We start from the raw sequence: 109,891 nt of genomic DNA on the forward strand, positions 1-109,891 counted from the left end.
GCCGGGATAGCCGAACACGACATCCACGCCCAACCGCTCCAGGGTCGAGACGAGCAGCCGCGCACCGCTCCGGGGAGCGGCGGCAGGCGCGGGTTTCAGGGCGGTGGCGGCGGTCATCTGTATGTACTCAGGCTCTCGCGCGTTCAGGCCGCTTCAGCGGTCTTGGGGGCGTGCAACCAGGCCATGCGCTCGCGCAGACCCGCCCCGACCGATTCGATCAGGTGGTCGCCGTCGGCCTTGACCAGAGCATCGTAGGCCCCCTTGCCGGCCTCGTTCTCGGCGATCCATTCGCGAGCGAAGGTGCCGTCCTGGATCTCGGTCAGGATCTCCTTCATCCGCGCGCGGGTCTCGGCGTTGATGACGCGCGGGCCGCTGACGACCGAGCCCCATTTGGCGGTCTCGGAGATGAATTCGTTCATCTTGGTGATGCCGCCCTCGTAGAACAGGTCCACGATCAGCTTCAGCTCGTGCATACATTCGAAATAGGCGATCTCGGGCTGGTAGCCGGCCTCGACCAGGGTGGTGAACCCTCCCATGACCAGTTCCTTGGCCCCGCCGCACAGGACGGCCTGTTCGCCGAACAGATCGGTCTCGGTCTCTTCCTTGAACGAGGTTTCCAGCAGGCCGCCGGTCGCGCCGCCGATGCCCCGGGCATAGCCCATGGCCCGGTCGCGGGCCTTGCCGGTGGCGTCCTGCTCGACCGCGAACAGGGCGGGCACGCCGCGTCCGCGCGCATATTCGCGACGGACCAGGTCACCCGGCCCCTTGGGCGCGACCAGGATGACGTCCATGTCGGCACGCGGGGTGACGCGTCCATACAGGATCGAAAAGCCGTGGGCGAACAGGATGGCCGCGCCCTTCCTGGCGTTGGGCTCGATGATGTCCCTGTAGATCTGCGCCTGGGCCATGTCGGGCGTCAGGATGGCGATGATGTCCGCGCCCTTGACCGCTTCGGCGGGCTCCGCCGTCGGGACCCCATCGGCCTGGGCATTCTTCCAGCCCTTGCCGCCATGACGGACCCCGGCGACCACGTCGTGGCCCGAGTCCTTCAGGTTCTGCGCATGGGCGCGCCCTTGCGACCCGTAGCCGATGATGGCGATGCGGTGACCTGCGATGACGCCGGGACGGATGTCGTCGTTGGTATAGATTTGCATGGCTCAGGCTTCCTGACGGGCTTTGGTGATCGCCGGCACCTGGGCCGGCGGCGGGTTGGGTATGGTGACAGCGCCCTGGCTGGCCGAGGCGACCTGGGCGCGATATTTGGCGAAGACCCCGGTGGCGGGGTTCAGCGGGGGGATCGTGTGGTCGCGACCGCGTGCGACCAGATCGGCCGCGACATCGATGCGTCGGTTCGTGACATCGATCGTGATCCGGTCGCCGTCGCGGACCAGGGCGATCGGACCGCCCACGGCTGCCTCCGGCGAGATGTGGCCGGCGACGAAGCCGTAGCTGGCGCCCGAGAACCGGCCGTCGGTCAGCAGGGCGACATTCTGGACGCCGCGGCCCTTCAGGGCGGCGGTCACCTGCAGCATCTCGCGCATGCCCGGTCCGCCGCGCGGGCCTTCGTAGCGAATGATGATGACGTCGCCCTCGCCGACCGAGCCGTCCTGAACGGCATGGAAGGCGTCTTCCTCCGAGTCGAACACGCAGGCCGGGCCCTCGAACACGTCGATGGCATGGCCTGCCAGTTTGATGATCGCCCCCTCCGGGGCCAGGTCGCCGTGGATGACGGCATAGGAGCCGCGCGCCATGACCGGCGCATCGATCGTGGTCACGACCTGCTGGCCCGGCGCTTCCTCGGCCTCGGCGGCCTCGGCGAACAGGCTGCGGCCCGAGACGGTCGGGGCGTTCACGATCTTGCCCGCCGCCGCCAGCCGCTGGGCGACCAGCCGCGTGCCGCCCGCCGCATACAGGTGCGAGGCCAGAAACCGGCCGCCCGGTTTCAGATCGCAGATGACCGGGGCCTCGACACAGGCCTGATGGCAGTCCTCGATGCCGAAATCGACGCCCGCCTCGGTCGCGATGGCCGTCAGGTGCATGACCGCATTGGTGGATCCTCCGGACGCCGAGACGGCAACGGCGGCATTCTTCAGGCTCGCGCGCGTGATGTATTTGCGGGCCGTGTCGCCGGCGAAGACCCGTTCGACGATCAACCGGCCGCAGCGCTCACCCTCGGCCGCCTTGGCCGGATCGACGGCGGGGACGTCATTGGCCCCCATCGGCGACAGACCCATCATCGACAGGGCCATGGCCATGGTATTGGCGGTGAACTGCCCCCCGCAGGCCCCGGCCCCCGGACAGGCGGCGCTCTCGACGATCTTCAGCTGGTCGTCGTCGATGGTGCCGGCGCCGTGGGCGCCGATAGCCTCGAAGACCTCCTGGATCGAGATTTCGGCCGATCCGATCCGGCCCGGCATGATGGTGCCGCCGTAATAGACCAGGCCGGGAATATCCATGCGGGCCAGGGCCATGGCGGCGGCGGGTATGGTCTTGTCGCAACCGACGATGCAGACGACGCCGTCCAGCTGATGGCCCTGCACCGCCAGCTCGATCGAGTCGGCGACGACTTCACGGCTGATCAGCGAGGCCTTCATACCCGGCGTACCCATCGAGATGCCATCGGTGACGACGATGGTGTTGAAGTCGATCGGGAAGCCGCCCGCCGCGATGATGCCGGCCCGGACGTCCCTGGCCAGCCGGTCCAGATGCATGTTGCACGGCGTCACCGACGACCAGGTGTTGACCACCGCGATCATCGGCTTCTCGAAATCGGCATCGTCCATGCCTGCGGCCCGCAGATAGCTGCGGGCCGCGGCGCGGTTCGCTCCGGCGGTCACGACGGCGCTGCGTCGCCGGGGCGACGGGGCCGTGTCATCAGGGGTCAAATCTTGCGTCATCGAGGTTGGGCGTTCCGGAGGAGAGGCGTGCGTCGGGCATTAAAAAACCCGCTTCCTGTCGGGAGCGGGTGGAGGCTTGCGGTCCTGATTTGTCTCGGCTTCAGGTCAGCTGCATCCACGCCGCTCCGGAGAGCAGGAGTACGAGTACGCTGAGAATAAGGGTGTTCAGGGCGGCCGGCACGGCATTGGCGCGCGGGGCCGCGACCGCACGGGCGGCGGCACGGATCGGGATGTGACGGGTCGGGTGGCTCATGGCCGCCTCCTTGGCTACCCCGGCATAAGGTCAGAGAACGCTGCGTTGCACAACCGCTATCTGGCAAAAACTTCCAAAAAGAAGCGTGCAGGGCCCCGGGGTGGCAATTTCGACCCTGTTGGAGGGCTTCAACCCTCGAAGCGGACCGTTTGCGCTGCGGATCCGGGACGGAACAGGATCGTGCGGGTCACCCCTCCGGTGCGCACGTTCACCTGTTGCTCCATATCGTCATAGACGCCGGGAAAGAAATCGAGATCGACCGTGACCGCATGGACGGCCGGTTCCGCCTCGCCCGTGCCGGCAAAGCCGATCCGCACCGTGTCGCCGGCCAGGACGGTTTCGCCATGGGTGAGGTTGATCGCCAGCCCGTCGATCTCCAGCCGGAATCGTGCCGCCAGATGGGCTTCCAGATCCGCGACCGCGCGCGGATCATCCAGCGATGGCTGGGCATCGGGCGCGATGGAGACCAGGGCAGGCTCGACGTCGTGAGCGTAGAAACGGTGGGTTACCCGCACGGCACCGGTCGCGGCATCGATCTCCACCACCGTCAGACCGGCATGGCCTCGGTGGGCCAGGGCGGGACTGACACTGAGCCCGCAGGCGAGCATCAGTCCGCCCAGCAATCCTCGCCGTCCGATCCTGAAGCCCGCGCCCGCCATCAGGAAGCGGGTCGGGTCCGCAGGCTGTCGGGCGTGACGCGGCGGTCATCGTCGCGCATCCGGTTCTGGCCCTGGGGACCGGCCGGTGCCAGAGGCACGACCGATGGCACGATCGATTGCGGGAAGGCGTTGTTCGACCGGTCCGAGTCCGCCGTCTCCCAAAGGGGGTCAAGCTCTGCCGACACCAGCGTCCTGGCCGAGGTGTATTGCCAGACCACGCGCTGGCTGTTGCGACGCCAGATCTCTGCCGGAATGCGGACCGTCTCGCTGGTCCCGTCCGCGAAATTCATCTTGACGATCACCGGCATGACGAGGCCACCGACATTGGAGAACGTCAGGCGATAGATGTTGTCGCGGAAACCCTGTGCGCGCTGGCGGTCGGCATCGGCACGGGCGGCGGCCGAGGCCGCATCCCGGCGCTGGGTGGCGGTGACGGTGAACTGGTCGGTCTCGTCGTAGTAATCCAGCACGCCGCTGTCGCGCTCGATGACCGTCTGGATGCCGGCTTCCTGATTGACGGCGGCGGTGCGGCTGACCGGCTGCTGCCGGAAGCGCTCGCGGTCGGCGCGGGCGCGCTCGTCCGGATCGGTCGACTGCAGGTTCACCCGCACCACATTGTCGAGCGAGATGTCGACGTGGTCGGTGGTGTAGAACCAGCCGCGCCAGAACCAGTCCAGATCCATGCCCGACGACTCCTCCATCGTGCGGAAAAAGTCGAACGGGGTCGGGCGCTTGAACATCCAGCGCTGGGAGTATTCGCGGAAGGCGCGGTCGAACAGCTCGCGGCCCATGACGGTCTCGCGCAGGATGACCAGCGCTGTCGCCGGCTTGGCATAGGCGTTGTTGCCGAACTGCAGCAGGGAGTCGGACTGGGTCATCACCGGCACCTGGTCCTGACTGATCATGTATTCGACGATGTCACGGGGCTCGCCACGCGAGGGGAAGTCGGGATCCCACAGCTTCTGCGCCTCGAACTGCAGGAAGCTGTTCAGCCCTTCGTCCATCCATGTCCACTGGCGCTCGTCGGAGTTGACGATCATCGGGAAATAGGTGTGACCGACCTCGTGGATCACCACCCCGATCAGCCCGGTCTTGGCCCGCTCGGTATAGGTCAGGGAGCCGTCGTCGCCCCGCACCGGCCGCGGCCCGTTGAAGGTGATCATCGGATATTCCATGCCACCGACCGGCCCGTTGACCGACTGGGCGGTCGGATAGGGGTAGGTCAGGGCGAACTGGTTGTAGACATCCAGGGTGTGGGCGATGGCCTTGGTCGAATAGGCATCCCACAGCGGACGGGCCTCCTTCGGATAGAAGGACATGGCCATCACGACCGGGTGCTCGGTTGAGTCCTGTTCGACACCCAGGGCGTCCCAGACGAATTTGCGGCTGGCCGCCCAGCCGAAGTCGCGCACATTGTCGGCGACGAAATGCCAGGTGCGGGTGCCCGACCGCGCGGGCGCGGCCTCGGCGGCGGCGGCCTCGGCGGGCGTGACGATATAGACGGGCTCGTCGGCCGTCCGGGCCTGAGCCAGACGCGACCGCTGCGCTTCGCTCAGGATCTCGGGGTTGGCCAGTTCGCCGGTCGCGGCCACGACATGGTCGGCCGGCGCGGTGATCGAGACATCGTAGTCGCCGAACTCCAGCGTGAACTCGCCCGACCCCAGGAACTGGGCCTGATGCCAGCCCTCATAGTCCGAATAGACCGCCAGGCGGGGGAACCACTGGGCCGCCAGGAAGATGCAGTTGCCGTCCTCCCAGGCCTTGGTGAAACACTCATAGCCCGACCGGCCGCCGACGACGTTGGTCTCGGGCAGCGGCAGGGTGAAGCGGATGGTGAAGGTGAAGCTTTCGCCCGTTCCCAGGGTCTGCGGCAGGTCGATCCGCAGCAGGGTATCGGTGATCGTATAGGTCAGGTCCTGCCCGTCCGGACCGGTGATCTTCAGGTCGTTGAACCCGCCTTCCCACTCCTGGAATCTCTGGACGCGCAGCACCTCGCCGACGCTGACGGTGGCCGCGTCGCCGACGGTACGGGTGCGTTCGGCGATCGATGCCCGACGATAGTTCTGCTGATCCAGCAGCAGCCACAGATACCCCAGCCGGTCGGGCGAGTTGTTGGTGTAGGTGACGGTCTCGGTCCCCGTCAGCGTCCGGGTCGGCTCATCCAGCGAGACGTCGATGTCGTAATCGACCTTCTGCTGCCAGTAGCGAAAGCCGGGCGCGCCCGACGCGCTGCGATAGTCGGTCGGGCTGGGCCAGTCCTCGCCCTCGAACTGGCGGAACTTGTCCTCGAAGGTGCCGGTTGTCTGTTGCACGGGGCCGACGCTGACCTGGGCGGAGGCGGCACCCGCCAAAACCGCTGCGACAAGGCCTGTCGCTGCCAGAAAGAAACCACGCATCGCCAAGCCCCGCCTCATCGAAAACAGCCACCGCGGACCATACGGGTTGAACCGGGGGGCGCAAGCGCGGACCATCTTGCCATCCTGCGATGTCGCCGCACGCTCAGCCGTCGACGAGGTCCTGCAGGATTCCGGCGATGCGGCCCTTCAGGCGTTCGGACTCATCGGGCGACATCTTCAGACCCGACAGATCGCGGCTGACGGTCAGGCCCATCATCAGCCCGGCGGCGATGCGCACCCGGATGGCCGCGTCCTCGCCACCCATCCAGGCCACGAAGGGATCGAAGAAGGCCTCGTTCGAGGCCTGCTGAATGACCTCGGTCGCCTTGGGAGAGGAAGCGGATCGCAGCATCAGCAACAGCCAGGCCAGCTTGCTCTCCCGGCGCTCGCCATAGACGATCTCGTGCGCCATCCGTTCGCCGAACGTCGCCCGGTCGCCCTCGGTGAGGTCGGCACCGCTGCCGCAGTCGTCGATGACCGCGCGGAAAAGTTCTTCCTTGGAGCCGAAGTAGCGAGAGATCAGGGCCGGATCGACGCCGACCTCGCCCGCAACGTCGCGGATGCCGACCTGATCGTAGCTTTCGGCCGTGAACCGGCGCGTCGCGGCCGCCAGGATGGCGTCACGGGTCGCGGCCGCGTTACGCGGCCGATGGCAGGCGACGAAACTCAATGTGATCTCCCAGGTGCCCCACCCTCTGTATGAACATGTCATCGCCTGTTGACAAGCGAGGCCCATCGCCCCATCCAAGTCAACAGGCGATGACCGTGGCTCCTCCCCATGCGCATCCGGTCGCGCCCTGACAGGGATTTCTACCCAACCGGGAGAGTGCGCGCATGCGCAGGCTGAAGATCGTCGCCGTGTCCGTCCTCGTGACGGGCGCGCTGTATGGCTGTTCGCAGAAGTCAGAGGCGCAGGGGCCCCCGCCCGCCGCACCCGTGACCGTGGCCGTACCCCTGGCCGAACGCGTGGTCGACTGGGACGATTTCACCGGCCGGTTCGAGGCGACCAGCCAGGTCGAGGTGCGCGCGCGTGTCGGCGGCTTCATCCAGGCGGTCCACTTCCGCGATGGCGACTATGTCCGGCGAGGACAGCTGCTGTTCACCCTGGATCCCCGCCCGGCCCAGGCCCAGCTGGCCGCCGCCCGCGCGGCCATGGCCCAGGCCGAGGCCCAGCTGTCCCTCGCCCGCACCAATCTGGCGCGATCGCAGGTCCTCGTGGCCAGCCAGGCGGTCAGCCAGGCCGAGGTCGATACCAACGCTGGGGCCGTACAGACGGCCGAGGCCGCCGTCGCGTCCGCCCGGGCAACGGTCCGCGCGCGCCAGCTGGATCTGGAGTTCACCCGCGTCACCGCCCCCGCCTCGGGCCGCGTCTCCGACCGCCGCGTCGATCCGGGCAATGTCGTCGCGGGCGGATCGTCCGCCGGCGACCTGCTGACCACCATCGTCTCGTCCTCGCCGATCTATTTCGTGTTCGAGGGGTCCGAGGCCCTGCTGCTGAAGTATCAGCGCGACGCCCGCGCCGGCCGTTCGGCCCCGGTCCGTATCCGCCTGCAGGACGAAAGCGACTTCAGCCGCTCGGGCACGCTGGACTTCACCGACAATGCCATCGATCCGGCGTCCGGAACCATCCGGCTGCGCGCCGTCATCCCGAACGGCGACGGCTTCCTGAAGCCCGGCATGTTCGCCCAGGGCCGCGTCGCCGGGGCCGGGGCCTATGACGCCCTGCTGGTCCCGGACTCGGCGATCGGCACGGATCAGGCCCGCCGCGTCGTCTCGGTCGTCAACGCCGACGGCTCGGTCACCCCGACGCCGGTGCAACTGGGACCGCTGGTCGATGGTCTCCGGGTCGTCCGGTCGGGCATCCGGCCCACCGATCGCATCATCATCGACGGTCTGCAGCGCGCCATGCCCGGCATGAAGGTGAAGCCCACCAATGGCCGCATCGCCCGCCAGCCGCGGCAGGAGGCCGCGCCGACCACCACCGCGCCGCCCGCCGCGACCGGCACGAGTGCCACCGCCCTGACGCAATCCGTCGCCGTCGGCGACTGAGGCCCGTTCGTCCATGAACATCTCCCGCTTCTTCATCGACCGGCCGATCTTCGCGGCCGTGCTGTCGGTCTTCGTCACCCTGGTCGGCATCTTCGCCTATCCGCTGCTGCCGCTGGCGCAGTATCCGGAGATCGCGCCGCCCACGATCACCATCAACACCGCCTATGCCGGGGCCTCCGCCGAGACCGTGGCCGAGACGGTGGCCGCGCCGATCGAGCAGGAGGTCAACGGCGTCGAGGGGATGCTGTATCTGTCCTCTTCCTCGACTTCGGACGGCACGGTCGCCATTACCGTGACCTTCCAGCCGGGAACCGATCTGGATAACGCCCAGGTGCTGGTCCAGAACCGCGTCGCCCTGGCCGAACCCCGCCTGCCCGAAGCCGTCCGCCAGGTCGGGGTCATCGTGAACAAGCAGGAATCCGGCTTCCTGATGATCCTGGGCCTGACCTCGGCCGACGGCAGCCTGAACAACGACTATATCGGCAACTATGCCAATTCGACGCTGCGCGACCGCCTGCTGCGGATCGAGGGCGTGGGCAATGTCACCGTCTTCGGCGGCGGCAACTATTCGATGCGGGTCTGGATCGATCCGGCCAAGGCCGCCGCACGCGGGCTGAACGCCTCGGACATCACCACGGCCCTGCGTGGCCAGAACATCCAGGCCGCCGCCGGTTCGATCGGCCAGCCGCCCTTCGCCACCAACGCCGCCGCCTTCCAGCAGCCGATCCAGGTCGAGGGCCGCCTGTCGAGCCCCGAGGCGTTCGCCGACATCGCGGTCAAGACCGATGCCGAGGGCCGCGTGACCCGCATCCGCGACATCGCGCGGGTCGAGCTGGGTGCCCAGGACTACGGCATCCAGGGCTATTTCGACGGCGTGCGCGGCGTGGGCATCGCCGTTGTCCAGCAGCCGGGGGCCAACGCCCTGGGCACCGCCGACCGCGTCCTGGCCGAAGTCGAAAAGCTGAAGACCGAGGCCCCCGCCGGTCTCGATATCGGCGTCCCCTACAACCCGACGGAATTCGTCGCCGCCTCGGTCGAGTCGGTGCAGCACACCCTGATCGAGGCGGTCATTCTGGTCGTCCTGGTCGTGCTGATCTTCCTGCAGTCGTGGCGCGCCGCGATCATCCCGATCGTGGCCATCCCGATCGCGCTCGTCGCCACTTTCGCGGTGCAGCTGGCGCTCGGCTATTCGATCAACTCCCTGTCCCTGCTCGCGCTCGTGCTGGCAGTGGGGATCGTGGTCGATGACGCCATCGTGGTGGTCGAGAACGTCGAGCGATATGTCCGCGAGGGCCTGTCGCCCAGAGACGCCGCCTACAAGTCCATGCAGGAGGTGTCGGGGGCCCTGATCGCCATCGGCCTGGTGCTGGTCTCGGTGTTCGTCCCGACCATGTTCGTGCCCGGCATCCCGGGCATCTTCTATCGCCAGTTCGCCGTGACGATCGCAGCCGCTTCGGTGACGTCGCTGTTCGTGTCGCTGACCCTGTCACCCGCCATGGCCGCCCTGCTTCTGAAGCCGCACAAGGCCCATGACGAAGACGCTGCCCGGCCGCGCACGGTCCTTGGAAGGGCGCGCTACTATGCCGGCTGGGGCGGTCGCAAGTTCAACGCGGGCTTCGACTGGCTGTCCGACCGCTATGGCCGCGTCACCGGCCGTCTGGTCCGCACCGTGGCCGTGATGCTGGTCCTCTATGCCGGTCTTCTGGGCCTGACGACCTGGCGCCTGATCGACACGCCTTCCGGCTTCATCCCGGACCAGGACCAGGGCTATCTGATCGGCGTCGTCCAGCTTCCTGCCGGGTCATCGCTGGAGCGGACCAATCAGGTCATGGACAAGGCCCGCAAGATCATCGAGGGCACCGAAGGCGTCGACGGCACCGTGGCCTTCGCCGGTCTGGACGGCACCAGCTTCTCGTTCGGATCCAATGCCGCGACCATCTTCGTGCGTCTGAATGACTACAGCGACCGCACGACGCGCGAGACCACGGCCACGGCCCTGGCCAGTGCCATCACCGGGGCGGCGTCGAGTATCCAGAACGCCAATATCTTCGTCATCGCGCCCCCGGCGGTCCAGGGCCTGGGAACCGGCAACGGCTTCTCAATGATGATCCAGGACACCTCCGCCGCGGGCTACGGCGCGCTGGAGGGGGCGACCTATGCCATGATGGGCGCGGCGGCCCAGGCCCCGACCGAAGTCACCCAGGTCTTCTCGACCTACAACACCGGCTCGCCCCGCATCGAGGCCGACGTCGACCGCGACCGGGCCCTGATGATGGGGGTCCAGCCGTCGGCCGTGTTCGAGACCATGGGCATCTATCTGGGCTCGTCCTACGTCAACGACTTCAACATGCTGGGGCGCACCTTCCGCGTCACGGCCCAGGCCGAACCCGCCTATCGCGACGACATGGCCGATATCGGCAATCTGAAGGTCCGCTCGTCGTCGGGGGCCATGGTGCCGCTGGGGTCGGTGGCCACCCTGCGGGAAAGCTCCGGCCCCTCACGCATCGTCCGCTACAACCTGTTCCCGGCCGCCGAGCTGCAGGGCCAGGGCGCGCCCGGCGTCTCGTCCGGCTCGGCGCTGACGATCATGGAAACCATGGCGGCCCAGGCCCTGCCGCCCGGCTTCTCCTACGAATGGACCGGCCTGGCTTATCAGGAGAAACAGGCCGCGGGCGGTGCGACGATCATCTTCGTGGTCGCGGTGCTGCTGGTCTTCCTGGTGCTGGCGGCCCAGTACGAGGCCTTTACCCTGCCGCTCGCGGTCATCCTGATCGTGCCCATGTGTCTTCTGGCCGCGATGCTGGGGGTCAATGCGCTGGGGCTGGACAACAACATCCTGGTCCAGGTCGGGCTGGTGGTGCTGATCGCGCTGGCGGCCAAGAACGCCATCCTGATCGTGGAGTTCGCCAAGCAGCAGGAAGAGCACGGCATGAACAGCCGGGACGCCGCCGTCGCGGCCGCACGCATCCGTCTGCGACCCATCCTGATGACGTCCTTTGCCTTCATCCTCGGCGTCCTGCCGCTGGTGCTGGCGGATGGGGCGGGCGCGGAGATGCGACGCTCGCTGGGTGCCGCCGTCTTCTTCGGCATGATCGGTGTGACGGTCTTCGGCCTGCTGTTCACGCCGGTCTTCTATGTGATCTGCCGGGGCCTCGCCGCGCGCATTCCGCATGAACCGTCCAGGACCGACCGGCACGGCCGGGACCACCCCCCTGTCGCCGACCCGTCCGGGCCGGTGCCCCATGCCCCCCGCACGGGAGACGCCACATGATCTCGACCCGCCTTTCACCTCTCCTGGCCGCCTGCACGGCCTCCGCCCTGGTGGCGGCGTGCGCGGTCGGGCCGAAGGCGCCCGACGCCCCCCTCCCCCCTCTGGCGTCGGGGGCCTTCGTGAGTTCGCCGCTCGGGACGGCCAACGGCGCGACCACCTCGGCAGAGGCCCGGAACGACTGGTGGCGGCTCTATGCCGACCCCACGCTGGACGGGCTGATCGAACAGGCCTTCGCCCGGAACAACCAGCTGGAAGCGGCCGTCGCCAACCTGCGTGCCGTCCGCGCCAGCCTGTCGGAAGCCCGCGCGGATCGCCTGCCCACGACCAGCACCTCTGCGTCGGTGACGCGCAGCCAGTCGTCGACCGCGACGGTGCAGGGCCTGCCCGCCGGTCAGGATGCACCCGAGATCGACCTCCATGACATCGGGCTGGATGCCTCCTACGAGATCGACCTGTTCGGCCGCGTCGCCTCCACGATCCGCGCCGCCCGTGCCGACGCCGATGCCCAGGCGGCGGCGCTGGACATCATCCGCGTCTCGGTCGCCGCCGAAACGACCCGTGCCTATGCCGACGCCTGTTCCGCCAATGCCCAGATCGCGGTCGCCGAACGGACGCTCGGCCTGCAGCAAAACACCGCCGACCTGACCCGGCGCCTGCTGGAAGGCGGTGCCGGAACGGCCCTCGACACGTCCCGCGCCCAGGCCCAGCTGGCCTCCACCCGCGCCCGGTTGCCCAGCCTGCGAGCCCAACGCGACGGGGCGATTTTCCGCCTCGCCACCCTGACCGGCGTCACGCCTGCGGAGGCCAGCACGGCTGCGCGGACCTGCCGGCGTCCGCCCCAGCTGACCCGGCCCATCCCGGTCGGTGACGGCAGCGCCCTGCTGGCTCGCCGCCCGGACATCCGCCAGGCCGAGCGCAACCTCGCCGCCGCTGCTGCGCGCGTGAACGTGGCCACCGCCTCGCTGTTTCCGACCATCTCGCTGGGCGGTTCGATCGGATCGACGGCGCTGGACGCCTCGGACCTCAGCGACGACCGCTCCTACCGGTTCTCGTTCGGGCCGCTGATCCGCTGGAGTTTCCCCAATGTGCTGACCGCCCGCGCACGCATCGAAGCGGCGGACGCCCGCACCGAAGCGGCCCTGGCCACCTTCGACCAGGCGGTGCTGTCGGCGCTTGAAGAGACCGAGACGGCCCTGACCAACTATGCCAACGAACTGGACCGGCGCGCCGCCCTGACCGAGGCACGCGATCAGGCCGCCAATGCGTCACGGCTGGCCCGCCTTCGCTTCGATGCCGGGGCCGACAGCCTGTTCACCGTGCTGGACGCCCAGCGCACCGAGGCCGAGGCCGACGCCGCCCTGGCCCAGTCGGACGCCCTGGTGACCACCTACCAGATCGCCCTGTTCAAGGCGCTGGCCGGGGGGTGGAGCCAGGACGCGGGCTGACGACGGACGACGCCGCGCCACCTGACCGCGTTTCAGAGCCGCGGCCGGGATTTCAGTTCATCGCGGATTTCGGCCAGCAGAACCTCTGAGGCCGAAGGTGTTGGCGGTGCCGAAGGGGCCACAGCCTCGGCGCGTTTCAGCTTGTTGATCGCCTTCACCATCAGGAAGATCACGAAGGCGACGATCAGAAACTGGATCACGGTATTCAGGAACGCGCCGTACTGGATGGCCACTTCCTCGATCTCTTCGGTGGCGAGATTCTCGGGGCGAAGCACCCACTGAAGGTGGGAAAAATCGACGCCGCCCAGCAGCAGGCCGATCGGCGGCATGACCACCTGTTCGACCAGGCTGGTGACGATCTTTCCGAACGAGGCACCGATGATGACGCCAACGGCGAGGTCGACGACATTGCCGCGCGCGATGAATTCCTTGAATTCGGAAATCAGACCCATCGATATCGTCCCCGGACTCAGGCGTCGCCGCTGGCGTTCAGCCGCTCGCGCAGCTCCTTGCCGCTCTTGAAGAAAGGCACCGCCTTGGCGGGGACGTCGACGGTTTCGCCGGTGCGCGGATTGCGCCCTGCGCGCGCCGGGCGGGACCGGACGGAAAAGGCTCCGAACCCGCGCAGTTCGACGCGACCACCCGCGGCCATCGCCTCGGTCATGCGGCCGAGCACGACGTTTACGACGCGCTCAACCTCGGCGTGTGTGAGATGCGTATTCTCAGCCGCCAGCTTCTCGATCAGCTCAGACTTGATCATGTACAGGCCCCCGCCCTTTCCCGCTCTGGAGCGCAATTACGGGTGCAACTTCAATCCGGTTGCGAACGCATCCTAGCCTTCGCGCGCGGGGCGAAAAAGGGGGTTTGATCAGTTTCCGTCAGGGAATGAGGGTTAAATGTCGCTATCCCGTGCACGGAGTGACTTCCCGGACGAAAAAGGGCGGCTGGATCGCTCCGGCCGCCCTCGTCGTCAGTCACAGGATCGTGGCCCTGATCGGTGCGCGGTCTCGAGTCCCGAGATGCCGCGCATCGACCGTCAGCCTGTCAGACCTCTCAGTCCTGCTTGGCTTTCTCGCGCAGGGCCGCGCCGAGGATATCGCCCAGCGAGGCACCCGAATCCGAGGATCCGAACTGTTCGATGGCTTCCTTCTCGTCGGCCATTTCCAGGGCCTTGATCGAGACGGAGATGCGACGGGTGGCCTTGTCGATGCTCGTGATCTGGGCATCGACGCGGTCGCCGACGGCGAAACGCTCGGGGCGCTGCTCGTTCTTGTCGCGGCTGATGTCCGACTTGCGCACGAAGGACGTGACCGGCGCATCGTCTTCGCCGAACTTGACCTCGATGCCGCCCGACTCGATGGACGTCACGGTCACGGTGACGGTCTGGCCCTTCTTGTAGGTGTCGCCGTCGCCGACGGGATCGCCGCCCAGCTGCTTGATGCCGAGCGAGACGCGTTCCTTCTCGACGTCGACGTCGAGCACCTTGGCCTTGACCATCTCGCCCTTGCGGTAGCGCTGGATGGCTTCCTCACCCGAGACCGACCAGTCGAGATCGGACAGGTGCACCATGCCGTCGATGTCGTTGTCCAGACCGATGAACAGGCCGAACTCGGTGGCGTTCTTGACCTCGCCCTCCACGGTCGAACCGATCGGGTGCTGGGCCACGAAGGCATCCCACGGATTGTCCTGGGCCTGCTTGAGGCCGAGGCTGATGCGGCGCTTGGAGGCGTCGACATCCAGGACCACGACGTCGACTTCCTGCGAGGTCGAGACGATCTTGCCGGGGTGGACGTTCTTCTTGGTCCAGGACATTTCCGAAACGTGGACCAGGCCCTCGACGCCGGCTTCCAGCTCCACGAAGGCGCCGTAGTCGGTGATGTTGGTGATGCGGCCCGTGTATTTCGCGCCCGGCGGATATTTGGCTTCGACGCCGTCCCACGGATCGGACTGCAGCTGCTTCATGCCCAGCGAGATGCGCTGGGTGTCCGGGTTGATCTTGACGATCTGCACCTGGACGGTGTCGCCGACGGCGAGCACCTGCGACGGATGGGAGACGCGCTTCCACGACATGTCGGTGACGTGCAGCAGGCCGTCGATGCCGCCCAGGTCCACGAACGCGCCATAGTCGGTGATATTCTTGACGACGCCGTCGCGGACTTCACCTTCCTGCAGCTGGCCGACCAGCTCGGTGCGCTGTTCGGCGCGGGCCTCTTCCAGAATCGCACGACGCGAGACGACGATGTTGCCGCGCGGCCGGTCCATCTTGAGGATCTGGAACGGCTGCTCCTTGCCCATCAGCGGGCCGACGTCGCGCACGGGGCGGATGTCGACCTGGCTGCCGGGCAGGAAGGCCGAAGCGCCACCCAGGTCGACGGTGAAGCCGCCCTTGACGCGGCCGACGATGGCACCGTTGACCGGCACACCTTCAGCGAAGACGACTTCCAGACGGGTCCAGGCTTCTTCGCGACGGGCCTTGTCGCGGCTGATGACGGCCTCACCCAGGGCGTTCTCGACGCGCTCCAGATAGACTTCGACATTGTCGCCGACCTTGGGGACCACGGACCCTTCGCCGATGGCGAACTCGCGGATCGAGATGCGGCCTTCGGTCTTCAGACCGACGTCGATGATCAGGATGTCCTTTTCGATGCCGACGACGCGGCCGTGAACGACCTGGCCTTCGCCGAGATCACGGCCTTGCAGTTGTTCGTCGAGCAGCGCCGAGAAGTCGTCGCGCGTGGGATTGAGGGTATCAGACATGAAGCGGATGCGTTTCCGATGGGGCTATGGCGCACGACCGGACGGCCCTGCGCGAGGTGATGTTGAGGATGTCAGTCAGGTCGTCGAAAGCGAGGCGATCGGTGCCAGAACGCCCGCGGAGATCGAGGGTGGGTGCGTTGGATTTGCGATCCCGACCCTAAAGGCCGTGTCTCGCGCGCGCCGCCTCGACGATACGGCGGGCCGCATCGAAGGCGCTCTCTATATCCATATCGGTCGTGTCCAGCAAGACGGCGTCGTCGGCCTGGACCATGGGTGCCGCGCCTCGACCGGCGTCGCGCTCGTCGCGGCGCTGGATATCGGCCAGCATGGCCTCGAAGGTGATGGCGTCGCCGCGCCCGGACAGCTGCAGCCAGCGGCGATGCGCGCGGGTCTCCGGTGTCGCGGTGACGAACAGCTTGGCGGGCGCGTCCGGTGCGATGACCGTGCCGATGTCACGCCCGTCCAGCACCGCCCCGCCCGCCTGGCGCGCGAAGGCCTGCTGCAGGTCCAGAAGGGCGGCGCGGACGCCCGGATGCCCGGCCACGCGACTGGCGGCCTCGCCCGCCTCTCCCGTCGTCAGCGCGGGGTCCTCCGACAGGCGGGCGGCGTCGAGGGCCCGCGCTGCCGCCTCCGCCGCCCGGGCATCGCCGAGGTCCCCTCCGCCGGTCAGGACGTCCAGACCGACGGCGCGGTAAAGCAGGCCGGTGTCGAGGAAAGGCAGACCGTAGTGGGCGGCCAGACGCGAGGCGATCGTCCCCTTGCCCGAGGCGGCGGGGCCATCCACCGCAATGACGAAGGACGTAGTCAAGCGGCAGGCTTCATGCGTACAGGCGCGAGGCGCAGGCCCAGGGCCTGCATCACCTTGAAGATGGTGGCCAGTTCGGGACGACCCTCGGCGCTGAGCGCACGGTAAAGGGCTGTCCGGGATAGTTCGGCATCCTCTGCCATCTTCGTCATGCCCTTGGCGCGGGCGACCGTGCCGAGGGCTTTGGTGATGATTCCTGGATCGCCGTACTCGGCCGCCTCCTCGAACGAGGCGACCAGGTATTCCTCGATCGCTTCCGGGGCATTCAGATATCGCGCCGGATCGAACGGAATGGTATCAGGTGCCATCGCCATATTCCCTGGCCAGCACCTTGGCGGCCTCAATGTCCCTGCGCTGGCTGGACTTGTCGCCACCAGCCAGCATCAACACAATACGTCGTCCCCTCCGCGCGGCGTAGAGCCGGTAGCCGGGGCCATAATCGATACGCAGCTCCGTTACGCCCTCGCCGACAGACCTGGCGTCGCCCCAATGACCACGCTCAAGTCTTTCAAGCCGTACCGTGATACGCGCGGCAGCGCGGTGATCACGGAGCCCTTGAAGCCATGCATCGAACGTCTCCGAGAACTCGAGCTCGAAGCCAGAACTGTCGTCTATGGGCGACATTTCGTCAAGCTCCGACCACCGCACCCAGACCCTGCATCATCCCGACGAAGCCGGGGAAGCTGGTGGCGATCATGTCGGGTTCGTCGACGGTCACAGCTCGAGCCGCGGCCAGGCCCAGCACGAGGTGGCTCATGGCGATGCGGTGATCGTGGGCGGTGTGGACGGTCGCGCCACCGGGAACAGGTCCACCGGTGACGACGAAACCCTCCGGCTCTTCCTCCACCGCCACGCCACAGGCGCGCAGGCCGTCGACCATCAGACGGATGCGGTCGCTCTCCTTGACCCGCATTTCGCCGACGCCGCGCATGACCGTGGCCCCTTCCGCGAAGGCGGCGGTGGCGGCCAGGATCGGGTATTCGTCAATCATGGAGGCGGCGCGGCTTTCGGGCACGACGACGCCCTTCAGGGCCGAATGGCTGGCCGTGATGTCGCCGACGTCCTCGCCGCCCGAGACGCGGCGGTTCGCGATGGTCAGGTCGGCCCCCATCTCGATCCAGGTGTCGAACAGGCCGGTGCGCAGCGGGTTCAGCATGACGCCCTCGACCGTCACCTCGGACCCGGGGACGATCAGCCCGGCGGCCAGCGGAAAGGCGGCTGAGGATGGATCGCCCGGCACGGAGACGGCTGTCCCGGACAGGGACTGGCCCCCGCGCAGGCGGATGACCCAGCCCTCTCCCTGATCCTCGACATCCACCACGGCCCCGAAGGCGCGCAGCATCCGCTCCGTGTGGTCCCGGCTCCGCTCCGGCTCGGTGATGGATGTGGTGCCGACCGCATTCAGCCCCGCCAGCAGGATGGCCGACTTGACCTGGGCCGAAGCGACGGTCTGGACATGGTCGATGGCCGACAGGGTTCCGCCCGTCAGGGTCGTCGGCAGAAGGCCGGGCTTGCCGCTCCAGTCGAAGCGCGCACCCATGCGGGCGAGGGGGTCGGTGACACGACCCATCGGGCGACCGCGAAGGGAGGCATCGCCGTCGAACGTCGCCGTAATCGGATAGCCGGCCGCCGCGCCCATCAACAGACGCACCCCGGTTCCGGCATTGCCGCAGTCGATGACGCCGCTCGGTGTCCGGAACCCGCCCCGGCCGGTCACCCGCCAGCGCCCACGCCCGAGATTTTCGACCGTCGCCCCGAAGGCCTCGGCCGCGCGGGCGGTGGCCAGGACGTCGTCGCCTTCCAGCAGGCCGTCGATCTCGGTCACGCCGCTGGCCATGGCCCCCAGGATCATCGAGCGGTGAGAGATCGACTTGTCGCCCGGAGCCCGCACGGTCCCGCGCAGGGGTCCGCCCGGTCGCGCGGTCAGATGGGCAGGATGGTTCACCCGCGTGGCGCTCCGAAACGAGGGTTTGGGGAGGGCGGACCTCAGGCCACGCCAAAGACGGCTTTTGACAGCGGCCCCCCATGGTGGCAAGGGACGCGGCCGAAATCCCCTCCTCCATCCAAAGGTCTCCATCACCCGTGGCCGATCCCAAACTTGGCGCCAAGCAGGTCTGTCCGAACTGCCAGGCCAAATTCTACGACCTCCAGCGCCGCCCGGCGCACTGCCCCAAATGCGATACCGAGTTCGATCCCGAAGAGGCGATCAAGCTGCGCAGCCGTCGCGGCCGTCCGGGTGGCTATGCCGCCGACGACGCCGAGGATCAGGTCGTCGAGAAGAAGGCGACCGACGACGAGGATGAAGAAGAAGATGTGGTCACGCCGGAAATCGATCAGGAGGGCCACGAACCGATCCTGACGCCGGACGACGAGGACGACGTGGTCGCCGACCCGACCGAAGAGCCCGGCATGGGTTCGACCGAAGGCGACGACGACGATGTCCTGGCCGACGACGACGACGACGATTCCGTGCCCTTCATCGAGGACGAGGATGACGACGCCTTCGGTGAAGACGTCGTCAAGGGCGGCAAGGACGACGATCTCTAAAGGGGTCGCCTGTCGCGTGTTCGCGTGACCAGAGGCGGGTTTCGGCCCGCCTTTGATGGCGCACTTGATGAGGCAAAAATAAAAGGCGGAACCGGGTTGATCTGAAAATCGACCCGACATAGGTTCCGCCGCCTCGCCGGGGGCCACACCAGACCCGGCGTTCTGGACCGAAAGGTTCCGGGGCTTTAGCTCAGCTGGTAGAGCGCTTGCATGGCATGCAAGAGGTCAGCGGTTCGACTCCGCTAAGCTCCACCAGATTCCGAGGGGCCGACAGTTCGCTGTCGGCCCCTTTTGGTTTCCGATTTCAGGCGTGGATGTCGACGGACCTGCCCTCGCGCACCAGCAACAGCCCCACTATGGCCGTGACCACGGCGATGACCACCGGATACCAAAGGCCATAGTAGATGTTGCCCGTGGCCGCGACCATGGCGAAGGCCGTCGTGGGCAGGAAGCCGCCGAACCAGCCGTTGCCGACATGATAGGGCAGCGACATGGAGGTGTAGCGGATACTCGTCGGGAACATTTCCACCAGCGCCGCCGCGATCGGCCCGTAGACCATGGTCACATAGAAGACGAGCACGAACAGGATGGCGATGGTCAGGGGTTTGTTGACCAGGGCACTGTCGGCCCTGGCCGGATAGCCGGCGCTCGCCAGAGCTGCGGCGAGGTCCTTTTCGAAGGCCGTCTTGCGAACCGCGAACTCGGCGCGGGTGATCGCACCGGCAGGCAGTGACCCGGACTGAACATCCTCGGCGATGACGCTGTTGAAGCTCTTTACAGTCGCAGCGCCGATCCTGATCTCGGCCGGCGAACCGGCCGGAGCGATGGCGTTGGAATAGCTCACGCCCGCCTTCGCCAGATAGGATTTCGCAAGATCGCAGGAGCTGGTGAAGGTCTGCTTGCCCACGGGGTCGAACTGGAACGCGCAGTCGGACGGGTCGGCATGGACCTGGACCGGCGACGAGGCCGTGGCCGCCGCCAGCTGCGGATTGGCAGCCCCGGTCAGGGCGTGGAACAGCGGGAAATAGGTCAGGGCGGCGATGAGGCAGCCCCCCAGGATGATCGGCTTTCGCCCGACCTTGTCCGACAGCCAGCCCCAGAAGACGAAGAAGGGCGTCGCCAGCAGCAGGGCGGCCGCCGTCATCAGCTGGGCCAGGGGACCGTCGACTTTGAGCACCCGCTCCAGGAAGAACATGGCGTAGAACTGACCGGAATACCAGACGACCGCCTGACCGGCGGCGAGGCCGAACAGGGCGATCAGCACCAGCTTCAGATTGGGCCATTGGCCGAAGCTGTCCTTCAGCGGCGTGGTCGAACCCTTGCCCTCGGCTTTCATCCTCGCGAACGCCGGGCTCTCGGCCAGCTTCAGCCGGATCAGCAGCGAGACGCCCAGCATCAGGATCGAGACCAGGAAGGGGATGCGCCAGCCCCAGTCGAGGAAGGCGTCCTCCCCGAGAGCGAACCGCGTGCCGAGGATGACCAGCAGGCTGATCATCAGACCGGCCGTGGCCGTGATCTGGATGAAGGAGGTATAGAAGCCTCTCTTTCCGGGCGGCGCATGCTCTGCGACATAGGTGGCTGCGCCGCCATACTCGCCGCCAAGGGCCAGGCCCTGGACCAGCCGCATCAGGACGAGGATGATCGGCGCCGCGATGCCGATCGTCGCATAGTTGGGCAGCAGGCCTACCACGAAGGTCGACAGCCCCATCAGCAGCATGGTGACCAGGAAGGTGTTCTTGCGTCCCCACAGGTCTCCCAGCCGCCCGAAGACGATGGCTCCGAAGGGGCGGACGGCGAACCCGGCGGCGAAGGCCATGAGCGCGAAGATGTAGCCCGTCGTCTCGTTCACGCCCGAGAAGAACTGGGCCGTGATGATCGCGGCCAGCGATCCGTACAGATAGAAATCATACCATTCGATCACCGTGCCGACCGAGGAGGCGAGGATGACCAGCCGGTCGTTACCGGCGAGGCCCTGAGGCTCGATGTTCGCAGTGGTCATGACGGTCGCTCCCCGGCCCCACGGGCCGACGAGAGCCTAGCCGTCCATCGGCGATCCACAAGGGCGCTTGATGGCCGGGCCGGGCATCCCATATTCAGACCCGACGCTTGCGGTCCTGCCGATCCATCGGGGGCCTGCCGGTGCAGTCGCTTGTTCGAGGACTGAAGACGATGACCACCCGCCCCGTGCTGTTCGACAGCCCGTTCCTGCTCGGTTTCGACCAGACGCGCGCCCTCATCGACCGAGCCGCAAAGGCAGCCGCAGAAAGCTATCCCCCCTACAATGTCGAACAACTGGGCGAGAGCGCAGTGCGGATCTCGCTGGCCGTCGCAGGCTTTGCGCCGGACGATCTGGCCATCACCCTGGAGGGGCGCCAGCTGACAATCGCCGGAAAGCGCGAGCCGGGGCCGGACCAGGCCTTCCTGCACCGGGGAATCGCGGCCCGCGGCTTCGTGCGTAGTTTCGTCCTGGCCGACGGGCTGGAGGTCGAGGGGGCGCAGCTGGAGCATGGCCTGCTGCACGTCGATCTGAAGCGGCCCGAACAGGCCCAGACGGTGCGGCGCATTCCGATCAGCGTCGGCTGATCCCGGCCACGATTTCGGGACGCTTCGACGCGGCGGCGAACCCGGCGCGCGATCGGGCGTTCATACCCATTGAACAAGGAGGCGGTCTTGATGACGCCGAGGATGACCAAGGAAGATTTCGCCGGCCTGGGCGCACCCGATCTCGTCTATGTGCGCGAGATCAGCGCCGCCGACGTGCTGGCGGATACGCCCACGGCCGAGGCCAGGGGGCTGATGATCGACCCGGACCAGACCCTTTATGCCGTTCACAGCGCGGACGGCGAGCGGCTGGCCGTGATGCTGGACCGGGAGACGGCTTTCGCCGCTGCGGTCGCGCACGAATTGGCACCGGTCTCGGTGCATTAAGCCCCAGAAGCCGTCAGGCCGCCGTTGCGGGGGCGTTGGCGTCGCGGACGAACAGAGCATGCACGGCGTCCACCGTGCGCGCCTGTCGAAGCTGCTCGCGCATTTCCGGCGAGCGGAGGGCCCGAGAGGCGGCGGCCAGGGCGCGCAGGTGGTCGGCTCCGCTGCCCGGCGGGGCGAACAGGGCGAACATCAGGTCCACGGGCCGGTCGTCGACGGCTTCATAGGCGACCGGCGTGTCGAGACGCACGAACACGGCACGGACGCTGTCGAGGCCGCGAAGGCGCGCGTGGGGCACGGCGACGCCCGATCCCAGGCCGGTCGACCCGAGCGCCTCGCGCTCCATCAGGGCGTCGAAAATCGTCGATTCGTCTATGCCCATGCACTGGGCGGCAGCGGCGGCCACGCTGTGCAGCGCCTGCCGCTTGGAGGACGCGCCACTTTTCAGAACGATACCGTCCCGAACCAGCAGTTCACCGATGTCCATGATCGTCGCGACTCATACTGGAGTATTGGCAGAACCCGCCGGATTTGACGGGTCCGGGGCGCGCGCCGTCTAGACGGTTCACGCGCCCTTGGAAAGGCTTATGCGCCCGAACCGTTTACAGAACCGTGTCCGTTCAACGACACTGTGCGTTCAGGGTCGATCCAGCCCACATTCCCGTCGGGACGACGATAGACCACCGACAGGCCCCCGTGAGCTGCATTGCGGAACAGGACCAGCGGATAGCCGGTCATATCGAGCTCCAGAACCGCGCGACCGACGGTAATGGTCCGGATTTCAGACACGCTCTCCGCAATGACCATGCCGACCGGCGGCGGCCCGTCCTGTTCGGTGTCTCCGAAGGTCTCGTCCTCGACGCTATCGGGATCGCGCAGCACGATGCTGCGGGCGACCTCGCGCGCCGCATCCTCGGTCTTCTCGGGCGACAGCCCCTTGGGGCCGATATGATGATCCTTCAGGCGGCGCTTGTAGCGGCGCACCCGCTTTTCCAGCTTTTCGAGGCTGTCGGTGAAGGCAGCGTGGGCGTCGCCGCCGAGGCCGGTGGTCACCAGGGCCTGGCCCGAGGCGAGGCGGACCCAGCAGTCCACCTTGAAGCCATAGCCGTCCTTGGACACCACGACCTCGGCGTTTTCACCGCCGCGTTCGAAGTATTTTCCGACGCCTTCCTTGAGTTCCTGGGAGATGCGCGAGCCTAACGCTTCGCCGACATCCACGTGCTTGCCGCTCACTTGCACTTGCATGGGTGTAGAACGCGACCGGGCGGCAAAAGTGTCAACGGCGAACACCGATTTCACGGTAACGGTTCCGCGATTTACCCTGTTTTCAGCAGGCGGCGGCGCTCGACAGAGGACGGAATGCGCAACGCTTCCCGATACTTGGCCACGGTACGCCGGGCGATGTCGATGCCGGCCTCTTTCAGGATTTCCACGATGCGGTCGTCCGACAGCACGTCGCCGTCGCGGCCCTCGTGATCGATCATCGACTTGATCCGGTGACGGACGGCTTCGGCCGAATGGGACGCGCCGCCGTCGGTGGCCTGGATCGCGGCCGTGAAAAAGAACTTGAGCTCGAACACGCCACGCGGCGTGGAGACATATTTGTTCGAGGTGACCCGGCTGACGGTCGATTCATGCATGCCGATGGCGTCGGCCACGGTCTTCAAATTCAGGGGGCGCAGGAACTCGACGCCGAAGGCGAGGAAGGCGTCCTGCTGGCGCACGATCTCGGAACCGACTTTCAGGATGGTCCTGGCGCGCTGGTCCAGCGACTTGACCAGCCAGTTGGCCTGGGCCGCACAGTCGGCGACGAAGGCCTTTTCGGTCTCGCTGCGGGCGGCGGCAGAGACCGTGGCGTGATAGCGCTTGTCGACCAGAAGGCGCGGCAGGGTGTCGGTGTTCAGCTCGACCCGCCAGCCTCCGGCCGGGTCGGGGCGGACGTGGACGTCGGGGATCACGGTCTGGGCGACTTCGCCCGCGAAGCCCGCCCCGGGTCGGGGGGTGAGTGCCTTCAGCTCCGAGATCATCTCGGCCAGATCCTCCGCATCGACACCGCAGGCGGCGCGCAGGGCGACCAGGTTGCGCCGGGCCAGGAGCTCCAGATTGTCGAGCAGGATGGCCATGGCGGGGTCGAAGCGGTTGCGCTCGATCAGTTGCAGCTTCAGGCATTCCGGGACGGAGCGGGCCATGACGCCGGTCGGCTCGAAACCCTGGCAGGTGGCCAGCACCGCCTCGACGCGGGCCAGGTCGCAACCCAGGCGGTCGGCGATCTCCGCCAGTTCGCCCCGCAGGTAGCCCCCGTCATCCACGCCATCGATCAGGCTGAGGGCGATGGCGTGGTCCGTGGTCGAAAAGCCGGCCGTCGAGGCCTGGGCCTGAAGGTGTTCCCACAGGGTCGGGTCATGACGGTCGGGGCGCTCGCCACCGTCGCCGTCGTTGAAGGAGCCGCCCTTGCCCGTCGCCGACCAGTCCGACAGGCCAGGCTGTTCGGCCGCCTCGTCCGACAGCCGGTCCGAGGTGCGCTCACCGGGCGTCGCATCGCCATAGACGTCATCCTCGCGCGCATCGACGGTGGAGGAGCGGTCGGGCGCCTCTGCGTCGGAAAAGCTGAGCTCGGTGGTGTCGGTCGGGGCCTCACGGCCCTCATTGGGGATGCCCTCGGCTTCCTCGCGCTGGAGCAGCGGGTTCTTTTCCAGCTCGGCGTCGATGTATTCGTCCAGTTCCTGGTTCGACAGCTGCAAAAGCTTGATGGCCTGCTGCAGCTGGGGCGTGATGACCAGCCCTTGCCCCTGCCGAACCTCCAGCCTCTGACCGATCACCGCGCCACCCCTGACCACCGGACCGTCGTGGCCCGGAACTTGCTGTCAGCATGACGGCCAGCGGTTAACGGCGGCTTTCGACCCGGTCGCTTAACCAACTCCGTTCGCCGGGGCTTCATCCGCGCGTGCGAGGGTGGAGGATCGAACGACCGCGACGAGCGCGCCATGATCCTGTTCCGCCCACTGATCCGCTATGCCGACGTCAAGGGTCGCGCCAGCCGGGGCGAGTACTGTCTGTTCGCGGTCACCCAATTGCTCTGGTACGCCGTCCTGGTCGGGCTGCTCGTCGCGGCCGTGAGCCAGGACCCCGGACAGGTTTCCCCGGGCGTGCTGGTCGCCGTCGGTCTGATCGGCATCAGCGTCATCGGCCTCCTTGTCCCGAACTATTCCGTGCTGGTGCGACGACTGCACGACACGGGGCGGGGCGCGGTTTGGCTGGTCCTGCTCGCGCCCGGTATCGCCAGCACGGTCCTGACCCTGGCGACCTTCGGGACGGCGCTGGGGTCGGTGGGTCTGGGCGGCAGCCCCGAGGTCTTCGTCGGAACCCTGCTCGCCGGGCTGGGTACGGCCGGGATGCTGGGCGCGTTCGGCGGGCTCGGGCAGATGGCGATGGGTGTGCTGGTCCTTCTGCCGGGGACGCGGGGCGAGAACCGGTTCGGACCCGACCCGCTCGATCCGACGGCGCGTTACGGCGGCGGCGACGAAGGGACCGTCTACGACGATGCCCGGCTGGAGGCCCTGTTCGCCGAGGCGAAGCGGGCAAACGCCGATGCCGCACCGGCCCTTCAGACCGCATTCGATCCGCCCGCGCCCGGACCGGAGGCCTGGGCCGGCGGCTACAGGACGACACCGGCACCTGTGTTCGGGCGACGCGGCGCCTGAAGTCTGTCTCGTTCCGCCGGTTCAGTCTGGCCTAACAACAGGCGTGACCGTTAAGCCGTGCCGTATGACCCCCGGTACCATCGCGATCCTGTCCTTGAGCATGTCCACCGACGCCTTCGCGGCCGCAGTCGGGCGAGGCGCTTCGCATCGCCCGTCGTGGCAGGGCGCGGTCAGGGCGGGGATGGTTTTCGGTGTCATCGAGGCGATCACGCCCCTGATCGGCTGGACCCTGGGCCTGCTGGCGGCCGGGTTCGTGCAACAGGTCGATCACTGGATCGCGTTCGGCCTTCTGGCCGTCGTCGGTGGAAAGATGATCTGGGAAGCGCGCAAACCGGCGTCGGCGGACAGCGTCGGGCCTTCGCCGTCGCGGTCGGCGCTCTGGGCGCTGGTGGCCACCGCCATCGGCACAAGCATCGATGCCGCAGCGGTCGGGGTGGGGCTGGCGTTTCTGGGCGCCAACATCTGGATCATCGCGGCCTGTATCGGGCTGACGACCTTTGCCCTGACCACGATCGGCATGATGATCGGGCGCGCAGTCGGCGTTCGCTTCGGCAAGTGGGCGGAGATGATCGGGGGTCTGGCCCTGATCGGCGTCGGCACGACGATCCTGATCGAACATCTGGGACTGTTCGTCCGCTAGACCCTTATCGATCGAGTTGGAATTGCTTCGCGGGTCTGGCCCCCACGACCATGCCCTGGCGCGTCAGCCGTAGAGATCGCCCAGATAGACGCGCCGGACCTCAGGGTCGTGGATGACCTCGTCGGCGGTGCCTTCGAACAGGACGGCTCCGTTCGAGATGATCGAGGCGCGATCGATGATGTCCAGCGTCTCGCGCACATTGTGGTCGGTAATCAGGACGCCGATCCCCTCGCCCGCCAGATAGCGGATGACCTGGCGGATGTCGGCAATGGCCAGGGGGTCGATGCCGGCGAAGGGTTCGTCCAGCAGCATGAAGCTGGGCTTGCCGGCCAGGGACCGGGCGATCTCGACCCGGCGACGCTCCCCGCCCGACAGGCCGGTGGCGGGCGCGTGGCGCAGGTGCTGGATGTTGAGTTCTTCGAGCAGGCGGGTGGTCTCGATCTCTATGGCCTTGCCCGTCTCCCGCAGCTCGACCACCGCCTTGACGTTGTCCTCGACCGTCATGCCGCGAAAGATCGAGGCTTCCTGCGCCAGATAGCCCAGGCCCATGCGGGAGCGCTGGTACATAGGCTGTGCGGTGATGTCCTCGCCGTCCAGCCAGATCGATCCGCTGTCGGGCGGGATCAGGCCGGTGATCATGTAGAAACAGGTCGTCTTGCCGGCCCCGTTGGGTCCCAGCAGGCCTGCGACCTCGCCGCGCTGCACCGTCAGGGAGACATCGGCCACGACCTGCCGCGCGCCGAACGCGCGCGCGATGTTCTGGACCCGCAGGCCACGCGCGGGCACCGGGGCGGGCACGGTCGGCGCGGCCGGGCGGTCATCGATATTGAGGGCGGAAAGTTCCTTGCGGGCCATGCGGGGTTCGCGAGCCGGGGCTCAGTTCGATCCTTCGGGATAGAAGACGCCGCGTACGCGACCGGCATTGGCACCGGAGCCGGCCCCCTGGATCTGCGCCTGTCCGGTGTCGACATTGTAGGTCAGGCTGCCCCCGGTCAGAACGTTCTGGCCCTGGGTCAGGATGACGTCGCCGGTCACGGTGACCGTGGCGTTGTTGACGGTATAGACCGCGCGATCGCCTCGGATCGTCTCGTTGGGCGTGACGTAATAGACGTCGCCCGTGGCCTCGATGCGGGTCAGACCACCCGAGGCGTCGCGCACCCCTTCGATGGCGTTGGCGCGCAGCCGGGTCAGGCCCTGGGTGATCTCGGCGCGGCCGCGTAGGGACACGGCCGTAGGGGTCAGTTCGCCCGAGTCCGCGCCATAGCCGATCGGCTGGTTCGAGGTGCTGGGACGGGACTGGGCCACGGCCATGCCGCCTAGCCCGAGTGCGACGACGGTTGCGCCCATCGCGAGAATGCTGGTCGTCTTCATGTCATCCACCGGAAGAAGGGCTGATCGTGCCCTGCACCTTGTTGTCGCCCGAACCCCTGAACACGACCCTTTGGCCCTGTTCATGGATGGCATAGGACGTTGCCCGGATGGTTCCAAGGGGGCCGCGTCCCTGGACACCCCTGTCGCCGGTCACGACGCCGGTCGCGGTGTCCACCACGGCCTCCGGCGTCGTCAGGGTGAAGCCGGAGCCTCCGTCGGAAATCCTGACGTTCGGGCCGATCGTCACGGTCCGCGCCGTCTCGTTGTAGATGCCGGCATCGGCGGTCAGTTCGGTGACCTTTGTCCCCCCGAGATTGAGCCGCAGCAGCGGGCCATTCAGGCGAAACCGGCCCGTTGCCGGATCGCGCACGGCCCCCTGCGCCCCGATGACGAAGCTGCGCCCGGCCGAGTCCTGGCCGTGGAACATCGGCTTTTCGAGCGCGATTTCCTTCGACTGGCTGGCGTTGCGCTCCACCCCCGACATCACGGTGCGGAAGACCGTCCAGGTCAGGGCACCACCGGCCAGGATCAGGATCAGGACCGGCAGCAGGCGACGATAAAGCTGCACCCGACGCGACCTTGCGCGCCAGCGACCGGCCTCGGCAGCCAGCCGGGCCTCGTCGACGCTGTTGCGGTCGTTGGCGGGGGCAGGGTCGGTCATGTGTGGGCGAAGATGTCCATCTCGTCCCAGCCGCGCAGGTCCAGACGCGCGCGGGTCGGCAGGAAGTCGAAACAGGCCTGGGCCAGCGCCATCCGGCCCTCGCGCTCCAGCATCTCGTTCAGGCGGCGCATGATGACGTGCAGGTGCAGGACGTCGGAGGCGGCATAGTCCAGCTGGGCCTGGGACAGCTCGGCCGCGCCCCAGTCCGACGACTGCTGGGCCTTGCTGAGGTCGATGCCCGCCAGTTCGCGCGCCACATCCTTCAGGCCATGCCGGTCCGTATAGGTGCGGGCCAGTTTGGAGGCGATCTTGGTGCAATAGACAGGGCCCGTCTCGACCCCCAGATGCAGCTCGACCATAGCGATGTCGAAGCGGCCGAAGTGGAAGATCTTCAGGACGTCGCGGTCGGCCATCAGCCGCTTCAGGTTGGGGCAATCGTAGGCGGGGCGGGACAGGCGCACCACATGGGCATCGCCGTCACCGGCCGACAGCTGGACCACGCACAGCGGATCGCGACGGAAGCGCAGGCCCATGGTCTCGGAATCGACGGCGACCTCGGGGCCGAGGTCCAGATCGTCGGGCAGATCGCCCTCGTGCAGATATACGGTCATGGGGTGGCTTTAGCAGCCCCTCTCCCCTTGCGGGAGAGGGCTTGAGCGCCCGGGAGCGAAGCGATCGGTCCTGCGCGAAAGGGTGAGGGGTTTCTGTGCCTGGACGTTGAGGGGGGTGTCACTTCTCACCCGACCGCGCCAGGACGTTGGCTGTGCCGCCGTGCGCGATCTCCCTCTCCCGCAAGGGGAGAGGGACGCAGAAACGAAAACGGCGCCGCACCTTGCGATGCGACGCCGTTTGAAACTGGTGCCCAGGAGAGGACTCGAACCTCCACGACATTTCTATCACTGGCACCTGAAGCCAGCGCGTCTACCAATTCCGCCACCTGGGCCCCGTTCGAATGCGACAAAGCTGTCGTGTTCGACCGGAAGGCGCGGACCCTTAAGGCAGCGACGGGATGTGGTCAACACGGTTTTGGAGCCTTTCGGAGGGCCTGCGCCCAAGGCCCGCGTTGCGACCCGGCCGCCCATCGTCTATCCCCGCGCCACAAGGCCTGCGCAGGCTTTCCCAAGACGTTTCAGGATCGCTCCCCATGTCCGAATTCTCCCCCGGTCTGGTCACCGTCTTCGGTGGTTCCGGCTTCGTCGGGACCCAGGCCGTCCGCGCTCTTGCCAGACGCGGCTGGCGCGTGCGCGTGGCGGTACGCAAACCGCACCTGGCGCAGGATCTTCGCATCCTGGGCGACGTGGGCCAGATCCAGCCCGTGCGCTGTGACATCACAAGGCCCGCCGACGTGGCCGCCGCCCTGAAGGGGGCCGATGCCGCCGTCAACCTGGTCGGCCTGCTGTTCGAGGCTCCGGGGCGCGGCTTCGACGCCGCCCACATCCAGGGAACGCGCAACATCGCCGAGACCTGCATGGCCGCCGGGGTCGCCCGCTTCGTTCATGTGTCCGCGATCGGGGCCGACGTGAACTCCGAAGCCGACTATGGCCGCTCCAAGGGCGAGGCCGAGGCGGCCGCGCGCGCGGTCAGGCCCGACACGGTGATCCTGCGCCCCTCCATCGTTTTCGGAACGGGCGACGGCTTCCTGAACCGGTTCGCCGCCATGGCCGGAACCGCTCCCGCCCTGCCCCTGATCGGTGGCGGCAGGACGAAGTTCCAGCCGGTCTGGGTCGGCGACGTCGCCGAGGCCATCGCGCGATCGGTAGTGCGACACGACGCGGCCGGACGGACCTTCGAACTGGGCGGCCCCGAGGTCTGGTCGTTCAAGGACATCCTCAAATACATCCTGCGCGAGACCGGCAAGATGCGCCTGCTGGCCCCCCTGCCCGTCTTTGTGGCGGCGACGATGGGCCGGGTCATGCAGCTGTCGAGCCTGGTCGGCATTCCGCCGGTGCTGACGCGCGACCAGGTGCTGATGCTGAAGGTCGACAATGTGGTGGCCCCCGGAGCCGAGGGTCTGGCCGACCTGGGCATCGAGGCGACGGGACTGGAGGCGATCGCTCCGTCCTATCTGTGGCGGTATCGCCGGGGTGGGCAGTTCGCCGCCAATCCGGCTGCGCCGAAGGAAGACGCGGTCGAAACGGCCTAGAGCAACCGGATTTCCTTCAGCCGTTCGGTCAGGAAGTCCTCGGCCATGATCGACTTGCCGGCATAGCGGTCGGGGTTCCCGGCCGTGATGGTGGACGGCAGGGTCTCGATCACGAAGTCCGGGTTGAAGTGCAGGAAGAAGGGCGTGGAATAGCGCGCGAAGCCGCGACGTTCCGGGGCCGGATTGACCACCCGGTGGGTCGTCGACGGCAGGACGTGGTTGGTCAGTCGCTGCAGCATATCGCCAATATTGACCACCAGGGCCCCGGGCGGCGGCGCGATGTCCAGCCATTCGCCGTCCGCGTCCCTCAGCTGCAGCCCGGCCTCCTCGGCCCCCAGCAGCAGGGTGATGACATTGATGTCCTCGTGCGCGCCCGCCCGTACGCCCGGCGCATCGGCCGGCACCGGCGGATAGTGCAGCATCCGCAGGACCGAATTGCCCAGTTCGACCTTGTCCTCAAAGTAGTCGTCGCCGAGGGCCATGTAGCGGGCGATGGCCTTCAGAATTCTGCGGCCCAGGGCGTCCAGCGCCTCGAACATGCCGTACAGGTGATCCCGGAACCCCGGCACCTCGGTCGGCCAAAGGTTGGCGCGCATATAGCGCCCATAGGCGTGACCGTCGGGCAGCTCGCGGCCCGTATGCCAGAATTCCTTCAGATCTACCGTCTTGGCATCCTTGGCGGCCTCGGTGCCGAAGGGCGTCAGACCGCGTGCGCCGCCCGTGCCCGGCTGGTGGTAGGCGCGCTTGACCTCTTCCGGCAGAGCAAAGAACGCCCTGGCGTCGGCGATGGCGGCCTGGATGACCTGTTCGTCCAGACCATGGTCGGACACGACGGCAAAGCCATACCGCTTGAACGATGCCCCGAGGTCGGCGGCGAAACCCTGGAAATCGGTGTCGTAACGCGACATCGAGACGGGCGTGATTCCCCGGGCGGACAGCGTCGAGGTCGGATGGTCGAGAGTTGCCGTCACGGTCGTGGCCTTTCACAAGCGTCGGTCCGCGTTTTCGGGACGCGGATCGTTGTCATACCTCTTGCCGTTCGAAATTGGCAGTTTCGGGTCGGGACGCGGCGTTTCGTGGACCTTGTTCATGCCACGGTCAGGTCGGAACCTTCACCATAAGGTCGCGTTCACACGCCACGGAATTTCAAAAGGACAAGAACCATGCGCACCAACCTGATCGTCACGAGCCTGGGCGTCGTCGCCATGCTGGGGGCATCGGCCTGCACCACCATGGACCCCTACAGCTCCACGCCCCGGCGCAACAATACCGCGACGGGTGCCATCGCCGGCGCCCTGGGTGGCGCGGTTCTGGGCTATCTGACCAACACCTCGAACGGCGAACAGGGCCGTCGCAATGCCCTGATCGGTGCGGGCGTCGGTGCCCTCGGCGGCGCGGCCGTCGGCAGCTATATGGATCGCCAGCAGCGCGCGCTGGAATCCGAGCTGTCCGGCACGGGCGTGGGCGTGGCGCGGCAGGGCGACAACCTGGTGCTGCGCATGCCGTCGGACGTCACCTTCGCGGTCAACCAGTCCAATATCGAGCCGCGCTTCGACGCCGTTCTGTCCGATGTCGCGGGCGTGTTGCAGGAGTATGACCGGTCGGTCGTCGACATCGTCGGCCACACCGATTCTTCGGGCGGCGACGCGATCAACCAGCCCCTGTCCGAGCGCCGCGCTCTGGCGGTCGCTGACGCCCTGATCTCACGGGGCGTGATTCGCGAACGGCTGTACGTCGCCGGCCAGTCGTCGCGGGTGCCCGTCGCCTCCAATGCCACCCCGGAGGGCCGGGCCCAGAACCGGCGCGTGGAGATCCTGATCCGTCCGTTCAAGGGCTGATCTCGCGCACCGCGTTGAAAACACACGGGTCCGTGACTTGCGCCGCGGGCCCGTGTGTGGTCCCTGAGTCCGGGCGACTCGGGGGGCGACATGGACCAGAACGGCGACTTTGTCACCGCGGTGCGGATGATCGTCACCGCGGTGGTGTCCGCCGTCGTGACCGCGAGCCTGGTGATCGCCGTCGGGCAGTCCGTTCTGGACCACGCGCCTGTCGCATCGGGCGCATCGCAGCCCGCCCTCATCCGCGCCTCCGGCTGACCGCTTGCGGGAATCAGGCCATCGGCGTCTGCTGACGCCGTGATGCGCATTCCTCTTTCCGCCCCGGACCTGGGACCCGACGACCGGGCCGGACTGATCCGGACCTTTGACGACGGCTGGGTCTCGTCCGCTGGACCCGTGGTGGAGGATTTCGAGCAGGCCTTCGCCGCCACCATCGGCCTCGCCTATGCGACAGCGACGTCGTCGGGCACAGCCGCCCTGCATCTGGCGCTGCACATGCTGGACCTGAAGCCCGGCGATGCCGTGATTGCCCCGACCCTGACGTTCATCGGCGGTGTCGCCCCGATCGTCCATGCGGGGGCGCGTCCGATCTTCGTGGATTGCTCGGCCGACGACTGGAACCTCGACCCCGATCTGCTGGATGAAGCCTTCCGTCGCGCGGCGGCGGAGGGCCTGAAGGTCCGCGCCATCGTACCCGCCGATCTCTATGGCCAGTGTTGCGACATCGAAAGGATCCGGAGGATTGCCGATGTGCAGGGGGTCCCCGTCATCCTCGACTCGGCCGAGGCTGTCGGAGCCACGAACAGGGGCAGACACGCGGGCCACGGCGCGTCGGCGGCGGCCTTTTCCTTCAACGGCAACAAGATCATCACGACCGGCGGCGGCGGCATGCTGGCCTCGGACGATGCGGCCCTGATCGCGCGCGCCAGGTCGCTGGCGGCGGCCGCTCGCGTTCCGGCCGTGCATTACGAGCATGCCGAGGTCGGGTTCAACTTTCGCATGCTCAGCCTGTCGGCCGCGCTCGGCCTGTCCCAATTGCCGACCCTGGACGCGAAAGTCGCGCGGCGGCGTGCGATCTTCGACCATTACCGGCGCCGGCTTTCGGGCCGACCCGGCCTGGAGTTTGCGCCGGAGGCTCCGGAACGTCGCCATACGCGGTGGTTGACGGCGGTGGTCATGGACCGCGAGATCACGGGGGTCAGCGTGGAGCGCCTGCGTCTGGCCCTGGCCGGGGCCGACATCGAGGCACGGCCTGTATGGAAGCCCATGCATCTGCAGCCGGCCTTCAGCGACGCTCCGGTGATCCAGAACGGCGTCGCCGAAACCCTGTTCGCCAACGGCCTGTGCCTGCCATCGGGCAGCGCACTGACCGAGGCCGACATCGACCAGGTCTGCGACGTCATTGAGGCCACGCTCGACGGGTGACGGCCTACCCTGCGTCCTGGAATCGGTTTGCGACGGCTTTTGCGGTGGGTGAGAGGGCCTTGGGTTCGTGGTAGTTTCCGTTGACCTGTGTCTGCTGGATGACGTGGGCCCGGAAGCGGATGAACAGGTCGGGGTCGGGGGTTCTGGGGTTGGTCCAGAAGGCGTCGATGGTTTGCTGGTCGGTGAGGCCGTCGAAGTCGAAGAAGGCCTGTCCGAGGACCTTGACGGGTGTTTTGAAGCCCAGGGCCGACAGGGCGGCCGATGAGTTGTTGACCACCATGCCGTTGGAGGCGCGGCACAGCTGGGCCAGGTTTCCGCCGTCGATGAAGTCGACGCGATCGGCGATGCCGCGCTCGATGGCCAGGACCCGGGTCATGCGGCGCAGGTCGACCAGGCCGGGATCCAGCGGATGGTTCTTGACCACCAGCCGGGCGTCGGCGGGCGCATGTCCGGCGAAGGAGGTCAGGACCTCGGCGAGGAAGGCGGTGTTGTCGGCATAGTGGGAGTAGCGCAGCAGCTGGGCGTCGCCCTCGCGCTGCAGACAGGCGATGAAGAAGGGCCCGCGGGCCCGGATCACCCGGGCATCGGCCTCATGTGAGGACCGCAGCATCAGGCCGAAGTAGCGCCGGATATGGCTGGCGCACTGCAGCCAGGCCGGGGTCGTATAGGGCTGGGCATAGTGCCGGAAGGCGAACGGCCGGACCAGGAACTGCAGGAAGTGATACCAGCTGATGTTGGCCACATGGTGCGGCAGGGCGCGCCCCACCGGCCGGGCCGGGACGATCTCGGGAATGGGCGGGTCATAGGCCGAGCGGTGGCGGGCCAGGCCGGAGCGGGCATTGACCCCGTCCTGCTCGACCGTGATCCAGTCCGGCCGGAAGTAGCCGTTTTCGAGGACCCAGATTCTGAGGGCGCTACCGCTCGGCTCGCGGAGCCTCGCTGCCTGAGCGCGGTCGTGGGCGGCTGACGCCGCACCGCTACCGACCGGCTCGCGGAGGTCCGGGTGGCGAGTGGCGAGTGGCGAGTGGCGAGACGTCTCTTTGCGGTCGCCATCACGGGTGATGCGGTCGATCGCGTCCTGGCCGGGAGAACGCCCGTCGATGGGGTCGGCGTCGCTCGTCCCTCGTCCCTCGCCACCGGCCTCCGCCGCCAGGGCCTTGAGTTCGGCGGCGCGGGTCAGGACGGCCTGGTTGTAGGGGCCGCCCTCGCCGAACACGATCAGGTCGGTCAGGCCATGGGTGGCCACCAGCCCGGCCAGATGGGCGGGCCAGTCGCGTACGTCGCCGTCGAAGGTCAGCCCCCCCTTGCGACGCCAGTAGACCAGATCGCCGATGTTGAAGATCATGCGCAGAACCCGGGCCCCCCGCGCCTCCAGCTCGCCCGCCAGCACCCGGCCGAACGGACCGAACGGCGCGGTCACGATCAGAAAGCGGCGCGACGACAGGTCGGTGGCGCTGCCGCGCGCGACCCGGTGGCGCGCGGCCGGGACGGGGATCGGGGCCGGGAGTGGCCGGAGGACGGGGGCACCGGTATCGGCCACCCGACGATCCGGGCGGATGCGTCGATCGACAGGCAGAGCGGCGCGGCGCGAGGGAATGCGGACGTCGGCCATGCTCAGGCGTGACTCGCACGGACGTCGAAAGCGGCTTCGGTCGGAATCACGATCCTCGAGGCGCGGCGCTTTGACATGGGTCTCCTTGTCGCGCCCGGAACCGCGCGGATCAACCGGCTTGTCCAAAAAAGCGCGCGCAATCGGCAAGAGCCTGATCGGCTGAGGGGGAAACGCTTCGCGATTCCACCGATGCCGTGAATCAGGCTCCAGAGATGGGCGAGAGCCTGATCCACGCTTTCGGCTGGACCCACGACGGGGGTCCACCTCCAACGATCATGCTCGAGGTTTCACGGAACGGTCGGAACCGGCCGGGATCGACCACAGCCGCCTGTCCGGCCCCGGACAGAACAAAGCCGCCGACCCTCTTTCGAGAATCGGCGGCTGAGTGTGTTGCGTCATCGGCAACCGTTCGTCGGCGACCGGCCCCGGATCGTCAGATCCGGAGCCGGGCCATCGAAGCGGTCCTAGAAGTTGATGCCGATGGTGGCGCGACGGTTCAGAGGCTCGCGAACGCCGTCGGCGGTCGCACGGGCCAGGTTGGTTTCACCCTTGCCGTCCAGGGCGATCACGCCGCCGTTGACGCCCTGGGCGACCAGAGCATCGGCCACGGTGCGCGAACGACGGTTCGACAGGCCCACATTGTAGGCCGCCGAGCCGGACGTATCGGCGTAACCGACGACCAGAACGCGCGTCGGACGACCCGACTTGGCGTAGGTCGCCGCCTGGGTCACCACCGAGCGGGCTTCGGCCGTCAGGTCCGAACGATCCCAGTCGAAATAGACCACGAACTCACGCGCCGTCGGAGCCGGCGGAGGCGGCGGCGGGGGCGGAGGCGGCGGGGGAGGCGGCGGGGGCGGAGGCGGCGGCGGCGGGGGCGGAGGCGGCGGCGGGGCCGCTTCTTCGGCACCGAACGCATAGCGCAGGCCCAGCGTCAGGGTGTGCGACTGGTCGTAGTCGCCTTCGAACGTGCCCTGGTTGAACGACGTCGGGCTCGACACGGTGGCGAACTCGGCATCGCCCGTCAGATAGCGATAGGTCAGGTCGATGTTGGCGCGGTCACCCACGGCATAGCTCAGGCCGGCAATGGCCTGGGCCGCGAACTTGGTCGACGAATCGTCGCCCACCACCGTCGCCGAACGGGTCGCGCGATAGGCTCCCACGAAGCTGGTGTCGACGCGGTTCACACCGACGCCCACGCCCACGAACGGACGGATGCCCCAGTACTCGCCACCGATGTCATAGATGACATTGGCCATCAGCGTGGCGGACTCGATGTCGCCTGCAGGCGAGAAGCAGGGACCCGACGCCGGCGTCAGGTTGCAGATGCCGTTCGAACCCGACACCGCGCGAACCTTGCCGATGTCGCCCGAGCGATAGCCGCCCTCCAGTTCCACACGCCAGTTGGCGTCAAAACGGTAGCCCAGACGCGCAAACGCTGCCCAGCCGTCGTTCACTTCAAAATTGAAGTTCTGACCCGTCACCGAAGACTCGGTGTTGATGTCGTCAATGACCTGGTAACCGGCGTCTACCGCCCCATACCAGCCATCCGGCTCAGCCGATGCAGCACCAGCGGCCAGAAGCCCCATCGCTGCGACGCCGGCGAGAAGTTTAAGCTTCATGTCAGTCCTCATTATTGATTGATGCCCTAGGGCCACGCTTACACGCGGCACTCGGGAAGCCGAACGGCAGACTGCACTGCAGGTTCCGCAGAACGGCTCGCAATGCGACAACTGTGGCGCCATTTCAACACATATCCCCCCCTTGGCGAAACGCGGCGGCCTGATATCAGGCTGGAGGAACAAGGGAGTCCGGCTCAATGACAATTCGGTTCGACGGCAAGGTGGCGATCGTCACGGGTGCAGGGGGCGGTCTGGGGCGTGAACACGCCCTGGCCCTGGCCGCCCGCGGGGCCAGGGTGGTCGTGAACGACCTGGGCGTGGCGCGCGACGGATCGGGATCGTCGCAAAGCCCTGCTGAAGCCGTGGTGGCCGAGATTGTGGCCAGGGGCGGAGAGGCCATGGCCAACGGAGCCTCCGTGACGGACTTCGAAGCGGTCAAGGCGATGGTGGCCGAGGCGACCGCCAGATGGGGGTCGGTCGACATCCTGGTGAACAACGCAGGGGTCCTGCGCGACAAGTCCTTCGCCAAGATGGAGATCGAGGATTTCCGCTTTGTCGTCGACGTGCACCTGATGGGGGCGGTCAACTGCACCAAGGCGGTCTGGGACGGCATGCGCGAGCGGAACCATGGCCGCATCGTGATGACCACATCGTCGTCCGGCCTCTATGGCAACTTCGGCCAGGCCAACTATGGCGCGGCCAAGATGGCGCTGGTCGGCTTCATGCAGACCCTGGCCATCGAGGGGGCCAGGAACGACATCCGGGTCAACTGCCTGGCCCCCACCGCCCATACGCGAATGACCGAAGACCTGGGCGCGGCACTGCCGCTGGAGGCGCTGGGGCCCGAACTGGTGTCGCCGGGCCTGCTTTATCTGGTCAGCCAGGACGCGCCGACGCGCTGCATCCTGGCGGCCGGGGCCGGGGGCTTCGAGCGGGCCTATGTGACCCTGACCCAGGGCGTGAGGATCGTCGGCGACGACGCGGCCGATCAGGTCGCCGCCCGGTTCGAGGCGATCTCGGACCGGACCGGCGAGATCGTTCCGGAGATGGGGGCCGCCCAGGGCATGATCGAACTCACGAAGGCCCAAAAGGCCCACGCCTGATCGGGCCTTGACCGCTTGCCTTGACGCGACGGCAGGCGCGTAAGTCTGATGCATCCGTTGAACCGGTCGACAGACGCCGGACAATGTACGAGGAAACCGCGCTCCAGCCTTCGGCCGGGCGCCCGACAAGGAAGCCCGCCATGCGTGAAGCCGTCATCGTCTCCACCGCCCGCACCCCCATCGGGCGGGCCTATCGCGGGGCGTTCAACGACACCGCGCCCCAGCAGCTGGGGGCCCATGCCGTCAAACACGCCGTGGCGCGTGCCGGCGTCGATCCGGCCGAGATCGAGGACGTGGTTCTGGGCGCGGCCCTGCAGCAGGGCGGGACGGGTACCAATGTGGCGCGTCAGATCGCGCTGGCGGCGGGCCTGCCCTCGTCCGTTCCCGGCATGACGATCGACCGACAGTGCGCCTCCGGCCTGATGGGGATCGCCACTGCGGCGAAACAGGTGGTGGTCGACCAGCAGAAGATGGCCGTCGGCGGCGGGCTGGAGTCGATCTCGCTGGTCCAGAACCAGCACATGAACCTGTACCGGATGAAGGACGAGGCGCTGCTGAAGCTGTCGCCACACATCTATATGTCGATGCTGGAGACGGCCGAGGTGGTGTCGCGCCGCTATGGCATCAGCCGCGATCGCCAGGACGAATACGCGCTGCAATCCCAGCAGCGGACGGCGGCGGCCCAGGCGGCCGGGTATCTGGATGCCGAAATCGTGCCGATGACCACGACCATGCAGGTTGTGGACAAGGCGACGGGTCATGCCTCGAACAGGGAAGTGACCCTGTCGAAGGACGAGGGCAATCGCGCCGATACCACGCTGGAAGGGCTGAAGGGCCTGAAGCCCGTGTTCGGGGGCGGCGAGGAAATCCAGCAGGGCGAGTTCATCACCGCCGGCAATGCGTCCCAGCTGTCGGACGGAGCCTCGGCCAGCGTCATCATGGAGGCGGGCGAGGCGGTGCGGCACAACCTGGTGCCTCTGGGAGCCTATCGCGGCATGGTCGTCGCTGGCTGCGAGCCGGACGAAATGGGCATCGGTCCGGTCTATGCGGTGCCCAAATTGCTGAAGCGCCACGGTCTGACGGTCGACGACATCGGCATCTGGGAGCTGAACGAGGCCTTCGCCTCCCAGGTCCTGTATTGCGCCGACACGATCGGCATCCCGATGGACCGGCTGAACGTCTCGGGCGGGGCGATCTCGATCGGCCACCCCTATGGCATGTCGGGCGCGCGGATGACGGGCCACGTCCTGATCGAGGGCAAGCGGCGCGGGGCCCGGTACGGCGTCGTCACCATGTGCATCGGGGGCGGCCAGGGCGCGGCGGGGCTGTTCGAGATCTACTGAGGGGAAACGGCGAGGCGCCTGGCCTGATCGATGGCCGACCCCTGTTCGGCCCCGGGGGCCGGGTCGCGCGATGGAGAGGTCCTGGCCGATAGGGCAGGCTGAGTCGGATCAGGCGGCGTCGGCGTGTCCGTGGAAGGGCGCATCGCCGTCGCCGATGATCTCCACCGCCTTCAGGGCTCCGACGAAGCTGTCGCGCCAGATCCCCACGTCGGTGTTGCGCACGACCTGCATCAGCGCCTGCCATTTCCGGACCCGCTCCGACAGCGGCATGGTCAGGGCCTTCTTGATGGCGTCGGACAGTTCCTCGCGGCTGAACGGATTGACCAGCAGGGCCTCGCCCATCTGTTCGGCCGCCCCGGCGAAGCGCGACAGGATCAGGACGCCCGGATCCTCCGGGTTCTGGGCGGCGACATACTCCTTGGCGACCAGGTTCATGCCGTCGCGCAGGGGCGTGACCAGACAGACGCGGGCCGCGCGATAGATTCCCGCCAGCTGGTCGCGGCGATAGCTGCGGTTCAGATAGCGGATCGGCTGCCAGTCCATATCGGCATACTCACCGTTGATCCGGCCGGCCAGGGCATCCAGCCGGGCGCGGATGTCCTGATAGGTATCGACGTCGTCGCGGCTGATCGGCGTGACCTGCACCAGGAAGACATCGCCACGCATGTCGGCATTGTCGTGCAGGAACTGCTCATAGCCGAGCATCCGTTCCTCAAGCCCCTTGGAGTAGTCGAGCCGGTCGACCCCGACCATCATGGACCGGAAGGCGGAGGACGCCGCCATCCGGTCATAGGTCCGCGCGCCCTGCGGCGAGGTGCGGGCGTCGAGGAAGCCCTGGACGTCGATGCCGATGGGGAAGACGCCGACGCAGACCTTTCGCCCGAAGGCTTCGAGCCCGTCATACCCGGACAGCTCTCCACCGACCTCGGAGATCACATAGTCGCGGAACAGGTCCAGCCATTCCTGGGTCTGGAACCCGATCAGGTCATAGGCGAACAGGCTTTCGACCAGACGCCGATGGTGCGGCAGGGTCACCAGCAGCTGGCGCACCGGCCAGGGCGTGTGCAGGAAGAAGCCGATCCGGTTCCTGACCCCGAGGCGCCGCAGATCCCGTGCAATCGGGATCAGGTGATAGTCGTGGATCCAGATGACGTCATGAGGTTGCAGCAGCGGGGCCAGCACCTCGGCGAAGCGGCGGTTCACCCGCTCGTAGCCCTCGCCGTAGGACCGCTCGTAGGCCGTCAGGTCGAGCCGATGATGGAACAGCGGCCACAGGGTCTTGTTGGCATAGCCATTGTAGTATTCGTCGACGTCCTGCGCCTCCAGGTCCACCAGGGCGACCGTCACGCCCGCCCGATCCTCGTATTTCAGGTCGCCGGTGAACTGGTCCGTGGTCTCCCCAGACCAGCCGAACCACAGGCCATCGTATTTGCGCAGGGCGGCCGACAGTGCCATCGCCAGACCGCCCGCCGAGCCGGCGGCGGGATCGGTCGGGGCCGACACACGGTTGGAGACGACGATCAGGCGGCTCATCGCACGTCCGTCCAGGAGCGGCTGAGCAGGACGGCGCAGTTGATGATGCCGACCAGGGAATAGGTCTGCGGATAGTTGCCCCACAGCTCGTCGTCGCCCAGCGCAATGTCCTCGCTCAGCAGACCGGCATGGGTGCGACGGCTCAGCATCTGGTCGAAGATCTCGCGCGCTTCCTGATCGCGGCCATTCTGGTGAAGGGCCTCGATGAACCAGAACGTGCAGAAGTTGAATGCGGTTTCCGGCGCGCCGAAATCATCGGGCTCGACATAGCGAAACAAATAGGGGCCCTTTTTCAGATCACGCTCGATGGCGTGGAAGGTCGCGATCTGGCGCGGGTCCAAGGGCTCCAGAAAGCCCAGATCGACCATCTGGAGCAGGGAGGCGTCCAGCTCCTGGCCGCCGAAGCTGGCGGCGAAGCGCCCCTCTTCGGGCACGAAGGCCTCGTCCTCGATCCGCGTCCGGACGATCGCTGCGCGCGCGGTCCAGACGACCGCGCGGTCGTGGAGCCCCAGCCGGTCGGCCGCCTTGGCCAGACGGTCGCAGGCGGCCCAGCACATGACCGAGGAATAGGTATGGACACGGGCGATCGTGCGGAACTCCCACAGGCCGGCATCGACCTGGTCGTGCATGGCGAAGGCCCGGTCCCCGACCTTTTCGAGGGCATGGAAGTCGTCGATCGTGCCGGCCCGCAGCAGGCGGCTGTCGTAGAAGCTCTGGACGAGGGGCAGGACGATCTGTCCGTACACGTCGTGCTGCAGATGTTCGCGCGCCTGGTTGCCGACCCGGACAGGTTTCATGCCGCGGTAGCCCGCGACCGATGTCACGATCCGCTCGTCGATGTCCTCTTCCAGCCCCACGCCATAGACCGGCTGGACGTGACCCCCGGCCGAGGAATCCACCAGGTTGCGCAGATAGACGAGGTAGTTCTCCAGGATATCGACCGCACCCAGACGGTTCAGCGCCCGCACCGTGTAATAGGCGTCGCGGACCCAGCAATAGCGGTAATCCCAGTTCCGCCCGCTCTCGGGGAACTCCGGGACCGAGGTGGTCATGGCCGCCACGATCGCTCCGGTCTCCTCGAAGACGCAGAGCTTCAGCGTGATGGCCGCGCGGATGACGGCCTCCTGGTAGTCGAGCGGGATATAGAGACTGCGCACCCAGTCACGCCAATAGGCTATGGTCCGCTCCAGCGTGGCGCCGATGCCGGGGCCGACCTCCTGATCGTAGCCTTCGTCAGGCCCCAGAAAGAAGTGCAGCGGGGATTCCAGACGAAAGACGCGCTCGTCCAGCACATGCGACACAGGACAGTCCGTCGTCAGGCGCAGGGTGACGTCCGTGCACAGATAGTGGATGTGGTTCGACCCGGACGTCACCTCCGCCCGACGCGCGCCCCAGTCGGCGGACGGACGCAGGCGGATGCGGACGCGGGGCGTTCCCGACAGGGGCCGGACGATCCGGGCAAAGGCGAGCGGCCGATAGGTGCGCGCATGCTTGGCGTGACGGGGAGCGAAATCGATGATCTCGACCGCCGATCCATCATCGGCGATCAGGACCGTGCGGAGCACCGGCGTATTGCGGACATAGGCCTGGCTGACCGAGGCCAGGGTCTCAAGCTCCACGGTCCAGAAGCCATGCTCGGGTGCATCGCCGTCCATCAGGGCGGAAAAGACCGGATCGCCATCGATGCGCGGCGCGCAGGCCCAGACGAAACAACCCGCGCGGTCGATCAGGGCCGCAATGGCGCAGTTGCCGATCGGCGCGAGATCCAGCGACGGGCGGTCAGGGGCGGGACCGGTCATGCGGGCTGAACCTCCATGGCGACGGCCTCCAGCCAGGTCAGAACAGCATCGACATCGGTCAGGCCGTAGCGTGCCGCGCTCCTGCGTGGGGCACCGACGAGGATGCCGAAACCACCGAGGGCCACAGCGGCCCTGAAGCCGGCCTCGTCGGTCAGGTCATCGCCGATCATCACGGGCATGGTCCCGGCGAACGCCGGTTCGGCCATAAAGGCATTGAGAGCCGTGCCCTTGTCGGCACCGGGGGTCTTGAGTTCCACCACCATCTTGCCGGGCTGAACCACCAGACCGGCCCGCTCGGCCAGATCTTCGGCAAGGATCCGGGCCTCCGCCTCCGCCCGGGGCGCGCCGCGATAGTGCAGGCCGGCCGACACGCCCTTGTCCTCCACGATCACGCCCGGATGTTCGGCGGCGAAGGCGTGAAAATCCGCGACGGCCGCCGCGACCCCGGCGGATGGCGGTATCGCGTGGATGGATCCGTCGCGGCCGCGCCGATGCAGGCCGTGCACGCCCGCCGCCGCGCGTGCGGCACCGCCCGCGATCCGGTCGATCTCCGGCAGGGTTCGCCCGCTGATGACGGCCAGTCGCCCCTCGAGCGCCGGATCGAGCGCCTGCAGCACGCGGGTTCGGCGTGGATCGGCGACGACCGCGTCCGGCGTGCTGGCCATGGGAGCCAGAACGCCATCCAGGTCGAGAAAAAGAGCAAGCCCCGCACGCGCGCAGACGGGCGGCGGCGGCAGGCATGGGATGGGTGTTCCGGCGTTTGACGGCATTCTGTCCAGACGGTGTATTTGGTGTCCGGTGCCCAAACGCCCCACAGCGGCAAAGGTTGGCCCGGAGCCGGTGAACTTGCGTTACAGCGGCCCGGCTCGCTAAACCGTCGCCATGTCTCTGGATGCCAAGATCATGTCGTCTCCCGAAGCCGTCGGCGAGATGACCGAGCACGCCCGGTCCGTCATCCGGCTGAACATCGAGGCCCTGCAGGCGCTGGAACGGACGGTGGACGCAAGCGTGGCGCGCGCCTGCGACATCATCCTGTCGCGGCCGGGCTATGTCGTCGTCACCGGCATCGGCAAGTCGGGCCATATCGGCGGAAAGATCGCCGCGACCCTGGCGTCCACGGGCACCAACGCCTTCTTCGTCCATCCCGCCGAAATGAGCCACGGCGACCTGGGGATGCTGCGTCATGACACGACGCTGCTGGCCATTTCCAATTCGGGCGAGAGTCGCGAACTGCGCGATCCCCTGCTCTTCTGCCAGCGAAACGGCATTCCGGTCATCGGCATGACCCAGCGGGCCTCCTCCTTCCTGGCCCGCATGTCGGCGGTCGCCCTGGTCATGCCCAGCGTGGCGGAGGCCTGTCCGAACGGCCTGGCCCCCACCACCTCGACCGTAATGACCCTGGCGCTGGGCGATGCCCTGGCCATGGTGTTGATGGACCGGCGCGGGTTTTCGGCCATGGATTTCGGCATGCACCACCCGGGCGGAGCCCTGGGGATGAGCCTGCAGAGCGTGCGGGAGTGGATGGGCGACAACCACGCCCCGCCACCCACGGTGCCGCTGAAGGCCAGTTTCGCGGACGTGGTCGCCTCCATCACCGCCGGCCGAAAGGGGGCCGTGGCCGTGCTGGACGAGGACGGCAAGCTGGCGGGGATGATCACCGACGGCGATGTGCGCCGGGCCTTTGCAGCCGACGTCACGGGCGTCGTGGCCGACGACGTGATGAACCGGCAGCCGATCACCGTGACCCCCGACCAGCGGATGAGCGACGTCGTCGACCTGCTCACGGCGAACCGGATTTCCAACCTGTTCGTGGTTCGGGACGGGCGGCCCCAGGCGATCGTCCATGTCGCCGAGCTGATGCAGGCCGGCTATCTGTCCTGAGCCGTGGCGGCCGGTTGACCCCCAGGGGTCGAGGGTCTACGCCGATGAGCGCCAACCCCGCCGAAGAGCTGGACTTGACTGAATTCCCTGACGTGTCGAGGCGTGATCTGCGGCATTCGATGTTGCGGATGTGCTGCGGAGGCGATGCCGCGATCGGGGAGCCGGCTTGACCCTGTCCGTTCTCTTCGATGCCAGCCGGCTGGTCAGCCGCGCCGACCGCACTGCGCCGACAGGCGTGGACCGTGTCTGTCTGGCCTATGCCGAATGGCTGCTGTCGCGTTCCGATCTCGCGGTCACGGCCGTCCGGACCCGCAAGGAAAAGCTGGTGGCGCTGGACCCGGTATGGTTCCGCGACTGCGTGCGGGGCCTGCGGGCGCGCTGGACAGGCGGGGCGTCGGAGCGAGCCCTCACGTCCGACGAACAACGATTGATCGCGGCCCTGGCCACGCCCGGACGCGCGCCCGAATCGATCATGGGAACGCCGCCGCCGCCGACCGTCGCCAGGACCGGTGCCGCGTCGCGGCTGTGGCGCTTTCTGAGCGGACCGCAACCGCGACAGACCAGCGTGCTGCCGGACGGTGCGTTGTATTTCAATGTGGGTCATACGGGCCTGGTCGACGCCACGATCCTGGCATCCCTTGCTGCGCGTGGCGTCGAGCGGATCGTGATGCTGCATGATCTGATCCCCATCACCCATCCGGAATTCTGCCGACCCGGCGACGGCGACAAGCATCGGGAACGCGTCCTGAGCACGCTACGGCACGCCTCGCGCATTCTGGTCAACTCGCGATACACCGCCCACGAGCTGCTTGCCTTTGCAGCGCGCGAAGGTCTGGATCCGCCCCCGATCGACGCGATCCACCTGGGCCTTGAGCCGTCGTTCGTGGGGGCTCGAAACGGTGCGCCGACAGGCCGATATTTCGTCCATGTCGGGACGATCGAGGCGCGCAAGAACCTGGCCTTTCTGCTGACTCTTTGGCGCCGTCTGGCCGAACAGCTGGGGACCGAAGCGCCCCAGCTGGTCCTGATCGGACGGTATGGCTGGGAGAATGAGGCGGTTCTGGATCACCTCGAGCGATCGCCGCCTCTTCGCGGTCTGGTCCACCAGGCTTCAGACCTTCCCGATACGGTGCTGGCCGACCTGATGGCCGGTGCCTGCGCCGTTCTTGCCCCCTCCTCCGTGGAAGGATTCGACCTGCCGGCGGTGGAGGCCTGCGCCCTGGGCATTCCGCTGATCGCCTCCGACATTCCCGCGCATCGCGAGCTTGTGCCGGGGGCGTTGCTGATCGATCCGCTGGATGGAGTCGGCTGGCTGGCGGCGATCGAGGCGGCGATGCGGCGGCCGCCGGAGACGCCGCCTTACAGTGCACCCTCCTGGTCGGACCATTTCGCGAAAGTTTCAGGCGCTCTGGGGCTGGATCCCGTGCCCGGTGCGGTCGGCACGCCTCCTGATCAGCCCGCCAGAGCCATGGGCCGCATCGCTTCGGCCAGCAGTTCATAGGATCTGACGCGCGCGGCCGGATCCCAGATCTGGCTGGTGACCATCAGCTCGTCGGCCCCGGTCCGGGCGACAAAGGCGTCCACGGCTGTCCGCACGGTCGAGGGGGAGCCGACGGCGGAACAGGCCAGGGCCTGTCCGATCATGGCCCGCTCGCCCTCGCCGAGGGCGTCCGCATAGCCGGGCCGTGGCGGCGGCAGCTTGCCGGGCCGTCCCGATCGCAGGTTCACGAAGGCCTGCTGGACCGAGGAGAACAGGGCCTGGGCCTGGGCATCCGTATCGGCGGCGAAGACATTGAACCCCAGCATCACATAGGGCCTGGCCAGGCGCGCCGAGGGGCGGAACGTCTCGCGATAGATGCGGATCGCCGACATCATCTCGCCCGGGGCGAAATGACTGGCGAAGGCATAGGGCAGGCCCAGATGCGCCGCCAGTTGCGCCCCGTAGGTCGAGGAGCCGAGAATCCAGACCGGCACCGACTGGCCCTCGCCGGGGTTGGCGCGGATGCGCTGATCGTCAGTGGCCGGTTCAAACCAGTGCAGCAGCTCCATCACGTCCTGGGGGAAACTGTCGCCGTCGCTGGCAAGGGTGCGACGGAGCGCCCTGGCGGTCGCCATGTCGGATCCGGGCGCACGGCCGAGGCCCAGGTCGATCCGGCCCGGATACAGCGCGTTCAGTGTGCCGAACTGCTCGGCGATGACCAGGGGCGCATGGTTTGGCAGCATGACGCCGCCCGCGCCGACGCGGATGGACGTCGTCGCCGCCGCCACGGCTCCGATCACGACCGAGGTCGCGGCCGAGGCGATACCGGCCATATTGTGATGCTCGGCCAGCCAGTAACGATTGTAGCCTAGCCGTTCGGCGTGGCGGGCCAGGTCGATGGTGTTGGCCAGGGCCCGGGACACATCGGACCCATCGGGCACCGGCGCAAGGTCAAGAATCGAGAGCGTCGTCATCCCCGCCATATGGGGATGACGGTCCCTGCGGCAATCAGGCGGCGTTGGCGGCCTTGCCCTTGGCCCTGGCGGCCTGGGCGTCTTCATGGGCGCGCATGCCGATGGCGATCAGCTCGGCGGCCTCGCCAGCGTCTCCCCAGCCCCGGACCGTGACCGACTTGCCCTTTTCCAGGTCCTTGTAGCGGCTGAAGAAGTGCTCGATCTGCTCGACCAGGATGGTCGGCAGCTGCCGATAGCTGGCAATATCGGTGTAGTAGGGGTTCAGCTTGTCGACCGGCACGGCCAGGATTTTTTCGTCGCCACCGGCCTCGTCGACCATCTTCAGCACGCCGATCGGGCGCGAACGGATGATGCAGCCCGGCACCACCGGCGTCGGGTTCAGCACGATGACATCGCAGGGGTCACCGTCGTCCGACAGGGTATGCGGAATGAAGCCGTAGTTGCCGGGATAGTACATCGACGTATGCAGGAAGCGATCGACGAACAGGGCACCCGAGGCCTTGTCCATCTCATACTTGACCGGCAGGCCGCCCTGCGGGATTTCGATGACGACGTTGATGTCCCAGGGCGGGTTGGGTCCGACGGGAATAGCGTCGAGGTTCATACCGGGCTCGATTGTGCGACTGCGAAAGAGAGGCAGGCGTGATAGGGCCTGCAGCGCTGCACGGCAAGCCGCGATGGCGGGCCGCGCGCATGGAGACAGCGGAGCAATGACGGCAATCGACGGGCTGGGACTGGCGCTCTTCTTCCTGTGCTGGCTGGGGTACGACCCCTTGCTGCGCGTCCTGGCCCACCGCAGCGGATCGCTGAACTCGGACATGCTGACCATCCGCCATGCCTGGATGACGGCGATGACGCACCGGGAGATCCGGCTTCTGGACAGCCAGCTTCTGGGGCATTCGATCAATTCGGGTTCGTTCTTTGCCTCGTCCAACCTGCTGCTGATCGCAGGGGTCGGCGGCATCCTGTTCGGCGGGGATCAGGCCCTGCAGGGGTTCACCGCCGTCGGCGCGGAGGATGTGCCGGTCAAGCTGCTTGAGGCCAAGCTGGGCCTGGTGCTGCTGTGCCTGGCCCGAGGCCTACTCGATTTCATCTGGTCGATCCGGCAGATGAACTATGCGCTGGCCCTGATCGGGGCCGCGCCGGAAGTGCATTCGGAGGGCGACCGGATCGCCTTCGGTGAGGCCACGGCCGAGGTGCTGAACCCGGCGCTTGCCGCCTTCAGCCAGGGGGTCAGGGGATACTATTTCGCCCTGGCCGCCGCCGCATGGCTGTTCGGGCCGATCTGGCTGGCGGCCGGGGTGCTGTCGGTGTTCGCCCTGCTGGTCTGGCGTCAGTCCGCCTCGCCGGCCGCCCGGGCGATCCGTACGGCAAGACGGCTGATCGAGGTCAATCGCGCGTCCGGAACCTGACATTTTGCACTGCAATATGATTGGCGGTCATAGGGAGCGTCCGTTTCCCGCCGTGAAATCGCTTGCATCGCGCCACACGGGCATTTCGGTCGGTAACACGGCGTGATCGCAGGCGCGTTAAACCTTGCTTGACGTATTGTGCATTGCAACCTAGCTTGAACTTCGACGCCTCCGGGCGTCTTGCCCTTCCTGGGCGTTTCCTCCCTATAGACTTTATGCCGCGCCCTCGGGCGCGGCTTTTTTTGGCCGCTGTCACAGTTTGTCGGCGGCCAGTTCCGCGATCACCCCGGCCAGGGCAGACCTGAAGCTCTCATACTCCGACGAAGGCTCCAGGGTGCGCTCGTCCAGATAGAGGGCGCGGTTGATCTCCACCTGTAGCGCTTCATATCCAGCCCCCGGTCGCCCCCAGTGCTGGGTGGCATAACCGCCGGCATAGGGCGCGTTCAGCCCGACCCGCCACCCCCGGGCCTCGAAAAGGGCGCGCGCCCGACGTGAGGTCGCCGACCGGCAGGCCGCCCCGTGACGGTCTCCCAGGATGATGTCCACGCTCCTCTGCCCCCGGCCGGGCACACCGGCCGCCCGGGACGGCATCGAATGCCAGTCGACCAGCATGGCCATGCCGTGACGGTGCCTGGCCGCAGCCATCAAGGCCTGCAAGGCCGCATGGTAAGGTGTGTGAACCCGCGCGATCCGGCCCTCGGCCTCGGCCAGCGAAAGGCGGCGGTCATAGAGCGGGGTGCCGTCACCCGCACGCCGCGGAACCACCCCGAACCCCGCGGCGACCTTGCCGGTCGGTTCGGCCATCGGCGCATCCTCGATCAGGACCGGATCGATCTCGGTCGGAGATCGATTCAGGTCCAGATAGGCGCGCGAGATCCGGGCGCTCAGGACCGGAACACCATGGTCGGCGCCGACCGCGATCAGGCGATCGACGGCCACGTCCTCGGCGCTTCTCAGAGTCAGCGGGGACAGGCCGGGGACCGAACGCATGTCATCGGGCCTGTGAGCCCCGGAGTGCGGCGAGGCGAAGACCAGACGCCCCGCCGGTCCGCCGGGCCAGACGATGTCGAACACGTCGCCCGACGGGATCGAAGGCGGCGGATGTGGGCTCGGCTCAGGGGTCACCCGACCCGCATAGACTGTTTTTGCCCGTCATCCACAGCCCGGCCGGTCGCCGGATCGATGAATTTCATGGCCGGTTTACCGTTCTCGGCCTAGCCTGTTGGCCTGAACCGGGGGACGACGAAAGCATGGCGCGCATTCTGCTGGCCGAAGACGACTCATCGCTGCGAGGTTTCCTGACCCGGGCGCTGGAACGGGCGGGACACGAGGTGGTGGACTGCGAGAATGGCGACGAGGCCATCGACGCTCTGGAAAGTGGTCCCTACGATCTTCTGCTGACCGATATCGTGATGCCCGGTGCCGACGGGATCGAGGTCGCCCGCGTGGCCGCCGCCCGTCAGCCCGGCCTGCGCATCATGTTCATCACCGGCTTCGCGGCCGTCGCCCTGAGCGCGGCCCAGGCCAGCCCCCAGGCCAAGGTCCTGTCCAAACCCGTCCATCTGCGCGACCTGGTCGCCGAGGTCGACAAGATGTGCGCGGCGGCCTGAATATCGCCCCGGTTTCGCCCTTGCGGCCTTCGCATGGGCTGGGGTATAGACCCCTCCTTCCCGTTCCGGACCTGTCCGGAACCGTCTTGGCGGATGCGTAGCTCAGCGGGAGAGCACCTCGTTGACATCGAGGGGGTCACAGGTTCAATCCCTGTCGCGTCCACCATTCCTTTCCCGTCCAGACCGCGCCGCCCGACCGGCCGCAGCGTTGTCAGAGCCGGGTGCGCAGCGACCACAGCTCCGGGAAGCACCGCCGCTCCAGCGTCGATGACAGATAGCCGACGCCGTCGGTCCCGCCTGTGCCTCGACGGCGTCCGATGATGCGCTCTACCGTCACCACATGCTTGTGCCGCCAGGTGACCAGGGCGTCGTCCAGATCGACCAGCTTCTCGGCCAGCTGGTACAGCTCCCACCATCGGCCGGTGTCGCGATAGACCTCCAGCCAGGCGGCCTCGACGGCCTCGTCGGGCACATAGCGCTGACTGACGTCGCGGTTCAGGACGGCCTCGGGCACCGGCATGCCCGCCGCTGCCAGTTGCGACAGGGCGTCGTCGTAGAGACTGGGCGCGGCCAGGGCGGCCGACAGGGCGGCGTGCGCCTCGGGCCGGTCTTCCTGGAACACCAGGAATTTGGGATCCTTCAGGCCCAGCATGGTCTCGAGACGCCGGAACTGGTCGCTCTGGAAGCCGGAACTGGACCCCAGCACGCCCCGGAACATCAGGTAGTCCGCCGGCGTCATGGTGGCCAGAATGTCCCAGCTCTGGGTCATCACGGCCTGGATGCGGCTGACCCGGGCCAGGCTCTTGTAGGCCGGAACCAGGTCGCCCGAGCGCACCAGGGTCTTGGCCAGGGCGACTTCATGCAGGATCTGCTTGAGCCACAGCTCCTTGGCCTGGTGAATGACGACGAACAGCATTTCGTCGTGCTGGTCGCTGAGAGGGTTCTGGGCCGACAGCAGCCGGTCCAGGTCCAGATAGCGCGCATAGGTCATGTCGGCGGGGGGCGTGTCGCTCATGCGCCGCTGTATCGGCTCCCGGGGCCTCGACCTCAACCCATGAGAAGGGCACGGGCGACGCCGGACGTGACGACGCGAGCCATCGCATCAGCACATCTAGGCTGAACGCGAGCCCTGAATGCCCGGACAGGCGCGGTCCAGCGCGCTCGACCACCGGCGCACGGCGGCGACGAACACGGGGTTTCCGGACAGGCTGCCGAAGATGTCCGTCATGGCGAGAACGGGTCCGGGGTCGGGTGCCCGGGACCGCGCGCGTGCCCTGAGATCGTCTGCCAGGGGATGGCGCAGGACCAGCGCCCCATCGCCGATCGTCGCCAGCCGACGGATCCAGGCCGCCACGGCGATCGCCAGCCGGTTGAAGGGTCGCCCCTGTTCCAGTCTGTCCCGGATGGGATCGAGCAGCAGATTGAGCGACGCATCGGTGTTGATCCGTTCGAGCGTGTCCTCCAGCGTCCGGTTGGAAAACCGCTTCACCAGCCTGTCCTGATAGGCCTGAAGATCGACCGGCAGGGCCGCCGGCAAGGTCGGTGCCGTTTCCCGGCGCATCAGGGCGCGGATGTAGCGCTCCAGTCGCGGATCGCGCATCGCCTCGGCGACCATTCGATGACCCGCCAGCCAGCCGACGGACGCCAGGGCCAGATGGCTGGCGTTCAGCAGCCGCAGCTTCATCTGCTCGAACGGTTCGACGTCGGCCGTGAACTGGACCCCGACGGCCTCCCAGTCCGGACGGCCGTCGGCGAAATCATCCTCGATCACCCACTGGGTGAAGGGCTCGCAGAAGATGGGCCAGCGATCCGCGATGCCGTACGCCGCCTCGAAGGCCGCGACATCTGCGGGCCGCGTCACGGGCGTGATGCGATCGACCATGGTGCCGGGAAACCGGGCATGGGTGCCGATCCATTCGGCCAGCCCGGCGTCGATCCGCCCGGCCAGGGCCAGCACCGCATTCCGGAGCAATCGCCCGTTCCCGGGCAGGTTATCGCAACTCAATGCGGTGAAGGCAGGCCGGCCCGCGTCCCTGCGACGACGGCAGGCTTCGACCAGGATCCCGATCGGGCTGGTCGGCGCGCGCGGCGTGGCCAGATCGGCGACGATGGCGGGATGGGAGAAGTCCAGCCGACGGGTTTCGGCGTCCAGGCAGTAGCCGGTCTCGCTGACCGTCAGGCTGACGATCCGGACGCCGGGAGCCTGGATTCGGTCCAGAACCCTGTCCACAGCTCCGGGCCCCAGGATGTCGGTGATGGAGCCGACGACCTGGGCCGATGCGCGATCGTCGTCGCGCTCGATCAGGGTGTAGAGGCCGTCCTGTGGCCCCAGCGCCTCGCACACGCGGGCGTCGCCGGGCATCAGGCCCACCCCCACGATACCCCAGTCCATCGCCTGTCCCCGGTTCATCAGGGCATGGACGTAGCGCGCCATATGGGCGCGATGGAACGCGCCGGGCCCGATGTGGACTATACCGGGCGTGATGGCCCGGGGGTCGTAGGTCAGGCCGGCGATGTCACGGGGCAGACGGTCCAGCGTCGCGCGTGACAGCCGGGGCGCGGTCACGTCCGTCCGGGTGCGGCCCTCGCGGCAAGGGCGAAGGCGATGAGCGACAGGATGCTGGACGCCAGGCTGACCCCCGCGAGCGACGGCGCGAGCGCACCGGGCCCTCCGATCGCCTCGCTGATGACGGTCACCAGCGAGGGGGCCACGCCGAAGCCGATGAAGGACCCCACGACGACGAATGAGCCCAGACACAGGGCACGGAACTGGTTGGGCACCAGAACGGCGATGGCGGTGCCGGTGATCAGGCCCGTCGCCGTGCCGGCCAGCAGCAGGATCGTCAGCATGATCGCAAAGCCGGGCACGGCCGGCATGATCGGAAACAGGGCGGCGGGCACACCGATGGCGGAGGCGACGACGGCGGTCATCAGCAGGCCCCCCCCGCCCGCGCGCTTCAGACCGGCATCGGCCGCAAAGCCACCCGCGAGGGTGCCGACCAGACCGGAGCCCAGCAGGACCAGACCCATCCAGGCACTGAAGTCAGCGGGCTGCAATCCATAGGTCCGCATCAGAACGGGCGTCGCCCAGATGCTGGCCGAGGCATCGGCCATGATGACCGTGATCTGGCCCACGAACAGCGGTACCAGCAGGCTGCGCCGCGCCCACAGGGCGCCCATCGATGCCCCGAACCCGGCACCGGCGCTGGCGACCTCCTGGCGGACCGGCTCGCGAAGCATCAGCAGCGGCAGGACCAGGACCAGGCTGAAGCCCGCGAAGATCAGCTGGGTCGCGCGCCAGGCGGCCATGCCGAAAAGCGGATCGGGCCGGCTCGACAGAACCGTGAACAGCGCGCCGCCCAGGGCGAAGGCCAAAGCCAGGCCGACCACCTTGCCCATCGACAACAGCAGCAGCGACCGGCCGCGCGTTTCGGGCGGGGCGAGGTCGGCCGCAATCGAGATCGCCACGGGCAGGACGACGGTCAGGCCCAGAGCGGACAGCATCCGGGCGGCGAACAGGAGTTCAAAGGAGGTGGCGAAGGCGGTCGCCGCGGCCCCGAGGCTCCAGAGGACCGCGAGCACTCGCATCATGCGCACACGGTTGCTGTGATCCGCCATCCAGCCGATCGGGATCGACAGCAGGGCGGCGGGCACGGCCGTCGCCATACCCTGGGCCAGACCCAGCTGCAGGTCACTCATGCCCAGGTCGGTGCGGGCGAACTCCTGCACGGGACTGAACGCCGCCTGGATGGCGCAGCCGCTGGCGATGCTGAGCGCCAGGATCGTCAGGGTCAGGCCGACCGCGCGCGGCCGGGCGACCTCGCGCCCGGGTTGGGGGGCCGCCGGTATGACGGCGGCGGAAGGATCATGCATGGACCGTCTCCGGGTGCGAGAGCCCTCGCAGGATGTCGCCGATCGAGGCGTCGAAATGGGCGTCCATGGCCTCGATGGCGGCCTCGACGTCGCGGTTCAGAATGGCGCGGGCCAGCGCCCGGTGACGCTCGAGAGTCGAGACCCGATCTTCCTCGGCGACCCGGGTCTTCCAGGCGGCGGGGACGGCCTCCTCCATCAGCGGCCCGAACGAGGCCACGATCTGGACGAACAGGGCGTTCCTGCCGGCGCGCGCGATGGCGGCGTGAAAGGCGATGTCGTGGGCGGCGACCCTGGTCATGTCGTCGTGGTCGCGATCCATGGCCTCGGCCAGATCGACGATGACCTGGGCTTCGGCATCGGTGCGGTTCTGGGCGGCGAGAGCGGCGGTGCGAAGCTCGATGGTCCGGCGAACGTCCCAAACCTCGGCGACCGAGATCTGGGCCGTGGAGACCGCGTGGTCGAGGGAGCTGGCGATCACGGCGCCGTCGATCGCACTGACACGCGGTTTTCGGCCATTGCCGACATCGATCAGACGCAGCGCCGCCAGCACGCCGAAGGCTTCGCGCATGACGGCCCGGCTGACACCCAGCTTGACGGCGAAATGCCCCTCGCCCGGCAAGGAGTCGCCGACGCGGAGCCCCTCGGTCCGAATATGATTGCGAACGGTGTCGATGGCCCGCTGGACGAGAGAGCCGCCCTCGCCTCCGGTCGGGCCGCTCATGCTCACGGCACTCATCAGGCGGCGATCCGGGCGGCGCGATAGTCCGACGGAGACTGGCCGAAACGACGCCCGAAGGCCCGCGCGAAGCTGGCGTTGTTCAGATAGCCGTTCTCATAACCGACCGAGGACACCGGCAGGTCGGTGGTGGCCAGCATCAGACTGGCCTGGGTCAGGCGGCGCTCGGCCAGCGCCTCGGCGACGCTGCAGGCGAACATCTGGCGAAACCCTCGGGTCAGCTTTTCGCGGTTGAGACCGCATTGGGCGGCGATGCCATGCAGGGAAAGCTTCTCCCGCCATTGTTCGTCGATCAGTCGGCGTGCGGTCAGCAGACGCAGGCTGTCGGCGCGCGACATGTCGCTGTCGCCCGCGACCGGCACCATGACGCCCTTGTCCAGGGCGCTCCAGGTCTCGCACAGCAGCTCGATCGACTTGGCGGTACGATAGATGTCACCGGCCTCGCTGACGCGTTCACAGTCGCGCAGGGCCAGGGCGATGGCCCGCAGGTCGCTGGGCAGATGATAGGTCAGGCGGTCGTCGGCACCGGGCAGGGTGAGGGCGCTGATGCGCGCCAGCCCCGAGGCTGCGATCAACAGCAGGATGCGGGTGACGCCCGTGTCCTCGCCGACGAGGTCCTGCGCATGGGCGATCCCCGCGAGGGTCAGGGTCGCCGGCGTGTCGATGGTGCCGAAGCCGAAGACGGCGGCGACCGCCGCGTCGGGCATGGGGAAATCGGCGAACGGCCCTCGACCGATCAGGACGGTGAGTTCAGGCGAAACGACGAGGCAGCGACGGGCCACGGCCACGGGCGGCGACTGATCCATGATGTTCCTCCCGCCTCTCTGCGGAGGCTGAAGCCACGGTGGACCTATCTGACAGGTTTCGCAATAGCTATCTGATAGGTTGGCTACAGCGTGAAGATCTTGCCCGGGTTGAACAGGTTCTGGGGGTCCAGGGCCCGCTTCATCGTGCGCATGATGTCGACCGCATCGCCCAGCTCGGCGACCAGCCAGTCCTGCTTGCCCAGACCGATGCCGTGTTCCCCGGTGCAGGTGCCGTCCATGTCGAGGGCGCGCTGGACCAGGCGACGGTTCAGGGCCTCGGCCTCGGCCGCCTCTTCGGGCTTGTCCGGATCGATGACGAAGACGACGTGGAAATTGCCGTCGCCGACGTGGCCCAGGATCGGACCGGGGATGGAGGCGGCCTCCAGATCCTTCTTGGTCTCGGTGATGCATTCCGCCAGGCGGCTGATCGGAACGCAGACGTCGGTGGGCCAGCCGACGCAGCCCTTGCGCAGGCCGATCGCAGCGTAATAGGCCTCGTGCCGCGCCTTCCACAGCCTTGCGCGCTCTTCGGGCAGGCTGGACCACTGGAACGCTCCGCCGCCATTGTCCGACGCGAGGGCCGAGACGGTCGCCACCTGCTCCTCGACATAGCGCTCCGAGCCATGGAACTCGAAAAAGAGCGTCGTCTTCTCCGGATAGTCGAGGTTGGACCAGGCGTTGACGGCCCGCATCTGGACGTCGTCCAGAATCTCGACCCTCGCCAGCGGCACGCCGAGCTGAATGGCCTGGACGGTCGTATCGACCGCCCCGGCCAGGGTCTCGAAGCTGCAGACCGCCGACAGGATGGATTCCGGAATGCCGTGCAGCCGCAGGGTGATCTCGGTGATGATGCCCAGCGTGCCTTCGGACCCCACGAACAGCCGCGTCAGGTCATAGCCGGCCGCCGACTTCCTGGCCCTGCGGGCCGTGCGTATGTCCCGTCCATCCGGCGTGACGACCCGCAGCGACAGCACCGCCTCCCGCATGGTGCCGTAGCGCACGGCATTGGTGCCCGACGCCCGCGTCGAGGCCATGCCGCCGATGGTGGCATTGGCCCCCGGATCGATGGGGAAGAACAGGCCGACGTCGCGCAGGTGTTCGTTCAACTGCTCGCGCCGACACCCCGCCTGGACCGTGACGTCGAAGTCCTCGGCATTGACCTGGACGATCTGGTCCATCAGCGACAGGTCGATGGTCAGGCCGCCGTTGACCGGGGTCGTATTGCCCTCGATCGAGGTGCCGGCGCCATAGGCGATGATCGGCACGCCCGCGGCCCCGCACAGCTTGACCGCCGCCACCACCTCCTCGGTCGAGAGGGCGAAGACGACCGCGTCTGGCAGCACGGTGTGGAAATGCGCCTCGCTGGCCCCGTGCTGGGCCCGCATCGCCTCGCCGAGGTGAAGCCGGTCACCGAACACTCCCCGAAGGCTTGCGATGAAGCCGTCGGGGAGGCGGGTCGACTCCAGCGAGAGAGGCAAGGCGTTCACTGTCGTTCCAACCCGGGCTGACCTAGAAACTGTACCCCACGCGGACCCCCACGCGCCGACCGTCACCGACCTGCCCCAGGCTGCCCAGCGCCGGCAGGCCGGCGGCGGTCAGTGTCGAGGAATCGATGTAGGACTCATAGTAGTCCTCGTCGAACAGGTTGTTGGAGAAGACGGCGAACTCCATGCCGTTGACGCGATAGGAGATCGTCGCATTGGCGAGGAAATAGCTGTCCAGTTCAGGGGCGAAGGTGCTCGACAGGCCTGCGCCGATCCGGTCGCCCTTGCCGACGATGCCGCCCGAGAAGGTCAGCTCTCCCTGACCCAGCGGGACGACGTAGTCGCTCTGCAGGCTCAGGGTCCAGTCCGGCTGGAACGGGATGCGGTCGGTGGGCAGCAGGCGGCCGGTCGTCTGACGGTACCGTGTGTCGTCGGTGATCCGGGCATTCTGCAGCAGGCCACTGGCCCGGATCGTCCAGGCGTCGGTCAGGTCGGCCGTGATCTCGGCCTCGACGCCATACGATCGCGCGTCGCCGGTGTTCAGATTGATCCCGACGATCCCGGCCCCGGTGGTCGAGGGCGCCAGGCTGTTGGCGGCGATGATGTCCTTGTAGTCGTTGTAGAAGACCGCACCCTGCAGGGAGATCCGCCGGTCCTCGGTGCTGAGCTTGGTGCCGACCTCGTAGGTCCAGACCGAGTCCCCGTCATAGGTCAGGTTCGGCGCGCCCGGACCGTTCGTGCCGCCGCCCCGGAAGCCACGCGCGATCGAGGCGTAGATCATGTGGTTGTCGTCGAGACGCTTGCGCAGCGCGATCCGGGGCTGGACCTCCTCGGCCTCGTAGCGGGAGTTGCGCGCACTCTGGAAATCGATCGTCTGGCGATCGTAGCGAAGACCGACGGTCAGCTCGAGGTCCGGCTGGATGTTCCAGAACGCCGTGCCGAAGACGGCCCAGATGTCCGCGTCGGAGTTGGCGAAGGCCGGGACCGTCAGACCCGCCGGTACCACCAGGGTCGCCGAGGTCTGGTCCTGGGTCTGGTTCGACCTGAACACGCCGATCACCGAGGTGAGGTCGTCGCTCCAGCGGCTGTCGATGCGCGCCTCGACGCTCCTTGTTTCCAGCGTATTCTCGGCGGTCGAACGGAACAGGTTGATCGACTGGAAGTCGCCGTCGCTGTCGCTGTCGGCGTCGCGCTTGTCGTAGGAAGCGATGACGGTCAGATCGTGCTGCGCGTTCAGCGGCAACTGGAGACGGCCGTTGATGCCGTTGTATTCGTAGTTGGCGATGCTGCGGAAATTGGTCCTCGCATCGTCGATGTAGACGGTCGGTCCCGTGGTGACGGCATAGAGCGGGTTGGTGCCGTTCACCTCGTCATGATAGGCGTTCAGGTTGATGACCGCGGGCCCGGCCTGCCAGCGCAGCGCGCCGCGGATGGTGTTCTGCTCGAGCCGGTTGGCGTCGTCGAAACCCAGCAGGCTGTTCTCGATAAAGCCGTCGCGCCGCTGCGTGCCGACCGACAGACGACCGGCCAGGACGCCCGGAATGATCGGACCTGCGACGGTCCCGCCGACGATGTAGTAGCTGTCCGGTCCGGCATAGGTCGCTGTCAGCTTGCCCTCGGGCACGTCCGACGGCTGCCGGGTCGTGACGTTGATGGCCCCGCCCAGCGTATTCTGCCCGAACAGGGTCGACTGCGGCCCCCGCAGCACCTCGATCTGTTCGACCGCCAGGGTCGGGCTGTTCAGATAGGAGGTGTTCTGTTGATAGACGCCGTCCACGAAGATGCCGACGCCGGGCTGAACCGTGTCCAGCAGGGTCGTGCCGATGCCCCGGATCGAGATGAAGGCGCGTCCGGCGGCGTCGGAGTTGATGTTCAGGCCCGGCGTGACGGCCGCGATGTCGCGGATCGAGGTGAACTGCCGGCTCTCCAGCGTCTCGGCGGTGACGGCGGTGACCGCCACCGGGACGTCGATCAGACGCTCGGACCGCTTGCGGGCCGTGACGATGATGTCGTCGACCGCGGCCGCCTGTTCGGTCGTTGCCGGCTGGCCCTGCGTCTGAGCCGAGGCGACGCCCGTGGATATGGCAGCCAGACCGACGCCGGCCGCAAGGATCGTCATGAAGCGCATTGTGTGTTCCGCCCTGATAGCGCCGGATCTGCTCCGGTCGTTGGGACGACGGTGCACGGAATGCGACCTATCTGAAAGGTCGCTGATTGTGCCGATCCGCAGTCAGACTTGGCACGACGTCCGTCAGGCCCGTCGCCGGATCACTCGCGCCACGTCGCCGCGATCGGAAAGTCCGTGTCCGGCCCGGCCCGGCCTTCGGCCAGACGGTAGACCTGTCGCGTGTCCGCGTCGTACGCGGGCCAAGGGGCCGAGCCGTCACGGGCGAAGTCGATCCAGATCCCGTGGATGCGATCGGCCAGGGCCTGCAGCGGCACTGTCGGGCCCAGGATCCCCTTCGGCCCGGCCGCCGTGGCCAGGGTGTTGAACACGAACGGAATGTCCACCGCGTGACAGGCCCCCAGTTCGCCGCCCATCGCCGGCGAGCGCCAGTCCATCTCGTAGAAATGCGTGCGCCCCTGATGGGCCTGGGCATAGGCCCGGGCCGGCCAACGGAATACCAGATCGGTCAGGGCCCGGGTCAGGGTCGCGCCGCCCGTTTCCCCTCGCTGGCCCAGGCCGTAGCGCCGCAGGATGCCGAGCGCGCCCCGCTCGGTCCGGCTCATCAGGAACCACGCCAGGAACCGGCCAAGTTTCGCCTTCACCCCGGTCGGGACGAAATACAGGTTCATCTCTTCGGCGTTCGTGCCGATCAGCAGATCGACCTCGGCCCCGGCCCCCTTCGCCAGGGCCTTCAGGGGCGGCACGGGGATCACGTCGTCCCCATGCACGGGCAGGAATTTGCTCAGTCCATAGGCGGGGTCCCGACCATTCTCGCCGCGCATGTCCAGACCCGATGTCGGGGCCTGGACCACATCCTGGGCGTCGAGCCCCGCCTGAAGGCTGGCCGAGCGAAAGCCTGCCGCATCGGCACGCACATCCAGAACCTTCGCGATCCGGTCGACGACCCGGCGCATCGTCCTGACCGACCGGACCATCGATCCGTGACCGCTCTGCAGGATGGCGCGCCGGAACAGGCCTTTCGCCAGGGGCGAGACGACAAGGTCCGCGATCGACATGGCCCCGGCGGATTCGCCGAAAACCGTGACGTTGTCGGGGTTGCCGCCAAAGCCGGCGATATTGCCGCGCACCCACTCCAGCGCCGCGATCATGTCGCGCAGGCCCAGATTGGTGGGGACGCCCGGAATGGGCAGGAAGCCCTCGATCCCGAGCCGATAGTTGATGGTGACGCAGACCACGCCATTGCGGGCAAAGCTGGTTCCGTCCTGGGCCGGCGCGGACCCCGCTCCGCCGACCCAGGCTCCGCCGTGGATGAACACCATGACCGGCAGGCCCGCCGCGTCACGGACGCCCGGCGTCCAGATGTTCAGATTCAGGCATTCGTCGCCCTGGACCCAGCCCGACCCGACCAGGGGCACAAGGTCGAGCGTGGGGAAGTCTCGCAACTGATAGGGCGCGGTAGGACCGAAGGCCGTCGCGTCCCATTCCCCCGACCAGGGCGCATGGGGTTGGGGCAGCTCGAAACGGCGCGGTCCGACGGGCGCAGCGGCGTAGGGCACACCGAGAAACCGGTCCACCCCGTCGATGGTCACGCCGCGGACGCGTCCGCTGAGGGTGTTTGCGATGATGGGCGCGCTGGCGTTCGACATCCGGACACTGTGGCCCGGACGCCCGCCATCCGGAACCACCGAGGCTTTGCAGAGGTGCAGATTTCCTTGACCGTCGCGCCGAGGCGCCGGCCCCATTGCGATCCCACACCGGAAACGCTCCGACCGACTGGTCGTCCGGAGGCAGAACTGTGTGCCCGGATGAAACCTGTGAGGGGGAAGAAGTGGCGCGCCCGGAACGATTCGAACGTCCGACCCTCAGATTCGTAGTCTGATGCTCTATCCAGCTGAGCTACGGGCGCGCACAGGCCTTTCGGCGAGGGCGGGTATCTAGCGGGTCGATCCCCGGGGCGCAACCCGGATTTCGGGCAAAGTGAGCGAGGTCGCTGCAAGCAGGGCTTGGCGGGCGGGGCGGCCGGGCCTAGGTCGATGGCGTGCGCCTCCCCGCGTGTCCGTGCCAGAGGGTTTCCATGCTGACGTCGTCGATCCGCGCCCTGGTCGCTTTCGCCATGATGGCGAGTCTGACGGCGTGTCAGACCCTGAACGCGGCGGTCAGCCGGCCGGCAGGCGGCGGGAGCCCGGTGACCGTCGCCGAAACGCGGTCCGAACCCGCGCGCGGTCCGTTCGTCGCGGCGGCCAATCCACTGGCGGTGGAGGCGGGCCTGGCGATCCTGCGGCGCGGCGGGTCGGCGGTCGATGCGGCGGTGGCGATCCAGGCGGTACTGGGGCTGGTCGAGCCGCAGTCGTCCGGCCTGGGCGGCGGGTCGTTCATGATGGTCTTCGACGCCGGGACAGGTGAGGTCACGGCCTATGACGGGCGCGAGACCGCACCGGCGGCGGCGACGCCCGAGCTGTTCTACGAGAACGGAACCCCCCTGCCCTTCATGGACGCGGTGCTGAGCGGCCGGTCGACGGGCGTGCCGGGCGCGGTCGCCATGCTGGGGCTGGCGCAGAAGGATCACGGCGTTCTGGCCTGGTCGGACCTGTTCGGCGACGCGGAGCGGCTGGCGCGGGACGGGTTCGTGGTCAGTCCGCGACTGGCCGGCATGATCGCCCTGACCGGCGGACAGGCGCGGACCGAATGGGCCAACGCCTATTTCACCAAACCCGACGGGACACGCTATGTCGCGGGCGACACGCTGACGAACCCGGCCTATGCCGAAACGGTCGCAGCCCTGGCGCGCGAGGGGGCCGGGGCGCTGTATTCCGGACCGCGGGCGCAGGCGATCGTGGATACGGTGCACGCAGGCGCGCGGCCCGGGGCGCTGACCGCCGCCGATCTGGCCGCCTATCGACCCATTGCACGCGAAGCCCTGTGCCGACCGTTCCGGGTCTATGTCGTGTGCATCCCGCCGCCGCCGTCCAGCGGCGTCAGCCTGTTGCAGCTGCTGGCCATGGCCGAGACGCCGGGGGCTGCGCGTGAGCTGGCGCTGGGCGAGACGAGCCCGGAGGCCTGGACGATGTTCGCCCAGCTGCAGCGGCTGATGTACGCAGATCGCGACCGCTACGTCGGCGATCCGGCCTTCGTCGGGGTTCCGGTGGCGGGGCTGCTGGACCCGGACTATGTCGCCGACCGCGCGGCCCTGGCCCCTGGCCTGACCGGGGCGGCGAGCGCCGGGACGCCGCCAGGGGGCATCTTCCGGGCCCCCGATGCGACGCAGGAGCCGGCCGGCACCTCGCATTTCGTCGTGGTGGATGCGCGGGGCAATGCCGTATCGATGACCACGACCGTGGAGAGCGTGTTCGGCTCGGGCCGGATGGCCAACGGCTATTTCCTGAACAATCAGCTGACGGACTTCTCGTTCACGCCGACGACGCCCGAAGGCCAGCCGGTGGCCAATGCGGTGGCCGCGGGCAAACGGCCGCGCTCCTCTATGTCTCCGGTCATCATTCTGGACCGGCAAGGCCGGCTGGTCGGGGCCATGGGATCGCCGGGCGGGTCGTCGATCCTGGCCTATGTGGCCAAGGGACTTATCGGAACCCTGGTGTGGGACCTGCCGGTCCAGGCCGCGTTCGACCTGCCCAATCTGGTGGCCAAGGGCCCGGGATTCGGGGCCGATACGTCGCGGTTCGGCCCGACGCTGGAGGCGGGGCTGGCGGCCACTGGCATCGTCCTGGCCCCGAACACGTCCGAGAACTCGGGCCTGCATGGCGGCATCTGGCGCGGCGATCACTGGGATGGCGGAGCGGACGACCGCCGCGAGGGCGTGGCACGGACGGATTAGGCCTGGCCCGGCAGCCTCAGCTCGAACGTCGTGCCGGCGGGACCGGTTTGGACCAGGCGAAGCTCGCCGCCATGGGCCGCGGCCAGTTCGCGCGAGATGGTCAGGCCCAGCCCGGTGCCGTCGCCGCCCGCGCCGCTGACGAAGGGCTCGAACAGGCGTTCGGACAGGCGCAGGGGAATGCCGGGACCATCGTCGGTCACCCGGATGATACAGCCCTCGCCCCCGGCCCCGGCCTGCGCCTCGACCCGCACCGCGCCCCGGGCCGTGCCCCTGCGACGGCCGACGCGCGTGGCGTCCCCCTCGATGGACTGACGGGCGTTGCGCATCAGATTGACGAGGATGCGGTGCAACTGATCGCTGTCGGCGTGGACGGTGAAGCGGGGCGGGATGACCTTGACCAGTTTGACGCCGGTCGGTTCCAGTCCGGCATCCTCGGCGGCGGCCGTGACGGCAGGGGCCAGGGCGATGCGATCCAGGACAGGCGCGGGCTCCTCGGACTTGCCATAGTCCAGCACGTTGCGGGTCAGGGCGGCGGCGCGGCCGAGCGCCCGCTCCAGTCGCGGCAGGGCCTTGGCGACCTGGGGGTCGGCGGAATCCGCCAGCCTGTCAGACGCGATCTGGGCCGAGGTCAGCATGTTGCGCAGGTCGTGGTTGATCTTGGCCACGGCCTCTCCCAGGGCCACGAGGCGCGACCGGGAGCGCAGCGACAGGCGGACTTCTTCCTGCATCCGGGCCAGTTCGCGTTCGACCTTGCCGATCTCGTCCTGGCGATCCGAGGGGGGGCCGGCCATGGCGTTGGGGTCGGCGGCAAAGCTCTCGATCGAGCGTGTCACGCGCCGAAGGGGACGCAGGACCAGATAGGCCAGACCGGCATACAGAAGCCCGCCGGCCACGACCGAGATCAGCAGCGAGACCAGAAGGCTGTTCAGCAGGAAGGCCTGCAGCTCCTGCTTCAGGGGCTCGGCCGGGGCGACCACGTCGATGAAGTCGCCGGAACGATAGCGGGGCGCGGCCCGGACCCGGATGGAGCGGTCGGCGGGGCCGAACAGGGTGCGGATGGGATCCAGCAGACGCGCGCCGCTGTTTTTGCGCCTCAGGTCGATGAAGTCAGGGGTTCGCGGTAGATTGGGCGCACGCAGCAGCTGGCGCATCACCCCCTGGTCGCTGATGGCCACGGCCGACACACCGCCGATGCGGAGCAGCTGATCGGCCGTCTGTTCGTCCACGGCGCTGTAAGGCAGGGCCTCGACCCCGACGGAGGCCAGTTCCGCAGCCTGCAGCCGGTCCAGAAGCCACCGCTCGTGGAAGGAGGCGGCGTTGGGCCCGAGGATGAGCGCCTCTACCACCAGGGTGAACAGGACGGTCAGCAGGAACAGGCGCGACGACAGGCCGTCGGGAGCCTGGGGGCGCAGGCGTTCGCGCCAGTCCGCAGGCAGGTGGAGCCGGTCGCGCAGGCGATCGCCGAGGCCGGGCGTCTGGACCTCCGGCGACCTCATGGCGTGGCGGCCCCCGGCAGATGGCGCTGGATTGCCTTCAGGACCAGCGGCAGAACGACGGCCAGAACGAACACGCCCGCCATCGGGGCCCAGAACTGGCCGAACAGGGCCTGGAAGTCGGGATCGGGGTTGGTGGCCAGAAGCGTGCTCAATCGCGAGCCGATCCAGCAGTAGATGATGTGGGCGGGCAGCAGACCGATCACCGTCGCGATCGTATAGGGCACCAGCCGCACGGACATGATCCCGGCGGCGACATTGATCATGTGGAAGGGCACGACGACGGCCAGACGCGACGCGAGCACATACCAGAAGGTGTCCCGGTCGATGGCGGCGCAGACCGTCTTCAGCATCCCCTGGTCGCGCTCGGCCTTCCTGCGCAGGTCGGTGCCCAGGGCCGAACGGGCGACCGCATAGACGATCAGGGCGCCGACGGTGGCCGCGATGGAGGTCGAGACCCCGCCGACCCAGGGGCCGAACAGATAGCCCGCCGTGATGGTGACGAAGAAGACGCCGGGAACCACGCTGGCGGTCAGGATCGCGAACACGGCCATCAGGGCCAGCAGGGCGAGGATGTAGTGCTCTGCGGCGTAGCCCCTCAGCTCCAGCCCATGATCCCGCAGGGTGTCCAGCGACAGGTAGCGGTTCCAGCCCATGGCGAAGATCAGGGCGATGACGCCACCCAGGACCACGAGGGGCAGATATTTCTTGATGCGATCCATCATGCCTCAACGCTCCAGCGGCGTCCGGGACCCCTTCCCGGCGTTGACAGCCGAAGCCTGCCCCCTTATACGCCCGCCCTTCCTGCGAAGGACGCCCTTGTCCTTGCGCGCCACTCATAACCCCTGGAGCCGACCGTGAAGCGGACCTATCAGCCGTCGCGACTCGTGCGCAAGCGCCGTCACGGCTTCCGTTCGCGGATGGCCACCAAGAACGGACAGAAGATCGTTGCGCGCCGCCGCGCAAAGGGTCGCAAGAAGCTGACCGCCTAGGCCGGAAGCTTGCCCTCTCCCTGCGGGAGAGGGCTTGAGGCTCGCAGAGCGCAGCGATGCGCCAGCCGAAAGGGTGAGGGGTGTTGCCCTCGCCGGTTGGCACTGTAACCCCTCACCCTTTCGCGCAGGAACGACGGCGTCGCCGTCGTGCGCTCAAGCCCTCTTCCTCAGGGCCAGGGTGGCAGGATGGAAAATCGACCCAAAATCCAGCGTCTGACCCGACGGCCCCAGTTTCTGGCGGCCGCGAAAGGCGTTTCGCTGGCGCGCGGCGCGGTGGTCGTGCAGCGGCTGGAGCGGAACGACGCCAATCCGGCGATCGGCCTGGGCTTCACCGCCACGCGAAAGGTCGGCGGCGCGGTCGACAGAAACCGCTGCAAGCGGCGGCTGAGAGAGGCCGCGCGGACCATGGTTCCCCTCCATGGCCTGCCCGGCAGCGACTATGTGCTGATCGCGCGCCAGGGCACGGCCGACCGCCCCTGGGACCGTTTACTTGACGACGTGAAATCGGCGCTTACAAGGCTGGCGACCACCCCCGGCCCCGGCCGGTCCGGCAAGGCCGACGACGGCCCGACGACCCCCGATACGCCCCCTCAGGACCCCTGATCCGCATGAAGAACGAAAACACGCGCAACATGGTGATCTTCGCCGTGTGCACGGCGGTCATCCTGATCCTGTACCAGGTGTTCTACATGGGCCCCGTGGCCGCCCAGCGGAAAGCCATGCAGGAAGCCGCCGCTGCCGAGGCGCAGGAGCAGACGGCGGCCGCCGCGGGCACGCCGACGGCGGGCATCCCGACGTCCACGGGCGCGACCGGACCGGTCACCTTCGTCACCGACCGCACCAAGGCCCTCGGCAATGTCGCGCGCATCCCGGTGTCGACCCCGACGCTGCAGGGCTCGCTGTCGCTGCAGGGCGGGCGGATCGACGACCTGTTCCTGAAGAACTATCGGCAGACCATCGATCCGACGTCTCCGTACGAGGAGCTGTTCCGCCCGCAGGGCATGGAGCACGCCTATTTCGCCCAGTTCGGCTGGACCGGACCCAATGTCCCGGGCGGGGTTCCCGGGGCCAATACGGTCTGGCGGCTGACCGCCGGATCGACCCTGACCCCGACGACCCCCGTCACCCTGACATGGGACAACGGCCAGGGCCTGCGCTTCACGCGCGTGCTGTCGGTCGACGCCCGCTACATGTTCACGGTGACCGACACGGTCGCCAACCTGGGCACCGCCCCGATCACCATCGCCCCCTATGGCCGCGTCGAGCGCCAGGGCGTGCCGCCGGCGCTGGGCAAGACCCAGATCCTGCACGAGGGCGGCATCGGCACCTTCTCCAAGGGCGACGGCTTTGCGACCACCCAGCTGAAGTACGGCGACTGGGCCAAGAAACCGCGCCAGGAATTCGACTCCACCGGCGGCTGGCTGGGCATCACCGACAAATACTGGATGGCAGCGCTGATCCCGCCGCAGGACGAGGCGATCCAGGCCGAGTTCCGCGTCACCGACGCCGCCACCTACGATATCCACGAGGCCAGGATGCTGGGGGCCGCGCGCACGATCCAGCCGGGCCGTCAGGTGACCGAGGTCCAGCACCTGTTCGCGGGTGCCAAGCGCAACGAAATCCTGTCGGGATACGAGAAGCAGTACGATCTGCCGCGCTTCATCTATGCGATCGACTGGGGCTTCCTGTTCTTCCTGACGCGACCGATCTTCCTGCTGGTCGAGTTCTTCTATGGCGTCGTCGGCAACTTCGGCGTGGCCATCCTGCTGCTGACCCTGACCATCAAGCTGATCATGTTCCCGCTGGCCAACAAGAGCTACGAGAGCCTGTCCAAGATGCGGAAACTCCAGCCGCTGATGGAGAAGATCAAGGAGCAGCACAAGGACGACCCCCAGGCCCAGCAGAAGGCCACGATGGAGCTGTACCAGAAGGAGAAGATCAATCCGCTGGCGGGCTGCCTGCCCATCCTGGTCCAGATCCCGGTCTTCTATGCCCTGTACAAGGTGCTCTACGTCACGATCGAGATGCGGCACGCGCCCTTCTTCGGCTGGATCCGCGACCTGTCGGCACCCGATCCGACCAACATCTGGAACCTGTTCGGCCTGATCCCCTGGGATCCGTCGACCGCCCCCCTGATCAACGGCCTGATCTCGCATCACGCCGGCGGTGGCTTCACCCTGGCCCTGAGCGTGCTGGCCATCCTGTACGGCCTCACCATGTGGCTGCAGCAGGCCATGAACCCCCCTGCAACCGATCCGGTCCAGCGCCAGATCTTCATGTTCATGCCGCTGATCTTCACCTTCATCATGGCGAATTTCCCGGCCGGGCTGCTGGTCTACTGGGCGTGGAACAATATCCTGTCGATCGGCCAGCAGTATTTCATCATGCACCGCTTCGGGGCCGAGAACCCGATCGACGACTTCATCGGCAAGCTGAAGAAGGCTCCGGCTTGACCGACTACACCGACGAGGACATTGAGGCCGCGCGCGTGCTGTTCGCGCGGCCCGCGACCTTCGTCATGGGGGCGGCAAAGATCGAGCAACTGCCCGAGCCGGACCTGCCCGAGATCGCCTTCGCGGGTCGTTCCAACGTCGGCAAGTCCAGCCTGATCAACGGGCTGGTGGGCATGCACAAACTGGCGCGGGCCTCGAACGAACCGGGCCGCACACGCGAGGTCAACTTCTTCGACCTCGACGGCAGGCTGCGGCTGGTCGATCTGCCCGGCTATGGCTGGGCCAAGGCGTCGAAGTCGACGGTGCGCCAATTCCAGAACCTGGGACGGGACTATCTGCGCGGGCGCGTCACGCTGAAGCGGGTCTATCTGCTGATCGACGCGCGCCACGGGCTGAAGTCGGTCGACACCGAGGCCCTGGACGCCCTCGACCTGGCCGCCGTCAGCTATCAGATCGTCCTGACCAAGGCCGACAAGATCAAGGCCCATGAGCGCGATACGGTGCAGGCGGCGACGCTGAAGGCCATCTCCAAACGCCCCGCCGCCTTCCCCGCCGTCGCCGTGACCTCGGCCGAAAAGGGGCTGGGTCTGCCCGAGCTGCGCGCCGAGATCATGCGCACGACGGGCGCGGAGATTTAGCACGGTCCGCCTCCCTCCCCCTCGGAGGGAGGGTCGTCGATGCGGAGCATTGGCGGGTTGGGAAGGACAAGGCAAAACATCGTGCGGCCTTGCCCTGCCGCCCCCACCCGGTCTCCGCTGCGCTCCGACCGCCCTCCCCGGCCGGGGAGGGAGAATGTCGCGCTGGCCTCGCCGCCGCCGAGCTACTAGTTACGTGCCATGCCCCCCGCCGATACCCCTGCCGAGGTCTTCAAGCGCGTGCTGGCCCATGCGGCGCGGGCCCTGGCCGAGCAGTCGGAGCTGGAGGTGGTGTTCGGATCGGACGGACCGCGCCTGATCGGCGGCGTCCTGACCCTGCCCCATCCGCCGCGCAATCCGACGGACGGCGATACCGCCAATGTCCGGGGTCAGGCCGACCGGCTTGCGCTTCGACTGGCCAACCACGATCCGGCGGTCCACGCCACCCTGCGCCCGCTCGACAGCCGCGCCGCCGAGGTGTTCGAGGCGGTCGAGCAGGCACGGATCGAGGCCCATGGCTCGGCGTCGCTGGCGGGCGTCCGCTCCAATATGAACGCAGCCCTGCTGACCCGGCTGGAGAAGATGGGCGCCTTGCGGGTCATCGAGCCCGCCCGCGTGCCGGTCGCCGAAGCCGTCGCCCTGTTGCTGCGGGAGCGGGTGACCGGCCAACGCAGCCCGGACGGAGCGGGCGCCATGCTGGACCTGGTCCGGACCGATATCGAGGCCAGGGCGGGCGCCGCGCTGGACCGGCTGGCGCTGGCGGCGGGCGATCAGGCCGCGTTCGGGGCCGCGCTGAAGGACGTGCTGCGCGACCTCGATCTGGATCCTGGCGACGGGCGGGGCGACGAGGCCAACGACGAGCCGGGCGAGGACGAACCCCCGCCGCAGCAGCCCGACCCGTCCGAGGATCAGGACGACGAGGAGGACGAGAGCGGCGGCGAAGGCGGCCAGTCGATGGACGGATCGTCCGAAGACCCCACCTCCGAACAGGATCGCGATGCCCGCCCCGACGGTTCGCCTGCGGAGCGCGACGGCGACGCCGCCGACGACGGCCCCGACGTGGCCGAAGGGGCCCTGCCGAACCGGCAGGACAATGCCGACGACGGCCGGGCGATCGACGCCTACCGCGTCTTCACCACTGCCTATGACGAGGTCATCGACGCCGCCGACCTGTGCGATCCGATGGAGCTGGAGCGCCTGCGGAGCTTGCTCGACCAGCAGCTGACCATTCTGTCCAGCGTCGTCGCCCGCCTGGCCAACAAGCTGCAGCGGCGGCTGATGGCGCAGCAGAACCGGTCGTGGGCGTTCGACCTGGAGGAGGGCGTGCTGGACACCGCCCGCCTGACCCGGATCATCACCGACCCGACCAGCCCGCTCACGTTCAAGATGGAAAGTGAAAGCCCTTTCCGGGACACCGTCGTGACGCTTTTGCTCGACAACTCGGGCTCGATGCGCGGGCGGCCGATCATGGTGGCGGCGGTGTGCGCCGACATCCTGGCGCGGACGCTGGAACGGTGCGGGGTCAAGGTCGAGATCCTGGGCTTCACCACCCGGGCCTGGAAAGGCGGACAGGCGCGCGAGGCCTGGATCACCGCCGGCAAGCCGCCGATGCCCGGCCGCCTGAACGACCTGCGCCACATCATCTACAAGGCGGCCGATGCGCCCTGGCGGCGGGCCAAGAAGAACCTTGGCCTGATGATGCGCGAAGGGTTGCTGAAAGAAAACATCGATGGCGAGGCCCTGACCTGGGCGCACGACCGGCTGAAGGCCCGGCCCGAGGCGCGCCAGATCCTGATGGTCATCTCCGACGGCTCGCCGGTCGACGATTCCACCCAGTCGGCCAATGCCGCCCTGTATCTGGACAAGCATCTGCGGGCCGTGATCGAGCGGATCGAGACCCAGAGCCCGGTCGAGCTGATCGCCATCGGCATCGGCCACGACGTCACCCGCTGGTACCGCCGCGCCGTGACCATCGTCGACGTCGAGCAGCTGGGCGGGGTCATGATCGAGAAGCTGGCCGAACTGTTCGAGGTCGCACCCAGGGACACCGGCAAGGGCGGCAGTCGGCGGATGAGGCGGGCAGCATGATGCGGGCGGCCACTCGCCTGCTGTTGGCGGCGTCCCTGACGGGGGCAGCGGCCTGCGCAGCGATCGCGACCTCCACGCCGGGCGTGCATGAGGGCCTGGACAGGCCCGTCCGCATGGAGGCCCGTCGGGTTCCGCTGGGTATCGGAGGTGCCACCCTGGCCCCCGGGGTCCGCTATGCCGGCGGGTTGATCCTGCGCGGATCCATGCTGCACGGGCTGTCGGACCTGAAGGTGGAGGGCGAGCGTGCCTGGGGGGTCAGCGACTTCGGCCAACTGGTGCGGTTCACCCTGCGTCTGGACGATCGGGGTCATCTGGCCTCCGCAGGCAGCGCGACCGTGCGTCCGCTGACCGGACCGGACGGAGCCGTCATTGCCCTCAAGTCGCTGGTGGATTCCGAGGGGCTGGCGATCCTGTCCGACGGTCGGGTCCTGATCAGTTTCGAGGGCGATCACCGCATCTGGTCCTATGGCGCGGGGGCCACCGCCGCGCCGTCGTCGGTGGCGCGCCCCGACGCGGACTTCCCCGACAACGAGGGCATGGAGGGGCTGGCGGCGGCCCCGGACGGCGGCTGGCTGGTGCTCGGCGAAGGCGGCGGGGCCTGGGTCTGTCACGCCACCTGCGCACCGCGGGGGGCCGCCCCGGTCATGCCGGCCGACGGCTTCAGGTTCACGGGAGCGGACGTCGACCCGGCCGGGGGCTGGTTCGTGGTCGAGCGCTACTACAGCCCGCCGGTCGACATGCGGGTTCGCGTCCGCCGATTGTCAGCGGACGGCGTGCTGTCCGATCCGGTCATCCAGCTGCGCCCGCCGGCCTCGATCGACAATTTCGAAGGGATTGCGGCGGTCGCGACGACGACCGGGACGCGGCTGTATCTGCTCAGCGACGACAACGCCAATGCGCTGCAAAAGACGCTGCTGCTGGCCTTCGACGTGGATTAGATCGCCGACTTTCGAGTCTCAGTTGCCCAGCTCACGTTCGCGATTCATCGGCGCGCCCTGAAGCGACTCGTCGCCTATGCGTGCCCCGTTCTGAATCTGACTGTGCGTGCGGCAGACGCGGGTCGGAAGGCGACGCCGCCTGGTGGTCTCATCCCGGCAAACGACTATGTCGTCCGCCACTAGTCTCGTGAATGGTCTCGACTGCTCCAGAGTGGGCGCGGGGCCTACGACAGTCTGGGGAGGAGCGGCAAGCGCCAGAGAGGCAAGAAACGACGCGATAATCATGGTGACACCCGAAGTTTTCATTGACGACGGTTCGATGAAGACACGTTCTCCACGTTGTCTCAAGCCCGTACGCGTCAGATTCGCTCGCTGACCTTGATCGCCACCCGGCAGCCCGCCTTGATCACGGCGCTCAGCAACCAGTAGCCGGGAGCCTCGCGGCTGCCGTGTTCGATGGCGTGATCGTGGTGATCCAGTTCCTCTTCGCGGAACTGGGTCAGTTCGGCGGCAAGCTCCGGCTCGCGTTCGGACAGTTCGGCGATCTGGTCGGCATAGTGCTGTTCGATCACGCTCTCGACCGCCTCGGTGCAGGCGTGGGCGGCCTTCTCGCCCATCAGGGCGGTAACGGTGCCGAGGCCCGTGGCGGCCATGGACCACAGGGGCAGCAGGGCCGTGGGGGCGACCCGGTGTTCGGTCAGCAGGTCATCGAAGCGCGCCTTGTGCACCGCCTCGCCGGCCTGCATGGCCTCCATGTCGGCGGTCAGGGCCCCCTTGCCGGGGGCGTTGCGGAACACCGCCGCCTGGGCTTCGTAGATCCTGACGGCACCGTATTCGCCGGCGTGATCGACGCGCAGGATCTCGGCCAGACGACGGCGGGTCTCTCCCCGACCCGGACGGGCCAGCGGGATGCCCGGGGCGTAACCCTGGGGATCAGTGTTTCGGGGCTCTGGCATCCTTGGGCCTTTTCGCGGAAAGCAGGCTGAACACCGCCAATGCGGCGGAGATCAGCGCATTCCATCCTGCCATGGACACGCCCAGGAAGCTCCACGCCACCGCGTCGCACATGGCGATGCGGGTCGGCTCGCCAACGCCGAGCGCCAGCGAGGTCAGGCTCTCCAGATCGGCCACGCCACCGCCGACGCAGGTCGCGGGCAGGCTCCACCACTTCAGCTCGCCCCCGGCATGGAAGCCGGCCGTGATCGCCCCGGTCGTGAAGACGGCGAACAGAAGGAAGGCGGCGATGCGCGGGGTGCCGCGGCGCGCCTGGCTGATGACCGCCCAGGCCGTGGCGATCAGGGCGACGGCAACCGCACCCCAGTAGACCTCGCGCTGCTTGAGGCAGAGGTTGCAGGGGCTGAGGCCCGCAAACCGCTCGAACGCGTGGGCGGCCCCCAGCATGGCGAGGGAGATGGCCAGGGCGAAGGCGGTCCACCAGCGGGTCAGGAGACGATAGGCGCTCATGGCGGGAACTCTAGACGCGCCAAGCGTCGCCGTCGATGCATGAGGCGGTCGCGCGATGCACGACCGACGGATGACAGCGCGGAGGGCATCGGGCACAACCCGCCCATGCTGTCCGACTCACCGCCTTCGATGCCCGGCCTCGACGCCGCGCGGCAGACGCTGGAGCGGGTCTGGGGCCATACGGACTTCCGGGGACTTCAGGCCCGGGTCGTCACCGAGATCATGGCCGGGCGCGACGTGCTGGCCGTACTGCCGACCGGCGGGGGCAAGAGCGTCTGTTACCAGATCCCCGCGATCCTGCGTCCGGGTCTGGGCCTGGTCATCTCGCCTCTGATCGCCCTGATGACCGATCAGGTCGAGGCGCTGAAGCAGCAGGGTGTGGCCGCCGCACGGCTGGATTCGGGGCTGTCGCTGGACGAACGATCCGCCGTGCTGCGCGGGGCAAGGTCCGGCGAGCTGGACCTGCTCTATGTCTCGCCCGAGGGCCTGGCGTCGGGCGCGCTGCTGGGTCAGCTGCGCGACCTGCCGCTGTCGCTGATCGCCATCGATGAAGCCCACTGCGTGTCCCAGTGGGGCCATGACTTCCGCCCCGACTACCGGACCCTGGGGCGACTGTCGGAGTTCTTCCCCGGTGTGCCGCGCATCGCCGTGACCGCCACGGCCGATGCCAGGACGCGCGACGACATCCTGGCCTCGCTGCACCTGGAAGGGGCCGCCGTCTTCGTCGACAGCTTCGCCCGCCCGAACCTGCAGCTGTCCGCGGTGCGCAAGGAGAGCGCCTCGCGCGCCCGGACCGATGCCCATGTGATCGAACTGGTGCGCGCCCGCAGGAACCAGTCCGGCGTGGTCTATTGCGGCAGCCGCGACGGCTGCGAGCGCGTGGCCGACGCCCTGACATCGGCCGGGACCAACGCCATCGCCTACCATGCCGGGATGCCGGGCGCAGAGCGGGACCGGCGGCTGGAGCGGTTCCTGGCCGAGGACGGGGCCGTGATGGTGGCGACCATCGCCTTCGGCATGGGGGTGGACAAGGCCGACGTCCGCTTCGTCATCCACGCCGATCCGCCGGGGTCGCTGGAGGCCTACTGGCAGGAGATCGGGCGGGCCGGACGCGATGGCGAACCGGCCGAGGGGATCACCCTGTATGGCCCCTCCGACATCGCCTGGACCCTCCGCCGGCTGGAGACCCGCCCGATGGCCGAGGAGGTCAAGGCGGTCCAGACCCGAAAGGCCCGCCAGCTGTTCGCCATGCTGGACGGCGCGACCTGCCGCCCGCAGGCTGTGCGCCGCTATTTCGGGGAGACGGACGCCGGGCCGTGCGGAATCTGTGATGTCTGCGCCGATCCCCCCGCCCTCTATGACGCGACCGTCCCCGCCCAGAAGGCACTGGCGGCGGTGCAGCGGCTGGGCGGCCGCTTCGGACGCGGCCGGATCGTCGATCACCTTATGGGCAAGACCCGGGACGTCCAGCCGTGGGAGAGCGACCTGTCGACCTGGGGCATCGGCAAGGACATCGCCCCGTCCGGCTGGCGCGACATCGTCGATCACCTGCTGTTCGAGGGCCTGCTGCTGGAGGACCCCAACGACGGCAAGCCGCTGGTCGGTCTGGGCGATGCGGAGGCCGTGCGCGCCGTCTATCGCGGAGAGCGGGCCATCGAGGTCCGGCGCACGCCACCGGGCTTCGATGCGTCGACGCGCTCGGGTAATCCGAGGACCCGCACGCGCAACGACCGCAACGCCGCCGTCGAGGCCCTGGATGCCGACGTCCGCGCCCGGTTCGAGACGCTGCGGGCATGGCGCCGGGACCGCGCGGCCGAACAGCATGTGCCGCCCTATGTGATCTTCCAGGACCGGACGCTGCTGGAGATCGCCCAGCGCGAACCCGGGTCGCTGGAGGCCCTGGCCGCGATCTCGGGCGTGGGACAGACCAAGATCGATCGCTATGGCAAGGGCGTTCTGGAAGCCCTGACCGGCGTCATCTAGTCCATCGCGCAGATGTCGGGCAGACCGCGCAGGGCTCCGGCCTTGTCCAGACCGTATCCGACCAGGAACCGGTTCGGGGCCTCCCAGCCGACGAAGTCGGGCTCGGGCGCACGCGGCAGGGGCCAGGGCTTGCGGGCGAAGACGCAGGTCAGGACCTCGGACGCGCCGGCGTCGCGGGCGATGCGGACAGCCTCGGCCAGGGACAGGCCGGTGTCGAACACGTCATCCAGGATCAGGACCCTGCGCCCCTGAAGCGATCGCTGGAACGGAGCATGGACGTCGATCCGGCCACGGCTGGTCTTTTCGTCGCCATAGGACGCCAGCCACAGGGCGTCGAAGCGGACGTTGCGACCGACGCGCGACAGGGCCCGCGTCAGATCGGCGGCGAACCAAAGGCCGCCGGTCAGAAGGACGGCCGCGACGGTCTCGTCATCCACGACGGGGGCGATCCGGTCCGCCAGGTCGGCGACGACCCGCGCGATATCGGCTTCGGACAGGAGGACCTGGGGCACCAAATCCTCGGACGTCTTCAGAAGGTCAGCCATGCGAGGCGGATACCGCCTCGGCCCCATGCGTGTCCACGGCGTCGTGGTGTTGTTCGACTGCCGGTGCCGCATCGACCGGATCGGCGTGAGACGTCGGGGCCGCGTCGATCCTTGCGGGACGAAGGCCGTGTTCGTCCGGCGTCGGCAGCGGTCGCGCATGGGGGGCGGGTCCGTGGCTTGCCTTGGTCGGCGTGTCCTCGCCATGGGGGACCGGTTCGGAGCCCACGAAGGCCACGCTGACATCGACGCCATGCGCGCCCGGATCGCGAATCAGGGCGGCGAAGCCCTGGACCCCGCCGGGCAGAACGGGGGCTTCGTCCAGCTCGACAACCGCATGGCCGATCTCGGCCCCATGGTCGTCCAGCAGGGCGACGCGGACGGCGGGGGCCACGATTTCCTTGTCGCGAACGTTGCGCAGCGCGCCGGACACCACGACCGTGTCCGGGCGGTTCGGCAGGGCCCTGGCCGTCACAGCCTCGAACTCCAGCCCCACCGCGTTCACCGGCGCGCCGACCATGGCATAGGCGGCGGCAGCGCGCGGATACATCTGGACCACATCGACGCGGAACAGCCAGCCGGCCCCGATCAGGCCGACAAACAGACTGGCCAGGCCCGCCCAGACGACCCCGTGGGTGGCGGCCCGGCGCAGACGGCGTTGCTGTTCGGCGCGGGCCCGAAAGGCCTTGGGCAATTCGGGGGCGGGCGTCTCGGGCGCGACAGCGGGGGCTTCATCGACGCCAGGGGCCTCGGCCTGGGCCGGGGTCTCGGCGGTCAGGTCCAGGGGCTCTTCGCTGGTCGCCAGCCAGACGTGCGCGCAGGACTGGCAGCGGACCTTGCGTCCGGCGGGCGGGATGGCGCCATCGGGCGCGAAATAGCTGGTGGCGCAGGACGGGCAGGTCAGTATCATGGCCGTGCCTTACGAGGCTGTTCGCGCAGCCCCCTCCCTGTCGGAGCGCGACGCGCCCCTGTTCCTGAATAGAATCGATGCCTCGTTCGCCCCGTCGCGCCGCCGATCCTGCGCCTTCACCCGAGACGGTCCGCCTGTCGGCGGTCGGCTTCGGCTATGCGGACAGGCCCGACGTGCTTCGGGACGTTAACCTCATTTTGCCCCGCGGCTCTTTCCACTTCCTTACCGGCGCATCGGGGGCGGGTAAGTCGTCGCTGCTGAAGCTGCTGACCCTCGCCGAACCGCCGACATCCGGCCGAATCGCTCTGTTCGGCGACGAGTTGAGCCAGATCGCGCGCCGCGACCGTCCGGCCTATCGTCGGCGAATGGGGGTGGTGTTTCAGGACTTCCGCCTTCTGGATCACCTGAGTGTCTTCGACAACGTCGCCCTGCCGCTGCGGCTGCGGGGTCGAAAGGCCGCGGACTATGCCGGGGACGTGGCCGAAATGCTGGAATGGGTCGGGCTGTCCGACCGTGCTGAAGGCCTGCCCGGTGCCCTGTCGGGCGGCGAGAAACAGCGGCTGGCCATCGCGCGGGCCGTCATGGCGGGACCGGAGCTGATCCTGGCCGACGAACCGACCGGAAGCGTCGATGGCGCGATGGCCGAGCGGCTGCTGAAGCTGTTCCAGGCGATGAACCGGATGGGCACGACCATATTGATCGCCAGCCACGACGAGGCCCTGGCGCGCCTGTCGGGGGCGCGGCGGCTGAGGTTGGCCGATGGGCGGGTGACGGCGGTGAAGCCATGATCCGCTGGTCCACCCTGTTCGGGCCGAAGGCAGCGCCGAAACCGGTGCGGCCCGAAAGCGGCCTCCTGCCCCGCGACCCCGGAGGTGAGCGGTCGCTCGGCGCGCTGATCGCGGTGCTGTGTTTCCTGGCCTGCCTCGCCGCCGTAGGAACCCTGGCGGCGGACCGCGCGTCCCACGGGTGGGCGCGGGCCCTTCGTGCCGAGGCGACCGTGCAGGTCCGTCCCCGCGTGGGCGAGACGGGCCCGGCCGCGGCGGCCCGTGCGGCCGAGACCCTGGCCGGCATCGACGGGGTCGATGAAGCCGAGGCCATGGACCGCGAGACGGCCGAGATTCTGCTGCGACCGTGGATGGGGGAGGCGGTGCTGGACGACCTGCCCATCCCCTTCCTGGTCACCGTGAGGCTGGAGGCGTCCGCCCCCGCCAGCGCCCTGAGCCTCAGCCGGGCCCTGGCCGAGGCCGGCATCGACGCCACGGTGGACGACCACAGCCTGTGGCGGGGCGAGGTCGAGCGGTCGGCGGGCGTGATCTCGCTGCTGGCCCTCGCGGCGTTTCTGGCCACGGCTTTCGCGGCGGGAGCGGCCATCGCCTATGCGACCCGGGCAGGTCTGGACGCACGGCGGGAGGTGATCGAGACGCTCAGCCTGTCGGGCGCGACCGACGCCGACATCGTCTGGCTGTTCCAGCGCAGGTTCGCCCTGCTGGCCGGGGCCGCAGGGGCGGTCGGCGCGACCGTCGCCATCCTGCTGATCGGGAGTTTGCGCGCGCTGGGCGGAGACGCCGGCCTGACCCCCGCCCTGCCGCTGGCCTGGAGCGACGTGATCCTGCTGACCTGTTGCCCAATTGTCGCCGCTACGGTGGCGCTTGTTTCGGCATGGCTCGCGGCCGTTGCGGCTCTTGGCGGGCGGGCACGCCCTGACTAGACATGAACCATGAAGTTTCTGGCGCTTCTCGGGATCGTCGGTCTGATCTGGCTGGTGGGGCTGTTCGCCTTCGCTGACCGGGTGCGCAATCTGACGCCTGCGCCCGAGCCTGATCGCGCCGACGGCATCGTGGCCCTGACCGGTCCCTCGGCCGAGCGGGTCAATGCCGCGGTTCGGTTGCTGGAGCAGGACAAGGGCGAGCGGGTGCTGATTTCCGGCGTCAACCGCGAGGTCCGCAGGCAGGAGCTGAACGCCCTGACGCCCGGCTCCACCCGCCTGTTCAACTGCTGCGTCGACCTGGGCTTCGAGGCCGAGGACACCGGCGGCAACGCCCAGGAGATCGCCGCCTGGGCCGCGTCCAAGAACTACACGTCGCTGATCGTGGTGACCTCGGACTATCACATGCCGCGCTCGCTGCTGGAGATTCGAAGCGCCGCGCCGGATCTGAAGCTGACGCCCTATGCCGTGTCGACCCCTTCGCTGGACAACTCGCGCTGGTGGCGGGCGGCGGTGACGGCGCGGCGCATGACGCTGGAATACATGAAATATCTGGCCGTCCTGGCGCGTGAGGCCTTGCACAAGGTGATCGGCCATAACGAACGGCCCGCGACACCGAAAGAGGCACCCGCATCTTGATCGCCCTGCGTTCCCTCGTCTTCGTGGCCTGGCTGTATCTGTCCCTGGCGCTGTTCGCGGTCGGCATGTCGCCGGCGCTGATCCTGCCCCATCGATTCGCCCTGGGCGTGGTCAAGGCCTGGGCCCGGTTCGTGCTGTTCGGCCTGCGCTGGATCGCAGGCGTCCGCGTCGAGTTCCGGGGGCTGGAGCATCGCCCGATCGGACGGGCGCTGGTGGCCTGCAAGCACCAGGGCATGCTGGACATCATCATCCCCTTCGTCGTGCTGGACGATCCCTGCATCATCACCAAGAAGGAGCTGATGATCCTGCCCTTCTTCGGCTGGTTCGCGTGGAAGACGAAGATGATCTCCGTCGATCGCTCGGCCGCGTCCAGGGCGCTGCGCGACATGGTCAAACAGGCCCGCGACCGTGTCGCCGAGGGCCGCCAGATCTGGATCTTCCCCGAAGGCACCCGGGCGCCGGTCGGCTCGGTTCCCGACTACAAGCCGGGCGTCGCGGCCCTGTATCGCGACATCGGCAGCCCCTGCTGGCCCGTGGCGACCAATGCCGGGGTCCACTGGCCCGCCCACGGCTTTCGCCGCTATCCCGGCACCGTGGTCTATGAGTTCCTGCCCCCCATCGAGGCGGACCTGAAGCGCGCCGTCTTCATGGCCGAGCTCGAGCGGCGCATCGAGACGGCGTCGAACGCATTGCTGGACTGACACCTCCCACAACAACGCTCAGGCAGCGGGGAATCGCGTTCCCCGCATCAGCGCCCTACGACCCTGCCGCAAACTCGCTGAGGGCGTCGATGACCGCCCGGTTCTGGTCCTCGGTGCCGACGGTGATGCGCAGGCCGTTGTCGATGCCATAGCCGCCGACGGCGCGGACAATGATGCCCTTTGAGTTGAGCAGGTCGTTGGCGGCCGCCGCCGTGCGCTTCGGGTCGGGGAACAGCACCAGAATGAAGTTGCCCGCGCTGGGCAGGACCTCGAAGCCGAAGCCGCGGATGGCCTGGGTCAGGCGGGGCCGCCAGGTCTGGACCAGCTCGCGCGACGCCTTCTGGTGCGCCTCGTCGGCGATAGCGGCGGTGGCGGCGTCGAGCCCGGGCACCGAGACGTTGAACGGCAGGCGGATGCGGTCGATGGCCTCGGCCACCGCCAGGGGCGCATAGCCGAAGCCGATGCGCAGGCCGCCGAGACCATGGATCTTCGAGAAGGTCCGGGTCACCACGATGTTGGACGCATCGCGGGCGAGGCCGAAGCTGGTCTCCCAGTCCGGCTCGACCACGAACTCGGCATAGGCCTCGTCCACCACCAGCAGGATGTGGGACGGCAGGGCCTCGTGCAGGCGGCGGATTTCCTCGGCCGCATTGTAGCTGCCGGTCGGGTTCGAGGGGTTGGAGACGTAGACGATCTTCGTCCGGTCATCGACCTGTTCCAGCAGGGCGTCGACCTCGGCCTTGTAGCCGGGTTCGGGGGCCAGCTTGACCTGGGCTTCGCAGCCCAGGGCGCTGATCCGGTAGGCGAGGAAGCCGTACTGGCCGGTGACGATGTTGTCGCCGGGCGACAGATAGGTCTGGTTCAGGAGGGCGAAGACCTCGTCCGAGCCATTGCCGAAAATCAGCCGGTCGGGCTCCAGACCGTGGTGATCGGCCACCGCCGTCCGCAGCTTTCCGGCGCGACCGTCCGGGTACAGATGGATGGACTTCAGCGCCGCCTCATAGGCCGCGCGGGCCCTGGGGCCTGCGCCCAGCGCATTCTCGTTGGACGACAGCTTCATCGGTTCGGCGATGCCAGCCAGGGTCGACTTGCCGCCGACATAGGGGGCGATGTCGAGGATGCCGGGCTTGGGAGCGGGAGCCGTCGTTGCGTCGGTCATGCGGAGTCTCAGAACAGGGGGGCGGCGCCGATCACGCCCTTCAGGGCGCCGGGGGCTGCCGAAAGCCGCCCGTCTTCGGCCTGCACATAGCCCGCCAGCATGAACAGCTTCAACCCGCCTGCGGAGGCCAGCGGCCGGGCGACGAAGCCGCAAGACGCCAGGGCCTCCACGATCCGGGCCTCGGGAAGGCGGGCATCGGTGACCCAGAAGGTGCGATCGTCCCCCGTCGGGCCGGTCGGGGCGGCGGCAACCCTGAGCGCGGCGGGCAGGCCGTGGCGGTCATCGGGCAGTGCGGCGATGACGCGGAGTTCCGGACGGGCCAGCAACCGGCCCCACCAGGGGCGGGCCGAGGCGACATCGATCAGGGCATGGGCCCCGGTTACGACCTGGACGAGGGCGGCGTCGGGGTCGGTGACGGCCCGGCCCGACAGGCCGAACCGGTCGGCGGCCAGCAGCTGGGCGGCGGGTCCGGCGACGACGAGGGATAGACCGGCATGGGCCTCGATCCGGCCCCACAGGGCGCGCAGCATGGCGGCCTGATGGACGTCGTCGGCCTCGGCCAGCAGGGCGCGCAGGGCCAGGGTCGATTCGTCGGGGGAGGCCGCCTCGCCCGCCGCCAGCCGCGCGGTCAGGGCCTCGATCAGGGCATGATCCAGCTTCAGCCGGTCGGTGTCGACGCGGGGTTCGTCCAGCAGGGCGCCGTGCTTTCGGGCCATGGCTTCCCCCTCCCCCCGATCAAAACAGCTTGGGCGCCGGGGCCAGGGCGAAGGGGCCCAGGAAGGTGCGGCCATCGCGGAAGACCAGCGACAGGTTGACGTCCTCATGGCCCTGAACGGCGGCAGCGGCCGTCGCCCCGGCGGCCCCCGCCCGGTTGACGGCCCCCGAGCCCGATCCGGCCAGGCCGGCAATGGCGGCCATGGGTTGTCTGGCCTGGAGCGCGACGGTGCCCTGAAGCCGCCCGTCCGGCGTGGCCGACAGGACGTCGCTGGACAGGGTGGCGCGGCTGTCGCCGGCCGACAGCTCGCCCCGCACGGCGGTGAAGCGGCCGCCTGCCCGGGTCCAGGCCGAGAAGATGCCGGCGGCATCCGCGCCCTGCAGCCGGTTGGCGTCCTCGACCACCGTCTCGATCTGGGCGGTCAGCTTGCCGTTGCGCGCCATGCCCTGAACCGGCCCACCCGGGCGACCTTCGGCATCGATCAGGCGGAACAGGACGTCGACGCTGTTCTCGACCCCCGGTGTGGTCGAGGGGGCCAGATGGGGCCGCAGATAGAATTCGATCCTTTCCGCGCGCGAGATGGGGAAGGCCTCGGCCCCCGGATGCACGGTGAAGACCGGCTGCTGCAGTTCGACCGCCAGATTGGGCCATCGCTGGGTCAGGCCGTGGACGCTGGCGCGGATATAGCGCCCCCCGATCGCCACCTTGCCCTTGCCCGCGCGGTCGATCACCAGACCGTCGTCGGCGGCGATCACCCATTTGTCCGGGTTCCAGGCATTGGCCTCGGCCGCCAGTTGCGGTGCCGCCAGGGCATGGCCGGAGGGCGCGGTGACCGAGACATTCCCGGCCTCCAGCCGGACCCGGAACGGCCAGCCCGACGTGCCCAGCCCGGTATAGGCCACGGTCCAGCCCGCGCCCCGCATGGCCTCGACCTGCTGATCCAGCTGGCTGCGGACCTGGCCGGCCAGGACGAACCACCAGACCGACCAGACGCCGAGCGCGATCAGGAACAGGCCGATCGGCGCGAACAGGCCGGAGCGTTTGTGTCGGGAAGCGGCGTCGGTCATTCGGGCCTTTTTCGGGGGCGGAGAAGGGGGAACCGGGTCACGCGAACTGAAAAACACCGTCCGGATCGTCCGCCCCGGATGGACGCGAAGGCGGGCGGATATGGGGCGGCTCGGGCGCGGGTGCAAGCGCGGTCGGCAACTGCCGCGAAAACGCACGCCGCCATCAGCTATCGGCCACTAGCAGCGGATATGTCCGCTCTGGGTCGGGAGCGGCCAATCTCACCGGGCCTGATAGCGAACGCCTTCAGGGGCCGATTGAGGGTGGGAAGCGGTCGCTCGATCAGTTGAAGGGCCGCCCGGCGTCTTGCTCATAGTCGTAGACGCTCCATGGCTCGGGCAGACCGGGCAGACCGGTCTCGAAACAAGCGATGTGACACCACCATGTCTTCGTGACTTCGCTTCGCGTGCCTACAGTCAAGTAGGTTGGGTCTGCACCCGCGTAGTCGAGTTTTCCGCAGAAGCAGCAAGGCGTGATCGGGTGAGGTTCATCGCTCATTCAGGCAATCTGCCGGGTCGGGCAAATGTCCGCAATGGGTCGAACAGCGACAAAAGCATTCGGTCGGAAAGCAGGCATCGCTGACCGGCGCTGAGCCTAACCCCTCATCCGCGCGTCACGGAACCTGGCGTGAAAAAAAACGCTTCCCTCTCCCTATGGGAGAGGGTTCAGAAATCCCCGCGTCACCTCGATCGCCTCGACCAGGCTCATGCGCTGGACCTCCGTGCCGGGCGGAAGCGCCGCGAACAGGCGGGTGGGGGTGGCGGCGTCGAGCATGACGAAGACGCCCCGGTCGTCGGCGCGGCGGATCAGGCGGCCGAAGGCCTGGGCGATGCGGGCGCGGGCGAGGGCGTCGTCGTAGCCCCGCCCCTTGTCTGAAAGGCCGCCGAATTTCTCGCGGCGGGCCTTGTGCAGCAGGTCGGGGCGCGGCCACGGGACGCGGTCGAAGGCGAGCAGGCGGAGCGACCGGCCGGGCACGTCGACGCCATCCCGGACGGCGTCGGTGCCCAGCAGGCAGCTGTCCTGTTCGGCGCGGAAGATGTCGACGAGCGCCCCCACCTCCAGCGGATCGACGTGCTGGGCATAGAGTGGGATCTGGGCCCTGGCCAGATCGGGCCCGAGCCGTTCGTAGACCGCCTTTAGCCGGCGGATGGCGGTGAAGAGGCCCAGCCCCCCGCCCCCGGCGGCGAGGAACAGCTCGCGCATCGCGGCCGCCGTCTGGCGCGGATCGTCCCTGGCCACATCGCCGACGACGATGACCCGGCTGTTGGAGGCATAGTCGAACGGGCTCTCGGCCTTCAGCGTCCGGGCCGGTTCGATCAGGCGGGCGGCCCCGGTGCGCATCCGGGCCATGCCGAACAGGTCGCCGCCCGAGGCCTCCGCGATCGGATCGGACAGGGTGGCGGAGGTCACCAGCACGCCGTGGGCGGGGAGGATCACGGCGGCCTCCAGCGGCACGGTCGGGTCGATCCAGTGACGGCGCAGGGCCACGTCGTGGATGCGGCCGAAGGCGGTCTCGACCGACAGCCAGTCGACGAAGTCCGGGTCCGGTTCGTCGCCACCGTCCTGCAGCGCCGCCAGCATCGAACGCCAGCCGGGCAGGGTCATGCGGGCGCGACGGTCCAGACCGCGCAGCGCCCCTTCGATCCGGGCGCGGGCGGAGCCGTCCAGCTCGGCCGCCTCGTCGTCGAGGATGTCTTCCAGATGGCGGGCGAGGGCCAGCAGGGGCGCCTCGACCGCGGCGATGGCCTGGGCAGCCTTTCGCGCCGTCTCCAGCAGGGGCTCGGTGGCCGGACGGACGGCGCATTCGGTGCCGAACTCGGAGGATGCGGACGCGGCGGCCTCCGAGGTACGGGCGCGGATCTGTTCCAGGGCAGCCATCAGGAACTGTTCGATCGGCCCGACCGGATTGACCTCGCCCGAGGGGGGCGCGATCCGGCCGGAGATGCCTTCGCCCGGCAGGGCGGCGGCGGCGCGGATGGCGTCCTGAAGCGCCTTGGCGGCGGCCTCGTTGTCGGCACACAGGTCGCCCAGCCGCTGTTCCAGACCACGACCGCGACGACCCCGCCCTTCCGGTCCCCGGATCCAGCGGCGCAGTTCGGCCGCCTCCTGACCCGACAGACAGGCGGAAAAGGCCGAGTCGGCTGCGTCGAACAGGTGGTGACCCTCGTCGAAGACGATCCGCTTCAGGGCGGCGGTCTCTCCGTCCTGTTTCAGGCCGCGCGCGGAGCGGGCCCCGTCGAAGGCGGCCTGGGTCATGACCAGGGCGTGGTTGGCGACGACCAGATCGGCCCGGCGGCTGGCGCGGATGGTCTTTTCGACGAAACAGGTGCGGTAGTGGGGGCAGGCCGCATGGACGCATTCGCCGCGCCGGTCGACGAGGTTGCCGGCAGAGGCCTGCTGGCCGGCAGCCGTCGCGAACAGGCCGGGCAGCCAGCCGGGGAAGTCGCCGCCGGTCATGTCGCCATCGCGGGTCTGCATCGCCCAGCGGCTGGTCAAGGCCAGGCCGATCAGGTCGCCATTGCCCAGCTGGGCCGCCTGGACCATGTCCTGCAGGTTCAGCAGACAGAGGTAGTTCTCGCGGCCCTTCCTGACCACGGTCTTCCTCTTGCGCTCCGCCGGATCGGGCCACAGGGCCGCGCTCTCGCGGTCGATCTGGCGCTGCAGCGCGCGGGTGTAGGTCGAGACCCAGGCCGCGCCCTGGTTGCGCTCGGCCCACAGCGAGGCGGCGGCCAGATAGCCGAGCGTCTTGCCCGTCCCGGTGCCCGCCTCGGCCAGCAGCATCCGGGGCCGACCCTCCTCGTTGCGGGGCGAGAAGGCATAGGCGGCCTCGGCGGCATAGTCCGACTGGGTCGGCCGGGTTTCGTCGAGGCCGGAGGCCTGCAGCAGCTTCTCCAGCCGGATGCGGGCGGATTCGGAATCGACCGGGGCGGACCCCGCCTCCCCGCGCGGAGCCTCGTCCTCCCATTCCGGAAGCCGGGACCAGGCGTCGAGGCCGGAGCCGCGATACTGGCGCGGACGCAGCGGCCCGGCCTGGAGGGCACCGGTGACGCGTTCGGCCCAGGCCCAGCCTGCACGCCCCAGCGTCTCGGCCAGGGTGAAGGCGTCCTCGCGATGCGGGTATGCCGGATCGGCGAGCTCCCGCAGCAGCGCCCCGGCGGCGTCGCGCAGGGCGGCGGCCTGGGCCTCGGCTCCTCGGGGCTCCGCCATGCCAAGCGCCAGGGCCAGACCGCTCGGCGACGGCGCACAGAAGGTGGCAGGGCGGACGAAGGCCCACAGCTCCAGCACATCCAGCAGGTCGGGGGATCGCGCCGGGGGGGACAGGCCCAGCCTGCGCGCCGTGAGGCTGGCATGGGCGACCAGCACCGGCCCGCCCATGAACACCCCCTCGGCCGCACCGCGCCCGATCTTCCTCGCCCCCTCGTCGTCGCAGATCGCCCCCGCGCCGGGTGGGACGGCGAGCGCGGCCGGTAGAACCAGCCATGGCTCGGCACCGGTGAGGCTACGGCTCGAAATGACGGATTCGTCGGACACGGTCGATAGATAGCGACTCGCGCCGCGAAACGGAACGGGAACATCTGGTCTGTTGAAGCTGTACGCTCTATAAGATCGATGCGATCACAGGAGGTCTTCGTGAACGAGCACATCTCCAAACAAGCCTGGTTGATCGATTTGGCGACCCAGGTCGAGGCCGACGGCCCGCAGGTGCTGGAGGTCGAGGGCCATGAGTCCCTGACTATTCTACCGACGACGACCTTCGAGAAGATGGCCGCGCGTCAGCCCAGCCTTCTGGAGGTGCTGATGGACGGTCCGGATTGGTCGGAGCTCGACTTGACCCGTGACGATCGGCCGGCGCGAGATATCGAACTTTGAGCTTCCTGCTCGATACGAATGCGATCAGTGAATCCTCACGTCTTTCGCCAAATCCGGGCTTCGCCGCCTGGCTTGAGGCTTTCGGGAAGCCGGAAAGCCGGGAGGGTCGGGTCAGCATCAGTGTTCTGACCATTGCCGAACTTAGGCGCGGCATCCTGCGTCGGAAAGCGAGGCGCGACCCGATCGAGCGCTGGTCGGCGTTCCTGGAGGCCGTGCTGCAGACCTACGGCTCCAACATCCTGCCGGTGACGCTGAATGTCGCCAGCCGATGGGCGATCTTGGCCGAAACCAATCGCGCCAATGGCGTCTCGGTCGGAGTGATCGACGAGATGCTGGCGGCCACAGCGCTTGTCCACGACCTGACCGTCGTCACCCGCAATGTCCGCCATTTCGAACACAGCGGCTGTAAACTGCTGTCGCCGTGGAGCGAATGATGCGCAAGGCCAAGCGCATTGACCCGCCCACGGCACCTGGACTTCCGATCACGGTCGCTGTGCCCGCCTGGTGGATGCGCACCGGCCAGTTCGGTGCGCAGCATGCTTGCCTCGATTCGGGCGGTCACCGGGGCAGCGGCGAACCGTGCCGGTTCGAGTATCCGAAGGCGTGACGTCGCTCCCTCCCCTCTTCGCCGACTGGTTCGCCTCTCGTGGCTGGAGTCCCCGCAGGCATCAGCTGGAGATGATCGCGGCGGCGCAAGGCCAGTCGCACGCCCTGCTGGTCGCCCCGACCGGGGGCGGCAAGACGCTGGCGGGGTTCCTGCCATCGTTGATCGACCTCGCCGAACGGGGACCCAGGCCTCCCCACGGACCGGGCAGCGGGATCCATACGATCTATGTCTCGCCGCTGAAGGCGCTGACGACCGACGTCGAACGCAACCTGATGACGCCGATCCGCGAGATCGGGCTGAACATCCATGTCGAGAGCCGGACCGGCGATACCAAACAATCCAAGAAGCAGCGGCAGAGGGACAATCCACCCGACATCCTGCTGACCACGCCCGAGCAACTGGCGCTGTTCTGCGCCTGGGGCGGGGCGAGGGCGTATTTCGCCGACCTGAAATGCATCGTGCTGGACGAGGTCCACGCCATCTGGTCAGGCAAGCGCGGCGACCTGCTGAACCTCGGCCTGGCGCGGCTGCAGAGCTTTTCGCCGGGCCTGCGGCGGGTGGCGCTTTCGGCGACGATCGACGACCCGAACCTGATCGCGGAGTGGCTGGTGCCGCACTTCCCTTCTCCCCTTGCGGGAGAAGGCATCGTGATTGTGAAAGGCGATCCCGGGGCCGTGCCGATCATCGACGTTCTGGTGTCCGAGGGCCGCGTGCCCTGGGCCGGGCACACCGGCCAGCATGCGATCCCCGAGGTCTATGAAGCGATCAGGCGGTCCGGCCTGTCGCTGATCTTCGTCAACACCCGCTGGCAGTGCGAGTTCGTCTTCCAGCAGCTGTGGGCCATCAATGACGACAACCTGCCCATCGGCCTGCATCACGGGTCGCTGGCGGCCGAGCAGCGGCGCAAGGTCGAGGCGGCGATGGCGCGGGGCGAGCTGCGCGCCGTGGTCTGCACCTCGACGCTGGATCTGGGCATCGACTGGGGCGATGTGGACCTGGTGATCCAGATGGCCGCCCCCAAGGGGTCGTCGCGGCTGGTGCAGCGGATCGGCCGGGCCAACCACCGGCTCGACGAGCCCTCCAGAGCCCTGATGGTGCCCGCCAGCCGGTTCGAGCTGCTGGAATGCCAGGCGGCCAGGGAGGCCGTCGCCGACAACGCCTTCGACTGGGAGCCGCATCATATCGGCACCCTCGACACCCTGGCCCAGCACATCATGGGCGTTGCCTGTTCGGAGCCGTTCGACCTCGACGCCCTGCACGCCGAAGTGACCGGGTGCGCCCCCTATCGCGGCCTGACCTGGGAGGCGTTCGAGGAGGTGGTCGATTTCGTCGCCACCGGGGGCTATGCGCTGCGCACCTACGACCGGTTCGCGCGGATCGTGCGCACGCCCGAGGGACGATGGACGGTGCGCAATCAGCTGGTCGCCCAGCGCCACCGGATGAACGTCGGGGCCATCGTGGCGGCGGGGACGCTGAACGTGAAGGTCGCCTCCAGACGGGGCGGTGCCTCGAAACAGCTGATCGGCGGGCGCAAGGTCGGCGAGGCCGAGGAGTGGTATTTCGAACAGCTGACGCCCGGCGACACCTTCGTCTTCGCCGGTCAGGTCTGGGCGTTTCAGGGCATCAACGGGATGGACGCCCTGGTCACCCACGCGACCGACAGGGACCCCAAGATTCCGTCCTGGGGCGGGTCGCAGTTTCCGCTCGGCACGTCGCTGGCGGCACGCGTGCGCGCCATGATCCAGGACCGCGACCACTGGCGCGTCCTGCCCGTCGACGTTCAGGAGTGGCTGGAGCTGCAGGCCGGGCGCAGCCTGATTCCCGACGCCGACAGTCTGCTGATCGAGACCTTTCCGCGCGGCAGCCGCCATTTCATGGTCGCCTATCCGTTCGAGGGGCGGCTGGCCCATTCGACCCTGTGCATGCTGCTGACGCGGCGGCTGGACCGGCTGGGGGTCGGGCCGCTGGGGTTCGTGGTCACGGACTATGCCTTCGCGATCTGGGCGATCCGGCCGATGGACGGGCTGGACTGGGACGCCCTGTTCCAGCCAGACATGCTGGGCGACGATCTGGAGGCCTGGCTGGAGGAGAGTTTCATGATGAAACGCACCTTCCGTAATTGCGCCCTCGTTTCCGGCTTGATCGAGCGAAGACAGCCGGGGGCCGAGAAGACGGGGCGTCAGGTGACCTTTTCCACGGACCTGATCTACGACGTGCTCCGCCGCCACCAGCCCGATCACCTGCTGCTGCGGACCGCGCGATCGGACGCCGCGTCCGGCCTGCTGGACGTTGCGCGGCTGGGCCAGCTGCTCAGCCGGATCGGGGGCCACATCCGCCATGCGCCGCTGGAGCGGGCCTCGCCCTTCTGTGTGCCGGTGCTGGTCATGATCGGGCGCGAGCGGGTCGGCGGCGATGCGGCGGACATGATCCTGGAGGCTTCGGCCCAGGATCTGATCGACGAGGTCATGGAGGACGCCCCGCCCGAGCTGAGGGGGGCCGCATGAACGCGGCGCTGAAACAGACCCTGATGCCGGCGCGACGGCCGTGCGGATCGCTGTCGGTCCGGGTCATGGGCGAGCTGTGCGTGCTGCGGTGTTCGGGGGCCCTGTGGCTGCCGGCGCACGGGACTCTGGTGGCCGGCGACCTGCACCTGGAGAAGGGTTCGGCCTTCGCCGCGCGGGGCCAGATGCTGCCGCCCTATGACAGCCGGGCGACCCTGGCCAGGCTGGAGGCAGAGATCACGGACCTGGCCCCGGCGCGGGTCGTGCTGCTGGGCGACAGCTTCCATGACAGCCGCTCGATCGGACGGATGGCGGCCGACGACCGGGCCTCGCTGGACCGGCTGGCGCAAGATCGCGACTGGGTCTGGCTGGAGGGCAATCACGACCGCGAGGCGCTGACCCAGGCGGACGGGGAAGCGGTGTCTCGACTGCCCGGCCGGGTCGTCGGCGACATGGACCTGGGGGCCCTGTTCCTGACCCACGAGCCGATGCGTGCGGCGAGGCCAGGCGAGGTGGCCGGGCACCTGCATCCCTGCGCCCGGGTGGTGGCCCATGGGCGGAGGGTGCGCAGGCCCTGCTTCGTCACCGATGGCCGGCGGTTGATCCTGCCGGCCTTCGGGGCCTTCACCGGTGGGCTGAACGTGCTGGACGCGGCGATCGCGGGGCTGTTCGTCGAGCGTCCGATGGCGGCGGCGCTGGGCAAGGACAGGGTCCATGCCCTGGCCTGGGCGGGACTCGTCTAGAGCATCTGCATGACGACGCCGAGGCTCAGCGCCGCGCCCATCGTCGCTATGATCCGCAGGTTGCGGTACCACACGGGCGATGGCTGGAAATCCCAGTACAGCATGGCGATCAGGCCGAATATCAGGACAAGCAGCCGGAACTCGGCCGGTACGCCCGGAATGAACGTCAGCCAGGCCGCGACGGGCGGCAGATTGCTCAGGATCAGGGTGGCGGGACGGGGATTGCGCTCGGAAAGGGCCTTGCCCCATCGGGTGCCCGCGAGGAAGGACAAGATGATCGCGCCGTAGACGGTCAGAGGGACCACCCATCGGCCGCCCTCGCTGGGGTTCAATAGGATCAGGGCCGCGAGGCCGACGAACGGGATCAGCCCCGCCAGCGTCAGGGTCCATGCGGTCAGCCGCGTCCGATCCATCATTCTCTCCTGAACACCCGGCTGGTGCCGTACCCCATGGCGAGCGCCAGCAGCACGCACAGCACCCCATAGGTCCAGGGGCGGCGGTGGGCGAACTCATAGATGTCGCGCTCGAAGCCGACCTTTTCCACCGTCAGGGTCAGGTTCGACACCCCGGCCGGCTCCCCGTCGCGGAACAGCCAGACCTGGGCATAGTACTGGCCGGTCGGCGCGGTGGCGGGCAGTTTGACCTCGGCCCGGAACAGGCCCCGGTCGACGAAGGTGACGCCCTCCGGATCGGTGTCGTAGAGGGCGGCGTCCTCCTTCAGCCGGATCACGGCGCGACGCCAGTCGAGGTAGTCCTCGCCCAGCCGGCTGATGACCACGTCGCGCACGCCATAGCGGGTGACGGTGCGGCTTTCCTCGGGCGCATCGATGCGCAGGTGATCGACGCCGACGCCCAGCCGGCGCAGCTGGCCGAAATCGGCGACATCACTGAGTGGCCGGGTCGAGGCCGTCATGTAGAAGCCGGGCGCGCCCTCGAACAGGACCGGGCGGCTGTTCAGCCAGACGCCGTTGTTGCGGGTCTTCCTGACCAGACGGACGGGGGCGTCGGGGCCGCGCACGACCACCACCACATCGGTGGGATCGTCGGTCGGATTGAAGACCGCGCCATACAGCACCAGCGTCGCGCCGCGAAAGCGGGAGTCGACCTTTACCCGGGCATCGGTCAGGGCGGCAGCGACCCTCAGCTCGGTCGCCGTGGCCTCGGATCGTTCCGGAGGCGGCGCTTCGAGCGCGGGCGGCGGGGGTGGGAGGGCCTGGATCACCGGTCGGAAATCCCCGGGGCCAGCAGGAAGATGTCGTGGGGCCGCACGAACAGGCTCAGACCCATCTGGATGCCGACGAACAGGATCAGCAGGGCCAGGGCGGCCCGCAGGACATCAGCGCGGAACCGCCCCGCATAGCGGGCGCCGAGCTGGGCACCGACGACACCGCCGGTCAGCAACAGGGTCGACAGGACGATGTCGACGGTCTGGTTGCGACCCGCCTGCAGGATGGTGGTGATGGCGGTGGTGATGATGATCTGGAACAGGCTGGTTCCGACCACCACGCCGGCGCGCATCCGCAGGGCATAGAGCATGGCCGGGACCAGGATGAAGCCGCCACCGACGCCCATGATGGCGGACAGGATGCCGGCGAACACACCGAGACCAAACGGCGGGATGGCACTGATGTAGAGGCCGGATTTCGGAAACCGCACCTTCCAGGGGAGGCCGTAGAGCCAGAGCGGACGTCGGCGTTCCTTGTGCGGCGCGACCTCGCCCCGGTACCGGCGCAGGATCTCACTGAGGCTCTCGTACAGCATCAGCAGGCCGATGGAGCCGAGCAGCAGCAGATAGGACACGGCCACGACGAGGTCGGCCTGGCCAAGCAGGCGCAGATAGCGGAAGAGCTCGACACCACCGATGGCCCCGACGGCACCACCGACCGCCATGATCGCGCCCATGCGGTAGTCGACCGCCCCCTGGCCGGAGTAGCGGATCACCCCGGAGGTCGAGGAGGCGACGACGTGGCTGGCCTGGCTGGCCACGGCGACGACGGGAGGGATGCCCAGGAAGACGAGCACCGGGGCCATCAGGAAGCCACCGCCGATGCCGAACAGTCCGGACACGAAGCCAACCAGCGCCCCCAGCAGGACCAGGAGCGGCCAGTTCACCGAAACCTCGGCGATCGGCAGATAGATCTCCAAAGGGCGGGCCTTCGGCTGGGAAAAAACGCTGGGCGCCGGAAGGCGAGCGCGGGTGTCTTAACCGGGCGACCGGTGAAGGGCCACCCGCATCATGCGTCAGGCGAGCGGTTCGGTGGCGAAGGCCTCGGCCTGGGCGCGGGCTGTCTGGCGCTGGGCGGCGGGGATGGTCGGGGCCAGACGATCGACGGCGGCCTGGGCCTGGGGGTCGCCGGCACGGGCGGCGATCAGGTACCAGCGATAGGCCTGGGTCGGGTTGGGCGCGATACCCTCGTCGCCATTCTCGTAGATGCGGGCGACATTGTACTGGCTGTCGACCAGGCCGCGATCGGCAGCCTTCTTGAGCCAGTCCAGAGCCTCGACGCGATCGCGCGATCCACCGACACCCTCGAACAGGTACATCGCATAGTTATGCATGCCCTGCGGGTCGCCGCCTTCGGCCGCACGGCGGGCCCACTGACGGCTTTCGGCGGAATCGACGGTCAGGCCGGTCGATCCGGTCTGATACAGGCTCGCCAGCTTCAGCTGGGCCTCGGGGTTACCCAGATTGGCGGCGCGGGTCAGGGTCTCGACCCCGGCAGGATCGTTGCGGGTCAACTGCTCCAGCGCCTGGGCATACAGGGTCTGGGCTTCGGTCTTGTCGACGGGGGCCGCATCGACCGTGCCGTCGGTCGGCGTGAGGGCCAGGGCGGCGATCGGCGGTGCCTCGGCGCTCAATCCGGACAGGCCGGTCAGACGCCCGATGTCGTCGAAGTCGTAACCGGCGGCGCGGCCGGTCGCCCACAAACCGCCGACCACGGCCATGCCGGTGACGGAGGCGATGAAGGCCTTCTTGACCGTGCCGTCGCCGCGCTGGGCCTGCTTGTCCAGCCGCTCCTGCAGTTTGGACTTGCCGCCGCGCTTGAGGCTCATGCCGAAGCCGGCCCGGGGTGCGGGTTCCGGCGGGGCAGCGTTCATGGCGGCCCGGGCGGCCTCGATGGTATCGCGGGTCGAGGCGGAGCGACCGGCGGCAGCACCGGCGGCCATACTGGCCCGCATCCGGCGCGGATCGACGAACTCGGTCTCTGCCGAATACGTCTCGATGCCGTCGTCATAGAGGCGGGCCGGAGCCGCGGTCTCCGCGGCGATCGAGCCACCGAAGGACTGGGGCTGGCTCTCGAACCCGGCGATCGCGCCCAGCGCGTCGGACACATCGGCCCCGCCATAGCTGCCAAACGGCCCCGCCGCGAAGGCGGCGGTCTGGCCCTGCATCGGGTCATCCTGCACGGGGTCGGCGTAGGCGACCTGCGTTTCCACCGGCTCGAACCGGCGCGGCAGGCTGTCGAAGATTTCTTCCGGCGCCGCGGCCTGCGGACCCTGGGGGAACGGTTTCAGATCGGCGGCCAGGGGATCGATCGACCAGCCATCGGCCGGGACATCAGACCCGGAGTCGAACCCGTCGTCCGGGAAGGCGGCGGCGCGCCAGTCCGGCTGGGCGAACTCGGAGGCGACCGGCTCTGGCTCCGGCAAGGGCGCGGGCGCGACCGGCTGGGCCAGACGGTGTTCCAGGGTCTCGCGGGCCTCGGCCAGCAGCCTGGCCGTCCGCTCCTCGGACAGCCGCATCCGCTCGGCCAGTTCGCCCGAGGCGCGGTCGTAGCGTTGCTCGATCCGGTCCGAGCCCTCGACCATGCGCCGACTGATGTCTTCGAGGGCCTGGGCGGACTTGCGTTCCGACTGGGCGATGCGATCGGCCAGCCGGTCGGAAATGCGGGTGATCTCGACGCCCAGCTTTTCCAGGGCGATCGAATGCTGGTCTTCGGCACGGGTCAGCCGCTGTTCGACGGCCTGACCATAGCGGCCCATGTCCTGTTCGATCTTCGCCGACAGGGTGCGGGTCAGGGCGGCTTCGAACTTCTCCAGACGGGCGTCGCCGACCGTCTCGATGCGGTCGACGCGGCTGTCCAGGTTCTGGGCGATGCGCAGGACCTCGCGGCCCATGGCCTCGATTCCCTGGGCGGAGCGTCGCTCGGCGGCGCTGGCCTGTTCGCCCAGCGACTGGACGGTGGCCTCGATCCGGGTCATCCGGCCTTCGCTCTCGGCCGTCTCCAGCCGCCGCATCATGTCCGTGCGGTTGGTCTCGACCTGGCGCGACAGGGTCTCGGCCAGTTTCTCGAAGCGCGCGGCCTCGCGCAGGCCTTCCGGCTCGACGCGGGTCTCGGCGGCGCGCAGACGCTGGTCCAGCCCGGCAAAGGACCGCTCCAGACTGCGCAGCGCCTGGGACGTCTGGTTCTGGGCCGCGTCCAGGCGCTGGCCGACCTGGTTCAGCAGTTCGGTTCCGGCTCCGGCACCGGCGGCCTTCTCGACGGCCTCGATCCGCTGGATCAGGGCCTGGCCATTCGCGCGCTGACGCTCCTCGATGTCGTAAAGGCGGCTGGTCAGGGCAGCGACGGCAGTGTCGGTCTTGCCGAACCCGTCCAGGCGCTGGTGGGCCTCGATCAGCCCGGTGCGCTGGCGTTCCTCGACGTCATAAAGACGCCCGGCCAGGGTCCCCAGGGCCTGTTCGACCTTGCTCAGGGTCTCGGCCGACTTTGGCCCGACCTCGCGCTCGAAGGCGCGCAGGCGGCGGTGGCCTTCCTTCAGCTCCTCGGAGATGTCGTCGATCCGGCGGCCGTACTGACCGGCCTGCTGGTCCTGCGCCTCCATGCGCCGCACCAGGCCGGACACGGCCTGATCGACCCCCTGGATGGCGATCGTCGAGCGGCGCTCTGCGGCTTCCAGACGCGCGGCGATCGCATCGACGGACGCCGCGACGCGCTGCAGGGTATCGTCGGACCCGGCACGCCAGGACCGGTCCTCGGCCTCATAGGCGTCGTCGAGCCGACGCGAACGGCCCCGGCGCTCGAAGATTTCCGAGGCGTGCGGGCGGCGCGGCAGCGGCTGGACGCCGGCATCGTCCTCGCCGTCCTCCATGATCATGGTATTCAGCCATTCGCCCAGCGTCATGCCGGACCGGCGCGCCAGGTCCTTGGCGACCTCACGCGCCTTCGGGTCGATGCCCTTTACGCTCCACGGCGCGGCGGCTGCGCTCACTGATTCGGCTCCCGACCCATTGGGTCACGCTAATCGCCCACATCCGGGGTGTAAACGCATCGTTAACCCCAACATCTAGCGGAAGGTTCATTCTCCTGTGGACAGGGGTCGCCAGAGCGAAATCGGAGGCCTGATCGGGGGCAACCGGTCGTGACGTTCAACCCTCCGGCAAGGGATTGGCTTGCCGACGGGGGGTGCCTCGCCCACATGACGGCGCGTGTCCCTGACCCTTACCCTCTGGCTGCTGGCGGCGGCCCTGATCGTCTGTATGTTCGCGGGCTGGCGCGGGGCCCGGCCCAGCGATTTTCTGCGGCCGCGCATGGTGCCCTGGCGGTTCATCATGCTGCTGGCGGGTGCGATGGCCTTCCTGCTGCTGGTGCATCTGGGCGCGCTGGCGGGCTTCACCCGGCCGTCGTGACGCACGGGGCCAGAGGGAACGGTGTCGCAGCCGGGCGGTTATTGCGGCCGACCCATTCGCCAAGGAGCGCTGCGATGTCCGACAAGACCCTGACTGCCGACGAAGCCAAGGACCATTTCTGGAAGGCCCTGAAGGACTCCAACACCGGTCTGCTGGGCCTCGACCAGGCCGGCTATCACGCCCAGCCCATGACCGCCTTCCGCGAGGAAGAGACCGGCACGATCTGGTTCTTCACCCGCGACGACACCGACCTGGCCCGGGATGCCGGGATCGGCGGCGGCCAGAACGCCATGTTCCACTATGGATCGAAGGACCAGAAGGTCTGGGCCTGCATCCACGGGGAACTGTCCGTCCACGGCCCGGACCGCACCCTCATCGACCGCCACTGGAACCCGGTCCTCGCCGCCTGGTATCCCGAGGGCAAGGACGATCCTCACCTGACCATCCTGCGCTTCGACGGCGACGACGGCCGGGTGTGGGTGTCAGACGGCGGTCTGCTCACCTTCGCCTTCGAGATCGCCAAAGCCAACCTGACGAAGACCCTGCCCGACGCCGGCGGCGTGGCGAACGTGAATCTTCAATAGTTGATCGGCCGCTCACCGACGGCTGCAGGGGCGTTGCGTGAGCGCGACGCCCCTTGTCTGTTGACGCGACCCAGGTTCGGAGCATCCTCGCTGACATGGCCTCGCCCGACGACCTTGCCCGGATCGCGCTGTCCCTGCCCGGGGTCGTCGGGGAAGGCGTCGACTTCGCGATCGGCAGGAAGGCGATTTGCTGGACCTATCTGGCGCGCGCAACGCCCAGGGGCCGCCGGGAACCGGTGGACGGCGTCGTGGCCATCCGCTGCGATCTGACCGCCAAGGAGATGCTGATCGCCACGGTCCCGGACCGATTTTTCGACGACGATCACTACCGGGGCTATCCCGCCGTGCTCGCCCGGCTGGATGCGCTGGACCCCTCCGAACTGGCCGGATTGCTCCAGACGGCGTGGAGTCTTCAGGCCCCGGCCCGACTGAAGAAAACGCCTCGCGAACCCTAACCCGCGAAGCACCAGGCCAGCACGGCCTTCTGGGCGTGGATGCGGTTCTCGGCCTCGTCCCAGACCAGGGAGCGCGGCCCGTCGATCACGGCGTCGGTCACCTCCTCGCCCCGGTGGGCAGGCAGGCAGTGCAGGAAGACCGCGTCCGGGTCGGCCAGGTCCATCAGGGCCTCATCGACGGTGTAGCTCTCGAAGGCGTGCAGGCGCGCCTCGTAGTCGCCGTCCCCCATCGATACCCAGGTATCGGTGACCACGACGTCGGCTCCGCGCACGGCGTCCTTCGGATCGCTGGTCAGGGTCACGGCATTGCCGCCCCTGGCCAGGTCGTGCAGGTCCGGGTGATACTCGGCCGGGCAGGCGACGTTCAGGTGGAAGCCCAGCTTCGGGGCCGCGTGCATGAAGCTGTGGCAGACGTTGTTGCCGTCGCCGATCCAGGCGATCGTCCGGCCCTCGATCGGGCCGCGCTGTTCCTCGATCGTCATGATGTCGGCCAGGATCTGGCAGGGATGCGAGCGGTCGGTCAGGCCGTTGACGACAGGCACGGTGGCGACGCGGGCGAACCGCTCGACGTCCTCATGGCTGTTGGCGCGGATCATCACCGCATCGACCATCCGCGACAACACCCGGGCGGTGTCCTCGACCGGCTCGCCACGCCCCAGCTGCATGTCGCCGGCGTTGGCGATGATCGAGGCCCCGCCCAGCTGGCGGATGGCGGCGTCGAAGCTGAACCGCGTGCGGGTCGAGTTCTTCTCGAAGATCATCGCCAGAACGCGATCCTTCGCGGGCGCATCGGCGTCGACCCAGCCCTGGGGCTTGCCCCTGCGGGCCGCCTTGCGCGCATGGGCGTCGTCGAGGATGGCGCGGAGATCGGCGGCTTCAAGCCGATGGATGTCGAGGAAGTGGCGGGTCATGAATGCCAATCTGGGTGCGGGGGAAGGAGGTTCATCACAACGGGCACAACGAAGAACACAATGGACACGACGCGACCGAACGCGGATCAAGATCATCGAAAGGGGTCAACGGACAAGCCGGCGAAAGCCGTCCTTCAGTCTGAGCGTATTGAAGTTGATCAAGAAGCCCAGCCGCACCTTGGAAAAGCGAAGGTAGGTCAGGAGCTGGGCCGTATGGATCGACGCCAGGGTGTCGATCGCCTTGACCTCGACGATCACCTTCCGATCCACGAGGAGGTCAAGCCGGAAACCGACATCAAGCCGCTCTCCCTGGTAGGCCACGGGGACGCCGACCTGCCGCTCCACGGACAGGCCAGCGCGGGTCAGGTCCTGCGCCAGGCAATGCTCGTAGACCGACTCGAGCAGGCCCGGACCGAGTTCACGATGAACCGCGAAAGCGGCATCCATCACGGCACGCCCGACGCTATTCACATCTGCCGAAACCGCCTCGGTCTCGTTGTGTTCGTCGTGCATCGTTGTGCTCGTTGTGATGAAACCTGACCCCCCGATCTAGGCCGCCATCTTGCCCCGCGCCGCCTCGCAGGTGCGTTCCAGCCGTTCGACGGCGTCGCGCGCCTCGTCGAGCGTCAGGTTCAGCGGCGGCAGCATGCGCACGCAGTTGTCGCCGCCACCTGCGATCAGCAGATGCTGTCCGTCGCGCGCCCAGCCCATGAACTCGCGATTGTTGGGCTTGAGCTTCAACCCGATCAGCAGCCCCTTGCCGCGCACATCCTCGATCACGTCGGGGAAGCGCTCTTTCAGGCCGTGCAGCTGCTGCTTCAGATAGCCGGCGATCTCGTTGACGTTGCCCAGGATCTCGGGCGTGTTGATCGCGTTGAACGCCGCCAGTCCGACCGCCATGGCCAGGGGATTGCCGCCGAAGGTCGAGCCGTGCGCGCCCACCGTCATGCCCCTGGCCGCCTCGGTGGTCGCCAGGCAGGCCCCGATCGGGAAGCCGCCACCCAGGGCCTTGGCCACGGCCATGATATCCGGGGCCATGCCGGCCCATTCGTGGGCCCACAGCTTGCCCGACCGGCCCATGCCGCACTGGACCTCGTCGAAGATGATCAGCACGCCGTGCTGGTCGCACAGCTCGCGAAGCCCGCGCAGGCAGACGTCGGGCATGGCGCGGCAACCGCCCTCGCCCTGCACCGGCTCGACGATGATGGCGGCGGTGTTGGGCTCGGCGATGGCGGCCTTCAGCGCCTCGTGGTCGCCCCACTTCAGCTGGTGGAAGCCCTGCATCTTGGGCCCGAAGCCCTCGGTATAGCTGGGGTTGGCGGCGGCGTTGATGGCGCCGTAGGTCCGGCCGTGGAAGGCCCCGTCGAAGCCGTAGATGTCGATCCGCTCGGGGCTCCCGTTGGCGGCGTGGTATTTCCGCGCCGTCTTCAGCGCGCATTCGACAGCTTCCGTGCCCGAATTGGTAAAGAAGACCACGTCGGCGAAGCTGGCCTCGGTCAGGGCGTCAGCCAGCTCTTCCTGACCCGGAATCCGGAAGATGTTGGACACGTGCCACAGCTTCTCGGCCTGGGCCTTGACCGCCTCGACCAGCACCGGATGGGCATGGCCCAGGCCGTTGGTCGAGATGCCCTGGACGCAGTCCAGATACTCGGTCCCGTCCGTCGCCCACAGACGCGCGCCTCGCCCGCGATCCACTTCCAGCGGCGCGCGATTGTAGACACCCATCAAATGACCGGACACGGAAGACCTCCAAAAGAAACGAAGCCCCGGCGCGGGTGCGACGGGACTTTTTCAGGAGCGGCGGTTGTCGGATGAGGGCGCAGGGGAGTCAACACCGGGTGAGGCAGTAGGCAGTAGGCAGTAGGCAGCAGGGCTTCTCAGCCTATCATCGTGCGCCACGCGGCGGGAGGCTGCTGACGCAGCGCCCCTACTGCCGACTGCCTATTGCCGACTGCCTATTGCCGACTGCCTCGCTCAGCTCTTCAGCCGCCAGCCGGACCTGAACACCAGCCAGCAGGCCACTGCCATCATCACAGTCAGCACGGCGCTCATGATCACCCCGACCCACAGACTGCCCTCGGCATGGCCGATGAAGCCGTAGCGGAAGCCGTCGATCAGATAGAAGAAGGGGTTCCAGTGGCTGATGCTGGCGAAGGGCTCGGGCAGGTTCTCGACCAGATAGAAGGTGCCCGACAGGAAGGTCATGGGCATGACGACGAAGTTCTGGACCGCAGACAGGTGATCGAACTTCTCGGACCACAGGCCCGCCAGCACCCCGACCATCCCCATCAGCAGGGAGGCGATCAGGCCGAACCAGACGATGGCTGCGATGTTGTAGACACCCAGCCGGGCGAACGGCAGGACGCAGACCGCCGTGACCAGACCGACCGCCAGGCCCCGCGTGGCGGCACCCAGCGAGAAGCCGATGGTCAGCTCCAGCGGGCTGAGTGGCGGGGTCAGAAAGTCGGTCGAGGTGCCCATGATCTTGGCCTGGATCAGGCTGGAGCTGGCATTGGCGAAGGCGTTGTTCAGCATCGCCATCATGATCAGGCCGGGGGCCACGAACTCGGCGAAGGGCGTGCCGTGCAGCGGCGGCCGCGCGCCCTTCAGCGCCACGACGAACACCAGCATATAGAGCAGCGTCGTCACCACCGGCGCGGCGACCGTCTGGGCCCCCACCTTCCAGAAGCGGCGGACCTCCCTCAGATACAGCGTCTGCACCCCGATCCAGTTGATGCCCGCATAGTGGCGCGGCGTCGGCAGGCCGCTGGGGCGGGTAGAGGCGAGATCGGTCATGGGCGGTCAGATGCGCGGACGGGGTGCGGGATGCAAGGGGGGAGGGACGAGGCAGTAGGCAGTAGGCAGTGAGCTGCGGCTCAAGCCGCGAGCGCCCGCGGCGCGCGCGGTAGCCGCCCCTAAATGTGTATTGCGTGGCCCAGCGCCCGCAGGCTCGCCTCATGGAAGGCCTCGCCGAGCGTCGGGTGGACGTGGATGACCCCGGCGACGTCTTCCAGCACCGCGCCCATCTCCAGCATCTGGGCGAAGCTGTTGGACAGTTCGGCGACGTGCTGGCCGACGGCCTGGACGCCCAGCAGCCGGTGGTCCGACTTCGACGCCAGCACGCGCACGAAGCCGCCGTCCTCGCCCGCCTCGATGGCGAGCGCCCGGCCGATGGCGGCCAGAGGGAAGACGGCCGTGATCACATCGTCCCGACCCGCGACATCGAGCGGCCCCAGACCCGCCGAGACGATCTCCGGCTCTGTAAAGCACACGGCGGCGATGGTGACGGGGTCGAAGCGCTTGTCGTGACCCGCGATGATCTCGGCCACGACTTCCCCTTGCGCCGAACCCTTGTGGGCCAGCATGGGCTCGCCGGTCAGGTCGCCGACGGCCCAGACGTTCTTCATGCTGGTGGCGCAGCGGTCGTCGATCTTCACGAACGGCCCGGCCATGGCCACGCCCATGTTGTCCAGACCCCAGCCCTGTGTGCGTGGACGACGGCCCACGGTGACCAGCACCTTGTCGGCGTCCAGCTGGACCGGCTCGCCATCCTTCGTGGTGATCGACAGCTTCCCGTCGCCGAAGCCGCCGGCGCGTGCCCCGAGGTGCAGCTCCACCCCGTGGTCGGTCAGCCATTTCATCACCGGGTCGGTCAGGGCCTTGTCGTAGAGCGGCAGGATGCGCTCGGCCATCTCGACGATGGCGACCTCAGCCCCCAGCTTGCGATAGGCGATGCCCAGCTCCAGCCCGATATAGCCACCCCCGACGACGACCAGCCTGCCGGGCACCGCATCCAGCGACAGGGCCTCGGTCGAGGAGATGACGTCGCCGCCGAACGGCAGGAAAGGCAGTTCGACCGGCTCGGAGCCGGTGGCCAGGATGACGTGCTCGGCCGTGATGGTGATCGGCCCATCGTCGGTCTCGACACGGCAGGTCTTGGCGTCGGCAAAGGTCGCCCAGCCCTTGATGACCCTGACCTTCGCCTTCTTCAGCAGGGCCGCCACCCCGGCGTTCAGCTTGCGGACGATCCCGTCCTTCCACGCCACGGTCTGGCTCAGGTCGATGGCCGGCGAGGCCGCCGTGATCCCCAGGGTCCCGTCCCCGGCCGCCTTGGCCACCGTCTCGAACTTGCCCGCCGCATGGATGATGGCCTTGGACGGAATACAGCCGACGTTCAGGCAGGTCCCGCCCAGCCCGTCCCCGCCATCGACCAGCACGGTATCAAGGCCAAGCTGGCCGCAGCGGATCCCCGCGACATAGCCGCCGGTGCCGGCACCGATGATCAGGACTTTGGTTTTGAGGGTCTGGGTCAACGTCGTTTCAATCTAGAGAACATAGGGTGCCCGGACCCCCGGATCGTCAGCCGGAAAATCCTTGGTGTTGCGGGTGACCAGCAGACGACCCGTCGTCTGTGCGGTCGCCCAGATGATGGCGTCAGGCAGCTTCATGCGGCGAGACTGGCGTATCGACGCCGCGCGCTCCGCGATCGGGTCATCAAGAGCAACGATCGAATATCCATCGAGATAGGTCCGGGTTGGGTCGGCCAGCTCGGCATCGGCACCCGCCATGACCTCGATCCAGGTAATGATGCTGATCGCGCGGTCATCGTACCGATCGATCTCGGCATCGGCCTCCGGCGCGGCGTTCAGATGATCGATCAGGATATTGGTGTCGAACAGCGCCTTCACCATTCGCTACGCAGTCGTTCCTGATAAGCAAGCCCGTCTTCGCCGCCCTGGCCCCAAAGACCGAAACCGTCCTTGACCGCCTGACGCTTGTTGCGCGCGACGTAATCGTCGATCGCGGCGCGGATCACGGCCGCGCGGGGGCGCTTCTCGCGTTTGGCCAGGGCGTCCAGCGCAGCGACCTGCTCCTCATTGGCATCCACCAGGATACGCATCTCAGCCTCCTTGATATACAAGCAGTATATCATATGCTCACTCGGGCTGGCGAGCACGAACTACCCCATCCACAACGTCGCGGGATGCTCCAGCAGGCCCTTGATCCGTTGCACGAACACAGCCGCGTCATGCCCATCCACGATGCGATGATCGAAGCTGGAGGACAGGTTCATCATCTTGCGCACGACCATCTGGCCGTTCCGGACCACCACCCGGTCCTCGATCTTGTTCGGGCCGACGATGGCCACCTCGGGGTGGTTGATGATGGGCGTGTGGACCACGCCGCCCAAGGTCCCCAGCGAGGTGATGGTGATGGTCGAGCCGGATAGTTCCTCGCGTTTCGCCGAACCGTCCTTCGCCGCGCCGGAGACGCGGGCGATCTCGGCGGCGGTGGCGTAGGGATCCAGCGATTCCGCATGGCGGACGACCGGCACCATCAGGCCATTCGGCGTCTGGGCGGCGATGCCCAGATGCACGGCGGCGTGCTGGGTCAGGACCCCCGCCTCGTCGTCATAGGTGGCGTTGATCTGCGGCTGGTCGCGCAGGGCCACGACGAGGGCGCGGGCGAGGAAGGGCAGGACGTTCAGCCTGGCCTTGCCCGTCGTCTTCGCCTGGGCGTTCAGGTGGGCGCGAAGCTCCTCCAGCGCCGTGACGTCGATCTCCTCCACATAGGTGATGTGGGGAATGCGCCGGACGCTCTCGGCCATCTTCTCCGCGATCTTGCGGCGCAGGCCGATGATGCGGACCTCGGTCGTGCCCTCGGCCTTGGCATAGGTCGAGGACAGTGATGTTCCGTGTTCGGACGGTCCGCGCGCTCCGTGGGCGACGAAGGCGTCCAGGTCGGCATGTTCGATACGGCCGGCGGGCCCCGAGCCCGGCACGAACTGGAGCTCCAGGCCCAGTTCGCGGGCGCGCTGGCGCACGGCGGGCGACGCCAAGGGGCGGACACCGGGGGTCTGGGGGGTACGGACCGGGGCCGCAGCAACAACCCCTCCACCCCCCGCCAAGGGGCGGGCGGTCCCCCTCCCCATTCCTTCGGAACGGGGAGGAGACGATGCGGCGGCGGTCTCCTCCCCGCGCGAAGCGGGGGGCTGCGGGCGGCTCGTATACGAGCCGTCCTCAGGCTCGGAGCGAAGCGGAGAGACGGAGGGGTTCTCAAGCACATTGCCCGCCCCCTCGACGTCGAAACTGACCAGAGGTCCGCCGACGGGCACGGACTGACCGGCCGTGCCATGCAGGGCCGCGACCGTGCCGGCGACCGGCGAGGTCAGTTCGACGGTCGCCTTGTCGGTCATGACCTCGGCCAGCAGCTGGTCCTCCTCGACCGCATCGCCGACCGCGACGTGCCAGGCAACCAGCTCGGCCTCGGCCGTGCCCTCGCCGACGTCAGGAAGCTTGAAGACGTAGTTGCCGACGGCATGAGAGCCCTCCCCCTCGAAGGGGGAGGGTTGGGAGGGGGTGGAGGCAGGCTGCTCGGCATCGGCCACGGAGACTCCGTCGGAGTCTTGCGGGGTCACCTCGGAGGCCGTGCCTCCACCCCCATCCCCGGCCCTTCCCCCCTCGAGGGGGAAGGGAGAAGAGTCGGCATTCCCCGCCCCCTCGACCTCGAACTCCACCAGGGCCGAGCCGACCGGCGACATCACGCCGGGCTCGCCGTGCAGGGCGGTGACCACGCCCGATACCGGCGAGGTCAGCTCCACCGTCGCCTTGTCGGTCATGATGTCGGCGAGGATCTGGTCCTCCTCGACGCGGTCCCCGACCTTGACGTGCCAGCCGACCAGTTCGGCCTCGGCGGTGCCCTCGCCCACATCGGGCAGTTTGAAGACATAGCGTCCCATCAGCGGGCTCCCCCGCTCATCACGGCTTTCAGCGCCGTGGCGACCCGTTCCGGCCCCGGGAAATACTCCCACTCGAAGGCGTGCGGATAGGGGGTGTCCCAGCCGGCGACGCGGCCGATCGGGGCTTCCAGGTGATAGAAGCAGCGTTCCTGGACCAGGGCCGACAGCTCTGCTCCGTACCCGGACGTTTTTGGTGCCTCGTGCACGATCACGCAGCGGCCGGTCTTCTTCACGCTGGCCTCGATGGTTTCGATGTCGAGCGGGACGAGGGTGCGCAGGTCGATGACCTCGGCGTCCACGCCCGCGTGCTCGGCCCCGGCCAAGCTGACCCAGACCATGGTGCCGTAGCACAGGATGGTGACGTCGGACCCCTCCCGGACCACCGCCGCCTTGCCCAGCGGCACGGTGTATTTGCCGGTCGGCACCTGGGCGGAGGCCTGCGCCTTCCACGGGCTGACCGGGTTTTTGTGCCAGCCGTCGAAGGGGCCGTTGTAGAGCCGCTTGGGCTCCAGGAAGATGACCGGATCGTCGTCCTCGATCGCGGCGGTCAGCAGGCCCTTGGCGTCATGGGGGTTGGACGGAATGACGACCTTCAGCCCGGCGATATGGGTGAACAGGCTCTCGGGGCTCTGACTGTGGGTCTGGCCGCCGAAGATACCGCCGCCATAGGGGCTGCGCACCACGATCGGCGCGGTGAACTGCCCGCCCGAGCGATAGCGCATCTTGGCCGCTTCGGAGACGATCTGGTCATAGGCCGGATAGATGTAGTCGGCGAACTGGATCTCGACCACCGGGCGCAGGCCATAGGCCCCCATGCCGATGGCGGCGGCGACCAGGCCGCATTCGCTGATCGGCGTATCGAAGCTGCGCGTCAGGCCGTGCTTCTGCTGCAGCTGGTCGGTCACGCGGAAGACCCCGCCGAAATAGCCCGTGTCCTCCCCGAAGCTGAGCACATTCGGGTCTTCGGCCATCTTGACGTGCAGGGCCGAGTTCAGCGCCTGGATCATGTTCATGGGCACGATGCCACCGTCGGGTGCGACCGGGGCCGGGGCCTCCGCCTGATCGACCATGTCGGGAGCGATGCCGTCATGCTGATCGGCGTCGGTACAGGTCTCGCTCATACCCCCACCTCCCGGCGTTGTTCGGTCAGACGCCAGTCTTCGGTGGCGAAGACCTCCTCGAACATCATCTTCACGCTGGGGCGCGACTGGCCGAGCGTGCCGATGGCCTCGGCCTCCCTGCCCGCCGCGCGGACCTGGGCCACGGCCTCGGCCTCCGCCTCGGCCTGGGCCTCGTCGGACCATTCGCCCAGGGCGATCAGATGCTGTTTCAGCCGCGCGACCGGATCACCCAGCGGCCATTTGTCGTGCTCGTCGCCCGGGCGATAGCGGCTGGGGTCGTCGGAGGTCGAGTGGGGCGCACCGCGATAGGTGAACAGCTCGATCACCGTGGCACCCTGGTTCGACCGGGCGCGTTCCTCGGCCCACTGGGTCGCCGCCCAGACGGCCAGGAAGTCGTTGCCGTCGACCCGCAGCGCCGGCAGGCCATAGCCGATGGCCTTGGACGCGAAGGTGGTCTCCAGCCCTCCGGCGATGCCCATGAAGGAGCTGATGGCCCACTGGTTGTTGACGACGTTCAGGATCACCGGCGCCCGATAGACCGAGGCGAACGTCAGGGCGTTGTGGAAGTCGCCCTCCGCCGTCGCCCCGTCGCCGATCCAGGTGATGGCGATCTTGTCGTCGCCCTTGTAGGCGCTGGCCATGGCCCAGCCGACGGCCTGGGGCACCTGCGTGCCCAGATTGCCGCTGATGGTGAAGAAGCCATAGTCCTTCGCCGAATACATGATCGGCAGCTGGCGGCCCTTGATGGGGTCGGCGGCGTTCGAATAGATCTGGTTCATCATGTCGACCAGCGGATAGCCGCGCGCGATCAGAAGCCCCTGCTGGCGATAGGTGGGAAAGCCCATATCCTCGCGGCTCAGGATCATGCCCTGGGCGACCGCGATGGCCTCCTCGCCCGTGCACTTCATATAGAAGCTGGTCTTGCCCTGGCGGTGGGCCCGGTGCATCCGGTCGTCGAAGGCGCGGGTCAGGATCATCGCCTTCAGACCCTTCTTCAACGTCCCGGCATCCAGACGCGGGTTCCAGGGCCCGACGGCCTGGCCCTCGTCGTCCAGCACCCGGATCAGGCGGAAGGCCAGGTCCAGCATCTGTACCGGTCGCGCCTCGACCGGCGGCCGATCGACCGCGCCGGCGACATCCAGCTTCAGGTGGCTGAAATCCGGCGCATCGCCGGGACGACCCGTGGGCTCGGGCACGCGCAATGACAGCGGTTGAGTGTTCCTGGTCATTCCATCCTGCCGTCCGGTTGATCCGACCGCGTCCTGTTGGCGGCTGGATAGCATGGGTGTGAAATCAAGGCTCGCCTATTTTCGCCTTGCGTCAAGCGGTTTTGGGGTTATTTATTGCTCAATAACTATAAATGGAGAAACGCATTGGCCGACGAACTGGATCCCATCGACGCTCGAATTCTCGACATCCTGCAACAGGACGCCGGACTGTCCGTCGCGGATGTGGCCGAGCGCGTGGGCCTGTCGGCCTCGCCATGCTGGCGTCGGATCAAGAGACTGGAGGATAGCGGCCTCATCCGCAAGCGGGTCACGCTTCTGGATGCCGCCCTGCTGGGCCTGGATTTCGAGGTCTATGCCATCGTCAAGCTGATGCTGCCCTCCCGCGAGAACCTCGACATCTTCGAGGCCGCCGTCGCCACCTGGCCGGAGGTGGTCCAGTGCGCGACCATCACCGGGCGCGAGGACTATGTGTTGCGCATCATCACCTCCGACATGCACGCCTTCGACAAATTCCTGCGCGACAAGCTCTTGACGCTCGGCATCGTCTCGGACTGCGAGAGCCATATCGTCACGCGCGGCGTCAAGAACGTGACCACCCTGCCCCTGGGCATCATCACGCCGCACGTGGCGCATTGAGGTCGGATAGCTCCGACACAGTGTGAGGTGTATTGAGGACTGTAGTCGCCCAGTCTGGAGGCCGCCTTTCGCATCGCCGACGCCTTCGGGGTGGAGATCACCGAGGTGTTCCAGTGGGAGGGGTGAGCCTCGCGTTGACAGTCGATCCCGTGCGGCACAGAAAAGACCCATGAACCGGGTGATCGTCGTGAAGGCTGCATTCGACGTCGAGGCGGGCGTATGGATCATCGAATCCAGCGACGTTCACGGCCTTCGCATAGAGGCGCCGACGCTGGAGGCACTGGTCGAGCGCATCCCGGTCGCCATTCAGGATCTGTTGGGCACGGACCCGTCAGACGCGGCACTCATGGATACGCCTGTCGAGGTCATCGCCCATGCGGGAACACGGGTCAGGCTGAGCCTGGCCGCGTGAGCGGCTACACCCGCGAGGTGAAGGCCATCCTGCTCCAGAACGGCTGTCGATTGGTCCGTCAGGGTCGTGGTGACCACGAGGTCTGGGAAAGTCCGCTCAACGGCGAGCGTTTCACGGTCGACGGCGATATCCGCTCGCGCCATACCGCCAACGGAACCCTCAAGGACGCCGGTCTGCCCAAGGCGTTCTGATAGACGAAAGGCCCCCATGACCGACACCTATGCGAACCTGCTGATCGAGCGGCACGCCGACGGCTATGCAGTGGTCACCCTGAACCGGCCCGAGGCGCTGAACGCGCTGAACGCGGCCCTGTTCGCCGATCTGGCGGCCTTTCTCGACGCGGTCGAGCATGACGACACGGTCCGCTGCCTGATCCTGACCGGATCGGGGGAAAAGGCCTTCGCCGCCGGGGCCGACATCAAGGAGATGGCGGACCAGTCCTATGCCCGGATGTATACGGGCAATTATTTCGCCCTGGGCCACGACCGGATCACCCGGTTCAGGAAGCCGATCATCGCCGCCGTCAACGGCTTTGCCCTGGGCGGCGGGTGCGAGCTGGCCATGCTGTGCGACTTCATCGTGGCCTCGGACCGGGCGAAGTTCGGCCAGCCGGAGATCAATCTGGGCGTCGCCCCCGGCATCGGCGGGTCCCAGCGGCTGACCCGTCTGGTCGGCAAGGCCAAGGCCATGGACATGGTCCTGACCGCGCGGATGATGGATGCGGCCGAGGCGGAGCGTGCCGGCCTGGCCTCGCGGGTGGTCCCGCACGAGACCCTGATGGACGAAGTGCGCAAGATCGCCGCGAAGATCGCCTCCCAGAGTCCCCTCGCCGTCATGGCCAACAAGGAGATGGTCAATGCGGCGCTGGAGACGACCCTGACGCAGGGGGTCCAGTTCGAACGCCGCCTGTTCCACAGCCTGTTCGCCTTCGAGGACCAGAAGGAAGGCATGGCCGCCTTCGTCGAGAAGCGAAAGCCGGTGTTCAGGGGGAATTGAGGGATTAGGCAGTAGGCAGTAGAAGGCAAAAGCCAAGCCTGGGAGGCCGCCGTCGGCGCGCTTCCCTACTCCCTAATCCCTAATCCCTAATCCCTAATCCCTAATCCCTAATGCCTATTGCCTCCCTGCCCCAGACTCTTCGTTGACCCCACAGGCCCCTTCCGCTATAGTCGCCCGCTCTTGAAGATTTCCGCGCCGTGGACGGGGTGTCCGCGGCGTTTCCGTTGATAGGTTCTGACGATGGCCAACAATCCCGGCGCCAAGAAAGCGATCCGCAAGATCGCCGCGCGTACCGAAGTGAACAAGTCGCGCCGCACCCGCGTCCGCACCTTCCTGCGCAAGTTTCAGGAAGCCGTGACGGGTGGCGACGCCGAGGCCGCCAGGGGCGCTTTCGTCGAGGCCCAGTCCGAGCTGATGCGCGCCGTCACCAAGGGCGTGGTTCACAAGAATACGGGCTCGCGCAAGGTGTCTCGCCTGCATGCCCAGCTGAAGAAAATGTCGGCCGCCTGATCCAGGCGATCGCGGGCTCCGTCACGGGTCTGACACACGAAAAACAAACGATTTCAACGGCGAGTGAGCACCAGCTGACTCGCCGTTTCGCCGTGTCCGGATAAGTTATTTCAAGGGAATCCACACTCGCCGAACGGGCGAAACCGGGATTTTCTCAAGCGGGATTTACCTTTAGCGGAGTCAAACAATTTAGTTCGCGAATCGGCTGCGAATCAGCGTTGACCCCCGCCCCGCCCGGCGTAAGTTTTGGGCTGTAACGCACTTCCATCCCCACACGGATGAAGACGGAGCGGGGGCGAACCCCCGCGCCGGCGGGAGACGTCTGTCCGCGAGGTCGCCCCCGTCCGAAAGCGCATGCTTTTCGGGACAGGAGAACGCGTCCCCGGGTCCAGGCCCTCCCGGCGTGGCCCGCGATCGATCGATCGCGGGTTCTGGCTGGATTTCTGGGGTGGTGACGGACG

At 68.0% G+C, this 109,891-nt stretch carries 105 protein-coding genes and 4 tRNA genes (1 of these 109 cut by a window edge); 44 read left to right on the top strand and 65 right to left on the bottom strand.

Features of this window, described 5'->3' with window-relative positions; all coding sequences use genetic code 11:
- The 7 genes from ilvG to O3139_RS14210 all read right to left on the bottom strand — a co-directional run.
- Positions 1–117, bottom strand: the beginning of a protein-coding gene (ilvG, locus tag O3139_RS14180) for an acetolactate synthase 2 catalytic subunit (RefSeq protein ID WP_269514748.1). Its footprint begins 1,605 nt before the window's first position; 117 of the gene's 1,722 nt are visible here — the first part of the coding sequence; its start codon is at positions 115–117; its stop codon lies off the left edge, out of view.
- Between the two features lie 26 nt (positions 118–143).
- Complete coding sequence (ilvC, locus tag O3139_RS14185; RefSeq protein WP_269514749.1) at positions 144–1,154, bottom strand: ketol-acid reductoisomerase; 1,011 nt, start codon at positions 1,152–1,154, stop codon at positions 144–146.
- A gap of 3 nt (positions 1,155–1,157) precedes the next feature.
- Positions 1,158–2,885, bottom strand: coding sequence for a dihydroxy-acid dehydratase (locus O3139_RS14190; protein WP_269514750.1), 1,728 nt, complete (start codon positions 2,883–2,885; stop codon positions 1,158–1,160).
- 112 nt (positions 2,886–2,997) lie between these two features.
- Complete coding sequence (locus O3139_RS14195) at positions 2,998–3,150, bottom strand: hypothetical protein (protein WP_269514751.1); 153 nt, start codon at positions 3,148–3,150, stop codon at positions 2,998–3,000.
- A 128-nt stretch (positions 3,151–3,278) separates the two neighbouring features.
- Positions 3,279–3,809, bottom strand: coding sequence for a DUF6702 family protein (locus O3139_RS14200; RefSeq protein ID WP_269514752.1), 531 nt, complete (start codon positions 3,807–3,809; stop codon positions 3,279–3,281).
- The gene (locus tag O3139_RS14205; RefSeq protein WP_420022325.1) at positions 3,809–6,121 is read right to left on the bottom strand and encodes a M1 family metallopeptidase; all 2,313 of its coding nucleotides are present in this window, start codon (positions 6,119–6,121) and stop codon (positions 3,809–3,811) included. The genes O3139_RS14200 and O3139_RS14205 overlap by 1 nt, the downstream gene beginning before the upstream one ends.
- Before the next feature lie 187 nt (positions 6,122–6,308).
- Entirely contained in the window at positions 6,309–6,875 is a 567-nt protein-coding gene (locus O3139_RS14210; protein ID WP_269514753.1) for a TetR/AcrR family transcriptional regulator, read from the bottom strand.
- Positions 6,876–7,039: 164 nt separating this feature from the next.
- Here O3139_RS14210 and O3139_RS14215 point away from each other — a divergent pair, with 164 nt between their 5' ends.
- From O3139_RS14215 to O3139_RS14225, 3 genes are read left to right on the top strand one after another with little or no spacing between them, the layout of a single operon-like run.
- Positions 7,040–8,254 (top strand): efflux RND transporter periplasmic adaptor subunit, encoded by a 1,215-nt coding sequence (locus O3139_RS14215; RefSeq protein WP_269514755.1) that lies wholly within the window; start codon positions 7,040–7,042, stop codon positions 8,252–8,254.
- A 13-nt stretch (positions 8,255–8,267) separates the two neighbouring features.
- On the top strand, positions 8,268–11,525 hold the full coding sequence (locus O3139_RS14220; RefSeq protein ID WP_269514756.1) for an efflux RND transporter permease subunit: 3,258 nt from the start codon (positions 8,268–8,270) through the stop codon (positions 11,523–11,525).
- Positions 11,522–12,970, top strand: a complete 1,449-nt coding sequence (locus O3139_RS14225; protein ID WP_269514757.1) for an efflux transporter outer membrane subunit — start codon at positions 11,522–11,524, stop codon at positions 12,968–12,970. Before O3139_RS14220 ends, O3139_RS14225 begins: the two co-directional genes overlap by 4 nt.
- A 32-nt stretch (positions 12,971–13,002) precedes the next feature.
- Here the strand turns inward: O3139_RS14225 and mscL are convergent, their stop codons facing one another.
- The 7 genes from mscL to aroA form a co-directional block, all read right to left on the bottom strand.
- The gene (gene mscL, locus O3139_RS14230) at positions 13,003–13,422 is read right to left on the bottom strand and encodes a large-conductance mechanosensitive channel protein MscL (protein WP_269514758.1); all 420 of its coding nucleotides are present in this window, start codon (positions 13,420–13,422) and stop codon (positions 13,003–13,005) included.
- A gap of 17 nt (positions 13,423–13,439) precedes the next feature.
- Positions 13,440–13,730 (bottom strand): integration host factor subunit beta, encoded by a 291-nt coding sequence (locus O3139_RS14235; protein ID WP_209322409.1) that lies wholly within the window; start codon positions 13,728–13,730, stop codon positions 13,440–13,442.
- A gap of 293 nt (positions 13,731–14,023) precedes the next feature.
- The gene (gene rpsA, locus O3139_RS14240) at positions 14,024–15,727 is read right to left on the bottom strand and encodes a 30S ribosomal protein S1 (RefSeq protein WP_269514759.1); all 1,704 of its coding nucleotides are present in this window, start codon (positions 15,725–15,727) and stop codon (positions 14,024–14,026) included.
- 157 nt (positions 15,728–15,884) lie between these two features.
- The gene (gene cmk, locus O3139_RS14245) at positions 15,885–16,535 is read right to left on the bottom strand and encodes a (d)CMP kinase (RefSeq protein ID WP_269514760.1); all 651 of its coding nucleotides are present in this window, start codon (positions 16,533–16,535) and stop codon (positions 15,885–15,887) included.
- Positions 16,532–16,840, bottom strand: a complete 309-nt coding sequence (locus tag O3139_RS14250; protein ID WP_269514761.1) for an addiction module antidote protein — start codon at positions 16,838–16,840, stop codon at positions 16,532–16,534. Before O3139_RS14250 ends, cmk begins: the two co-directional genes overlap by 4 nt.
- Positions 16,830–17,156 carry a type II toxin-antitoxin system RelE/ParE family toxin gene (locus tag O3139_RS14255; protein ID WP_269514762.1) on the bottom strand — a complete coding sequence of 109 codons (327 nt, stop codon included), beginning with the start codon at positions 17,154–17,156 and terminating at the stop codon, positions 16,830–16,832. The genes O3139_RS14250 and O3139_RS14255 overlap by 11 nt, the downstream gene beginning before the upstream one ends.
- Before the next feature lie 4 nt (positions 17,157–17,160).
- A complete protein-coding gene (gene aroA, locus O3139_RS14260) occupies positions 17,161–18,477 on the bottom strand; it encodes a 3-phosphoshikimate 1-carboxyvinyltransferase (RefSeq protein ID WP_420022326.1) in 1,317 nt (438 codons plus the stop codon).
- A 137-nt stretch (positions 18,478–18,614) separates the two neighbouring features.
- Here aroA and O3139_RS14265 point away from each other — a divergent pair, with 137 nt between their 5' ends.
- Together O3139_RS14265 and O3139_RS14270 are read left to right on the top strand one after the other, a co-directional pair.
- A complete protein-coding gene (locus O3139_RS14265; RefSeq protein WP_209322405.1) occupies positions 18,615–19,079 on the top strand; it encodes a TIGR02300 family protein in 465 nt (154 codons plus the stop codon).
- Between the two features lie 179 nt (positions 19,080–19,258).
- Positions 19,259–19,334, top strand: a tRNA-Ala gene (locus tag O3139_RS14270).
- Positions 19,335–19,383: 49 nt separating this feature from the next.
- Here the strand turns inward: O3139_RS14270 and O3139_RS14275 are convergent.
- A complete protein-coding gene (locus O3139_RS14275) occupies positions 19,384–21,078 on the bottom strand; it encodes an MFS transporter (RefSeq protein WP_269514763.1) in 1,695 nt (564 codons plus the stop codon).
- Positions 21,079–21,248: 170 nt separating this feature from the next.
- Here O3139_RS14275 and O3139_RS14280 point away from each other — a divergent pair, with 170 nt between their 5' ends.
- Both O3139_RS14280 and O3139_RS14285 read left to right on the top strand, forming a co-directional pair.
- Positions 21,249–21,662 (top strand): Hsp20 family protein, encoded by a 414-nt coding sequence (locus tag O3139_RS14280; RefSeq protein ID WP_269514764.1) that lies wholly within the window; start codon positions 21,249–21,251, stop codon positions 21,660–21,662.
- A 90-nt stretch (positions 21,663–21,752) separates the two neighbouring features.
- On the top strand, positions 21,753–22,007 hold the full coding sequence (locus O3139_RS14285; RefSeq protein WP_269516499.1) for a DUF1150 domain-containing protein: 255 nt from the start codon (positions 21,753–21,755) through the stop codon (positions 22,005–22,007).
- Between the two features lie 13 nt (positions 22,008–22,020).
- On the opposite strand, the gene O3139_RS14290 is transcribed toward O3139_RS14285, so the two are convergent.
- From O3139_RS14290 to rpoN, 3 genes are all read right to left on the bottom strand, one after another.
- Positions 22,021–22,491 (bottom strand): PTS sugar transporter subunit IIA, encoded by a 471-nt coding sequence (locus O3139_RS14290; protein ID WP_269514765.1) that lies wholly within the window; start codon positions 22,489–22,491, stop codon positions 22,021–22,023.
- A gap of 98 nt (positions 22,492–22,589) precedes the next feature.
- Entirely contained in the window at positions 22,590–23,249 is a 660-nt protein-coding gene (hpf, locus tag O3139_RS14295) for a ribosome hibernation-promoting factor, HPF/YfiA family (protein WP_269514766.1), read from the bottom strand.
- Positions 23,250–23,320: 71 nt separating this feature from the next.
- Entirely contained in the window at positions 23,321–24,823 is a 1,503-nt protein-coding gene (gene rpoN, locus O3139_RS14300; RefSeq protein WP_269514767.1) for an RNA polymerase factor sigma-54, read from the bottom strand.
- Positions 24,824–24,988: 165 nt separating this feature from the next.
- Between rpoN and O3139_RS14305 the strand changes: the two genes are divergently transcribed.
- Positions 24,989–25,705: a DUF805 domain-containing protein gene (locus O3139_RS14305; protein ID WP_269514768.1), complete on the top strand. Its 717-nt coding sequence runs from the start codon at positions 24,989–24,991 to the stop codon at positions 25,703–25,705.
- Between the two features lie 64 nt (positions 25,706–25,769).
- Positions 25,770–26,345, top strand: a complete 576-nt coding sequence (locus O3139_RS14310) for a manganese efflux pump MntP family protein (protein WP_269514769.1) — start codon at positions 25,770–25,772, stop codon at positions 26,343–26,345.
- 63 nt (positions 26,346–26,408) lie between these two features.
- Here the strand turns inward: O3139_RS14310 and lptB are convergent, their stop codons facing one another.
- The 5 genes from lptB to O3139_RS14335 form a co-directional block, all read right to left on the bottom strand.
- Entirely contained in the window at positions 26,409–27,200 is a 792-nt protein-coding gene (gene lptB / locus O3139_RS14315; protein WP_269514770.1) for an LPS export ABC transporter ATP-binding protein, read from the bottom strand.
- Positions 27,201–27,221: 21 nt separating this feature from the next.
- Complete coding sequence (locus tag O3139_RS14320; RefSeq protein ID WP_269514771.1) at positions 27,222–27,716, bottom strand: LptA/OstA family protein; 495 nt, start codon at positions 27,714–27,716, stop codon at positions 27,222–27,224.
- A gap of 1 nt (position 27,717) precedes the next feature.
- Positions 27,718–28,377, bottom strand: a complete 660-nt coding sequence (lptC, locus tag O3139_RS14325; protein WP_269514772.1) for an LPS export ABC transporter periplasmic protein LptC — start codon at positions 28,375–28,377, stop codon at positions 27,718–27,720.
- Entirely contained in the window at positions 28,374–28,988 is a 615-nt protein-coding gene (locus O3139_RS14330; RefSeq protein ID WP_269514773.1) for a ribonuclease D, read from the bottom strand. The genes lptC and O3139_RS14330 overlap by 4 nt, the downstream gene beginning before the upstream one ends.
- A gap of 245 nt (positions 28,989–29,233) precedes the next feature.
- Positions 29,234–29,320, bottom strand: a tRNA-Leu gene (locus O3139_RS14335).
- A gap of 201 nt (positions 29,321–29,521) precedes the next feature.
- Here O3139_RS14335 and O3139_RS14340 point away from each other — a divergent pair.
- A complete protein-coding gene (locus O3139_RS14340) occupies positions 29,522–30,520 on the top strand; it encodes a complex I NDUFA9 subunit family protein (protein ID WP_269514774.1) in 999 nt (332 codons plus the stop codon).
- Here the strand turns inward: O3139_RS14340 and O3139_RS14345 are convergent.
- Positions 30,517–31,458 (bottom strand): isopenicillin N synthase family dioxygenase, encoded by a 942-nt coding sequence (locus tag O3139_RS14345; protein ID WP_269516500.1) that lies wholly within the window; start codon positions 31,456–31,458, stop codon positions 30,517–30,519. The two genes, O3139_RS14340 and O3139_RS14345, sit on opposite strands and share 4 nt — an antisense overlap.
- 225 nt (positions 31,459–31,683) lie before the next feature.
- On the opposite strand from O3139_RS14345, the gene O3139_RS14350 reads away from it, so the two are divergent.
- From O3139_RS14350 to O3139_RS14360, 3 genes are all read left to right on the top strand, one after another.
- Entirely contained in the window at positions 31,684–32,358 is a 675-nt protein-coding gene (locus O3139_RS14350; RefSeq protein ID WP_269514775.1) for an OmpA family protein, read from the top strand.
- 90 nt (positions 32,359–32,448) lie between these two features.
- Complete coding sequence (locus O3139_RS14355; protein WP_269514776.1) at positions 32,449–32,616, top strand: hypothetical protein; 168 nt, start codon at positions 32,449–32,451, stop codon at positions 32,614–32,616.
- Between the two features lie 42 nt (positions 32,617–32,658).
- Entirely contained in the window at positions 32,659–33,783 is a 1,125-nt protein-coding gene (locus O3139_RS14360) for a DegT/DnrJ/EryC1/StrS family aminotransferase (protein ID WP_269514777.1), read from the top strand.
- A gap of 4 nt (positions 33,784–33,787) precedes the next feature.
- On the opposite strand, the gene O3139_RS14365 is transcribed toward O3139_RS14360, so the two are convergent.
- On the bottom strand, positions 33,788–35,395 hold the full coding sequence (locus O3139_RS14365; protein ID WP_269514778.1) for a capsular biosynthesis protein: 1,608 nt from the start codon (positions 35,393–35,395) through the stop codon (positions 33,788–33,790).
- A gap of 464 nt (positions 35,396–35,859) precedes the next feature.
- Positions 35,860–37,014, bottom strand: a complete 1,155-nt coding sequence (locus O3139_RS14370; RefSeq protein WP_269514779.1) for an OmpA family protein — start codon at positions 37,012–37,014, stop codon at positions 35,860–35,862.
- A gap of 197 nt (positions 37,015–37,211) precedes the next feature.
- Here O3139_RS14370 and O3139_RS14375 point away from each other — a divergent pair, with 197 nt between their 5' ends.
- On the top strand, positions 37,212–38,117 hold the full coding sequence (locus O3139_RS14375; protein WP_269514780.1) for an SDR family NAD(P)-dependent oxidoreductase: 906 nt from the start codon (positions 37,212–37,214) through the stop codon (positions 38,115–38,117).
- 140 nt (positions 38,118–38,257) lie between these two features.
- On the top strand, positions 38,258–39,460 hold the full coding sequence (locus O3139_RS14380) for an acetyl-CoA C-acyltransferase (protein WP_209322385.1): 1,203 nt from the start codon (positions 38,258–38,260) through the stop codon (positions 39,458–39,460).
- 108 nt (positions 39,461–39,568) lie between these two features.
- Here O3139_RS14380 and O3139_RS14385 read toward each other — a convergent pair whose 3' ends face one another.
- The 3 genes from O3139_RS14385 to otsB are packed head-to-tail and all read right to left on the bottom strand — an operon-like array spanning position 39,569 to position 43,562.
- Positions 39,569–40,993 (bottom strand): alpha,alpha-trehalose-phosphate synthase (UDP-forming), encoded by a 1,425-nt coding sequence (locus O3139_RS14385; protein ID WP_269514781.1) that lies wholly within the window; start codon positions 40,991–40,993, stop codon positions 39,569–39,571.
- Positions 40,990–42,792, bottom strand: a complete 1,803-nt coding sequence (locus O3139_RS14390; protein WP_269514782.1) for a glycoside hydrolase family 15 protein — start codon at positions 42,790–42,792, stop codon at positions 40,990–40,992. Before O3139_RS14390 ends, O3139_RS14385 begins: the two co-directional genes overlap by 4 nt.
- Positions 42,789–43,562, bottom strand: coding sequence for a trehalose-phosphatase (gene otsB, locus O3139_RS14395; RefSeq protein WP_269514783.1), 774 nt, complete (start codon positions 43,560–43,562; stop codon positions 42,789–42,791). Before otsB ends, O3139_RS14390 begins: the two co-directional genes overlap by 4 nt.
- A gap of 133 nt (positions 43,563–43,695) precedes the next feature.
- On the opposite strand from otsB, the gene O3139_RS14400 reads away from it, so the two are divergent.
- Together O3139_RS14400 and O3139_RS14405 are read left to right on the top strand one after the other, a co-directional pair.
- Positions 43,696–44,673: a KpsF/GutQ family sugar-phosphate isomerase gene (locus O3139_RS14400; protein ID WP_269514784.1), complete on the top strand. Its 978-nt coding sequence runs from the start codon at positions 43,696–43,698 to the stop codon at positions 44,671–44,673.
- 166 nt (positions 44,674–44,839) lie between these two features.
- Positions 44,840–46,174, top strand: a complete 1,335-nt coding sequence (locus O3139_RS14405) for a glycosyltransferase family 4 protein (protein WP_269514785.1) — start codon at positions 44,840–44,842, stop codon at positions 46,172–46,174.
- On the opposite strand, the gene O3139_RS14410 is transcribed toward O3139_RS14405, so the two are convergent.
- Positions 46,126–47,127 (bottom strand): LLM class flavin-dependent oxidoreductase, encoded by a 1,002-nt coding sequence (locus O3139_RS14410; protein ID WP_269514786.1) that lies wholly within the window; start codon positions 47,125–47,127, stop codon positions 46,126–46,128. The two genes, O3139_RS14405 and O3139_RS14410, sit on opposite strands and share 49 nt — an antisense overlap.
- 34 nt (positions 47,128–47,161) lie before the next feature.
- Positions 47,162–47,731 (bottom strand): inorganic diphosphatase, encoded by a 570-nt coding sequence (gene ppa / locus O3139_RS14415; RefSeq protein ID WP_269514787.1) that lies wholly within the window; start codon positions 47,729–47,731, stop codon positions 47,162–47,164.
- Between the two features lie 106 nt (positions 47,732–47,837).
- Here ppa and O3139_RS14420 point away from each other — a divergent pair, with 106 nt between their 5' ends.
- Positions 47,838–48,539: a DUF599 domain-containing protein gene (locus tag O3139_RS14420; protein WP_269514788.1), complete on the top strand. Its 702-nt coding sequence runs from the start codon at positions 47,838–47,840 to the stop codon at positions 48,537–48,539.
- A 252-nt stretch (positions 48,540–48,791) separates the two neighbouring features.
- Here O3139_RS14420 and O3139_RS14425 read toward each other — a convergent pair whose 3' ends face one another.
- The gene (locus O3139_RS14425; RefSeq protein ID WP_269514789.1) at positions 48,792–49,664 is read right to left on the bottom strand and encodes an N-formylglutamate amidohydrolase; all 873 of its coding nucleotides are present in this window, start codon (positions 49,662–49,664) and stop codon (positions 48,792–48,794) included.
- A gap of 125 nt (positions 49,665–49,789) precedes the next feature.
- Here O3139_RS14425 and cpdR point away from each other — a divergent pair, with 125 nt between their 5' ends.
- Both cpdR and O3139_RS14435 read left to right on the top strand, forming a co-directional pair.
- Complete coding sequence (cpdR, locus tag O3139_RS14430) at positions 49,790–50,149, top strand: cell cycle two-component system response regulator CpdR (protein ID WP_269514790.1); 360 nt, start codon at positions 49,790–49,792, stop codon at positions 50,147–50,149.
- Between the two features lie 91 nt (positions 50,150–50,240).
- Positions 50,241–50,315 (top strand) — tRNA-Val (locus tag O3139_RS14435).
- Positions 50,316–50,360: 45 nt separating this feature from the next.
- Here O3139_RS14435 and O3139_RS14440 read toward each other — a convergent pair.
- The 9 genes from O3139_RS14440 to O3139_RS14480 all read right to left on the bottom strand — a co-directional run bounded on the left by O3139_RS14440 (position 50,361) and on the right by O3139_RS14480 (position 61,082).
- On the bottom strand, positions 50,361–51,164 hold the full coding sequence (locus tag O3139_RS14440) for a tryptophan 2,3-dioxygenase (protein WP_269514791.1): 804 nt from the start codon (positions 51,162–51,164) through the stop codon (positions 50,361–50,363).
- A gap of 96 nt (positions 51,165–51,260) precedes the next feature.
- The gene (locus O3139_RS14445) at positions 51,261–52,715 is read right to left on the bottom strand and encodes a mannitol dehydrogenase family protein (protein ID WP_269514792.1); all 1,455 of its coding nucleotides are present in this window, start codon (positions 52,713–52,715) and stop codon (positions 51,261–51,263) included.
- Positions 52,712–54,022 (bottom strand): MFS transporter, encoded by a 1,311-nt coding sequence (locus O3139_RS14450; protein ID WP_269514793.1) that lies wholly within the window; start codon positions 54,020–54,022, stop codon positions 52,712–52,714. The genes O3139_RS14445 and O3139_RS14450 overlap by 4 nt, the downstream gene beginning before the upstream one ends.
- Positions 54,015–54,758 (bottom strand): FadR/GntR family transcriptional regulator, encoded by a 744-nt coding sequence (locus tag O3139_RS14455; protein WP_269514794.1) that lies wholly within the window; start codon positions 54,756–54,758, stop codon positions 54,015–54,017. Before O3139_RS14455 ends, O3139_RS14450 begins: the two co-directional genes overlap by 8 nt.
- On the bottom strand, positions 54,758–55,564 hold the full coding sequence (locus tag O3139_RS14460; protein ID WP_269514795.1) for a helix-turn-helix transcriptional regulator: 807 nt from the start codon (positions 55,562–55,564) through the stop codon (positions 54,758–54,760). The genes O3139_RS14455 and O3139_RS14460 overlap by 1 nt, the downstream gene beginning before the upstream one ends.
- 83 nt (positions 55,565–55,647) lie before the next feature.
- Complete coding sequence (locus tag O3139_RS14465) at positions 55,648–57,051, bottom strand: FAD-binding oxidoreductase (RefSeq protein ID WP_269514796.1); 1,404 nt, start codon at positions 57,049–57,051, stop codon at positions 55,648–55,650.
- A 22-nt stretch (positions 57,052–57,073) separates the two neighbouring features.
- Positions 57,074–59,176 carry a TonB-dependent receptor gene (locus O3139_RS14470; RefSeq protein WP_269514797.1) on the bottom strand — a complete coding sequence of 701 codons (2,103 nt, stop codon included), beginning with the start codon at positions 59,174–59,176 and terminating at the stop codon, positions 57,074–57,076.
- 140 nt (positions 59,177–59,316) lie between these two features.
- Positions 59,317–60,822 (bottom strand): carboxylesterase/lipase family protein, encoded by a 1,506-nt coding sequence (locus O3139_RS14475; RefSeq protein ID WP_269514798.1) that lies wholly within the window; start codon positions 60,820–60,822, stop codon positions 59,317–59,319.
- A gap of 183 nt (positions 60,823–61,005) precedes the next feature.
- A tRNA-Arg gene (locus O3139_RS14480) sits at positions 61,006–61,082 on the bottom strand.
- Positions 61,083–61,250: 168 nt separating this feature from the next.
- Between O3139_RS14480 and O3139_RS14485 the strand changes: the two genes are divergently transcribed.
- Positions 61,251–63,005, top strand: a complete 1,755-nt coding sequence (locus O3139_RS14485; protein WP_269514799.1) for a gamma-glutamyltransferase family protein — start codon at positions 61,251–61,253, stop codon at positions 63,003–63,005.
- Here the strand turns inward: O3139_RS14485 and O3139_RS14490 are convergent.
- A complete protein-coding gene (locus O3139_RS14490) occupies positions 63,002–64,501 on the bottom strand; it encodes an ATP-binding protein (RefSeq protein WP_269514800.1) in 1,500 nt (499 codons plus the stop codon). The genes O3139_RS14485 and O3139_RS14490 overlap by 4 nt on opposite strands.
- Complete coding sequence (locus O3139_RS14495) at positions 64,498–65,223, bottom strand: TVP38/TMEM64 family protein (RefSeq protein ID WP_269514801.1); 726 nt, start codon at positions 65,221–65,223, stop codon at positions 64,498–64,500. Before O3139_RS14495 ends, O3139_RS14490 begins: the two co-directional genes overlap by 4 nt.
- Positions 65,224–65,355: 132 nt before the next feature.
- Here O3139_RS14495 and rpmH point away from each other — a divergent pair, with 132 nt between their 5' ends.
- The 6 genes from rpmH (at position 65,356) to O3139_RS14525 (ending at position 71,604) form a co-directional block, all read left to right on the top strand.
- Entirely contained in the window at positions 65,356–65,490 is a 135-nt protein-coding gene (gene rpmH / locus O3139_RS14500; RefSeq protein WP_013268133.1) for a 50S ribosomal protein L34, read from the top strand.
- A gap of 186 nt (positions 65,491–65,676) precedes the next feature.
- Positions 65,677–66,093: a ribonuclease P protein component gene (gene rnpA / locus O3139_RS14505; RefSeq protein ID WP_269514803.1), complete on the top strand. Its 417-nt coding sequence runs from the start codon at positions 65,677–65,679 to the stop codon at positions 66,091–66,093.
- A gap of 5 nt (positions 66,094–66,098) precedes the next feature.
- On the top strand, positions 66,099–67,943 hold the full coding sequence (gene yidC / locus O3139_RS14510) for a membrane protein insertase YidC (protein ID WP_269514804.1): 1,845 nt from the start codon (positions 66,099–66,101) through the stop codon (positions 67,941–67,943).
- On the top strand, positions 67,940–68,581 hold the full coding sequence (gene yihA, locus O3139_RS14515; RefSeq protein WP_269514805.1) for a ribosome biogenesis GTP-binding protein YihA/YsxC: 642 nt from the start codon (positions 67,940–67,942) through the stop codon (positions 68,579–68,581). Before yidC ends, yihA begins: the two co-directional genes overlap by 4 nt.
- Positions 68,582–68,779: 198 nt before the next feature.
- Positions 68,780–70,666 (top strand): cobaltochelatase subunit CobT, encoded by a 1,887-nt coding sequence (gene cobT / locus O3139_RS14520; protein WP_269514806.1) that lies wholly within the window; start codon positions 68,780–68,782, stop codon positions 70,664–70,666.
- Positions 70,663–71,604 (top strand): esterase-like activity of phytase family protein, encoded by a 942-nt coding sequence (locus O3139_RS14525; RefSeq protein WP_269514807.1) that lies wholly within the window; start codon positions 70,663–70,665, stop codon positions 71,602–71,604. The genes cobT and O3139_RS14525 overlap by 4 nt, the downstream gene beginning before the upstream one ends.
- Before the next feature lie 359 nt (positions 71,605–71,963).
- On the opposite strand, the gene O3139_RS14530 is transcribed toward O3139_RS14525, so the two are convergent.
- Positions 71,964–72,560, bottom strand: a complete 597-nt coding sequence (locus O3139_RS14530) for a demethoxyubiquinone hydroxylase family protein (protein WP_269514808.1) — start codon at positions 72,558–72,560, stop codon at positions 71,964–71,966.
- Positions 72,538–73,068 carry a disulfide bond formation protein B gene (locus tag O3139_RS14535; protein WP_269514809.1) on the bottom strand — a complete coding sequence of 177 codons (531 nt, stop codon included), beginning with the start codon at positions 73,066–73,068 and terminating at the stop codon, positions 72,538–72,540. The genes O3139_RS14530 and O3139_RS14535 overlap by 23 nt, the downstream gene beginning before the upstream one ends.
- A gap of 105 nt (positions 73,069–73,173) precedes the next feature.
- On the opposite strand from O3139_RS14535, the gene recQ reads away from it, so the two are divergent.
- Positions 73,174–75,051 carry a DNA helicase RecQ gene (gene recQ, locus O3139_RS14540; protein WP_269514810.1) on the top strand — a complete coding sequence of 626 codons (1,878 nt, stop codon included), beginning with the start codon at positions 73,174–73,176 and terminating at the stop codon, positions 75,049–75,051.
- Here the strand turns inward: recQ and O3139_RS14545 are convergent.
- Both O3139_RS14545 and O3139_RS14550 read right to left on the bottom strand, forming a co-directional pair.
- The gene (locus O3139_RS14545) at positions 75,048–75,596 is read right to left on the bottom strand and encodes a phosphoribosyltransferase (protein WP_269514811.1); all 549 of its coding nucleotides are present in this window, start codon (positions 75,594–75,596) and stop codon (positions 75,048–75,050) included. The genes recQ and O3139_RS14545 overlap by 4 nt on opposite strands.
- Positions 75,589–76,503 carry an MJ0042-type zinc finger domain-containing protein gene (locus O3139_RS14550; protein WP_269514812.1) on the bottom strand — a complete coding sequence of 305 codons (915 nt, stop codon included), beginning with the start codon at positions 76,501–76,503 and terminating at the stop codon, positions 75,589–75,591. The genes O3139_RS14545 and O3139_RS14550 overlap by 8 nt, the downstream gene beginning before the upstream one ends.
- A gap of 77 nt (positions 76,504–76,580) precedes the next feature.
- On the opposite strand from O3139_RS14550, the gene O3139_RS14555 reads away from it, so the two are divergent.
- The 4 genes from O3139_RS14555 to O3139_RS14570 are packed head-to-tail and all read left to right on the top strand — an operon-like array spanning position 76,581 to position 79,548.
- A complete protein-coding gene (locus O3139_RS14555; RefSeq protein WP_269514813.1) occupies positions 76,581–77,291 on the top strand; it encodes a cell division ATP-binding protein FtsE in 711 nt (236 codons plus the stop codon).
- Positions 77,288–78,211, top strand: coding sequence for a cell division protein FtsX (locus O3139_RS14560; protein ID WP_269514814.1), 924 nt, complete (start codon positions 77,288–77,290; stop codon positions 78,209–78,211). Before O3139_RS14555 ends, O3139_RS14560 begins: the two co-directional genes overlap by 4 nt.
- A 9-nt stretch (positions 78,212–78,220) precedes the next feature.
- On the top strand, positions 78,221–78,847 hold the full coding sequence (locus O3139_RS14565; RefSeq protein ID WP_269514815.1) for a YdcF family protein: 627 nt from the start codon (positions 78,221–78,223) through the stop codon (positions 78,845–78,847).
- Positions 78,844–79,548, top strand: coding sequence for a lysophospholipid acyltransferase family protein (locus tag O3139_RS14570; protein ID WP_269514816.1), 705 nt, complete (start codon positions 78,844–78,846; stop codon positions 79,546–79,548). Before O3139_RS14565 ends, O3139_RS14570 begins: the two co-directional genes overlap by 4 nt.
- A 55-nt stretch (positions 79,549–79,603) precedes the next feature.
- Here the strand turns inward: O3139_RS14570 and hisC are convergent, their stop codons facing one another.
- The 4 genes from hisC to O3139_RS14590 form a co-directional block, all read right to left on the bottom strand.
- On the bottom strand, positions 79,604–80,707 hold the full coding sequence (gene hisC / locus O3139_RS14575) for a histidinol-phosphate transaminase (RefSeq protein WP_269514817.1): 1,104 nt from the start codon (positions 80,705–80,707) through the stop codon (positions 79,604–79,606).
- Between the two features lie 8 nt (positions 80,708–80,715).
- On the bottom strand, positions 80,716–81,423 hold the full coding sequence (locus O3139_RS14580) for a hypothetical protein (protein ID WP_269514818.1): 708 nt from the start codon (positions 81,421–81,423) through the stop codon (positions 80,716–80,718).
- Between the two features lie 19 nt (positions 81,424–81,442).
- Positions 81,443–82,489, bottom strand: coding sequence for a DUF2125 domain-containing protein (locus O3139_RS14585; protein WP_269514819.1), 1,047 nt, complete (start codon positions 82,487–82,489; stop codon positions 81,443–81,445).
- 649 nt (positions 82,490–83,138) lie between these two features.
- Positions 83,139–86,018 carry an ATP-dependent DNA helicase gene (locus O3139_RS14590; RefSeq protein WP_269514820.1) on the bottom strand — a complete coding sequence of 960 codons (2,880 nt, stop codon included), beginning with the start codon at positions 86,016–86,018 and terminating at the stop codon, positions 83,139–83,141.
- Between the two features lie 99 nt (positions 86,019–86,117).
- On the opposite strand from O3139_RS14590, the gene O3139_RS14595 reads away from it, so the two are divergent.
- The 4 genes from O3139_RS14595 to pdeM all read left to right on the top strand — a co-directional run bounded on the left by O3139_RS14595 (position 86,118) and on the right by pdeM (position 90,208).
- Complete coding sequence (locus O3139_RS14595; protein WP_269514821.1) at positions 86,118–86,357, top strand: hypothetical protein; 240 nt, start codon at positions 86,118–86,120, stop codon at positions 86,355–86,357.
- The gene (locus O3139_RS14600) at positions 86,354–86,791 is read left to right on the top strand and encodes a type II toxin-antitoxin system VapC family toxin (RefSeq protein ID WP_269514822.1); all 438 of its coding nucleotides are present in this window, start codon (positions 86,354–86,356) and stop codon (positions 86,789–86,791) included. The genes O3139_RS14595 and O3139_RS14600 overlap by 4 nt, the downstream gene beginning before the upstream one ends.
- A 169-nt stretch (positions 86,792–86,960) precedes the next feature.
- Positions 86,961–89,468: a ligase-associated DNA damage response DEXH box helicase gene (locus O3139_RS14605; RefSeq protein WP_269514823.1), complete on the top strand. Its 2,508-nt coding sequence runs from the start codon at positions 86,961–86,963 to the stop codon at positions 89,466–89,468.
- Entirely contained in the window at positions 89,465–90,208 is a 744-nt protein-coding gene (gene pdeM / locus O3139_RS14610) for a ligase-associated DNA damage response endonuclease PdeM (RefSeq protein ID WP_269514824.1), read from the top strand. The genes O3139_RS14605 and pdeM overlap by 4 nt, the downstream gene beginning before the upstream one ends.
- Here the strand turns inward: pdeM and O3139_RS14615 are convergent.
- From O3139_RS14615 to O3139_RS14630, 4 genes are all read right to left on the bottom strand, one after another.
- Positions 90,205–90,624, bottom strand: a complete 420-nt coding sequence (locus O3139_RS14615) for a DUF3429 domain-containing protein (protein ID WP_269514825.1) — start codon at positions 90,622–90,624, stop codon at positions 90,205–90,207. The two genes, pdeM and O3139_RS14615, sit on opposite strands and share 4 nt — an antisense overlap.
- Positions 90,621–91,430 carry a TIGR02186 family protein gene (locus tag O3139_RS14620; RefSeq protein ID WP_269514826.1) on the bottom strand — a complete coding sequence of 270 codons (810 nt, stop codon included), beginning with the start codon at positions 91,428–91,430 and terminating at the stop codon, positions 90,621–90,623. Before O3139_RS14620 ends, O3139_RS14615 begins: the two co-directional genes overlap by 4 nt.
- Positions 91,427–92,353: a sulfite exporter TauE/SafE family protein gene (locus tag O3139_RS14625; RefSeq protein WP_269514827.1), complete on the bottom strand. Its 927-nt coding sequence runs from the start codon at positions 92,351–92,353 to the stop codon at positions 91,427–91,429. Before O3139_RS14625 ends, O3139_RS14620 begins: the two co-directional genes overlap by 4 nt.
- 96 nt (positions 92,354–92,449) lie before the next feature.
- Positions 92,450–95,419: a hypothetical protein gene (locus O3139_RS14630; protein WP_269514828.1), complete on the bottom strand. Its 2,970-nt coding sequence runs from the start codon at positions 95,417–95,419 to the stop codon at positions 92,450–92,452.
- Positions 95,420–95,636: 217 nt separating this feature from the next.
- Here O3139_RS14630 and O3139_RS14635 point away from each other — a divergent pair, with 217 nt between their 5' ends.
- The 3 genes from O3139_RS14635 to O3139_RS14645 all read left to right on the top strand — a co-directional run bounded on the left by O3139_RS14635 (position 95,637) and on the right by O3139_RS14645 (position 96,876).
- Positions 95,637–95,837, top strand: coding sequence for a hypothetical protein (locus O3139_RS14635; protein ID WP_269514829.1), 201 nt, complete (start codon positions 95,637–95,639; stop codon positions 95,835–95,837).
- A 74-nt stretch (positions 95,838–95,911) separates the two neighbouring features.
- Positions 95,912–96,421: a pyridoxamine 5'-phosphate oxidase family protein gene (locus O3139_RS14640; protein ID WP_269514830.1), complete on the top strand. Its 510-nt coding sequence runs from the start codon at positions 95,912–95,914 to the stop codon at positions 96,419–96,421.
- A 95-nt stretch (positions 96,422–96,516) separates the two neighbouring features.
- Positions 96,517–96,876, top strand: coding sequence for an MmcQ/YjbR family DNA-binding protein (locus tag O3139_RS14645; RefSeq protein WP_269514831.1), 360 nt, complete (start codon positions 96,517–96,519; stop codon positions 96,874–96,876).
- Here O3139_RS14645 and argF read toward each other — a convergent pair.
- The 10 genes from argF to O3139_RS14695 form a co-directional block, all read right to left on the bottom strand.
- The gene (gene argF, locus O3139_RS14650) at positions 96,873–97,787 is read right to left on the bottom strand and encodes an ornithine carbamoyltransferase (RefSeq protein ID WP_269514832.1); all 915 of its coding nucleotides are present in this window, start codon (positions 97,785–97,787) and stop codon (positions 96,873–96,875) included. The two genes, O3139_RS14645 and argF, sit on opposite strands and share 4 nt — an antisense overlap.
- Before the next feature lie 105 nt (positions 97,788–97,892).
- Positions 97,893–98,300, bottom strand: a complete 408-nt coding sequence (locus O3139_RS14655; RefSeq protein WP_269514833.1) for a GxxExxY protein — start codon at positions 98,298–98,300, stop codon at positions 97,893–97,895.
- Between the two features lie 36 nt (positions 98,301–98,336).
- Positions 98,337–99,512: an aspartate aminotransferase family protein gene (locus O3139_RS14660; protein WP_269516501.1), complete on the bottom strand. Its 1,176-nt coding sequence runs from the start codon at positions 99,510–99,512 to the stop codon at positions 98,337–98,339.
- A gap of 249 nt (positions 99,513–99,761) precedes the next feature.
- Positions 99,762–100,583 carry an ABC transporter permease gene (locus tag O3139_RS14665; RefSeq protein ID WP_269514834.1) on the bottom strand — a complete coding sequence of 274 codons (822 nt, stop codon included), beginning with the start codon at positions 100,581–100,583 and terminating at the stop codon, positions 99,762–99,764.
- A gap of 119 nt (positions 100,584–100,702) precedes the next feature.
- Positions 100,703–102,100, bottom strand: a complete 1,398-nt coding sequence (gene lpdA / locus O3139_RS14670) for a dihydrolipoyl dehydrogenase (RefSeq protein WP_269514835.1) — start codon at positions 102,098–102,100, stop codon at positions 100,703–100,705.
- A 12-nt stretch (positions 102,101–102,112) separates the two neighbouring features.
- On the bottom strand, positions 102,113–102,478 hold the full coding sequence (locus O3139_RS14675; protein ID WP_269514836.1) for a type II toxin-antitoxin system VapC family toxin: 366 nt from the start codon (positions 102,476–102,478) through the stop codon (positions 102,113–102,115).
- On the bottom strand, positions 102,472–102,687 hold the full coding sequence (locus tag O3139_RS14680; protein WP_269514837.1) for a ribbon-helix-helix protein, CopG family: 216 nt from the start codon (positions 102,685–102,687) through the stop codon (positions 102,472–102,474). The genes O3139_RS14675 and O3139_RS14680 overlap by 7 nt, the downstream gene beginning before the upstream one ends.
- A 60-nt stretch (positions 102,688–102,747) precedes the next feature.
- A complete protein-coding gene (locus O3139_RS14685; protein ID WP_269514838.1) occupies positions 102,748–104,526 on the bottom strand; it encodes a 2-oxo acid dehydrogenase subunit E2 in 1,779 nt (592 codons plus the stop codon).
- The gene (locus O3139_RS14690) at positions 104,526–105,596 is read right to left on the bottom strand and encodes an alpha-ketoacid dehydrogenase subunit beta (protein ID WP_420022358.1); all 1,071 of its coding nucleotides are present in this window, start codon (positions 105,594–105,596) and stop codon (positions 104,526–104,528) included. The genes O3139_RS14685 and O3139_RS14690 overlap by 1 nt, the downstream gene beginning before the upstream one ends.
- 47 nt (positions 105,597–105,643) lie before the next feature.
- Entirely contained in the window at positions 105,644–106,876 is a 1,233-nt protein-coding gene (locus O3139_RS14695) for a 3-methyl-2-oxobutanoate dehydrogenase (2-methylpropanoyl-transferring) subunit alpha (protein WP_269514840.1), read from the bottom strand.
- A gap of 144 nt (positions 106,877–107,020) precedes the next feature.
- Here O3139_RS14695 and O3139_RS14700 point away from each other — a divergent pair, with 144 nt between their 5' ends.
- From O3139_RS14700 to rpsT, 5 genes are all read left to right on the top strand, one after another.
- Positions 107,021–107,512, top strand: coding sequence for an Lrp/AsnC family transcriptional regulator (locus O3139_RS14700; RefSeq protein WP_209321921.1), 492 nt, complete (start codon positions 107,021–107,023; stop codon positions 107,510–107,512).
- A gap of 169 nt (positions 107,513–107,681) precedes the next feature.
- Entirely contained in the window at positions 107,682–107,924 is a 243-nt protein-coding gene (locus O3139_RS14705) for a DUF1902 domain-containing protein (protein WP_269514841.1), read from the top strand.
- The gene (locus O3139_RS14710) at positions 107,921–108,115 is read left to right on the top strand and encodes a type II toxin-antitoxin system HicA family toxin (RefSeq protein WP_269514842.1); all 195 of its coding nucleotides are present in this window, start codon (positions 107,921–107,923) and stop codon (positions 108,113–108,115) included. The genes O3139_RS14705 and O3139_RS14710 overlap by 4 nt, the downstream gene beginning before the upstream one ends.
- 16 nt (positions 108,116–108,131) lie before the next feature.
- Positions 108,132–108,920, top strand: a complete 789-nt coding sequence (locus O3139_RS14715) for an enoyl-CoA hydratase-related protein (RefSeq protein WP_269514843.1) — start codon at positions 108,132–108,134, stop codon at positions 108,918–108,920.
- 240 nt (positions 108,921–109,160) lie between these two features.
- Entirely contained in the window at positions 109,161–109,430 is a 270-nt protein-coding gene (gene rpsT, locus O3139_RS14720; RefSeq protein WP_269514844.1) for a 30S ribosomal protein S20, read from the top strand.
- The last annotated feature ends 461 nt before the right edge of the window (positions 109,431–109,891 follow it).

This window comes from Brevundimonas subvibrioides, from assembly GCF_027271155.1.
GTDB lineage: Bacteria > Pseudomonadota > Alphaproteobacteria > Caulobacterales > Caulobacteraceae > Brevundimonas > Brevundimonas subvibrioides_D.

Coding starts and splice junctions, on each gene's coding strand:
- O3139_RS14645 (WP_269514831.1), top strand. CDS start 96,517: ATGGCCTCGCCCGACGACCTTGCCCGGATCGCGCTGTCCCTGCCCGGG.
- hisC (WP_269514817.1), bottom strand. CDS start 80,707: ATGACCGACGCAACGACGGCTCCCGCTCCCAAGCCCGGCATCCTCGAC.
- O3139_RS14250 (WP_269514761.1), bottom strand. CDS start 16,840: ATGGCACCTGATACCATTCCGTTCGATCCGGCGCGATATCTGAATGCC.
- O3139_RS14380 (WP_209322385.1), top strand. CDS start 38,258: ATGCGTGAAGCCGTCATCGTCTCCACCGCCCGCACCCCCATCGGGCGG.
- O3139_RS14715 (WP_269514843.1), top strand. CDS start 108,132: ATGACCGACACCTATGCGAACCTGCTGATCGAGCGGCACGCCGACGGC.
- O3139_RS14705 (WP_269514841.1), top strand. CDS start 107,682: ATGAACCGGGTGATCGTCGTGAAGGCTGCATTCGACGTCGAGGCGGGC.
- O3139_RS14280 (WP_269514764.1), top strand. CDS start 21,249: ATGACCACCCGCCCCGTGCTGTTCGACAGCCCGTTCCTGCTCGGTTTC.
- O3139_RS14685 (WP_269514838.1), bottom strand. CDS start 104,526: ATGGGACGCTATGTCTTCAAACTGCCCGATGTGGGCGAGGGCACCGCC.
- O3139_RS14330 (WP_269514773.1), bottom strand. CDS start 28,988: ATGACCGTATATCTGCACGAGGGCGATCTGCCCGACGATCTGGACCTC.
- O3139_RS14675 (WP_269514836.1), bottom strand. CDS start 102,478: ATGGTGAAGGCGCTGTTCGACACCAATATCCTGATCGATCATCTGAAC.
- O3139_RS14475 (WP_269514798.1), bottom strand. CDS start 60,822: ATGTCGAACGCCAGCGCGCCCATCATCGCAAACACCCTCAGCGGACGC.
- O3139_RS14550 (WP_269514812.1), bottom strand. CDS start 76,503: ATGATACTGACCTGCCCGTCCTGCGCCACCAGCTATTTCGCGCCCGAT.
- O3139_RS14400 (WP_269514784.1), top strand. CDS start 43,696: ATGTCGTCTCCCGAAGCCGTCGGCGAGATGACCGAGCACGCCCGGTCC.
- recQ (WP_269514810.1), top strand. CDS start 73,174: ATGCTGTCCGACTCACCGCCTTCGATGCCCGGCCTCGACGCCGCGCGG.
- O3139_RS14390 (WP_269514782.1), bottom strand. CDS start 42,792: ATGACCGGTCCCGCCCCTGACCGCCCGTCGCTGGATCTCGCGCCGATC.
- cpdR (WP_269514790.1), top strand. CDS start 49,790: ATGGCGCGCATTCTGCTGGCCGAAGACGACTCATCGCTGCGAGGTTTC.
- ilvC (WP_269514749.1), bottom strand. CDS start 1,154: ATGCAAATCTATACCAACGACGACATCCGTCCCGGCGTCATCGCAGGT.
- O3139_RS14375 (WP_269514780.1), top strand. CDS start 37,212: ATGACAATTCGGTTCGACGGCAAGGTGGCGATCGTCACGGGTGCAGGG.
- rpsA (WP_269514759.1), bottom strand. CDS start 15,727: ATGTCTGATACCCTCAATCCCACGCGCGACGACTTCTCGGCGCTGCTC.
- O3139_RS14665 (WP_269514834.1), bottom strand. CDS start 100,583: ATGACCGATCTCGCCTCTACCCGCCCCAGCGGCCTGCCGACGCCGCGC.
- O3139_RS14580 (WP_269514818.1), bottom strand. CDS start 81,423: ATGGCCCGAAAGCACGGCGCCCTGCTGGACGAACCCCGCGTCGACACC.
- O3139_RS14555 (WP_269514813.1), top strand. CDS start 76,581: ATGCCTCGTTCGCCCCGTCGCGCCGCCGATCCTGCGCCTTCACCCGAG.
- O3139_RS14235 (WP_209322409.1), bottom strand. CDS start 13,730: ATGATCAAGTCTGAGCTGATCGAGAAGCTGGCGGCTGAGAATACGCAT.
- O3139_RS14320 (WP_269514771.1), bottom strand. CDS start 27,716: ATGAAGACGACCAGCATTCTCGCGATGGGCGCAACCGTCGTCGCACTC.
- O3139_RS14680 (WP_269514837.1), bottom strand. CDS start 102,687: ATGCGTATCCTGGTGGATGCCAATGAGGAGCAGGTCGCTGCGCTGGAC.
- yidC (WP_269514804.1), top strand. CDS start 66,099: ATGAAGAACGAAAACACGCGCAACATGGTGATCTTCGCCGTGTGCACG.
- O3139_RS14585 (WP_269514819.1), bottom strand. CDS start 82,489: ATGACCGACGCCGCTTCCCGACACAAACGCTCCGGCCTGTTCGCGCCG.
- O3139_RS14615 (WP_269514825.1), bottom strand. CDS start 90,624: ATGATGGATCGGACGCGGCTGACCGCATGGACCCTGACGCTGGCGGGG.
- rnpA (WP_269514803.1), top strand. CDS start 65,677: ATGGAAAATCGACCCAAAATCCAGCGTCTGACCCGACGGCCCCAGTTT.
- O3139_RS14290 (WP_269514765.1), bottom strand. CDS start 22,491: ATGGACATCGGTGAACTGCTGGTTCGGGACGGTATCGTTCTGAAAAGT.
- ppa (WP_269514787.1), bottom strand. CDS start 47,731: ATGAACCTCGACGCTATTCCCGTCGGACCCAACCCGCCCTGGGACATC.
- lptB (WP_269514770.1), bottom strand. CDS start 27,200: ATGGCCCGCAAGGAACTTTCCGCCCTCAATATCGATGACCGCCCGGCC.
- O3139_RS14200 (WP_269514752.1), bottom strand. CDS start 3,809: ATGGCGGGCGCGGGCTTCAGGATCGGACGGCGAGGATTGCTGGGCGGA.
- O3139_RS14355 (WP_269514776.1), top strand. CDS start 32,449: ATGGACCAGAACGGCGACTTTGTCACCGCGGTGCGGATGATCGTCACC.
- O3139_RS14285 (WP_269516499.1), top strand. CDS start 21,753: ATGACGCCGAGGATGACCAAGGAAGATTTCGCCGGCCTGGGCGCACCC.
- O3139_RS14340 (WP_269514774.1), top strand. CDS start 29,522: ATGTCCGAATTCTCCCCCGGTCTGGTCACCGTCTTCGGTGGTTCCGGC.
- O3139_RS14420 (WP_269514788.1), top strand. CDS start 47,838: ATGACGGCAATCGACGGGCTGGGACTGGCGCTCTTCTTCCTGTGCTGG.
- O3139_RS14360 (WP_269514777.1), top strand. CDS start 32,659: ATGCGCATTCCTCTTTCCGCCCCGGACCTGGGACCCGACGACCGGGCC.
- O3139_RS14310 (WP_269514769.1), top strand. CDS start 25,770: ATGACCCCCGGTACCATCGCGATCCTGTCCTTGAGCATGTCCACCGAC.
- O3139_RS14455 (WP_269514794.1), bottom strand. CDS start 54,758: ATGAGTGCCGTGAGCATGAGCGGCCCGACCGGAGGCGAGGGCGGCTCT.
- pdeM (WP_269514824.1), top strand. CDS start 89,465: ATGAACGCGGCGCTGAAACAGACCCTGATGCCGGCGCGACGGCCGTGC.
- O3139_RS14305 (WP_269514768.1), top strand. CDS start 24,989: ATGATCCTGTTCCGCCCACTGATCCGCTATGCCGACGTCAAGGGTCGC.
- O3139_RS14255 (WP_269514762.1), bottom strand. CDS start 17,156: ATGTCGCCCATAGACGACAGTTCTGGCTTCGAGCTCGAGTTCTCGGAG.
- O3139_RS14470 (WP_269514797.1), bottom strand. CDS start 59,176: ATGCGCTTCATGACGATCCTTGCGGCCGGCGTCGGTCTGGCTGCCATA.
- O3139_RS14215 (WP_269514755.1), top strand. CDS start 7,040: ATGCGCAGGCTGAAGATCGTCGCCGTGTCCGTCCTCGTGACGGGCGCG.
- O3139_RS14220 (WP_269514756.1), top strand. CDS start 8,268: ATGAACATCTCCCGCTTCTTCATCGACCGGCCGATCTTCGCGGCCGTG.
- O3139_RS14495 (WP_269514801.1), bottom strand. CDS start 65,223: ATGATGGATCGCATCAAGAAATATCTGCCCCTCGTGGTCCTGGGTGGC.
- otsB (WP_269514783.1), bottom strand. CDS start 43,562: ATGCCGTCAAACGCCGGAACACCCATCCCATGCCTGCCGCCGCCGCCC.
- O3139_RS14485 (WP_269514799.1), top strand. CDS start 61,251: ATGCTGACGTCGTCGATCCGCGCCCTGGTCGCTTTCGCCATGATGGCG.
- O3139_RS14195 (WP_269514751.1), bottom strand. CDS start 3,150: ATGAGCCACCCGACCCGTCACATCCCGATCCGTGCCGCCGCCCGTGCG.
- O3139_RS14385 (WP_269514781.1), bottom strand. CDS start 40,993: ATGAGCCGCCTGATCGTCGTCTCCAACCGTGTGTCGGCCCCGACCGAT.
- O3139_RS14695 (WP_269514840.1), bottom strand. CDS start 106,876: ATGACCAGGAACACTCAACCGCTGTCATTGCGCGTGCCCGAGCCCACG.
- O3139_RS14690 (WP_420022358.1), bottom strand. CDS start 105,596: ATGGTCGATCAGGCGGAGGCCCCGGCCCCGGTCGCACCCGACGGTGGC.
- O3139_RS14370 (WP_269514779.1), bottom strand. CDS start 37,014: ATGAAGCTTAAACTTCTCGCCGGCGTCGCAGCGATGGGGCTTCTGGCC.
- O3139_RS14275 (WP_269514763.1), bottom strand. CDS start 21,078: ATGACCACTGCGAACATCGAGCCTCAGGGCCTCGCCGGTAACGACCGG.
- O3139_RS14660 (WP_269516501.1), bottom strand. CDS start 99,512: ATGGGTGTCTACAATCGCGCGCCGCTGGAAGTGGATCGCGGGCGAGGC.
- O3139_RS14525 (WP_269514807.1), top strand. CDS start 70,663: ATGATGCGGGCGGCCACTCGCCTGCTGTTGGCGGCGTCCCTGACGGGG.
- O3139_RS14535 (WP_269514809.1), bottom strand. CDS start 73,068: ATGAGCGCCTATCGTCTCCTGACCCGCTGGTGGACCGCCTTCGCCCTG.
- O3139_RS14640 (WP_269514830.1), top strand. CDS start 95,912: ATGTCCGACAAGACCCTGACTGCCGACGAAGCCAAGGACCATTTCTGG.
- O3139_RS14490 (WP_269514800.1), bottom strand. CDS start 64,501: ATGAGGTCGCCGGAGGTCCAGACGCCCGGCCTCGGCGATCGCCTGCGC.
- O3139_RS14545 (WP_269514811.1), bottom strand. CDS start 75,596: ATGGCTGACCTTCTGAAGACGTCCGAGGATTTGGTGCCCCAGGTCCTC.
- O3139_RS14450 (WP_269514793.1), bottom strand. CDS start 54,022: ATGCATGATCCTTCCGCCGCCGTCATACCGGCGGCCCCCCAACCCGGG.
- O3139_RS14460 (WP_269514795.1), bottom strand. CDS start 55,564: ATGGATCAGTCGCCGCCCGTGGCCGTGGCCCGTCGCTGCCTCGTCGTT.
- argF (WP_269514832.1), bottom strand. CDS start 97,787: ATGACCCGCCACTTCCTCGACATCCATCGGCTTGAAGCCGCCGATCTC.
- mscL (WP_269514758.1), bottom strand. CDS start 13,422: ATGGGTCTGATTTCCGAATTCAAGGAATTCATCGCGCGCGGCAATGTC.
- O3139_RS14565 (WP_269514815.1), top strand. CDS start 78,221: ATGAAGTTTCTGGCGCTTCTCGGGATCGTCGGTCTGATCTGGCTGGTG.
- O3139_RS14410 (WP_269514786.1), bottom strand. CDS start 47,127: ATGACGACGCTCTCGATTCTTGACCTTGCGCCGGTGCCCGATGGGTCC.
- lptC (WP_269514772.1), bottom strand. CDS start 28,377: ATGACCGACCCTGCCCCCGCCAACGACCGCAACAGCGTCGACGAGGCC.
- O3139_RS14225 (WP_269514757.1), top strand. CDS start 11,522: ATGATCTCGACCCGCCTTTCACCTCTCCTGGCCGCCTGCACGGCCTCC.
- O3139_RS14560 (WP_269514814.1), top strand. CDS start 77,288: ATGATCCGCTGGTCCACCCTGTTCGGGCCGAAGGCAGCGCCGAAACCG.
- rpsT (WP_269514844.1), top strand. CDS start 109,161: ATGGCCAACAATCCCGGCGCCAAGAAAGCGATCCGCAAGATCGCCGCG.
- O3139_RS14440 (WP_269514791.1), bottom strand. CDS start 51,164: ATGAGCGACACGCCCCCCGCCGACATGACCTATGCGCGCTATCTGGAC.
- O3139_RS14530 (WP_269514808.1), bottom strand. CDS start 72,560: ATGCCAGAGCCCCGAAACACTGATCCCCAGGGTTACGCCCCGGGCATC.
- O3139_RS14350 (WP_269514775.1), top strand. CDS start 31,684: ATGCGCACCAACCTGATCGTCACGAGCCTGGGCGTCGTCGCCATGCTG.
- cobT (WP_269514806.1), top strand. CDS start 68,780: ATGCCCCCCGCCGATACCCCTGCCGAGGTCTTCAAGCGCGTGCTGGCC.
- hpf (WP_269514766.1), bottom strand. CDS start 23,249: ATGCAAGTGCAAGTGAGCGGCAAGCACGTGGATGTCGGCGAAGCGTTA.
- O3139_RS14655 (WP_269514833.1), bottom strand. CDS start 98,300: ATGCACGACGAACACAACGAGACCGAGGCGGTTTCGGCAGATGTGAAT.
- O3139_RS14365 (WP_269514778.1), bottom strand. CDS start 35,395: ATGGCCGACGTCCGCATTCCCTCGCGCCGCGCCGCTCTGCCTGTCGAT.